General features: G+C 73.5%; 101 protein-coding genes and 2 pseudogenes (2 of these 103 only partly in view). 52 read left to right on the forward strand and 51 right to left on the reverse strand.

Annotated features, from left to right (window positions below; genetic code table 11):
* The 6 genes from ABZ934_RS00595 to ABZ934_RS00620 all read left to right on the forward strand — a co-directional run.
* On the forward strand, positions 1-566 hold the 3' portion of the coding sequence (locus tag ABZ934_RS00595) for a glycosyltransferase family 9 protein (RefSeq protein ID WP_361306996.1). 514 nt of this gene lie to the left of the window's left edge; only the last 566 of its 1,080 coding nucleotides appear in the window; the start codon falls outside the window, past its left edge; its stop codon occupies positions 564-566.
* The gene (locus ABZ934_RS00600; protein WP_361306998.1) at positions 563-1,528 is read left to right on the forward strand and encodes a glycosyltransferase; all 966 of its coding nucleotides are present in this window, start codon (positions 563-565) and stop codon (positions 1,526-1,528) included. Before ABZ934_RS00595 ends, ABZ934_RS00600 begins: the two co-directional genes overlap by 4 nt.
* A complete protein-coding gene (locus ABZ934_RS00605; protein ID WP_361307000.1) occupies positions 1,525-2,769 on the forward strand; it encodes a glycosyltransferase in 1,245 nt (414 codons plus the stop codon). The genes ABZ934_RS00600 and ABZ934_RS00605 overlap by 4 nt, the downstream gene beginning before the upstream one ends.
* A 94-nt stretch (positions 2,770-2,863) precedes the next feature.
* Positions 2,864-3,547, forward strand: coding sequence for an SIS domain-containing protein (locus ABZ934_RS00610; protein ID WP_361307002.1), 684 nt, complete (start codon positions 2,864-2,866; stop codon positions 3,545-3,547).
* Positions 3,544-4,956 (forward strand): D-glycero-beta-D-manno-heptose 1-phosphate adenylyltransferase, encoded by a 1,413-nt coding sequence (gene rfaE2, locus ABZ934_RS00615; RefSeq protein ID WP_361307004.1) that lies wholly within the window; start codon positions 3,544-3,546, stop codon positions 4,954-4,956. Before ABZ934_RS00610 ends, rfaE2 begins: the two co-directional genes overlap by 4 nt.
* 28 nt (positions 4,957-4,984) lie before the next feature.
* On the forward strand, positions 4,985-6,001 hold the full coding sequence (locus ABZ934_RS00620; protein ID WP_361307006.1) for a glycosyltransferase family 9 protein: 1,017 nt from the start codon (positions 4,985-4,987) through the stop codon (positions 5,999-6,001).
* Between the two features lie 33 nt (positions 6,002-6,034).
* Here the strand turns inward: ABZ934_RS00620 and ABZ934_RS00625 are convergent, their stop codons facing one another.
* Positions 6,035-7,462 (reverse strand): MFS transporter, encoded by a 1,428-nt coding sequence (locus ABZ934_RS00625; protein ID WP_361307008.1) that lies wholly within the window; start codon positions 7,460-7,462, stop codon positions 6,035-6,037.
* A gap of 470 nt (positions 7,463-7,932) precedes the next feature.
* Between ABZ934_RS00625 and ABZ934_RS00630 the strand changes: the two genes are divergently transcribed.
* Positions 7,933-8,679: an SDR family oxidoreductase gene (locus tag ABZ934_RS00630; RefSeq protein WP_361307010.1), complete on the forward strand. Its 747-nt coding sequence runs from the start codon at positions 7,933-7,935 to the stop codon at positions 8,677-8,679.
* Between the two features lie 37 nt (positions 8,680-8,716).
* Here ABZ934_RS00630 and ABZ934_RS00635 read toward each other — a convergent pair whose 3' ends face one another.
* A complete protein-coding gene (locus ABZ934_RS00635) occupies positions 8,717-9,391 on the reverse strand; it encodes a DUF6766 family protein (RefSeq protein WP_361307012.1) in 675 nt (224 codons plus the stop codon).
* A gap of 133 nt (positions 9,392-9,524) precedes the next feature.
* Complete coding sequence (locus ABZ934_RS00640) at positions 9,525-9,911, reverse strand: hypothetical protein (protein ID WP_361307014.1); 387 nt, start codon at positions 9,909-9,911, stop codon at positions 9,525-9,527.
* A 263-nt stretch (positions 9,912-10,174) separates the two neighbouring features.
* Here ABZ934_RS00640 and ABZ934_RS00645 point away from each other — a divergent pair, with 263 nt between their 5' ends.
* Positions 10,175-10,504, forward strand: a complete 330-nt coding sequence (locus ABZ934_RS00645; protein WP_361307016.1) for a hypothetical protein — start codon at positions 10,175-10,177, stop codon at positions 10,502-10,504.
* Between the two features lie 85 nt (positions 10,505-10,589).
* The gene (locus ABZ934_RS00650) at positions 10,590-12,908 is read left to right on the forward strand and encodes a catalase (protein ID WP_361307018.1); all 2,319 of its coding nucleotides are present in this window, start codon (positions 10,590-10,592) and stop codon (positions 12,906-12,908) included.
* 35 nt (positions 12,909-12,943) lie between these two features.
* Here ABZ934_RS00650 and ABZ934_RS00655 read toward each other — a convergent pair whose 3' ends face one another.
* The 3 genes from ABZ934_RS00655 to ABZ934_RS00665 form a co-directional block, all read right to left on the reverse strand.
* Positions 12,944-15,463, reverse strand: coding sequence for a SpoIIE family protein phosphatase (locus ABZ934_RS00655; RefSeq protein ID WP_361307020.1), 2,520 nt, complete (start codon positions 15,461-15,463; stop codon positions 12,944-12,946).
* A 113-nt stretch (positions 15,464-15,576) separates the two neighbouring features.
* On the reverse strand, positions 15,577-15,810 hold the full coding sequence (locus tag ABZ934_RS00660; RefSeq protein ID WP_361307022.1) for a DUF6480 family protein: 234 nt from the start codon (positions 15,808-15,810) through the stop codon (positions 15,577-15,579).
* Positions 15,811-15,860: 50 nt separating this feature from the next.
* Positions 15,861-16,697 (reverse strand): SDR family oxidoreductase, encoded by an 837-nt coding sequence (locus ABZ934_RS00665; protein ID WP_361307024.1) that lies wholly within the window; start codon positions 16,695-16,697, stop codon positions 15,861-15,863.
* A 164-nt stretch (positions 16,698-16,861) separates the two neighbouring features.
* On the opposite strand from ABZ934_RS00665, the gene ABZ934_RS00670 reads away from it, so the two are divergent.
* The gene (locus tag ABZ934_RS00670) at positions 16,862-17,278 is read left to right on the forward strand and encodes a CBS domain-containing protein (RefSeq protein ID WP_361307026.1); all 417 of its coding nucleotides are present in this window, start codon (positions 16,862-16,864) and stop codon (positions 17,276-17,278) included.
* Positions 17,279-17,391: 113 nt separating this feature from the next.
* Here the strand turns inward: ABZ934_RS00670 and ABZ934_RS00675 are convergent, their stop codons facing one another.
* From ABZ934_RS00675 to ABZ934_RS00685, 3 genes are read right to left on the reverse strand one after another with little or no spacing between them, the layout of a single operon-like run.
* Positions 17,392-19,563 carry a xanthine dehydrogenase family protein molybdopterin-binding subunit gene (locus ABZ934_RS00675; RefSeq protein WP_361307028.1) on the reverse strand — a complete coding sequence of 724 codons (2,172 nt, stop codon included), beginning with the start codon at positions 19,561-19,563 and terminating at the stop codon, positions 17,392-17,394.
* Between the two features lie 39 nt (positions 19,564-19,602).
* Positions 19,603-20,613 (reverse strand): xanthine dehydrogenase family protein subunit M, encoded by a 1,011-nt coding sequence (locus ABZ934_RS00680; protein WP_361307030.1) that lies wholly within the window; start codon positions 20,611-20,613, stop codon positions 19,603-19,605.
* On the reverse strand, positions 20,610-21,155 hold the full coding sequence (locus ABZ934_RS00685; RefSeq protein WP_361308637.1) for a 2Fe-2S iron-sulfur cluster-binding protein: 546 nt from the start codon (positions 21,153-21,155) through the stop codon (positions 20,610-20,612). Before ABZ934_RS00685 ends, ABZ934_RS00680 begins: the two co-directional genes overlap by 4 nt.
* Before the next feature lie 264 nt (positions 21,156-21,419).
* Between ABZ934_RS00685 and ABZ934_RS00690 the strand changes: the two genes are divergently transcribed.
* The 9 genes from ABZ934_RS00690 to ABZ934_RS00730 all read left to right on the forward strand — a co-directional run bounded on the left by ABZ934_RS00690 (position 21,420) and on the right by ABZ934_RS00730 (position 30,120).
* Positions 21,420-22,406: an LLM class F420-dependent oxidoreductase gene (locus tag ABZ934_RS00690; protein WP_361307032.1), complete on the forward strand. Its 987-nt coding sequence runs from the start codon at positions 21,420-21,422 to the stop codon at positions 22,404-22,406.
* A gap of 226 nt (positions 22,407-22,632) precedes the next feature.
* Positions 22,633-24,357: a SpoIIE family protein phosphatase gene (locus ABZ934_RS00695; protein WP_361307034.1), complete on the forward strand. Its 1,725-nt coding sequence runs from the start codon at positions 22,633-22,635 to the stop codon at positions 24,355-24,357.
* A 104-nt stretch (positions 24,358-24,461) separates the two neighbouring features.
* Positions 24,462-25,928 carry an ornithine decarboxylase gene (locus ABZ934_RS00700; protein ID WP_361307036.1) on the forward strand — a complete coding sequence of 489 codons (1,467 nt, stop codon included), beginning with the start codon at positions 24,462-24,464 and terminating at the stop codon, positions 25,926-25,928.
* A gap of 74 nt (positions 25,929-26,002) precedes the next feature.
* Positions 26,003-26,797 carry an SDR family NAD(P)-dependent oxidoreductase gene (locus ABZ934_RS00705; RefSeq protein ID WP_361307038.1) on the forward strand — a complete coding sequence of 265 codons (795 nt, stop codon included), beginning with the start codon at positions 26,003-26,005 and terminating at the stop codon, positions 26,795-26,797.
* Positions 26,798-27,074: 277 nt separating this feature from the next.
* Positions 27,075-27,746, forward strand: coding sequence for a nucleotidyltransferase family protein (locus ABZ934_RS00710; protein ID WP_361308639.1), 672 nt, complete (start codon positions 27,075-27,077; stop codon positions 27,744-27,746).
* Between the two features lie 24 nt (positions 27,747-27,770).
* On the forward strand, positions 27,771-28,034 hold the full coding sequence (locus ABZ934_RS00715) for a hypothetical protein (protein WP_361307040.1): 264 nt from the start codon (positions 27,771-27,773) through the stop codon (positions 28,032-28,034).
* Positions 28,031-28,771, forward strand: a complete 741-nt coding sequence (locus tag ABZ934_RS00720; RefSeq protein ID WP_361307042.1) for a metallophosphoesterase — start codon at positions 28,031-28,033, stop codon at positions 28,769-28,771. The genes ABZ934_RS00715 and ABZ934_RS00720 overlap by 4 nt, the downstream gene beginning before the upstream one ends.
* Positions 28,772-28,917: 146 nt before the next feature.
* Positions 28,918-29,217 (forward strand): DUF6479 family protein, encoded by a 300-nt coding sequence (locus ABZ934_RS00725; protein WP_361307044.1) that lies wholly within the window; start codon positions 28,918-28,920, stop codon positions 29,215-29,217.
* Between the two features lie 63 nt (positions 29,218-29,280).
* The gene (locus tag ABZ934_RS00730) at positions 29,281-30,120 is read left to right on the forward strand and encodes an alpha/beta fold hydrolase (RefSeq protein WP_361307046.1); all 840 of its coding nucleotides are present in this window, start codon (positions 29,281-29,283) and stop codon (positions 30,118-30,120) included.
* Here ABZ934_RS00730 and ABZ934_RS00735 read toward each other — a convergent pair.
* A complete protein-coding gene (locus ABZ934_RS00735) occupies positions 30,065-30,796 on the reverse strand; it encodes an SOS response-associated peptidase (RefSeq protein ID WP_361307048.1) in 732 nt (243 codons plus the stop codon). The two genes, ABZ934_RS00730 and ABZ934_RS00735, sit on opposite strands and share 56 nt — an antisense overlap.
* A gap of 63 nt (positions 30,797-30,859) precedes the next feature.
* A complete protein-coding gene (locus ABZ934_RS00740; protein WP_361307050.1) occupies positions 30,860-31,381 on the reverse strand; it encodes a histidine phosphatase family protein in 522 nt (173 codons plus the stop codon).
* Positions 31,382-31,825: 444 nt separating this feature from the next.
* Here ABZ934_RS00740 and ABZ934_RS00745 point away from each other — a divergent pair, with 444 nt between their 5' ends.
* Positions 31,826-32,326 (forward strand): STAS domain-containing protein, encoded by a 501-nt coding sequence (locus tag ABZ934_RS00745; protein WP_361307052.1) that lies wholly within the window; start codon positions 31,826-31,828, stop codon positions 32,324-32,326.
* On the opposite strand, the gene ABZ934_RS00750 is transcribed toward ABZ934_RS00745, so the two are convergent.
* The 5 genes and pseudogenes from ABZ934_RS00750 to ABZ934_RS00770 form a co-directional block, all read right to left on the reverse strand.
* Entirely contained in the window at positions 32,305-33,219 is a 915-nt protein-coding gene (locus tag ABZ934_RS00750) for a DUF72 domain-containing protein (RefSeq protein ID WP_361307054.1), read from the reverse strand. The genes ABZ934_RS00745 and ABZ934_RS00750 overlap by 22 nt on opposite strands.
* Positions 33,220-33,377: 158 nt before the next feature.
* Positions 33,378-35,768, reverse strand: a complete 2,391-nt coding sequence (locus ABZ934_RS00755) for an excinuclease ABC subunit UvrA (protein WP_361307056.1) — start codon at positions 35,766-35,768, stop codon at positions 33,378-33,380.
* 271 nt (positions 35,769-36,039) lie between these two features.
* Complete coding sequence (locus ABZ934_RS00760; RefSeq protein WP_361307058.1) at positions 36,040-36,678, reverse strand: hypothetical protein; 639 nt, start codon at positions 36,676-36,678, stop codon at positions 36,040-36,042.
* A gap of 195 nt (positions 36,679-36,873) precedes the next feature.
* A pseudogene (locus ABZ934_RS00765) lies at positions 36,874-37,434 on the reverse strand (DMT family transporter); the annotation flags it as partial.
* Between the two features lie 120 nt (positions 37,435-37,554).
* Entirely contained in the window at positions 37,555-38,409 is an 855-nt protein-coding gene (locus ABZ934_RS00770; RefSeq protein WP_361307060.1) for a helix-turn-helix domain-containing protein, read from the reverse strand.
* Between the two features lie 248 nt (positions 38,410-38,657).
* Between ABZ934_RS00770 and ABZ934_RS00775 the strand changes: the two genes are divergently transcribed.
* Together ABZ934_RS00775 and ABZ934_RS00780 are read left to right on the forward strand one after the other, a co-directional pair.
* Positions 38,658-40,034: an MFS transporter gene (locus tag ABZ934_RS00775; protein WP_361308641.1), complete on the forward strand. Its 1,377-nt coding sequence runs from the start codon at positions 38,658-38,660 to the stop codon at positions 40,032-40,034.
* Between the two features lie 160 nt (positions 40,035-40,194).
* Complete coding sequence (locus ABZ934_RS00780; protein WP_361307062.1) at positions 40,195-41,073, forward strand: hypothetical protein; 879 nt, start codon at positions 40,195-40,197, stop codon at positions 41,071-41,073.
* Between the two features lie 21 nt (positions 41,074-41,094).
* On the opposite strand, the gene ABZ934_RS00785 is transcribed toward ABZ934_RS00780, so the two are convergent.
* On the reverse strand, positions 41,095-41,490 hold the full coding sequence (locus ABZ934_RS00785; protein ID WP_361307064.1) for a DUF2267 domain-containing protein: 396 nt from the start codon (positions 41,488-41,490) through the stop codon (positions 41,095-41,097).
* Between the two features lie 106 nt (positions 41,491-41,596).
* Positions 41,597-42,280, reverse strand: coding sequence for an alpha/beta fold hydrolase (locus ABZ934_RS00790; RefSeq protein WP_361307066.1), 684 nt, complete (start codon positions 42,278-42,280; stop codon positions 41,597-41,599).
* Positions 42,281-42,376: 96 nt separating this feature from the next.
* On the opposite strand from ABZ934_RS00790, the gene ABZ934_RS00795 reads away from it, so the two are divergent.
* Positions 42,377-42,505: a hypothetical protein gene (locus tag ABZ934_RS00795; RefSeq protein WP_361307068.1), complete on the forward strand. Its 129-nt coding sequence runs from the start codon at positions 42,377-42,379 to the stop codon at positions 42,503-42,505.
* 9 nt (positions 42,506-42,514) lie between these two features.
* On the opposite strand, the gene ABZ934_RS00800 is transcribed toward ABZ934_RS00795, so the two are convergent.
* Positions 42,515-43,477, reverse strand: a complete 963-nt coding sequence (locus ABZ934_RS00800) for a MerR family transcriptional regulator (protein WP_361307070.1) — start codon at positions 43,475-43,477, stop codon at positions 42,515-42,517.
* 170 nt (positions 43,478-43,647) lie between these two features.
* Here ABZ934_RS00800 and ABZ934_RS00805 point away from each other — a divergent pair, with 170 nt between their 5' ends.
* Positions 43,648-45,327 (forward strand): carboxylesterase family protein, encoded by a 1,680-nt coding sequence (locus ABZ934_RS00805; RefSeq protein WP_361307072.1) that lies wholly within the window; start codon positions 43,648-43,650, stop codon positions 45,325-45,327.
* 55 nt (positions 45,328-45,382) lie between these two features.
* Here the strand turns inward: ABZ934_RS00805 and ABZ934_RS00810 are convergent, their stop codons facing one another.
* The gene (locus ABZ934_RS00810; RefSeq protein ID WP_361307074.1) at positions 45,383-46,279 is read right to left on the reverse strand and encodes a LysR substrate-binding domain-containing protein; all 897 of its coding nucleotides are present in this window, start codon (positions 46,277-46,279) and stop codon (positions 45,383-45,385) included.
* Between the two features lie 70 nt (positions 46,280-46,349).
* Here ABZ934_RS00810 and ABZ934_RS00815 point away from each other — a divergent pair, with 70 nt between their 5' ends.
* On the forward strand, positions 46,350-46,703 hold the full coding sequence (locus tag ABZ934_RS00815) for a nuclear transport factor 2 family protein (protein WP_361307076.1): 354 nt from the start codon (positions 46,350-46,352) through the stop codon (positions 46,701-46,703).
* Between the two features lie 153 nt (positions 46,704-46,856).
* Here the strand turns inward: ABZ934_RS00815 and ABZ934_RS00820 are convergent, their stop codons facing one another.
* The gene (locus ABZ934_RS00820; protein ID WP_361307078.1) at positions 46,857-47,015 is read right to left on the reverse strand and encodes a hypothetical protein; all 159 of its coding nucleotides are present in this window, start codon (positions 47,013-47,015) and stop codon (positions 46,857-46,859) included.
* Between the two features lie 676 nt (positions 47,016-47,691).
* Between ABZ934_RS00820 and ABZ934_RS00825 the strand changes: the two genes are divergently transcribed.
* The 4 genes from ABZ934_RS00825 to ABZ934_RS00840 all read left to right on the forward strand — a co-directional run bounded on the left by ABZ934_RS00825 (position 47,692) and on the right by ABZ934_RS00840 (position 52,760).
* Positions 47,692-49,056, forward strand: coding sequence for an MFS transporter (locus ABZ934_RS00825; RefSeq protein ID WP_361307080.1), 1,365 nt, complete (start codon positions 47,692-47,694; stop codon positions 49,054-49,056).
* A 109-nt stretch (positions 49,057-49,165) separates the two neighbouring features.
* Positions 49,166-51,094, forward strand: a complete 1,929-nt coding sequence (locus ABZ934_RS00830; RefSeq protein ID WP_361307082.1) for a GAF domain-containing protein — start codon at positions 49,166-49,168, stop codon at positions 51,092-51,094.
* A 49-nt stretch (positions 51,095-51,143) separates the two neighbouring features.
* The gene (locus tag ABZ934_RS00835; RefSeq protein WP_361307084.1) at positions 51,144-52,061 is read left to right on the forward strand and encodes a MurR/RpiR family transcriptional regulator; all 918 of its coding nucleotides are present in this window, start codon (positions 51,144-51,146) and stop codon (positions 52,059-52,061) included.
* A gap of 315 nt (positions 52,062-52,376) precedes the next feature.
* Positions 52,377-52,760: a hypothetical protein gene (locus ABZ934_RS00840; RefSeq protein ID WP_361307086.1), complete on the forward strand. Its 384-nt coding sequence runs from the start codon at positions 52,377-52,379 to the stop codon at positions 52,758-52,760.
* Here the strand turns inward: ABZ934_RS00840 and ABZ934_RS00845 are convergent.
* The gene (locus tag ABZ934_RS00845) at positions 52,757-54,133 is read right to left on the reverse strand and encodes an ATP-binding protein (RefSeq protein WP_361307088.1); all 1,377 of its coding nucleotides are present in this window, start codon (positions 54,131-54,133) and stop codon (positions 52,757-52,759) included. The two genes, ABZ934_RS00840 and ABZ934_RS00845, sit on opposite strands and share 4 nt — an antisense overlap.
* Before the next feature lie 79 nt (positions 54,134-54,212).
* The gene (locus ABZ934_RS00850) at positions 54,213-54,890 is read right to left on the reverse strand and encodes a response regulator transcription factor (RefSeq protein WP_361307090.1); all 678 of its coding nucleotides are present in this window, start codon (positions 54,888-54,890) and stop codon (positions 54,213-54,215) included.
* Between the two features lie 133 nt (positions 54,891-55,023).
* Here ABZ934_RS00850 and ABZ934_RS00855 point away from each other — a divergent pair, with 133 nt between their 5' ends.
* On the forward strand, positions 55,024-55,650 hold the full coding sequence (locus ABZ934_RS00855; protein ID WP_361307092.1) for a hypothetical protein: 627 nt from the start codon (positions 55,024-55,026) through the stop codon (positions 55,648-55,650).
* Between the two features lie 52 nt (positions 55,651-55,702).
* Here the strand turns inward: ABZ934_RS00855 and ABZ934_RS00860 are convergent, their stop codons facing one another.
* Positions 55,703-57,334, reverse strand: coding sequence for an AMP-binding protein (locus ABZ934_RS00860; protein WP_361307094.1), 1,632 nt, complete (start codon positions 57,332-57,334; stop codon positions 55,703-55,705).
* A gap of 112 nt (positions 57,335-57,446) precedes the next feature.
* Positions 57,447-59,741, reverse strand: a complete 2,295-nt coding sequence (locus tag ABZ934_RS00865) for a helicase (RefSeq protein WP_361307096.1) — start codon at positions 59,739-59,741, stop codon at positions 57,447-57,449.
* Positions 59,742-59,893: 152 nt separating this feature from the next.
* On the opposite strand from ABZ934_RS00865, the gene ABZ934_RS00870 reads away from it, so the two are divergent.
* Positions 59,894-60,235 (forward strand): hypothetical protein, encoded by a 342-nt coding sequence (locus ABZ934_RS00870; protein WP_361307098.1) that lies wholly within the window; start codon positions 59,894-59,896, stop codon positions 60,233-60,235.
* A gap of 58 nt (positions 60,236-60,293) precedes the next feature.
* Complete coding sequence (locus ABZ934_RS00875; protein WP_361307100.1) at positions 60,294-61,106, forward strand: methyltransferase domain-containing protein; 813 nt, start codon at positions 60,294-60,296, stop codon at positions 61,104-61,106.
* Positions 61,107-61,119: 13 nt separating this feature from the next.
* Here ABZ934_RS00875 and ABZ934_RS00880 read toward each other — a convergent pair whose 3' ends face one another.
* A complete protein-coding gene (locus ABZ934_RS00880; RefSeq protein ID WP_361307103.1) occupies positions 61,120-62,559 on the reverse strand; it encodes a multicopper oxidase domain-containing protein in 1,440 nt (479 codons plus the stop codon).
* Between the two features lie 432 nt (positions 62,560-62,991).
* Between ABZ934_RS00880 and ABZ934_RS00885 the strand changes: the two genes are divergently transcribed.
* Positions 62,992-63,495, forward strand: coding sequence for a hypothetical protein (locus ABZ934_RS00885; RefSeq protein WP_361307105.1), 504 nt, complete (start codon positions 62,992-62,994; stop codon positions 63,493-63,495).
* A gap of 110 nt (positions 63,496-63,605) precedes the next feature.
* On the opposite strand, the gene ABZ934_RS00890 is transcribed toward ABZ934_RS00885, so the two are convergent.
* The 5 genes from ABZ934_RS00890 to ABZ934_RS00910 form a co-directional block, all read right to left on the reverse strand.
* Positions 63,606-64,199 (reverse strand): HutD family protein, encoded by a 594-nt coding sequence (locus ABZ934_RS00890; RefSeq protein ID WP_361307107.1) that lies wholly within the window; start codon positions 64,197-64,199, stop codon positions 63,606-63,608.
* Between the two features lie 79 nt (positions 64,200-64,278).
* Complete coding sequence (locus ABZ934_RS00895) at positions 64,279-66,036, reverse strand: glycosyl hydrolase family 18 protein (protein ID WP_361307109.1); 1,758 nt, start codon at positions 66,034-66,036, stop codon at positions 64,279-64,281.
* 151 nt (positions 66,037-66,187) lie between these two features.
* On the reverse strand, positions 66,188-67,603 hold the full coding sequence (locus tag ABZ934_RS00900) for a VWA domain-containing protein (RefSeq protein ID WP_361308643.1): 1,416 nt from the start codon (positions 67,601-67,603) through the stop codon (positions 66,188-66,190).
* A gap of 137 nt (positions 67,604-67,740) precedes the next feature.
* A complete protein-coding gene (locus tag ABZ934_RS00905) occupies positions 67,741-67,944 on the reverse strand; it encodes a cold-shock protein (protein WP_030228921.1) in 204 nt (67 codons plus the stop codon).
* 354 nt (positions 67,945-68,298) lie between these two features.
* On the reverse strand, positions 68,299-68,961 hold the full coding sequence (locus tag ABZ934_RS00910) for an NAD(P)-binding domain-containing protein (protein ID WP_361307111.1): 663 nt from the start codon (positions 68,959-68,961) through the stop codon (positions 68,299-68,301).
* A gap of 209 nt (positions 68,962-69,170) precedes the next feature.
* Here ABZ934_RS00910 and ABZ934_RS00915 point away from each other — a divergent pair, with 209 nt between their 5' ends.
* On the forward strand, positions 69,171-69,662 hold the full coding sequence (locus ABZ934_RS00915) for a hypothetical protein (protein WP_361307113.1): 492 nt from the start codon (positions 69,171-69,173) through the stop codon (positions 69,660-69,662).
* Between the two features lie 60 nt (positions 69,663-69,722).
* Here ABZ934_RS00915 and ABZ934_RS00920 read toward each other — a convergent pair whose 3' ends face one another.
* The 4 genes from ABZ934_RS00920 to ABZ934_RS00935 all read right to left on the reverse strand — a co-directional run bounded on the left by ABZ934_RS00920 (position 69,723) and on the right by ABZ934_RS00935 (position 73,531).
* The gene (locus ABZ934_RS00920; RefSeq protein ID WP_361307115.1) at positions 69,723-71,084 is read right to left on the reverse strand and encodes an FAD-dependent oxidoreductase; all 1,362 of its coding nucleotides are present in this window, start codon (positions 71,082-71,084) and stop codon (positions 69,723-69,725) included.
* A gap of 194 nt (positions 71,085-71,278) precedes the next feature.
* Entirely contained in the window at positions 71,279-71,812 is a 534-nt protein-coding gene (locus ABZ934_RS00925) for a GNAT family N-acetyltransferase (protein ID WP_361307117.1), read from the reverse strand.
* 68 nt (positions 71,813-71,880) lie between these two features.
* A complete protein-coding gene (locus tag ABZ934_RS00930) occupies positions 71,881-72,948 on the reverse strand; it encodes a GNAT family N-acetyltransferase (protein WP_361307119.1) in 1,068 nt (355 codons plus the stop codon).
* 94 nt (positions 72,949-73,042) lie between these two features.
* Positions 73,043-73,531, reverse strand: a complete 489-nt coding sequence (locus ABZ934_RS00935) for a hypothetical protein (protein ID WP_361307121.1) — start codon at positions 73,529-73,531, stop codon at positions 73,043-73,045.
* A gap of 234 nt (positions 73,532-73,765) precedes the next feature.
* On the opposite strand from ABZ934_RS00935, the gene ABZ934_RS00940 reads away from it, so the two are divergent.
* The 4 genes from ABZ934_RS00940 to ABZ934_RS00955 all read left to right on the forward strand — a co-directional run bounded on the left by ABZ934_RS00940 (position 73,766) and on the right by ABZ934_RS00955 (position 77,865).
* On the forward strand, positions 73,766-74,350 hold the full coding sequence (locus tag ABZ934_RS00940) for an HPP family protein (protein WP_361307123.1): 585 nt from the start codon (positions 73,766-73,768) through the stop codon (positions 74,348-74,350).
* Positions 74,351-74,500: 150 nt separating this feature from the next.
* A complete protein-coding gene (locus ABZ934_RS00945) occupies positions 74,501-75,250 on the forward strand; it encodes a VOC family protein (RefSeq protein ID WP_361308645.1) in 750 nt (249 codons plus the stop codon).
* Positions 75,251-75,323: 73 nt separating this feature from the next.
* Positions 75,324-76,382: a PHP domain-containing protein gene (locus ABZ934_RS00950; RefSeq protein WP_361307125.1), complete on the forward strand. Its 1,059-nt coding sequence runs from the start codon at positions 75,324-75,326 to the stop codon at positions 76,380-76,382.
* A gap of 121 nt (positions 76,383-76,503) precedes the next feature.
* Positions 76,504-77,865: an NAD(P)/FAD-dependent oxidoreductase gene (locus tag ABZ934_RS00955; protein WP_361307127.1), complete on the forward strand. Its 1,362-nt coding sequence runs from the start codon at positions 76,504-76,506 to the stop codon at positions 77,863-77,865.
* 18 nt (positions 77,866-77,883) lie between these two features.
* Here ABZ934_RS00955 and ABZ934_RS00960 read toward each other — a convergent pair whose 3' ends face one another.
* Positions 77,884-78,753: a UbiA family prenyltransferase gene (locus tag ABZ934_RS00960; protein ID WP_361307129.1), complete on the reverse strand. Its 870-nt coding sequence runs from the start codon at positions 78,751-78,753 to the stop codon at positions 77,884-77,886.
* Positions 78,754-78,911: 158 nt separating this feature from the next.
* Between ABZ934_RS00960 and ABZ934_RS00965 the strand changes: the two genes are divergently transcribed.
* The 3 genes from ABZ934_RS00965 to ABZ934_RS00975 are packed head-to-tail and all read left to right on the forward strand — an operon-like array spanning position 78,912 to position 81,551.
* Positions 78,912-79,973, forward strand: a complete 1,062-nt coding sequence (locus ABZ934_RS00965; RefSeq protein ID WP_361307131.1) for a 3-oxoacyl-[acyl-carrier-protein] synthase III C-terminal domain-containing protein — start codon at positions 78,912-78,914, stop codon at positions 79,971-79,973.
* Between the two features lie 13 nt (positions 79,974-79,986).
* On the forward strand, positions 79,987-80,526 hold the full coding sequence (locus ABZ934_RS00970) for an isoprenylcysteine carboxylmethyltransferase family protein (protein WP_361308647.1): 540 nt from the start codon (positions 79,987-79,989) through the stop codon (positions 80,524-80,526).
* Positions 80,523-81,551, forward strand: coding sequence for an NAD(P)/FAD-dependent oxidoreductase (locus ABZ934_RS00975; RefSeq protein WP_361307133.1), 1,029 nt, complete (start codon positions 80,523-80,525; stop codon positions 81,549-81,551). The genes ABZ934_RS00970 and ABZ934_RS00975 overlap by 4 nt, the downstream gene beginning before the upstream one ends.
* Before the next feature lie 224 nt (positions 81,552-81,775).
* Here ABZ934_RS00975 and ABZ934_RS00980 read toward each other — a convergent pair whose 3' ends face one another.
* On the reverse strand, positions 81,776-82,867 hold the full coding sequence (locus ABZ934_RS00980) for a hypothetical protein (RefSeq protein ID WP_361307135.1): 1,092 nt from the start codon (positions 82,865-82,867) through the stop codon (positions 81,776-81,778).
* A gap of 184 nt (positions 82,868-83,051) precedes the next feature.
* On the opposite strand from ABZ934_RS00980, the gene ABZ934_RS00985 reads away from it, so the two are divergent.
* From ABZ934_RS00985 to ABZ934_RS01000, 4 genes are all read left to right on the forward strand, one after another.
* The gene (locus tag ABZ934_RS00985; RefSeq protein WP_361307137.1) at positions 83,052-83,369 is read left to right on the forward strand and encodes a hypothetical protein; all 318 of its coding nucleotides are present in this window, start codon (positions 83,052-83,054) and stop codon (positions 83,367-83,369) included.
* 105 nt (positions 83,370-83,474) lie between these two features.
* Complete coding sequence (locus ABZ934_RS00990; protein ID WP_361307139.1) at positions 83,475-83,666, forward strand: DUF6381 family protein; 192 nt, start codon at positions 83,475-83,477, stop codon at positions 83,664-83,666.
* A gap of 35 nt (positions 83,667-83,701) precedes the next feature.
* On the forward strand, positions 83,702-84,211 hold the full coding sequence (locus tag ABZ934_RS00995) for a DinB family protein (protein WP_361307141.1): 510 nt from the start codon (positions 83,702-83,704) through the stop codon (positions 84,209-84,211).
* A gap of 190 nt (positions 84,212-84,401) precedes the next feature.
* The gene (locus ABZ934_RS01000) at positions 84,402-85,586 is read left to right on the forward strand and encodes a serine hydrolase domain-containing protein (RefSeq protein WP_361307143.1); all 1,185 of its coding nucleotides are present in this window, start codon (positions 84,402-84,404) and stop codon (positions 85,584-85,586) included.
* Positions 85,587-85,640: 54 nt separating this feature from the next.
* Here the strand turns inward: ABZ934_RS01000 and ABZ934_RS01005 are convergent, their stop codons facing one another.
* Positions 85,641-86,993, reverse strand: coding sequence for a M64 family metallopeptidase (locus ABZ934_RS01005; RefSeq protein WP_361307145.1), 1,353 nt, complete (start codon positions 86,991-86,993; stop codon positions 85,641-85,643).
* Between the two features lie 137 nt (positions 86,994-87,130).
* Here ABZ934_RS01005 and ABZ934_RS01010 point away from each other — a divergent pair, with 137 nt between their 5' ends.
* Positions 87,131-88,507, forward strand: a complete 1,377-nt coding sequence (locus tag ABZ934_RS01010) for a helix-turn-helix transcriptional regulator (RefSeq protein ID WP_361308649.1) — start codon at positions 87,131-87,133, stop codon at positions 88,505-88,507.
* Here ABZ934_RS01010 and ABZ934_RS01015 read toward each other — a convergent pair whose 3' ends face one another.
* The 6 genes from ABZ934_RS01015 to ABZ934_RS01040 form a co-directional block, all read right to left on the reverse strand.
* The gene (locus tag ABZ934_RS01015; RefSeq protein ID WP_361307147.1) at positions 88,508-89,440 is read right to left on the reverse strand and encodes a LysR family transcriptional regulator; all 933 of its coding nucleotides are present in this window, start codon (positions 89,438-89,440) and stop codon (positions 88,508-88,510) included.
* Positions 89,441-89,644: 204 nt separating this feature from the next.
* Positions 89,645-92,872, reverse strand: coding sequence for a TIM-barrel domain-containing protein (locus tag ABZ934_RS01020; RefSeq protein WP_361307149.1), 3,228 nt, complete (start codon positions 92,870-92,872; stop codon positions 89,645-89,647).
* 297 nt (positions 92,873-93,169) lie between these two features.
* The gene (locus ABZ934_RS01025; protein WP_361307151.1) at positions 93,170-93,403 is read right to left on the reverse strand and encodes a hypothetical protein; all 234 of its coding nucleotides are present in this window, start codon (positions 93,401-93,403) and stop codon (positions 93,170-93,172) included.
* Between the two features lie 219 nt (positions 93,404-93,622).
* Positions 93,623-95,416 carry an ABC transporter permease/substrate binding protein gene (locus ABZ934_RS01030; protein ID WP_361307153.1) on the reverse strand — a complete coding sequence of 598 codons (1,794 nt, stop codon included), beginning with the start codon at positions 95,414-95,416 and terminating at the stop codon, positions 93,623-93,625.
* Positions 95,416-96,489 carry a betaine/proline/choline family ABC transporter ATP-binding protein gene (locus ABZ934_RS01035; protein ID WP_361307155.1) on the reverse strand — a complete coding sequence of 358 codons (1,074 nt, stop codon included), beginning with the start codon at positions 96,487-96,489 and terminating at the stop codon, positions 95,416-95,418. The genes ABZ934_RS01030 and ABZ934_RS01035 overlap by 1 nt, the downstream gene beginning before the upstream one ends.
* 303 nt (positions 96,490-96,792) lie before the next feature.
* Positions 96,793-97,749, reverse strand: a complete 957-nt coding sequence (locus ABZ934_RS01040; protein ID WP_361307157.1) for a SigB/SigF/SigG family RNA polymerase sigma factor — start codon at positions 97,747-97,749, stop codon at positions 96,793-96,795.
* 146 nt (positions 97,750-97,895) lie between these two features.
* Between ABZ934_RS01040 and ABZ934_RS01045 the strand changes: the two genes are divergently transcribed.
* On the forward strand, positions 97,896-98,297 hold the full coding sequence (locus ABZ934_RS01045) for a helix-turn-helix domain-containing protein (protein ID WP_361307159.1): 402 nt from the start codon (positions 97,896-97,898) through the stop codon (positions 98,295-98,297).
* 74 nt (positions 98,298-98,371) lie between these two features.
* Here the strand turns inward: ABZ934_RS01045 and ABZ934_RS01050 are convergent, their stop codons facing one another.
* Together ABZ934_RS01050 and ABZ934_RS01055 are read right to left on the reverse strand one after the other, a co-directional pair.
* The gene (locus ABZ934_RS01050; protein ID WP_361307161.1) at positions 98,372-99,121 is read right to left on the reverse strand and encodes a GntR family transcriptional regulator; all 750 of its coding nucleotides are present in this window, start codon (positions 99,119-99,121) and stop codon (positions 98,372-98,374) included.
* Between the two features lie 111 nt (positions 99,122-99,232).
* Positions 99,233-100,786: an IucA/IucC family protein gene (locus ABZ934_RS01055; RefSeq protein ID WP_361307163.1), complete on the reverse strand. Its 1,554-nt coding sequence runs from the start codon at positions 100,784-100,786 to the stop codon at positions 99,233-99,235.
* Positions 100,787-100,861: 75 nt separating this feature from the next.
* Between ABZ934_RS01055 and ABZ934_RS01060 the strand changes: the two genes are divergently transcribed.
* From ABZ934_RS01060 to ABZ934_RS01070, 3 genes are all read left to right on the forward strand, one after another.
* Entirely contained in the window at positions 100,862-102,439 is a 1,578-nt protein-coding gene (locus ABZ934_RS01060; RefSeq protein WP_361307165.1) for an IucA/IucC family protein, read from the forward strand.
* A 431-nt stretch (positions 102,440-102,870) separates the two neighbouring features.
* Positions 102,871-104,403 (forward strand): FAD-binding oxidoreductase, encoded by a 1,533-nt coding sequence (locus ABZ934_RS01065; protein ID WP_361307167.1) that lies wholly within the window; start codon positions 102,871-102,873, stop codon positions 104,401-104,403.
* Positions 104,404-104,414: 11 nt separating this feature from the next.
* Positions 104,415-105,584 (forward strand): hypothetical protein, encoded by a 1,170-nt coding sequence (locus ABZ934_RS01070; protein ID WP_361307169.1) that lies wholly within the window; start codon positions 104,415-104,417, stop codon positions 105,582-105,584.
* Here the strand turns inward: ABZ934_RS01070 and ABZ934_RS01075 are convergent.
* Genes ABZ934_RS01075 through ABZ934_RS01085 form a run of 3 tightly spaced genes read right to left on the reverse strand, consistent with a single transcriptional unit; the run spans position 105,511 to position 107,477 of the window.
* Positions 105,511-105,951: a hypothetical protein gene (locus ABZ934_RS01075; RefSeq protein WP_361307171.1), complete on the reverse strand. Its 441-nt coding sequence runs from the start codon at positions 105,949-105,951 to the stop codon at positions 105,511-105,513. The two genes, ABZ934_RS01070 and ABZ934_RS01075, sit on opposite strands and share 74 nt — an antisense overlap.
* Positions 105,952-105,993: 42 nt before the next feature.
* A complete protein-coding gene (locus tag ABZ934_RS01080; protein WP_361307173.1) occupies positions 105,994-106,533 on the reverse strand; it encodes an HXXEE domain-containing protein in 540 nt (179 codons plus the stop codon).
* A complete protein-coding gene (locus ABZ934_RS01085; protein ID WP_361307175.1) occupies positions 106,530-107,477 on the reverse strand; it encodes an AEC family transporter in 948 nt (315 codons plus the stop codon). Before ABZ934_RS01085 ends, ABZ934_RS01080 begins: the two co-directional genes overlap by 4 nt.
* A 197-nt stretch (positions 107,478-107,674) precedes the next feature.
* Between ABZ934_RS01085 and ABZ934_RS01090 the strand changes: the two are divergent.
* Positions 107,675-108,433, forward strand: a pseudogene (locus ABZ934_RS01090) (acyltransferase); the annotation flags it as partial.
* Between the two features lie 19 nt (positions 108,434-108,452).
* On the opposite strand, the gene ABZ934_RS01095 reads toward ABZ934_RS01090, so the two are convergent.
* Positions 108,453-108,875 (reverse strand): DUF350 domain-containing protein, encoded by a 423-nt coding sequence (locus ABZ934_RS01095; RefSeq protein ID WP_361307177.1) that lies wholly within the window; start codon positions 108,873-108,875, stop codon positions 108,453-108,455.
* Between the two features lie 116 nt (positions 108,876-108,991).
* On the opposite strand from ABZ934_RS01095, the gene ABZ934_RS01100 reads away from it, so the two are divergent.
* Entirely contained in the window at positions 108,992-110,839 is a 1,848-nt protein-coding gene (locus ABZ934_RS01100) for a GNAT family N-acetyltransferase (protein WP_361307179.1), read from the forward strand.
* Here the strand turns inward: ABZ934_RS01100 and ABZ934_RS01105 are convergent.
* On the reverse strand, positions 110,794-112,569 hold the 3' portion of the coding sequence (locus ABZ934_RS01105; protein WP_361307181.1) for an AMP-binding protein. It continues 240 nt past the right edge of the window; the window shows 1,776 of its 2,016 coding nt (coding positions 241-2,016); its start codon lies beyond the right edge, outside the window — the gene reads right to left on this strand; it ends in the stop codon at positions 110,794-110,796. The two genes, ABZ934_RS01100 and ABZ934_RS01105, sit on opposite strands and share 46 nt — an antisense overlap.

Here is a 112,569-nt window from a genome sequence, read left to right on the forward strand (position 1 = left end):
ACCTGACCGGCACCCGGCCGTACGTGGTCGTGCACCCCGGGGCGGCGGCGCCGGCCCGCGCCTGGACCGCCCCGCGGGCTGCGGAGGCGGCCCGCGCGCTCAGCGCGGCGGGCTACCGGCTGGTGGTCACCGGCGGCCGCGACGAGAAGGACCTGACCGCCCGGGTGGCCGGGGACCACGCCCTCGACCTCGGCGGGGTGACCGCCGATCTGGCCGAGTTGGCGGGCGTCCTCGCGGGCGCCCGGGTCGTACTCACCGGCAACACCGGCCCCGCACACCTCGCCGCGGCGACGGGCACCCCCGTCGCCTGCCTGTTCGCGCCGGTGGTCCCCGCCGAGCGCTGGCGTCCTTACGGGGTGCCGCACGTCCTGCTCGGCGATCAGGAGGCGCGCTGCGCGCGGACCAGGGCCCGCCGGTGCCCGGTGGAGGGCCACCCCTGCCTGGACGGGGTGAGCGATGTGGAGGTGCTGGCGGCCGTGGCGACGCTGGGCGGCGGGACGGCACTGGGGCCGGAACCGGCCCGGCCGGGCGGCTCATCCGAAACGGAGCGAGGAGCGAGGGTATGAACATCCTGCTGTGGCACGTGCACGGGTCCTGGACCACCGCCTTCGTCCAGGGGCCGCACACGTATCTGGTGCCCGTCACGCCGGACCGCGACCCGGACGGTCTGGGGCGGGCCCGCACGTTCTCCTGGCCGGATTCGGTCAAGGAGGTGACGCCCGGGGAACTGCGCGAGACGCCCGTCGACCTCGTCGTCCTGCAACGGCCGCACGAGGTGGAGCTCGCCCAACGTTGGCTGGGCGGGCGCCGACCCGGCCGGGACGTACCCGCCGTCTACCTGGAGCACAACGCGCCCGACGGCGACGTGCCCCGCACCCGCCACCCCCTCGCCGACCGCGACGACCTCGTCCTCGTCCACGTCACGCACTTCAACCGGCTGTTCTGGGACAACGGCTCCACCCGGACCGAGGTGATCGAACACGGCATCGTCGACCCGGGGCACCTGTACTCGGGCCACCTCGCCCGGGCGGCCGTGGTCGTCAACGACCCGATCCGCCGGGGCCGGTACACCGGGACGGACCTGCTGGCCGCCCTCGGCGAAGCGGTGCCGCTCGACGTGTTCGGGATGCGGACGGAAGGCCTCGCCGAACACCTGGGCGTACCGGCCGACCAGTGCCGCAGCGCCGACCTCCCGCAGCGGGCGCTGCACGAGGCGATGGCCGCGCGACGGATGTACATCCACCCGGTGCGCTGGACCTCGCTCGGGCTCTCACTCCTGGAGGCCATGCACCTGGGCATGCCCGTCATCGCCCTGGCCACGACCGAGGCGGTGGAGGCCGTACCGCCCGGCACGGGGATGCTGTCGACCCGTCCCGAGGTGCTGGCGCGGGCCGCGCGGCTCTACCGGGAGGACCCGCAGGCCGCGGCCGAGGACGGCGCGCGGGCCCGCCAGGCCGTCTTGGAACGGTACGGACTCAAGCGCTTCCTGGCCGACTGGGAGCGCGTGATGACGGAGGTCTGCTCATGACAGCGCCCACCCGCCCGGCCCCGCGCAGCCTGTCCATCGCCCTGGTGTCCGAGCACGCGAGTCCCCTGGCCGCCCTGGGCGGGGTCGACGCGGGCGGCCAGAACGTCCACGTCGCCCGGCTCGCGGGGGCGCTCGCCGACCGGGGCCACCGGGTGACCGTATACACCCGCTGGGACTCAAAGGAGCTGCCGGTCACCAAGCCGCTGCGTCCGGGCGTCCTGGTCCACCACGTGCCGGCCGGGCCCGCGCAGGAGCTGCCCAAGGACGAACTACTGCCGCACATGCTGGAGTTCGCCCGCTACCTGGCCCTGGAGTGGCAGGAGCGGGTGCCCGATCTGGTGCATTCCCACTTCTGGATGTCGGGGCTGGCCTCGCTCCAGGTCGCGCGCGAGCTGCGGCTGCCGCTGCTGCACACCTATCACGCGCTTGGCACCGTCAAGCGGCGCCACCAGGGGCACGCCGACACCAGCCCGCCGGCCCGGATCCCCTGCGAGGTGCAGGTGGGACTCGGCTGCGACCGGGTGGTGGCCACCTGCCGCGACGAGGTGGCGGAGCTGGCCGGGATGGGGGTGCCCGCCGAGAAGGTCGACGTGGTGCCCTGCGGGGTGGACGCCGAGCAGTTCTCCCCCGAGGGGCCGGTCGCCGAGCGCGGCCCGTACCGCTACCGGCTGCTCCATTTGGGCCGGCTGGTCCCCCGCAAGGGAGCCGCCGTGGCGATCACCGCCCTGACCGGGCTGCCGGACGCGGAACTGGTCGTCGCCGGCGGGCCCCCGCCGGAGCGGGTCGACGCCGACCCGGAGGTCCGCCGGCTGCGGGACCTGGCGCGGGCCGCCGGGGTCGCCGACCGGGTCCGCTTCACCGGCGGGGTGCCCAGCACCGAGGTGCCCGCCCTGCTGCGCAGCGCCGACGTGGTGCTCTGCCCCGCGGACTACGAACCGTTCGGCATCGTCCCGCTGGAGGCGATGGCCTGTGGCAAGCCGGTCGTCGCCAGTGAGGTCGGCGGACAGTTGGACACCGTCGCCGACCGTGTCACCGGCCGGCTCGTGCCGCCCGGCGACGCGCCGGCCCTGACCGCCGCCGTCGCCGAACTGCTGGCCGATCCCGCCCTGCGGGAGGCGTACGGGGCCGCGGGCCGGCGCCGGGCGCTGAGCCGGTACGGCTGGGCGAGCGTCGCCGCCGCCACCGAGACGGCGTACCGCTCGGTGCTCAGCGCGCGCGTGGCGGTGGCGGGAGCCCGCTGACGCCCCATCCTCCGGACCCGACCGCGCACTACCGACTACCGAAGGAGGGACGGGTACGGCCGCGCCCCCAGGGCCCGGCCGGCGCCCGGCCGCCATGACCGATCACTTCGCACTCGACGGCGCGCACCGGCACTGCCAGTCGCTCCAGGACGCCCTGGACCGGCTGCGCAGCCACGGCCTCGGCCGGCTCGGTGACTGGGGAGCGCGGCTCGCGGCCGTCCTGCCCGCGGGCGGCCGGCTGCTGGCCGCGGGCAACGGCGGCAGCGCCGCCCAGGCCCAGCACCTGACCGCCGAACTGGTGGGACGCTACCGCGAGGAACGGCCGGCCTACTCGGCGATCGCGCTGCACGCCGAGACGTCCAGCGTCACCGCCATCGGCAACGACTACGGCTTCGACCAGGTCTTCGCCCGGCAGGTGGCCGCGCACGGCCGCCCGGGGGACGTGCTCGTGCTGCTGTCCACCTCGGGCCGCAGCCCCAATCTGATCTCGGCCGCCATCGCGGGCCGGACCACCGGGATGGAGGTGTGGGCGATGACCGGCCCGGGGCCGAACCCGCTGGCCGAGGCCGCCCACGAGGCGCTGCATGTCGACGCGCCCGCCACCGCCACCGTCCAGGAGACCCACCTGGTGGCGGTGCACCTGCTGTGCGAGGCGTTCGACTCCGCCGCGGCGACCCCCGGCGGCGCCCGCCCGGTCGGCCGCGGCCGCGGGGGGCGCGACCGCGCCTCGGCGCCGAAGCGGTCCGGGGCGGTCCCCGTCTTCCGGAGGATGCCGTGACCGGGCACCAACCGCTGGTGGTGGTGGGCGACGTCCTGCTGGACGAGGACATCGAGGGCGTCTCCACCCGTCTGTCGCCCGACGCCCCGGCGCCGGTCGTCGACGTGACGGGCGAGCGGCGTCGGCCCGGCGGTGCGGGACTGGCCGCCGCGTTGGCGGCGCGGGGCGGCCGGGAGGTGGTCCTGGTCACGGCGCTGGGCGACGACGAGGCCAGTGAGACCGTACGGACGGCGCTGCGCGGGCGGGTACGGGTGGTGGAGATCCCGCTCGACGGCGACCTCCCGGTCAAGACCCGGGTCCTGGCGGGCGGCCGGCCCCTGGTCCGCATCGACCGCGGCGGAGGCACCCCGGGTGCGCCGGCCCGCGCGGTACGGGAGGCCCTGGAGCAGGCCGGGACGGTGTTGGTGGCCGACTACGGGCGGCGGACCGCGCGCGCCGTACGGGACCGGCTGGAGGCGGTGGCCCCGCGGGTGCCGCTGGTCTGGGATCCGCACCCCAAGGGCGACGACCCGGTCTTCGGGGCCCGTCTGGTGACGCCGAACGCGGCGGAGGCCCGGGCGCTGAGCGATGTCGAGGGCGTCTCCCTGCGGGCGTACGCGGAGCGGGGCGCCGAGCTGGCGGACCGGTGGCGGGCCGCCGCGGTGGCCGTGACCCTGGGCGAGCGCGGGGTGCTGCTGACCCGGCCCGGCGCGCAGACTCCGATGCTGGTCCCGGCGCCGTACCGCGCGGAGGGCGACCCGTGCGGGGCGGGCGACTGCTTCGCCGCCGCGACGGCGGCGGCGCTGGCCGACGGCGCGCTGCCGGAGGAGGCGGTGGAGCGGGGCGTGGCCGAGGCGGCCGCCTTCGTCGCGGCCGGCGGCGCGGGCAACCGCGCGCTGTGGCAGAGCGGCGCCGCCGGCGCGCCGCGGCGGCCCTGGGAACGGGACCCCTTCGCGCTGGCCCGGGACGTCAGGGCGCGCGGCGGCACGGTGGTGGCCACCGGCGGCTGTTTCGACCTGTTGCACGCCGGGCACGTGGGGCTCTTGGAGAGCGCCCGACGGATCGGGGACTGTCTGATCGTGTGCGTCAACTCCGACGCGTCGCTGGGGCGCCTCAAGGGGCCCGGGCGGCCGTTGAACCCGCTGGCGGACCGGGTGCGGGTGCTGGAGGCGCTCGGCAGCGTCGACGCCGTCGCGCCGTTCGGTGAGGACACCCCGGCGCACCTGCTGAACCGGCTGCGGCCCGACGTGTGGGTCAAGGGCGGCGACTACTCGGCCGAGGAGCTCCCGGAGGCTGAAGTGCTGCGGCGGTGGGGCGGGCAGGCGGTGGTGCTGCCGTACCTCGACGGCCGCTCCACCACCACCCTCGCCCACCGCGCCGCCCGGGCCGCCGGGCCCGTGGCCGGGCCCGTGGTCCCGACGACGCCCTGACGTGCGCCCGCCACCCCGGGAGGTCCCCATGAGCCAGCACCGACCCGACGCCCGCGCGAACCCGTCCCGGCCCGCGGTCCTGGTGCTGCGGGCGCTGGGGCTGGGGGACCTGCTGACCGCCGTGCCCTCGCTGCGGGCGCTGCGCGGCGCCCTGCCCGGCCGGGACATCGTGCTGGCGGCGCCCGCCCGGCTGGCGCAGGCCGCCGCCGCGACCGGCCTGGTGGACCGGCTGCTGCCCACCTCCGCGCCGGGCCGGGCGGTGCCGGCCGCGCTGGCGTGGGAGGGGCCGCCGCCGGAGCTGGCGGTCGACCTGCACGGCAACGGCCCGCCCAGCCATCTGCTGCTCCAGCGCCTGGGGCCACGGCGGCTCTTCGCCTACCGGCATCCCGAGACGCCTGACATCGAGGGCCCCGAGTGGCTGGCGGACGAACACGAGCGGGAGCGCTGGTGCCGGCTCCTGGGCTGGTACGGGGTCCGGGCCGATCCGGAGGACCTGCGCATCCCCGCGCCGGACGAGCCGTCACCTGCCGCGGGCGCCGTCGTCATCCATCCCGGCGCGGACGCCGGGGCCCGGCGCTGGCCCCTGGAGCGGTTCGCGTCCGTGGCCCGAACGCTGCGGGCCTGCGGCGAGGAGGTCGTGGTGACGGCGGGCGCGGGAGAGGCCCGGCTCGCCGGACGGGTGGCGGCGGAGGCGGGCCTGCCGCCCGGGGCGGTGTGGGGCGGGACGGGTGACGTGCCCTTCGTGGAGCTGTGCGCCCTCGTGTCGCGGGCGCGCTGCGTCGTGGTCGGGGACACCGGTCTCGCGCACCTCGCGACGGCCCTGGGAACCCCGTCCGTGGTGCTGTTCGGGCCCGTGGCGCCCCGGCTGTGGGGGCCTCCCCCGGGCGACCGGCACCGCATCCTGTGGCACCGCGGCCCGGGTGAGGACGCGCTGCGGCCGGGCGACGCGCACGGCTCGCTGCCCGATCCCCGCCTGCTGCGGATCAGCGTGGAGGAGGTCGTCGAGGCGGTACGGGGCCTGCCGGCGCCCGCGCCCGCCCGCTGACGCCCCAGCCGGGCCCCGTCCCGGTCCCCCGCGTCAGGCAGCGGCCTCCAGACCCGACCGGACCGGCGTCCGCACCACTGGGGTCGCCGGGACGACGACCGGGGTGGCACGACGGCCGCGCAGCAACAGGCCCGAGGTCAGGACGGCGAACACGACCAGTCCGCCCGCGACCAGGGCGCCCCGTACCCCGGCCCACTCCATCAGCAGGCCGAGCGTGGGCGGCGCGGCGAGGCCCCAGAGGGTCTTCACGGTGCTCCAGACACCCAGCACGCGCCCGCGCATGTGGGCGGGCGGATCGGTCTGCAGGACGGTCGTGCCGGCCGTCTCCGACACCGACTCGGCCACCGCCATCGGCAGGACCAGCACCAGGAGCACCGTGAGCGACGGCGACAGCCCGGCCAGCACCTGGAGCAGCGCTCCGGCGGCGGCCAGCACGCCGACGAGGCGCACGGTGGGCTTGCGCAGCCGCGCGCCGAGCACCGCGCCGAGGATGCCGCCGACGGCCAGGACGGTGGACACCGTGCCGAAGGCCGCCGCGTCGCCCGCGAGGGGGCCGGTGACGAGTACGACGAGGGTCAGGCCGTAGTTGCGTCCCAGCAGGGCGCTGAGGCCGCTGACGGCCGCGAGGGCGACCAACCGGGGGCGGCGGAGGAAGAACAGGAGGCCCTCGCGGGCGCTCATGCCCTCCGCGGCGTCCTTGCCCTCCTTGCCCCGCATGCGCTCGTTGGGCTCCTCGGGCTCCTCGCGCCGGGACCCGGATCGCGGCGCGGCGGCGGGCCCGTTCGGCCGGGCCGCCTTGAGGAAGGGGATGACGGCGACGACGAAGAGGAAGGAGACGCCATTGGCGGCGTAGGCGGCGCCGGTGCCGAGGAAGCCGACGACGACACCCGCGAGGGCGGCTCCCGCGAGCCGTCCGGCGTTGTGCACGAGGGAGCCGACGCCGATCGCGGAGGGCACGTCCTCGGTGGGGACGAGGTCGTTGCCGAGCAGTGCGCAGGCCGGCCCGTCGACGGTGGCGATGATCCCGGTGGTGGCCGCGAGCACCATGAGGACGGCCAGGTTGAGCTGGTCGAACGCGACGAGGAACGCGGTCAGGAAGGCGACGGCTCCCAGCAGTGCCTGGCTGACGGCGGCGGTCAGCTTGCGGGGCCAGCGGTCGACGGCGGCGCCGCCGGCCAGCCCCATCAGCAGGCCGGGCGCCGCCTGGACGGACATCGACAGTCCGGTGGCGGCCGCGGAACCCGTGATCTGGAGCACCAGCAGGTTCTGGACCGTCAGCTGCATCCACGTTCCGGCGTTGGAGACGAAGTTGGCGACGGACCACCAGCGCATGCTGCGCGAGCGCAGGGAGCGCCACGGCGAGCGGGACGCGGACGGGGCGGGGCCGGGGGCAGAGGCAGGGAGCGGGGCGGCGGCGGGCGCGGGGCGGGGGCCGGGCACGAGGGGCGTCGAGGAGGGCACAGTCGATTTCTTCGGGGAGCAGCCCGGGGCTCGGCAGGCTGGGGTGGAGTGGCCGTGGGAAAACGGCCGGGGTGGCGGTGGCCGGGGGGCGGCGGTTCGGGCGGGGTGCGCGCGAGCCGCGCGGCCGGCGCACCGGCCCGGGCGGTGCTGCGGCGCCGGCGGTGCTGTCCCGGCGAAATATCGTGGCAGACGAAAACCCCCGCCGGGGTGTGAGCCGGCTCCCCCCGCCACCGTGCGCGGCCGAATCCCTTGCCCCGTAAGGCTCCTGGACTTCTGGTGGGTTTCATCACAGGAACCGTTGCCCGCGCGCGGGCGGGTGCGCGCTGTGGCGCGGGTCACCGGCGCGGCGTCCGCAGGCGGCGTAGTCCGGCGTGCCCGGCGGCGGGGTCGCGCTCACAGTGGAGACGAGAGGCGACCGGCCGTTCACTCAGCGCGACCGGTTCCGGGTCGGCTGCGAGGAAGGGCAGGAGATGGAGAGTCGGGTACAGGTCGATCTTCACGGCAAGCGGGCGCTGGTGACCGGCGGGGCGCGCGGGCTGGGCGCCTCGATCGCGCGGCGGCTGTCGTCCGCGGGCGCCTCCGTCGTGGTGGCGGACGTACGCAAGGACCTGGCGCAGGAGCTGTGCGCCGATCTGATGGTGGCGGGCGGCGAGGCCCGGTTCGTCGAGCTGGACGTGTGTGACCCGACGGCCGTGGCGAGGGTCTTCCGCGACCTCGACGAGGACGGGCAGGCGCTGGACATCCTGGTGAACAATGCCGCCGTGGACATCTCCAAGCCGATCGAACACCTCACGGCCCAGGAGGTCACGCGGGTCGTCACGACGAACCTGCTCGGGCCGATGTACCTGTGCCTGGAGGTCTACCGGCGCATGGTCGCCCGGGGCGGCGGCCACATCGTCAACATCCTCTCCACGGCGTCCAACCGCACCTGGACGGAGGCGGGCCCGTACTCGGCGAGCAAGTCGGGGCTGCGGGCGTTCACGCACACCCTCTTCAAGGAGGCCCAGCGGGACTGTACGGGGATCGGCGTCACCGGTGTCATCGCGGGCGGCATGGAGACCCCGTTCATCATGGAGCGCTTCCCCGACGCGGACGTGTCGATGCTCCAGAGCCCCGACGTCGTCGCCGACACCGTGTTGTACGCCTTGTCGGCGCCGATCGGGAGCGTGGTCTCCGAACTGGTGGTGGTGCCGCGCAAGGAACCCTCGTGGCCGTGACCGGCCGCCGGACGCCTACCGGACGCCGGGTACCCGGTCAGCCCTCGACGCCGGTGGCGTCGTGCGGGGCGCCCACCGGCTTGGACTCGGGGGACCCGCGCTGGCGCAGGTAGATGGAGAGGATGGCCATGGACGCCACGGCCAGCAACTCCGACTGCCAGTTCTGCAGGGTCCGGGACCAGAAGTCCGCCGAGGCGAGGTACTGGTGCCAGGCGATGGGGTCCTGTAGGTCGCGCAGCTGCTGTTCGTCGTAGGCGGCGGTGCCCGCGATGGACTGGGCGAGCCAGGAGAGCAGGAAGAGCAGGGCCATGACGATGCCCAGGGACCGCGAGTACACGCCGCCGCGCCATCCCGGCGCGGCGGCCCACGGCGGCGACGCCTCGTCGGCGTGCCGGCCCGTCTTCTGCTCAGCGTCCGATTCGGTGCCCGCTTTGTGCAGTTGCTTGGACTCGGGCGAGCCCCGCTGCACCAGCCACACGGTGGCGAAGACGAAGAGGAAGAACTGAAGGTATTCGGACTGCCAGTTCTCCGTCACGTCGACCGCGAAGTCCGAGGACGCCAGATAGGCGACGAACCCGACCTGCTGGAGGCCCTCGGTGGCGAGCCGGTTGTCGAAGTCGGCCCAGCCCGCAACGGCCTGACCGGCCAGGGCCAGCAGGAAGGCCACCCCGAAGGCGAGAGTGAGTGAATTGTCCCGGACGAAGCGGCGCATGCCCACGGCTCCTCCATCCCTCGGCGCGACACTGCCAAGCGAGGTCATCGGTGCATCAGACCCAGGGCGCTGAAGTAGACGACTCCGCCCACCACGACGACCAGGCACAGCACGAACAGGGTGCGCATCGTCCTCATCCGCCCTTCACCGTGCACTGGTACGGCTGCCCCTGCCGGGGCTCGCAGCCCGCGGCGACGACCTTCCAGCCGTGGTCGAACTGCGACAGGAACAGGGTGTCCCCCGGTCCACTGGCCTGCGCCTGCCGCCCGTACACCCGCACGCGCACCAGGTCACCGGCCGCGGGCAGAGACAGGCCCGGGACCGCGTCCGCGCAGCCTTTGCCCTCGGAGTTCTCCAGCTCGTCGCGGGTCTGGGGTGCGAGCCTGGCGCACACGCCCGCGAAGTCCTTGGCGTCCAGGGCCCTTTCGAAGCCCGTGGCCGCGGTCCGCGCGTCGTCCTCGCGCACGCCGGCCGTGCCGCACCCGACCGCCAGACCCGTGAGCAGGAGGGCGACGGCCACCGTGGCGGCGGCGCGCCCCCCGCGGGGCCGGGGCGCTCTCCCCCCGTCTGATGTGCGCGAAGCTGTCACGTTGCGCCACTACCCGCTTCCCGTGCCCCTAAGCAGACCCCGTATAGCGGCACATACCCGCCCACACGCCGCTGCCGGCACGCCCCCATACCGGTGGAAACGTACCGGCGCATGCCTTTCGCGGCCCGGGGTAGCCGCCGATCGGTGGCGCCCCTCAGGGCGGGCGCCGGAACGCGCGCAGGAAGGGCAGCACCATGGGATGGGCATCGTGGACGACGAACGCGGTCGCGACGGGAAGGGGCGGTGTCGCGACGCGCGAGGCGGGCGTCCTGACGGGAATGGTCGACATCCACACCGGCTGGGCCGACGGGTACGCCCGGGTCACCGTCCGCCGCACCGGCGAGCCGCGGTGGCTCACCGTGGCGGGCAGCCCTACCCCGTGCCCCTCGGGATACCAGAGCCGACTCCTGCACGACCGTGTGGTACGGGCCGTCCGCGCCGGCGAGGGCGCGACCGTCCCCGGGCAGCCCGGGGAGCGTCGGGCCTGGTACGAAGCGACCGACCCGCAGCCCAGCACCGCGTGACCCACCTGGCGGCGCCCTCCACCCGACGCCCACGCACACCCACCCGACCCACCGGAAGACGTACCGGACCGGAAGGCAATCCGTAATGGTTCAGAAGAAGGCGAAGAAGGCGATCACGGCGAAGAAGAGCGCTCCGCGCACCCGTCCGGTCGAACCGGCCGGCACCACCCCCGCGCAGGCGGACGGCGCACCCGGCAGGCCGACGCCCGAACCGCCGGCGTTCGACGAACCGACCACGCCCCGCGACCCGCTGCCGCCCAAGCCGGACCAGAGCGGTCCGGACACCGTCACCCCCACCGGACAGCCGACCGGTGTCCCCCAAGAAGCGGTGGCCCAGAACGGCCGCCACCTGACGACCGCACAGGGCGCGCGTCTCTACGACACGGACCACTCGCTCAAGGCCGGGCCGCGCGGACCGGTCCTGCTCCAGGACCACCACCTGCGCGAGAAGATCACCCATTTCGACCACGAGCGCATCCCCGAGCGCGTGGTCCACGCCCGCGGCGCGGCCGCGCACGGCGTGTTCCAGGCGTACGGCACGGCGGCGCGGATCACCAAGGCGGCCTTCCTGGCGAAGGGCGCCGAGACCGAGGTCTTCGTACGGTTCTCCACCGTGCTCGGCTCACGCGGCTCGGCCGACACCGTCCGCGACACCCGGGGCTTCGCGACTAAGTTCTACACCGACGAGGGCACCTTCGATCTGGTCGGGAACAACATCCCGGTCTTCTTCATCCAGGACGCCGTCAAGTTCCCGGACGTCATCCACGCCGGGAAGCCGCATCCCGACCGGGAGATCCCGCAGGCGCAGAGCGCGCACGACACGTTCTGGGACTTCGTCTCCCTGCACACCGAGGCCACCCACCACACCCTGTGGAACATGTCGGACCGTGGCATCCCGCGCTCCTACCGGATGATGGAGGGGTTCGGCGTCCACACCTTCCGGCTGGTCAACGCCAAGGGCGCCACCACCCTGGTGAAGTTCCACTGGAAGCCCAAACTCGGCGTGCACTCGCTGGTCTGGGAGGAAGCGCAGATCGCGGGCGGCGTCGACCCCGACTTCCACCGGCGCGACCTGGCCGACGCCATCGAGTCGGGCGCCTACCCGCAGTGGGAACTGGGCGTCCAGACCTTCCCCGACACCCCCGACCAGAGGTTCGAGGGAATCGACCTGCTCGACCCGACGAAGATCGTGCCGGAGGAACTCGCGCCGGTCCAGCCGATCGGCATCATGACGCTCAACCGCAACCCCTCGAACTTCTTCGCCGAGACGGAGCAGGTCGCCTTCCACCCCGGCCACCTGGTGCCCGGGATCGACGTCACGGACGACCCGCTGCTGGCGGGACGGCTGTTCTCCTACCTCGACACGCAGATCAGTCGACTCGGCGGCCCCAACTTCGCCCAGATCCCGATCAACCGCCCGCACGCCCCGGTCAACGACATGCTGCGCGACGGCATGCACCAGACGGCCGTGCACTCCGGGACGGCGCCGTACCGGCCCAACTCCCTCGACGGCGGCTGCCCGTTCCTCGCCGGCGCCGATACGGGCGCCTACATCGAGGTTCCGGTGGAGACGCCGGCGGCACGCAAGGTCCGTGAGGCGCCCGAGTCGTTCGCGGAGCACTTCCGCCAACCCCGGCTGTTCTGGCTCAGCATGACGCCGGTCGAGCGCGAACACATCATCGCGGCCTACACCTTCGAGTTGAGCAAGTGCTACGAGCCCACCATCAGGCAGCGCGTGCTGACGGTGCTCGCCAACATCGACACCGAGCTGTGCGCGCAGGTCGCCGCGGGCCTCGGGCTGCCCGCCCCGGCCGCCACGGAGCCGCTCGCGACGCCGGAGCCGAGTCCCGCGCTCTCGCAGCTCGGTCAGACCTGGCCGCTGGACGGGCGGGTCGTCGGCATCGTCTCCGGACCGGACAGCGACGTGAAGGGCCTGCGCGCGCTGCGGCAGACGGTGCTCGACGCCGGCATGGTCCCGCTGATCATCGCGCCGACCGCCGGCGCCCTGGGCACCGGCAAGAACGCGCTGCCCGTACAGCGCACCTTCGCGGGCGCCCGCTCCGTCGAGTTCGACGCCCTGCTGGTGGCGGGCGCCCCGGCACCGGGCGCCGACGCCAAGGGCCCGCGCGACGCGAAGGCCGGCGCCAGGAAGACCGGCCGCAAGGCCGCCACGGCCGCGCCCGCCGGCGTCGACCCCCGAGTGGTGCTGCTCGTCTCGGAGGCGTTCCGGCACGCCAAGGCGATCGGCGGCTGGGACGGTGCCGAAGCGGTCTGGCAGGAGGCCGGTCTGCCGGCCGACGCGCCCGGTCTGGTCACCGCGAAGAACGCTTCGGCGGCCCTTTCCGAGGTCATCGCGCTCATGGGCACGCACCGCGTCTGGGATCGGTTCCCCGCCTCCGCGTGAGGACGAGCCGCCCCCACCGCCCGCCGGCCGCCCCTTTACGGGGCGCGGTCGGCGGGCGGGCGGCTGTCGGCAGGCAGGTGGATGTCCAGCACGCAGACGTCGTCGCGCCGGCCCGGGCGCAGCGTCGCCAGGAGCCGGGACAGTGGTTCGGGCCGCTCGCCACCCACGGTCTCGACCGCGGCCCGCGCGAGCCGTTGGAGCCCGCGGTCGATGCTCTCCCCCGGTACCTCGATGAGCCCGTCCGTGTAGAGCAGCAGGTGGTCGCCCGGCTCCAGGAGGAGCGTGGCCTCCTCGTAGGTGCCGACGAACCCCGCGCCGAGGAGACCGCCTTCGGGCAGCGGCAGGTACTCGGCGCGTCCGCCGCGCACCAGCAGCGGCGGCAGGTGCCCGGCCCGCACCCAGGCCAGCCGGTGCTCCTCGGGCCAGTAGCGTGCCATGATCATGGTCGCGGTGGCCGAGGTGCCGAGTCCGTCCGGAGGGGTGTGGATCAGGAGCGTGTTGAGCCGGGTCAGGGCGTCGGCGAGCGCCGAGCCGGTGACGATCATGCCCTTGGCCGTGAACCTGAGCTGGGCCATGGTTCCGACCGCGTCCAGTCCGTGCCCGGCGACGTCACCGACGACGAACAGGGCACTGCGGTCGGGAAGTTCGATGGCGCTGTACCAGTCCCCGCCGACGTTCACCCCGCTGTCGGAGGGCATGTAGGCCACGTCGACGCGCAGCCCGGCGAGTTCCATGGATCGTTCGGGCGTGGGCAGCAGAGCGTGTTGCAGGCGCGCGGCGAGGGTGCGTTCGGCCTGCAGCATGCCCCGCTGGACGAGTACGGCCCGTTCGCTCTCCCGTAGGGCCAGTTCGGCGTCGCGCTGCGCGGTGAGGTCCTGGAAGAAGCCGTGCACCTCCACCGGCGTGCCGTCCGCGTCGGTCTCGGCTTCGGCGACGATCCGCAGGTGCCGCACGCCGTCCGGGACGACCACGCGGAACTGCCGGTCGATCGACGCGCCGTCGCGCAGCAGCCGTTCGACGTCGGCGGCGAGCGCGGGCAGGTCGTCGGGCAGCAGGTGTTCGGGCAGTTCCTCCAGCGTCATGGGACCCAGCTCCGGGTCCCGGCGGAAGATGGCGTAGACGTGCTCGGACCAGTTGATGGTGTTCGTGGTCAGGTTCCAGTCGGCCCAACCGAGGTTGCCCAGGCGCTGCATGGCGGCGAGCCGCAGCGCCTCACGTCGGGTGACGTCGTGGCGGATCCAGGTGACCACGAGCCGTCCGCCCAACCGGGTCGCCCGGACGGAGTAGGTGGACTGTTCCGGGACGCCCGACACCACTTCCTGGTAGGAGAACGGCTCACCGACGTACGTCGTGCCGGTGGTGAGGGCGTCGAGGTAGCCCTGCCACAGCGCGGTACCGGCCACCGTGGGGTAGGTCTCCAGGACACGTCGGCCGATGAGTTCCTTGCCCCGGCGGCCCGCGACGTCCACGGACTCGGGGGCGGCCGCCTCGATCCGGTAGTCCTCGACCTCGCCGGTCGGCGCGCGCAGCGGCGAAAGCAGGATGGCCGTGCCGGGCAGCGCCTCCAAAACGGCCTGGACGGCGGCCACCTCCTGGTCCACCGGTACGGGGAGGGGGCTGCGGACGGCGCGCAGGGGTCCCGCGCACAACGCCGCGGCCTCGCGCAGTACGGTGCGCGCGTCCTCGTCGAAGGGTCCGGGCCGCCCCCGGAAGAAGCCGACGACGAGGTCGCACGGGCCGCCGGCGTCCGGTACGGGGATCCAGGCGCGCGAGGGCCATCGCTCGGCGGGGCCGCCGATGAGCTGGTAGCGCTGGGCGTCCGCCGCGGCGTCCTCCAGCCAGACGGGCTCCTCATCGGCGAGCGCGTCCAGCGCGGCGATGTTCGCGAGCGGCGGGATGTCGCGCCACTGGCCGACGACGGCACTGTCGACGCCCGCGTGGCCGGCCAGCTCCAACCGGCCGGCGTCGGCCAGCGAGTAGATCATGAGCCCCTCGACGCCCAGGTCGTCGGCCAGGGCCTCGCGCAGGAAGTCGGCGACGTCGTCGGCGGTCCGCGCGTCCGCCAGCCGGCCGGCCAGCCCGGCCAGCAGCCGGCGCGGGACGGGGCGTCCTGCGACGACGACGGGGACGGCGCGGGCACGGCCGCCCCGGGAGAGGTAGCGGCCGGAGCTGAACACCGATCCGTCCGGCTCGGCGGCCCCGGAGGGCAGGAGGACGCGGGTGGCGGCCGGCTCGGGGGTGGTCCGGGAGCGGCCCTGGCCCAGGATGATCCAGCACTGCTCCATGAGCGTGCGGCCCTGCTCCTCGGCCGCGGCGACCAGCGCCTCGTACGCCTCTTCGGCCGAGTGGCCCGTGCGGGCCATCATGATGCCCTTGGCCCGCTCCAGTACGGCCGCGGTCGAGGCCAGTGCCTCCAGGCTCGCCACCTCCGTGCGGAGTCTGGCGACCACCTTGGCCAGCGCCAGCACCTCCGGCGCCGCGCCGTCGTCACCGACGGCCGACGCGTTCGTCTCGGGTCCCGCCCCATTATCGGGAACCGCGGATTCGGCCTGCACTCTTTGAGCATGGCACGGCAACGGTCCCGGAGAGGAACCGCCCCGGTGATCAAGGGGCGGAGCCTCGTAGGAATCGCCAAGGAGATCCGTGGCGAGGCCTGGGAACGCGCCGCTCACCGGGTGGCGACGATCACCGCGTACGCGAGGAAGAAGGCCGCGCAGAGGATGGCGACGACGCAGATGGCCACCAGCGGACCGTTGCCCCAGCCGCGCTTCAGCGGGCGGTAGGGCCCGGCGCCGGAGCTGGTGCTCGCCTCACCGGGAGGGGTCTCGCCGGGCGGGACTCCGCCGCCCGGTTCGAGTCCGGAGGTGTTGTCGGGGTCGGGGTCGGGGTTGTGTGCGTGCATGCCCGGCGTCTGCCCATAGGGCGCGTGTGAAACCCCGCACCGGGCCGCCGTCAGGGAGTGCGCCAGCGGTCGCTCTCCAAGTGGGAGCCGGCCATGGGCCCCATGCGGAGCATGCCGCCGTCCACGGCCCACGAGGCGCCGGTGACGTAGGAGGCGTCCTCGCCCGCGAGAAAGGCGATGACAGCGGCGACCTCCCGGGCGTCCCCCGGTCGTCCCAGCGGTACGCCCGGCCGGTGTACGTCGCGCACGTCCTCGTCCTCCTGGCCGGTCATCGGCGTGGCGATCTCACCCGGCGCGACGGAGTTGACGGTGATCCCGTGCTCGGCGAGCTCCAGCGCCATCACCTGGGTGAGCAGCCCGAGCCCGCCCTTGGCGGCGCAGTAGGGCCCGGCGCCGACGCGCGGCTGGTGCTCGTGCACCGAGGTCACGTTGACGATCCGACCTCCGTCACCCTGGTCGATCATGCGGCGCGCCGCACGCTGGGAGCACAGGAACGGTCCGACGAGGTCCACGTCCAGGACGTGGCGGAGCCGCTCGATTCCGATGTCGAGGAACGGTTCGGCGGTGCCGGTGCCCGCGTTGTTGACCAGCACGTCGACGCGCCCGAGTTCCTCTGCGAGCGCGTCGATCACGTCGGCCGCCTCGGGCAGCGCGGCCAGGTCGAGCCGGGCGACGGCCGCCCTTCGGCCGTGGCCCCGCACCTCGGCCGCCGTGGCCTGAGCGCCCTCCTCGTCGGTGTGCCAGGTGATGCCGACGTCCAGACCGGCGGCGGCGAGGCGGACGGCGGTCGCCCGGCCGATCCCGGAATCCGCTCCGGTGACCACGGCCGCGGTGGGCCGGCGCGCACCGGCTGCGCGGGGAGTGGTCATCGCGTGGGGGCTGGTCATGGGAACACCCTTTCTCGTCGGATGGCCGAGGTCCCGCGACCGCCGCCTACCCGGGGGCGGCTCGCGAATGTGCCCGAACGATCTCGAAATCGGGCGTTATCACGTGCCGGACGCGGGAAGGCGCCGGAACGAGACAAAGGCACTCCAGCGGAGAGGACACGTCCATGACCACCGCACGCGAGATCATGACCGAAGGCGCCGACTGCATCGGAGAGGACGAGAGCGTCCTCGAGGCCGCACGCAAGATGACCGACCTCGGGGTGGGCGCCCTGCCGATCTGCGGCAACGACGACAGGTTGAAGGGTGTGCTCACCGACCGCGACATCGTGGTGAAGGTACTGGGCCAGGGCAAGGACCCCGCCCAATGCAAGGCCGGGGAGCTCGCCCAGGGCGAGGCCGTCACCATCGGCGCCGACGACGACGCGGAGGAGATCCTGCGCACGATGCGGGAGCACAAGGTCCGCCGGCTGCCCGTGATCGACGGACACCGGCTCGTCGGGATGGTCGCCCAGGCCGATGTGGCCCGGGCCCTGCCGGACCCGGCCGTCGGAGACCTGCTCCAGGCACTGTCGTCCGACTGACCGTCCGTCCGGTCCACGGACCGCACCGCGCCGCTCGGCTCCCCGGCCGCGGCGGGCCACACGCCCCGCCGCGGCCGGGGCAGGTCCTGCCGCGGCCGGGGCTGGTCCGGCTGTCATCCGGCACCGCCCGCGCCGGCCCGCTCGTCGTCCCCGGCCGGCTCGTCGCCGAGGGCGGCCAGCACCCGGTCGGGGGTCAGGGGAAGCTCCCGCAGGCGCCGGCCGGTGGCGTGGCTCACCGCGTTGCCGATCGCCGCCGCGGCGCCGACGATGCCGATCTCCCCGATGCCCTTGCTGCCCATCGGGTTGAGGTGCTTGTCGTGCTCGTCGATCCAATGGGCCTCGATCGCCGGGACGTCGGCGTTCGCCGGCACGTGGTAAGCGGCCAGGTCCCGCTCCGCGAAGTCGCCGAACGCCGGGTCGAGGGCGCTGTGTTCGGTCAGCGCCATGCCCAACCCCATCACCATCCCCCCGATGAGCTGGGAGCGGGCCGTGCGCGGGTTGAGGATGCGGCCGGCGGCGAAGACGCCGAGCATCCGGCGCACGCGCACCTCGCCGGTGACGGTGTCCGCCTGGACCTCGGCGAAGTGCGCCCCGAACGCGTGGCGGGCATACGGGGACTTCTGCTTCGCCGACTGCGTGGTGTCGGCGGACGCGGAGAGCCCCGCGGCGGGCAGCGGCCCTTCGTACCGGGCCAGCCGGTCGGTCAGGGCGGTGCACGCGTCGTGCACGGCCCACCCCCAGGACGCCGTGCCGGTGGACCCGCCGGCGACGGGTGCCGGAGGCAGTGCGCTGTTCCCGAGGGACAGCGCGACGGCGTCCAGCGGGACGTGCAGGGCGTCGGCGGCGATCTGGGAGAGGACCGTACGGGCGCCGGTCCCGATGTCGGTGGCGTTGACCTCGACGAGGTAGCTCCCGTCGGGGCGGGCGTGGGCGCGGGCGCCCGCGGGGGCGATGTACACGGGGTAGGTGGCGGCGGCGACTCCGCTTCCGACGAGGAGCGGCCCCTCCCGAAGGGGCGGTCGGCGGCCGGCCCAGCCGAAGCGGCGCGCGCCCTCGCGCAGGCACTCCACCAGGTGCCTGCTGCTGAACGGGTGTCCGCTGTCGGGCTCGGTGGCCGGGTCGTTGCGTACGCGCAGCTCGACGGGGTCCATGCCGAGGGCGTCGGCCAGCTCGTCCATGGCCGACTCCAGGGCGTACATGCCGGGGGTCTCGCCGGGGGCCCGCATCCAGGAGGGCGTGGGCACGTCGAGCGCGGTGACGCGGTGCGTGGTGCGGCTGTCCGCGGCGGCGTACATCACCCGGGTGGGCACGGCCGCCTGCTCGACGAACTCGCGCACCTGTGAGGTGTGCGTGGTGACCTCGTGGGTGATGGCGGTGAGGGTGCCGTCGGGTCGGGCGCCGAGCCGGATGTGGTGCAAGGTGGGCGCGCGGTGTCCGACGGTGGCGGCCATGTGCTGTCGGGGCAGGGCCAGGGTGACGGGGCGTCCGCAGTGCCGGGTGGACATGACGGCGAGGACGACGTGCGGGCGGGGTGTGCCCTTGGAGCCGAACCCGCCGCCCACGTGCTCGGCCAGGACGGTGATCCGGTCCTCGGGCAGCTTGAACAGCCCGGCCAGGACGGCGCGCACCACCGTGGTGCCTTGGCAGGAGTCGTACACGGTGAGGTGGCCGCGCCCGGCGTCCCAGTCGGCGGTGGCGGCGTGCGGTTCCATCGCGTGGTTGTGCAGCGGCGGCACCGAGTAGACGGTGTCGACGCGTACGGACGCGGCGGCGAACGCCGCGTCGGGGTCGCCCTGTTCGCGGTGCGCGGGGTAGCCGCCGTTGACTGCCTCGGGGGTGTGGAGGCCCGGGTGTCCTTCGCGCACGGTGACGTCGTGCGGCTCGGTCTCGTAGCTGACGCGCACCGCGTCGGCGGCGGCCCGGGCCTGCTCCAGGGTGTCGGCGACGGCCAGCGCCACGTACCAGCCGCGGTGCGGTACGCGCAGGTCCTGGAGCAGTTGGAGGGTGGGGTCGTCGGAGGGGCCCAGGCGCGGGGCGTCGTACGGGGTGAGGACGCCCAGTACGCCGGGCATGGCCAGCGCGGCGGCGGTGTCGACGGCGGTGATCCGGCCGCGGGCGACCGTCGCGGGCACTGGCCAGGCGTAGGCGCGCCGGGGCAGGTGGTGTTCGGCGGCGTAGCGGGCGGCGCCGGTGACCTTCTCCCGGCCTTCGCGCCGCGGGACGGGGGCGCCGAGGGCGGTTCGGTTGGAGGCGGTGGTGTCGAGGGTGGCGGAGGTCGGGCTCATCGTGGTCCTGTTCCTGGTCGGTGGCGCGGGAAGGGCGGCCTACGACGTGGCGGGGGAACGGGGGTGCGTACCGGCCAGCGCGGCGATGGCGTCGCAGGCGAGGTTCCGGGCGAGGGGGACCTTGTACGCGTTGTCGCGCAGGGGTTCGGCCTGCGCGAGTTCCGCGTCGACGGCGGCGCGGACGGTGTCGGGGTGCGGCGCGACGCCGGTCAGCCGCTCCTCGGCGGTGGCGGCCCGCCAGGGCCGGTGGGCGAGGCCGCCGAAGGCGAGGGCGATCCGCCGTACCCGGCCGTCGTCGAGTTCGAGGACGACGGCGACCGACGCGAGGGCGAAGGCGTACGAGGCGCGTTCGCGGGCCTTGCGGTAGAGCGAGACGGCGCCGGGCGCCGCGGCGGGCAGCGACACCCCGGTGATGATCTCCCCCGGGCGCACGACGGTGTCCTGCTCGGGGTGGTCGCCGGGCAGCCGGTGGAATTCGCCGGCCGCGACGGTCCGGGTGGCGTCCGGCCCGCCGTACAGCTCGACCTCGGCGTCCAGCGCGGCGAGCGCCACCGCCATGTCGGAGGGGTTGGTGGCGATGCAGTGCTCGGAGTGTCCCAGGACCGCGTGGTCGCGGTGGATGCCGTCGCGGGCCCCGCAGCCGCTCCCGGGTTCGCGCTTGTTGCAGGGCTTGGAGGGGTCCTGGAAGTAGCCGCAGCGGGTGCGCTGGAGCAGGTTGCCGCCGGTGGTGGCGACGTTGCGCAGTTGGCCCGAGGCGCCGGCGAGCAGCGCCTGGCTGAGGAGCGGGTAGCGGGTGCGCACCCGCGGGTCGGCGGCCAGGTCGCTGTTGCGGACCATGGCCCCGACGCGCAGGCCGCCGTCCGGGAGTTCGGTGATCTCCGCCAGGGGGAGGCGGGTGATGTCGATGAGGGCGGTGGGGGCCTCGACGCCCAGTTTCATCAGGTCCACGAGGTTGGTGCCGCCGGCGAGGTAGCGGGAGCCGGGGTGGGCGGCGTAGGCGTCGGCGGCCTCTTGGAGGCCGGTGGCGCGGACGTAGGCGAAGGGCTTCACGCGATCACGTCCGTACCGGTCCGGGTGGCCGCGGCGTCCGCGCCCGCGTCGGCGACGGCCCGGACGATCGCGGGGTAGGCGCCGCAGCGGCACAGGTTCCCGCTGAGCCGTTCCCTGATCTCCTCGGCGCTCAGCGCGGCGGGTCCGCCCGAAGTGGCGGTCGCGACGGGGGTGACGTGCGAGGGGTGTCCGGCGGCGGCCTCGCGGAGCGCGCCGACGGCGGAGCAGAGCTGGCCGGGGGTGCAGTAGCCGCACTGGAAGGCGTCGTGTTCGACGAAGGCGCGCTGGAGGGGGTGGAGGGCGCCGTCGGGGGCGGCGAGGCCTTCCACGGTGGTGACCTCACAGCCGTCGAGGGCGACGGCGAGCAGCAGGCAGCCGTTGGCCCGCCGGCCGTCCACCAGGACGGTGCAGGCGCCGCACTGCCCGTGGTCGCAGCCCTTCTTGGCGCCGGTCAGGTCGAGCTGCTCGCGCAGGGCGTCGAGGAGCGTGACGCGGTGGTCCAGGTCGAGGTCGTGCCGGATCCCGTTGACGCGCAGGGTCACGCGGGAGCGCTCGACCGGTTCCCCGGGCGTGCCCGGCGCCGGTCCGGGGTCGGCGCCGCGCGCCGGCCGGGGTGCGGGCGGGTCGGTTGCGTGGGCCACGACGAACTCCCTTGTCGTCCGTTTGGGGAGGGAATATCCCTCTCCCTGCCCAGCCTGGCCTCTCGCACGCCCGCGCGCTCCGCACGCCCCGGCCGCCTCCCCGGGCCTCCCCCATACGGCCGACGGGCAGGTTTCGCGGATGGGCAGACCGGTAAGACGCGGCCCATGGTGCGAATCGGGTACACGATGATGACCGAGCAGGCCGGACCCCGGGAACTGGTCGAGCACGTGGTCGGCGCGGAGCGGGCGGGTTTCGACTTCTCCGTCACCTCCGACCACTACTTTCCCTGGCTGAAGGAGCAGGGGCACTCCCCGTACGCGTGGAGCGTCCTCGGCGCGGCGGCACAGGCCACCTCGCGGATCCCGCTGATGACGTACGTGACCTGTCCGACCATGCGCTACCACCCGGCGGTCGTCGCCCAGAAGGCCGCCACCATGCAGTTGTTGTCCGGCGGCCGGTTCCGGCTGGGCCTGGGTTCGGGCGAGAACCTGAACGAGCACGTGGTCGGTCCGGGCTGGCCCGCGGCGCACGTCCGGCTGGAGATGCTGGAAGAGGCCGTCGAGATCATCCGGGGGCTCTTCGAGGGCCGTTCGGTCAACCACCACGGCCGTTACTTCGACGTGGAGAACGCCCGGCTGTGGGACCTGCCGGCCGATCCACCGCCCATCGGCATCGCGGTCTCCGGAAGCAAGTCCTGCGACCTCGCGGGGCGACTCGCCGACCTGGTGATCGCCATCGAGCCCGAACGGGACCTGCTGGACGCCTTCGACCGGGCCGGGGGCGCCGGAAAGCCACGCGTCGGCCAGTTGCCCGTGTGCTACGACCCCGACCGTGACGCGGCCGTCAAGCGGGCCCACGAGCAGTTCCGCTGGTCGGCGGGAGGCTGGAAGGTCAACGCTGAGCTGCCCGGACCGGCCGCCTTCGACCAGGCCGCCCAGCACGTGCGCCCCGAGGACATCGCGGACTCCGTCCCCTGCGGGGACGACGTGGACGTCTTCGTGGACGCCGTGCGTCCCTTCGTGGAGGCCGGATTCACGGAGGTGGCCCTCGTCCAGGTCGGCGGCCAACACCAGGAACCGTTCCTGGAGTGGTCGCGGACGACCCTGCTTCCCGCGCTGCGCGAGTTGCGGGCCGACAATCCCTCCGGGTGAGGAACCGCTCCGGGCGGGGGCCCCTCCGGATGGGGGACGTGGGACCGATGTCCCGGAACACCGGGCCGAACGGCCCGGATGTGCCGGGGAAAGGGGTGTACGACGGACCGGGCGGGCAGGGGCCCGCTCGCAATCCCGACCCCGATCGAAGGAGGCGCGTCGTGCGTCGCAACCCCCGCACCGGCCGCGGACGTCCCGCGGCTCCCAGGCCCGGCGGTGTCACCGGATGACCCCGGTCGTCCCGCAGGACCCCGCCTCCCTCAAGCTGCTCATCGCGCGCGAGGTCGCGGCGCTGCGCGCCACCGCCCGCCGTGACGCGGGAGTGCGCCGGGACGAGGCGGCCCCGCAGTCCGAAGGGACCTCGGCCGGCTGCCCGTGCGGCGGGGGCGAGGGGGCCTCGCACTCCTGCTCCCCCGACGACTCCGACGGGCCTGACGGTCACGACCCCTGGGGTTGCGTCTGCGCGGCACTGCCCGCCGTCCCGGTGTCGGCGGCGCTCCTGGCGCCCGTGCGCGACGAGGACGGCCGGGTCGTCGACTTCACGGTCCGCGCCGGCAACCACGTCCGCTCGGCGCAGTGGCTCGACACGCCCGACACCCAGGTGGGCCGACGGCTGCTGGAGGTACAGCCCGGCGCGGCGGCGGGCGGCCTGCTGAGCGCGCTGACCGGGGTGCTGGACACCGGGCGCGCCGTCCACTCGTACGCCGTCGACTACACCGAACAGCACCGTGACGGGCTGCACCGCACGAAGTTGCTGTACGACGCCGCCTCGTGCGGGGACAGGGTGCTGACGACCTGGCGTCCGGCCCTGAACCGGACGGAGACGATGTCGCTCGACGCCCAGTACATCGCCTCGATGGGGTGGGGCACCTGGGACCTGCTGTCGGGAGCGGTCGTCTGGTCCGAGGGCCTGGCGTCGATCTTCCGCACCGATCCGGCGCGCCCGCTGTCCCTGACGGAAATGTGTGACGCGGTGCTGCCGGAGGACATCCCGCGGTTCGCGAAGCTGATGACCGCCCTGCTCGACGGGGAGGAACCGCCGGGCACCGAGGTCCGGTTCACGGTGCTCGGCGAGGTCCGCACGCTCACCCTCGTCGGTCACCCGGTCATCGACACGGACGGGCTCCCCTGGCTGCTGCGGCTCATCGCACGCGACCTGACCGCCCAGGTCCGCAGCCGGCAACGGCTGGCCGCGACCCGCCGCCAGACGGAACGCCTGCGCGAGGAGGCGGCGGCCGAGCACCGGGTGGCGTCCGCGCTCAGGGAGGCCCTGCTGCCCACGCACTCCGCCGAGCTGGAGGCGCTGGGCATCTCGGTCGCCACCGCGTACCTGCCGGCGGAGGAGGACGCCTCGGTCGGCGGCGACTGGTACAAGTGCCGCCTGCTGCCGGACGGTCGCATCCTGCTCGCGATCGGGGACGCGTGCGGCCACGGGCTGGAGGCGGTGGCCCGGATGGCGCAGCAGCGCCACGCGCTCGCGGGCCTGGCGCACTCCCCCGGCACCCATGCGGGGCAGCTGACCACCTGGCTGAACGAGTTGCTCTGCTCCGATCCGGCCGCCGAGACCGCCACCGGGATCATCGGCCACATCGACGCCGAGCGGAACCTGCGGTGGGCGAGCGCCGGGCATCCCGCCCCCCTCCTGTTGCGCGGGCACACGGCCACGACGCTCGACACGGAGCACCGGGGACCGCTGTTCGGCCTGCTGCCGGGGCACGAGTACGCGACGGCGACCGTCCGGCTGCACCCCGGGGACCTGCTGCTGCTGTACACCGACGGCATGGTGGAGCGGCGCGGCGAGGACATCACGTACGGGATCGACTCCCTGCGCAAGGTCTTGGAGTCCTGCGCGGGGTTGGGGGTGCGGGAGACCCTCGATCGGGTGATGTCCGCCGATCCCGCCGAGGACCACGAGGACGACGCCTGCCTGCTCGCGATCCGACTCGACTGAACCACGGCCGTCGGGGGCCCGGGCGGCTTCGGTCGTTTCCGCCGTCCGGGCGGTCCCGGCAGCGCACTTCGTTTCGCGTCGTGCCGGCCGGGCAGGCGCGACGCATGGACCAGTCAGAAGCTCCCGTTCTCGACGCCCTCGCGGCCTATCACTCCAGTGGCCAGACCCCCTTCACGCCGCCCGGACACAAACAGGCGCGCGGTGCGGATCCCCGGGTCCGCGCGGTGCTGGGGGACGCGGTGTTCCACTCCGACGTCCTCGCGACCAGCGGGCTCGACGACCGCACGTCCTCCCACGGGGTGCTGGAGCGGGCCCAGGAGCTCATGGCGGAAGCCGTCGGCGCCGAACACGCCTTCTTCTCCACCTGCGGCAGCTCGCTGTCGGTCAAGTCGGCCATGCTGTCGGTGGCCGGGCCGCACGAGGAGTTGCTCGTGGGCCGCGACGCCCACAAGGCCGTGGTCTCCGGGCTCATCCTCTCCGGCATCCGACCGGTATGGGTGGAACCCAGCTGGGACCCCGAGCGCCACCTCGCGCACCCACCGTCCGCGCAGGCGTTCGCCGACGCCTTCGCCGCGCATCCGGACGTCAAAGGTGCCCTGGTGACCAGTCCGACGCCGTACGGGACGTCCACCGACCTCGCGGCGATCGCCAGGATCTGCCACGAACACGGGAAACCGCTGATCGTGGACGAGGCGTGGGGCGCGCACCTGCCGTTCCATCCCGACCTTCCGACCTGGGCGATGGACGCGGGCGCCGACGTGTGCGTCACCTCCGTGCACAAGATGGGCTCGGGGCTGGAGCAGGGCTCCGTCTTCCACCTCCAGGGTGACCTCGTGAAGCCGGAGGTGCTCAAGAGCCGCGAGGACCTGCTGGGGACCACGAGCCCCTCGGTCCTGATCTACGCCGCCCTCGACGGCTGGCGCCGGCAGATGGTCGAGCACGGCCGGGCCCTCTACGACGACGCACTGGCGCTGGCGGAATCCGTCCGCAAGCGGATCGCGGAGATCGACGGAATGCACGTGCACGGCCGCGAGGACTTCTGCGGTCCGGGCCGGGCCTTCGACCTCGACCCCCTCCAGATCATCATCGACATCACCGAACTCCGGACGACCGGGTACCGGGCCGCCGACTGGCTCCGCGAGCACCATCAGATCAACCTGCACCTGTCGGACCACCGTCGGATCAGCGCCCAGCTGACGCACGCCGACGGACCGGACACAGCCGACCGGCTGCTGGAGGCGTTGCGGGACCTGGCCGAGCACGCGGACGACCTGCGCCCGGCCCGCATGGTGGACGTCCCCGACCCCGAAGGACTGCGGATGGAGTCCGCCGCGCTGCCCCGCGACGCCTTCTTCGGCCCGGCCGAGCAGGTTCCGTTGGACCGGGCCGTGGGCCGGATCTCGGCCGAGATGCTGACCCCGTACCCGCCCGGCATCCCCGTGGTGGTGCCCGGGGACCGGCTGACGGAAGAGGTGCTGCGGTACCTGCGCTCGGGCGTCGAGGCGGGGATGGTCGTACCGGACGCCGCCGACAGCGAGGTCAAGAGCATCCGGGTGACGGCAGAGGACTGACCGCACCGCCCCGGCCGCCGACGTACGGCGCCGGCCGGGGCGTACCCGTACGGACACCGGGTAGCCGCAGCCACATGGAGAACAATCGCCCTCTGGCCGTCATCACCGGCGCCTCCAGCGGCATCGGCCTCGAACTCGCCCGCGTATGCGCCGGACACGGATACGACCTGCTCGTCACCGCCGAGGACGGCGGCCTCGCCCTCGCGGCGGAGGAACTGCGCGAGCAGGGCACGGAGGTCACGGCGGTGCGCGCCGACCTCGCCCTGTACGACGGGGTGGAGACCCTGTGCCGGGAGATCTCCGCCCTGGGCCGCCCGGTCAGCGCGCTCGCCCTCAACGCCGGCGTCGGACACGGCGGTGCCTTCCTGGACACCGACCTCTCGGCCGACGCCCGGATCATCGACCTCAACGTCACCGCCACCGTCCACCTGGCCAAACGGCTACTGCCGGACATGGTGGCCCGGGGTTCCGGCCGGGTCCTGATCACCTCGTCGATCGCCTCCACGATGCCCGGGCCCTACCAGGCCGTCTACAACGCGTCGAAATCCTTCCTGCAGTCGTTCAGCCAGGCCCTGAGCGACGAGCTGAGGGGTACCGGCGTGACCGTCACCGCCCTGATGCCCGGCGCCACCGCCACGGACTTCTTCCGGCGGGCCCACATGCTCGACACCCGCGTGGGGCGTGCGAAGAAGGACAACCCCGCCCTGGTCGCGGAGCAGGGATACCAGGCGATGACCACGGGCCGGCAGAAGATCGTCGCGGGTTCGATGAAGACCAAGCTCCAGGGCGCGGTCGCCAACCGCGTCCTGCCGGACCGGTTCAAGGCCCTCATGCACCACCGCATGGCGGAGCCCGGCGGCGGGCGCTGAACCTACGCCCGCGGCCGGGCGTGTGACACGGCGTCCAGGGGGTACCCGCCTTTCACGACAGCGCTCAAGGCGCCGAGGGAGGTGTGGCCGTCGACGAGCCCGCGCGCGGCGGCCCCCCGTGGAATATCGTGCGCGGTGAGGACTGACTGCCGGCCTCCGCGGCCACGGACACCCCGCGGCCGCTCAGGAACGAGCCAGTGGACGAGTGATTGCAGTGAGCCACTCTGCGAAGAACCGTTCTGCCCGACGCGGCGCCGGTGTCGCCCGGCCCGGGGAGCTGCGCGGCCCCACCCCGAGCGACGGGCCCCTGCCGCACGACCACACGCAGGCCATTTTGGAGACCACCAAACGGGTCGCGGCGCTGCTGAAGGCATCGGGACAGCGGTTCGCGCTCGCCGGCAGTGTCGCCGCCTTCGCCCACGGCCTGCCGCCGCGCTTCCAGCACGACACCGACTTCTGCGTCATGCGCGAGGACGCCGACACGGTGATCAAGGCGCTGGAGGAGGGCGGGATCTCCATGCGCCAGGCTCCCGAGGACTGGCTGGTCAAGGGCCGCTCGGGCGGTGAGGAGATCGACCTGATCTTCGAACTCGCCCGCCGTCCGGTGAGCAGGGAACTGCTCGACCGCGCGGTGGTGCTGCCCGTGGACTCGGTGTGGATGCCGGTCCTCGCCCCCACCGACCTCATGGACAGCCGGCTCGCGGCGCTGTGCGAGCACTACTGCGACTTCGGCGACCTGCTGCCGATGGCCCGGATGCTGCGCGAGCAGATCGACTGGGACCGGATGTACCGGGACCACCGCGACGCGCCCCTGGCCGACGCGTTCTTCTACCTGCTCGAACGGCTGCGGGTGATCGCGCCGAGCGGAGCCCGGGAGACGGCCGCCGAGGCGGACGACCCCGAAGGCACGAACGGCATCAAGGTCATGAGCGGATCGAGGGCACAGTGAGGGCGCAGTGAGGGGACAAGCCGCATGAACGGTATGAACACCGCCGAGCCGATCGAGTACCGCATCCAGCACCTGCGCGACCGGCTGGCGCGCGAGGACATCGCGGAGCTGGGCGTACGGATCGAGATGCACGGCGCCACCGCCCACCTCTCGGGGTGTGTCACCAGCGCCGACTGCCGGGCGGAGGTCCTGCGCATCGTCGAGGAGGAACTCGCGGGCGTGGCCTGGCACCAGGACCTGACGGTCAACTGCGCCGCACCGCCCGACCACTCCGAAGAGCTGTCATGATCCGCGTCGCGGCCGTCGGGGACATCCACCTCGGACCGGGCAGCGAGGGGACACTGAGGCCGGCGTTCGAAACCCTCGGCAGCCATGCCGACCTGCTGCTGCTCGCCGGGGACCTGACCCGGCACGGCACCGCCGAGGAAGCCCGCGTCGTCGCCCACGAAGTGGCCGGGCTGCCCGTCCCGGTCGCCGCGGTCCTGGGCAACCACGACTACCAGAGCGACCAGGAAGCCGCCGTCACCGAGGAACTCGCCCGGGCCGGCGTGCACGTCCTGGAAGGCGACAGCGTGGTGCTCGACATCGACGGGACGAAGGTGGGTGTGGCGGGCACCAAGGGCTTCGGCGGCGGCTTCGCCGGGCGCTGTGCCAGTGAGTTCGGCGAACCCGAGATGAAGTCGTTCGTCCAGTACACCCGACGCAGCGCGGAGAGTCTGCGCACCTCGCTCGACGCCCTGCGCGGCGCCGGATGCGCCCTGAGGATCGCGTTGACGCACTTCTCCCCTGTCGAGGACACCCTGGCGGGGGAACCGAGGGAGATCTACCCGTTCCTCGGCAGCTACCTGCTGGCGGAGGCCGTTGACGAGGCGGGCGCCGACCTCGCCGTCCACGGCCACGCGCACGCGGGCAAGGAGCACGGGATGACCGCCGGCGGCATCCGGGTGCGCAACGTCGCGATGCCCGTCATCGACCGGGCGTTCGCCGTCTACCACCTTTCCCCGAACGGGCACTCCCGGCACTGACCACGCCCCGCCCGAGCCGTTCCACCCCCCGCGGCCCCGGCCGTTTCACCCGTCGAACGGCGGGCAGCCGCGCCGTGGGAGAAGAGGACGCCCGCCCCCGGACCGCAGGCGGCCCGGGGCGGCGCCCGACGAAAGGAAACGGCTCCATGATGAACTCGGCCACCGCGCTCGCGATGAGCGCTTCGGGAACCGCCTTCGCCTCGGCGGTCGGCGTGATCGTCGTCGTCCTGTTGATCGGCGCGGTGTGGTGGGGCATGAAACGACGCGCCGCCGAGCCGAAGCCTCCCACCCCTGGCGAGCAGCCCCGCCGGCCGGCGGGCGCCGGGCGTCCCGAGGAGCGCCGTGAGGCGGAGGCGCAGACGTTCCCCTCGGACGGCAGCCGGCGTACGGCACACGAACTCAAGGGCTACGGCAACTTCGGCTCGCCCGAGGACGGGCGGTCCTGACAGGGGAGCCGACACGAGAGCCAGACGGAGGCCCGACAGGGAACCCGCCCCGAGGAACCGGAGATGAGCGCGACCGGCCGCGAGGGCCGCTTCCGATGTCGCGGGGCCGAACTCGTCTACGACGACCTCGGCGAAGGCCCGCTCGCCGTGTACGCGCACGGCGGTTTCGTCAGCCGGGACGTCGAGGACCGGATGGGCCTGTTCGACTGGGCGCCGCTCCTGCGTGCGGGGCGGCGCCTGGTGCGGTACGACGCCCGGGGGCACGGGCGATCCGACGGCGCGGCCGTGGACACCGACTACACCTACGACAGCCTCGCGCGGGATCTGCTGGCCCTGCTCGACCACCTGGGCGACGCCGGCCGCGCCGACGCCATGGGCTCCTCGATGGGGTGCGCCACCGTGCTGCACGCCGCCGTCCGGGAGCCGGGACGGTTCTCGGCGCTGGTGCTGCTGATCCCGCCCACCGCGTGGACGACGCGGGCGGCGTACGCGCGGGCGAACCGGTCGGCAGCCGAGACCGTCGAACGCCGGGGCGTCGGCGCCTGGCTCGCCGCGAGGGCCGAGCGGCCGCGCCCGCCGGTGATGGCCGATGTCCCCGAGTTCCCGCCCACGCCCTCGGAGCGGGTCCTGCCGGCGGTGCTGCGGGGGCTCGCGCTCTCGGACCTGCCCCCGCCGGCCTCGCTCGCCGCGCTGCGCCTGCCCGCCCTGGTCCTCGCCTGGGAGGGCGATCCCGGGCATCCGCTGTCGACCGCGCGGGCCCTGGCCCGGTCGCTGCCCGACGCGGAACTGCACGTCGCCCGTACCCGGGCCGAGGTCGCCGCGTGGGGGGAGCGTGCCGCCGCCTTCCTCACCGGGCGGGGGCGTCCTCCAGCAAGCGGGGCCCGTTGTTGCGGACGCTGTTGACCTCGGTGGACACCGCCCGGACGGCGAGCCGGCCGTCGGCCGGGGTGTGCAGCAGGGCCCGGAGGGCGTTGACGTCCTGGTGGGCGGGGTCGAGCCAGGCCCCGTAGTCCGCGGGGTCCAGGGCCAGGGGCATCCGGGGGTGGATGCGGCCGGCCGCGTCGGCGGCCTCGGTGGTGATGACGGTGGCCGTGGCGAGCCAGGCCGCCGGGTCGTCGTCGGCGACGCCGCGGTCCCGCCAGAACTCGTACAGGCCGGCCATGGCCATCACGGAGGCGTCCTCGGGCCGGATGAAGTAGGGCTGCTTGTACGTCTTGCCGTCGTTGCCGGTCGGCTCGGTCCGCCACTCGTAGAAGCCGTCCGCGGGCAGCAGGCACCGGCGTTTGGCGAGCGCCCGGCGGAAGGCCGGCTTCTCGTGGACCGTCTCCACGCGCGCGTTGATCATCCGGGCGCCGACGCCCGGGTCCTTGGCCCAGGAGGGCACCAGGCCCCAGCGCACGGCCCGCAGCGTGCGCTCGACGGCGTGGGTGGCGCGGTCCTTGCGTTCGACGACGGCCCAGACCGGGTCGGTGGGGGCGACGTTCCAGCTCGGGGCGAGCGTCTCGCGCGGGTCCCAGCGGGCCTCGAAGAGGTCGGCCAGGTCGGCGGGGGCGCGGGTGGATGCGTAACGGCCACACATGCACCCACTGTGCCACCGGCGGCGCGGTGACGGGCGCCTGCCGCGCAGGCCGGGCGGGTCCGGTCAGTCGTCGCCGGGTGCCCAGAACGCGGCCAGGCGGGCCGCGCCGGGCGCGACGCCGTCCCAACCGCCGTCCACGGTCAGCACGGCCACGGCGGACTTGGGGAAGGCCGTCCGCAGGCGGTGTACGAGTTTCTTCGGGCCGCCGCCGCACAGGCTCTTGGCGACGTCGTGGACGGCCGGATTGTGGCCCACCAGCACCAGGCCGCTCACCTCGGCCGCCGCCTCCGTCACGGCGGAGAGCAGATCGTGCGCCTCGGCTTCGTAGAGGCGGGCCTGGTAGAGCGTGGGAGGTGGTGCGCTCAGCCGCGGCAGCATCAGCTGCCAGGTCTGGCGGGCCCGCCGGGCCGAGGAACACAGAGCCAGGTCCACGGCGAAGCCGGACCGCTCCAGCCAGTCACCCGCCCGGGGTGCCTGGTGGCACCCCCGATCGGAGAGCGCGCGCTCGAAGTCCTCGGTGACGTGTTTGGGCACCGCCTTGGCATGCCGGACCAGCACGATCCGGCGTTCACCCTGTTCCGGCACGGTCCGATCCTCCCGCCTGCGCCGGCCTCGGGGGTCGGCCGCGTCGTCACCGGGGCGCTGAGCCGGCGCGCGGGCGCGGTGGTTCGGAGAGGGGTGCGCGCCCGTGGCCTGGCCCGGCGGCCGGGAGGCCGCTCGCGCTGCCGGCCGCCGTTTTCAGGATAGGTCGCGACGTGCCACCTCGCGGCGCGGGACCTCGCGCGGTCGGGCCTGCCGGCGGGCCCGTCCGCCGGTGCCCGGGAAGTCGTCGCCCGGACCCGGGTGGCGGAGGAACCGGTCGCGGTCAACCGTGTGGGGACGCCGGACCGTCGCGGAGCGGGCGGGTAGCCGACCGGGGAAACCGGCGGCGGAGGCCGCTTGCACACCCCGGCGGAGGTGCTCTATGACAGATACAGGCAACGACCAGGTACGGGCACCGCCACGAGGACCTCCCGGCAGGAGATCGTCATGGACTCCTTCGAGATCACCGTCGAGCGCACGGCCCAGGGCTCCGTGCGGATCAGGCCCGCCGGCGAGATCGACCAGACGTCGCGGGTGGACCTGGAGGCCGTGCTCGCGTCCCTGCCCGCCGGGGCGCCGGTCGTCTTGGACATGAGCGGTGTCCCGTTCATGGACCTGGTGGGGCTGCGGTTCCTCTTGGGGCTGCGCCGCCTGACGCGGGCCTCGGGCGCGTCGGTCCGGATCGAGGGCTGGCAGGACCAGCCGCGGCGCCTGCTCGACGTCGCCGCCCGACTCGGGGCCCTGCGTACCGGATCGCAGCGCTCGCCAGGGGTCTCCGAAGTGCGCGAGGACACACGTGACCGTGCGGAACTGGAGCGCTTCCTCGGATCGGCGCAGGCCCAGGCGGAGGTGGAGGCCGCGTCGCGGGCGGATGCCGACGGAGACACGGCGTCGGGCACGGCGGCCGCCTCGGGCGTGGGCGCCGATCACGGGGGCGAGACGCTCTGACGGCGGTCGCGGGGTACGGCGTGAGCCGTCCCGTCCGCCTGTCCGTACGGGCCCGGCAGGCCGCGCAGGGTCTCGGCGGCGCGCACGGCGGCGTCGCCGCAGCAGTTGTTGAACAGGACGTGCAGCTCGTCGACCCGGTCCGCCAGGGAGCGCAGGCGCGGTAGCCATCCGCTCAGCTCGTCCCGTGTGTACGTGTGCCGGAAGCGGTCCTCCTTGCTGCCGGTCCCCCAGGCGGCGCTGCGGCCGTGGAAGCGGACCACCCCGAGCCGGGCGGACGTGACCGGCGTGACCGCGGGGATCGAGGTGGGCAGCCCTTGGGCCGTGTCCACGGCCACGGCGGTCGCGTCCAGGTCCCTCAACAGGGCCTCCGTACGCCCCCGCCGGTCGTCGCGCCACCAGTCGGGGTGGCGGAACTCCACGGCCATCGGCCAACCCGGTGCCCGCTTCCTGGTGTCGTGGAGGACGGTTTCCGCCCGTGTGCCGGGGCGGAAACCGGGCGGGAACTGGAACAGCACGGCGCCCAGCCGGCCGGCTTCCCCGAGCGGCCGTAGGGCCGCGCCGAAGCGGTGCCACACCTCGTCGAGCAATTCCGGGTCGCCGGTGTCATGGCCGCGGAGGTCGGCGGGCAGCGCGGCCTTGCGTGTCGGGTGGCCCGTGAGGAGGGAGAACGCCTTGACGTCGAAGCGGAAGCCCGGCGGGGTGCGCTCGGCCCAGAGGACGCTGTTGCGCACGCTGGGGAGCGCGTAGTAGCCGGCGTCGACCTCCACGACGGGGAACCGTTCGGCGTAGTGCCGCAATCGCCCTTCCGGGTCGCGTCGCCCGGGTGGGTACCACCCGCTGCCCACGAGCGCCTTGTCCGTCCAGGAACACGTCCCGATCAACATCTCGCCCATCTCGGCCGTCCCTTCGTCGCGGCCCGTCTACCCCGCGACGCCGTCGGGCCCCGACTTTCCCGGACCCGTTCACGCAGCCAACCGTGTCCGGGGTCGGCGTCGTTGCGCCACGGCCGCCACCGCCTGACGCGCCGCCGGCCGGCGTGCCCTGGTGGCACTCAGGCTCCCACGTACGCCGCGAGGTGTTCGCCGGTGAGGGTGGAGCGGGCGGCGACGAGGTCGGCGGGGCTGCCCTCGAAGACGATCCGGCCGCCGTCGTGACCGGCGCCCGGGCCGAGGTCGATGATCCAGTCGGCGTGCGCCATGACCGCCTGGTGGTGCTCGACGACGATCACCGACTTGCCGGAGTCCACCAAACGGTCGAGCAGACCGAGCAGTTGCTCGACGTCGGCGAGGTGCAGTCCGGCGGTCGGCTCGTCGAGGACGTAGACGCCGCCCTTCTCCGCCATGTGGGTGGCCAGCTTGAGCCGCTGCCGCTCTCCGCCGGAGAGCGTGGTGAGCGGCTGGCCGATGTTCAGGTAGCCGAGACGGACGTCGGAGAGCCGTTCGAGGACGCGGTGCGCGGCCGGGGTGCGCGCGTCGCCCTCGCCGAAGAACTTCTGGGCCTCGGTCACCGACATCGCGAGGACCTCGCTGATGTCGCGCCCGCCGAGGCGGTACTCCAGCACCGACGCCTGGAACCGCTTGCCCTCGCACTCCTCGCAGGTGGTGGCGACGCCGGCCATCATCGCCAGGTCGGTGTAGATCACCCCGGCGCCGTTGCAAGTGGGGCAGGCGCCCTCGGAGTTGGAGCTGAACAGGGCCGGCTTCACCCCGTTGGCCTTCGCGAACGCCTTGCGGATCGGGTCGAGCAGGCCGGTGTACGTCGCGGGGTTGCTCCGCCGCGAGCCGCGGATCGGACCCTGGTCGACCGACACCACACCCGTGTCGACGGAGCCCCGGCCCTTGACCAGCGACCCGTGCACGAGGGAGCTCTTGCCGGAGCCGGCGACGCCGGTGACGACGGCCAGCACCCCGAGGGGGATGTCGACGTCGACGCCCTGGAGGTTGTGCGTCGTCGCGCCGCGGATCTCCAAGGTGCCGGTGGGCGTGCGCGGCTTCTCCTTGAGGGTGGCCCGGTCGTCGAAGTGCCGACCGGTGACGGTGCCACCGGTCCGCAGTCCCTCGACGGTGCCCTCGAAGCAGACGGTGCCGCCGGCCGTCCCGGCGCCGGGGCCGAGGTCCACGACGTGGTCGGCGATCGCGATCGTCTCCGGCTTGTGTTCCACCACGAGCACCGTGTTGCCCTTGTCCCGCAGCCGCAGCAGCAGGTCGTTCATCCGTTGGATGTCGTGGGGGTGCAGGCCGGTGGTGGGCTCGTCGAACACGTAGGTCACGTCGGTCAGCGAGGAGCCGAGGTGGCGGATCATCTTGACGCGCTGCGCCTCACCGCCCGACAGCGTTCCGGACGGACGGTCCAACGAAAGGTAGCCGAGGCCGATCTCCCCGAACGAGTCGAGGCTCTGGCGCAGCGCGGCGAGCAGCGGCGCCACCGAGGGCTCGTCGAGGCCGCGGACCCAGTCGGCGAGGTCGCTGATCTGCATCGCGCAGGCGTCGGCGATGCTGATCCCCTTGATCTTCGAGGAGCGGGCGCCCTCGCTGAGGCGGGTGCCGTCGCACTCGGGGCAGGTGGTGAAGGTGACCGCCCGGTCCACGAACTCCCGGATGTGCGGCTGCATCGCCTCCTTGTCCTTGGAGAGCATCGACTTCTGGACCCGTGGGATCAGCCCCTCGTAGGTCATGTTGATGCCCGCGATCTTCATCCGGGTCGGCTCGTGGTGCAGGAAGTCGTGCAGTTCCCGCTTGGTGTACTTGCGGATCGGCTTGTCCGGGTCGAGGAAACCGGACTCCTTGTAGAGCCGCATGTTCCAGCCGTCCGTGCCGTATCCGGGGATGGTGACCGCACCGTCGGCGAGCGACTTGGAGTCGTCGTAGAGCTGGGTGAGGTCGAGGTCGGAGACCGTGCCGCGGCCTTCGCAGCGCGGGCACATGCCGCCGGTGCGGCTGAAGGTCGCCTTCACCGCCTTCTTGGTTCCGCGCTCGACGGTGATCGCGCCGCTCGCCCGGACGGAGGGGACGTTGAAGGCGTACGCTCCGGGCGGGCCGATGTGGGGCGCGCCGAGCCGGCTGAAGAGGATGCGGAGCATGGCGTTGGCATCGGTGGCGGTACCGACGGTGGAGCGCGGGTCGCCGCCCATCCGCTGCTGGTCGACGGTGATCACGGTCGTCAGCCCGTCGAGCACGTCGACCTCGGGTCGGGCCAACGTCGGCATGAAGCCCTGGACGAACGCGCTGTACGTCTCGTTGATCAGCCGCTGCGACTCGGCGGCGATCGTGCTGAACACCAAGGAGCTCTTGCCCGAGCCGGAGACGCCGGTGAACACCGTCAGCCGGCGCTTGGGGATCTCGATGCTGACGTCCTTGAGGTTGTTCTCGCGCGCGCCGTGCACGCGGATCACGTCGTGGCTGTCGGCAACGTGCGGTGCGCGCCGGTCCGTCCTCGTGGCCATGCTTCTCGTTTCTCCATCCTCGCGACCGGTGTCCATGCGGGTCACGCTACGGGCGGGAGACGGGTTCCGCTTCTCCATTCCTGACCGGTCGCGCGGGCGGGGGTGCCCTGTGGCGCATGACAAAAGGCCCCGGTCTCCATGAGGAGGCCGGGGCCTTGATCGAGCGCTGGGCAGGCCTTGCACCTGCATCCCCCCACGGGAAGTGGGGTGTCTTTCCTTGGACCACCAACGCATGTTCCCCGAGCCGCGTTTCGCGGCCCCGAGCTCAAGGTCAACTATAGCGCAGGGAACGTGGTGGTGGTGTGCCCGGTGAGGCGGGTCGGCCTTCCCGGTCCGGGGCCCGTTTCGCCCAGGCGATCGTCACGCTGAGGGCGAGCAGGACGGCGGCCCATGACGCCGCCTTCCAGGGCGCCGTCTCCCCCTCCGACTCCGGGGAGACCCGGCGAGCGGGATCGTAGGCGACCCGGATCTCCTGACCGACGGCCGCGACGGCCCGGTCTTCCTTCAACTCGGCCGGATATCCGCGGGGGCAACCGAGCACGAAGCGGTACACCGTCCGCTCGGGCGGGGCGCCCTCACCGGCGGAGCTCTGCACCTTGGTGTGGACCTCGCGCACCGCGCAGCGGGCGACGGCGGGCCGCTCCGCCGCCTGATCGGCGGCCGCGACCACCAGCAGCGTCCCCAGGGACAGCGTCAGCGCCCCGAAGAACCCGCCGGTGGCGCCGACCAGCACGCAGTACGCGGCGCAGGCGAGGAGGATCAGGACCGCCCCGCCCACCACCGCGAAGGCACCCGACGGCGCCGAAGAGCCCGCGAAGCACCAACTCGCCCACCCGTACACGGCGGCGGCCGCCGCCACCGGCAGGAGGGCCGTACCGACCCTGCGTATCCGTCGCGCTCCGTCCACCACGACCACCACCCCCGCACCTGGGGACGCCCGCCGACCGCCTGCGGTTTCCCCGACCACGTTCCGGTGCGGTCCAGACGCCCGCCTGTGCGCACGCGGCGCGGCAGCCGCAGAACGCCGACCGTTCCCGGCGGAATTCGGTGGCCTCGGACCCGTTCGACGGCGGCCGGGCACACGCGCCATTGAACCGGCGGCCCGTCATTCGACGGCCGCCCCGGCCCTGGCCAGGGCGAACACGCCGGCGCAGATCAGGCCCACGCCCAGCAGTTGGGGCAGCAACCACCAATGGGTGCGCACGTGCTCCTCGTACAGCAACACCCCCAGCGCGACGCTCACACTCGCGTCGCCGAGGGTCAGCGCCGGCTGCGAGGCGACCAACGGGCCGCCCTGCATGGCGTGTTCGAGGAACAAGAGCGCACAGATCCCACTGGCGGCGAACGCGTACGTCTCCCAGGTCGTCAGGAACCCGACGACACCACGCTCGTCGAGCACGTGCATCGCCGACTTCATCAGGGCGGCCGTGAGCGCGTAGCAGACGGCGGTGGCCGCGCCGAGGCAGCCGGCCCGCATCCGGCCGGGCGGTCGCCGCAGTCCGACCACGGCCGACACGGCGACCGCCGCCGCGCACGACGCCAGGGCCAGAGTCCAACGATCGAGCGGGACATGCGTACGGTTCCCGGCCGGCGAGGCGGCCACCAGCACGATCGCGAGACCCGCGACCACCCCCGCCACGGCGCGCCACAGCGCCCCGGGCATCCGCGCGAAGGAGACCGGCAGTACGAAGCCCATACGCCGATCCTCACCGCGCACTCCGTCGCCCCGCCCCTGCGACACGTACCGGTCGCGGGGCGATCGGGCGCCGGTCGGGTCGGGAGCCGGTCAGGCCAGGGCGGGCGTGAGGGACCGAAGGTGTTCGAGGCGTTCGCGGGTCTCCGCGTCCATCGGGACATAGGCCACCAGGCGCGGGCCGGCGGCGGGTCCCAGCCACAGGTTGGTGTGCTCCAGGTGCAGCAGACCCACGTGGCGGTTGCGGATGTACTTCGACTTGCCGCCCTGACCGACCACCTCGTGCCGCGCCCAGATCTCCCGGAACTCGGGCGACGCCGCCTCCAGTCGCGCCAGCAGCGACTTCCAGGCGGGCTCGGCCAGGTGCTCGGCCATCGACCCCCGGAACTTGGCCGCCATCAACCGGTTCGTCTCGGGCAGCTCCACCACGGCGTCACGCCAGTCCGGGTCGGTGAAGGCCAGCCACATGCAGTTGCGGTCCTCGGGCGCCACCCGGTCGAGGTCGCACAGCAGCCTCCCGTAGGTCATGTTGTACGCGAGGATGTCGTACCGGCTGTTCTGTACGGCGGCCGGGATCGGATCCATCTGGTCGAGCATCGCCCGCAGGGCGGGCGTCACGCTCGGGCAGGGGGTGAGAGGCGCCGGATCGGTGCTGCCGGCCAGGGCAAACAGGTGCGAGCGCTCGCTGCGGTCCAGCAGCAGGGCGCGGGCCAGCGCGTCGAGCACCTGCGGGGACACCTGGATCCCGCGCGCCTGCTCCAGCCAGGTGTACCAGGTGACCCCGACCGCGGCGAGCTGCGCGACTTCCTCTCGGCGCAGTCCCGGGGTGCGCCGGCGGCGGCCGCGTACGAGGCCGACCTGTTCGGGAGTGATGCGCTCTCGGCGGCTGCGCAGGAAGTCCGCCAGTTCGTGCCGGCGCATGTCGCTGTCCGGGGCCACAGTGGTCATGGGTCCAGGATGGCGCACCGCGCAGCCGGTTGCCAGGTACTCCCGGTACCAGGATAAAGAGACTCTGGTACCAGGCTGAGCACGGGTGGATCGTCTTCCTCGTGAGCGAAGCAACCAAAGCAATCGAAGCGACCGTACGCACCGACCCCGCGTCCTCGCCGACCCCGACGGGCCGGGCCACCACCCCGGTCACCGCCCGGGCCTCCGCCCCCGCGCCCGCCGCCGTTCCCGTCATCCGCCACGAAGCGGTGCTGGGGACCCTCGGCCTGTTCACCGTACTGCTGGGCGCGGCCCTCCCCCTGATCGACTTCTTCATCGTCAACGTGGCGCTGCCGGCCATCGACAGCGACCTCGCCGCCGGCCCCGCGCTGCTGGAACTGATCGTCGGCGGCTACGGCGTCACGTACGCCGTGCTGCTGGTCCTCGGCGGGCGCCTCGGTGACACGATCGGCCGCCGCCGGTTGTTCCTGGCCGGCATGGCCGCCTTCGGCATCACCTCCCTGGCCTGCGGCCTGGCCCCCACCGCGTGGACGCTGGTGGCGGCGCGGGTGGCCCAAGGGGCCTCGGCGGCGCTCATGCTGCCGCAGGTGCTCGCCACCATCCAGGCCACCACACACGGGCCGCGCCGCGCCCGGGCCATGAGCTTCTACGGGGCGACCGCCGGACTCTCCATGGTCGCCGGACAGATCCTCGGCGGTGTCCTGGTGGCCGCCGACGTGGCCGGCTCCGGTTGGCGTTCGGTGTTCCTCGTGAACGTCCCGGTCGTACTGGTCGGGCTGGTGCTCGCCGTCCGCGCCCTTCCGGAGACCCGTTCCCACCGGCCCGCCTCGGTGGACGTACCCGGAACGCTGCTGTTGGCCCTGTCGCTGGTGTCCCTGCTGCTGCCGCTGACCGAGGGCCGGGCGGCGGGCTGGCCCGTCTGGACGTGGGTCTCGCTCGGTGTCTTCCCCCTCGCGGCCACGGCGTTCTACGTGACCGAGCGCCGCGCCGACCGCCTCGGCCGGACGCCGCTGGTCCCCCCGAGTTTGCTGCGACTGGAATCGCTGCGGCGCGGCCTGTTGATGGTGGTGCCGTTCTCGATCGGCTTCAGCGGATTCATGTTCGTCATCGCGGTGACGCTGCAGCAGGGGCTGCGCATGGGGCCGGTCTCGGCGGGGCTCGCGCTCGTGCCGATGGCGGTCGCCTTCTTCGCGGCCTCGCTGGCCGGACCGCGGCTGATCGGGCGGTACGGCAGCCGGGTCGTCACCGTGGGCGGTGTGCTCCAGGCCCTCGGCATCGGCCTGTTGCTCCTCGCCGTCCTGCGCGACTGGTCGGAGCTCAACCTCCTCGCACTGGCACCGGGCGTCGCGGTGGCCGGTCTGGGTCAGGGGCTCCAACTGCCCGTGCTGATGCGGCTGATGATGTCGGACGTGCCCGCCGACCGGGCCGGGGTGGGCAGCGGGGTCATGATCACCACGCAGCAGTCCGCGCTGGCCCTGGGCGTCGCGACCCTGGGCAGCCTCTTCCTCGCTCTCACCCCCGCGATCGGGATGCGGGACGCCCTCACGACGACCCTGTTGGTGCAGTTGGGCCTCATCGTGTTGACGGTCCTGCTCAGCCTCCGCCTCCCGCGCGTCATGCGGTGATCCCGACCGGGGAGGGGCCCCGGGGGGTTGTCGGGGGTCCGTAGGACCGACCGCGCCGGCGATGGCGAGGAGCAACACTGCGACTTTCGGGTAAAGAAGGGCTTGCGGCTGGGTAGCATCCGACAGCACCACCGTGAGGTATGAGGAAAGTGAGCCGCACATGGCCGACGAGCCTGTCACCACGCCCATCCACAACCTGTACGCGCAGCGGTTCGCCGCCGATCTCGAAACCAACCGCAAGGAACAGGCGGACCTCACCGCGCAGATCGGGGAACTCGAAGAACGTCTGAGCCGGCTCAAGGCGGACGAGAGGTGGCTCTGCGGCGCCCAGGGCGTGCTGCCCGCCGCCGGTGACACCGCGCCCCCGGTCCCGGCGCCGACGCAGACTCCGGCGAAGACCTCGACGCCGGAACAGGGAGCCGTTCCGCGGCCCCGGCAGGCCAAGAAGAGCACCGCCGGTACGGGGCGGGCGAGGAAGGCGACGCCGCCGAAGGCGCCCTCCGTGACCGCCGGTTCCGGTACGGAGTCCAAGGCGGTAGCCCGCAAGTCCACCGCTCGTAAGCCCGCCTCGGACAAGGCCGGCGCGAACAAGCCGGTCGTCCGCAAGGCCGCTTCCGACAAGGCCACCGTCGACAAGCCGAAGCGGATCGTCCAGGCGAAGCCGTCCGTCGAGGCCGAGAAGACGGCCGTCAAGGCCGGGAAGCCTGCGAGGACGGACGAGCCCCCGCTGCGCGAACTCGTCCACGCCCTGCTGGTCCGGGCCGCGGAACCCCGCATGGTGAGCGAGGTCGCCGCCGAACTGACGCAGGCGCACCCCGGTCGGGCGGCTTCCGGCCAGGTCGTCCGCAACACCCTGGAAGGGCTGGTCAAGAAGGGCCAGATCGAGAAGGAGCACCGGCAGGGATCGGTGATGTACACCGCCCTCCAGGCCGCCGCGGCCGGCCCGGCGGCCGAGGGGCCGGTGTCCGACGCGGTCGCCGAGCCCGACACGGACACCGCGACCGCTCCCGCGGCGGTGCCCGCCCCCGCGTCGTCGTAGCCGGACGGGCGGGCCGCCGCGTCAGACCGGATCCGCGCGGCCGAACAGCAACGCGTAACCCGGCGGGAGTTGGGCGAGCGCACGCCGCAGCACGTCCGCGTCGACGACGTCGGCCACGGTGCTGAGGACCGCGCCGCTGTCCCAGTGGGCGGTGTCAGGGGTCGCGCCCTCGATCAGGAGCGCGACCGCTCCCGCGAACTCCGGCGGAGCCAGCGGAGCCGTCGCCGGGACGGCCTCCAGCAGCGGCGGCGAGCAGGGGGCGGGGAGCTGGGCGGCGAGTTCCTTGCGCTCCCGGTCCGCGAGGTGGCCGCCCAGGGTGGCCAGCACGGCGCGGGTGGAACGCGCGGCTTCCCGTGCGGTCGGGTATTGGCCGCGCTCTTGGACGTGCGCCAGGTACTCGTCCCATGCGATGGGCACGGTGGGCCTCCTTCGTCGATGTCCGTTTCGTGCTCGCTACAGCGCGAGCCTGCCCCGGACCGCCCCGCGCAGACGCCGGCCGACCCGGGGATTCCTCCCGGCCCGCTCAGCGCAGGTGGGCCTTGACCTCCTCGTAGATCCTGGCGTCGACCGGGAAGTCCATGTGTTGCAAACACCCGGTCTCCGTGTTCACCGCGCCGCTGAGGGCGACGGTGCTGCTGTCGGGGCTGATGATGCTGTCGCACGGCGACCACCAGGTGGCGTAACGCGGGGAACCGGGCGTCTCGTCGCCGGCGTTGAGCTCGTTGAGGAAGGCTGAGCCGGGACGCATCTCGGCGCAGGACGCGCCCCCGCACAAGTAGGCGCTGCCGGTGCCGTGGTTGGGGCCGGCCAGGGAGACCCACGCGTCGACCTTGCGGTCCCCACCGAGGTTCTTGAGGTAGTAGCGGGAGGAAAGGGCGCCCATGGAATGGGTGACCAGGTCCACCTTGGCGGCGCCGGTGGCGGCGAGGACGCGGTCGATCTCGGCGGCGAGCCCGCGGGCGGTCGTGGCGTTGGACTGGCTGGTGGGGTAGCTCCACTGGTCCAGCAGAGCGGCCGGCCGGCCGTCGGAGCGGAAGCGGGAGGCCATGGTGTCCCACGTGGAACCGTCGCTGTTCCATCCGTGTACGAAGACGATCGGATCGGGCTCGGCCGTGACGGGCGCCGACGGTGCGGCGGCGGCCTGGGGAACGAACGCGGCGAAGGCTAGGAGGGCGGCGGGCACGGCCCGCAGGCGGTTGGGGTTCACGCCGCCAGGTTGTAGCGGAGCCACCCGGCCCGGCAGCGCGGTCCGGGGGATGCGCTCACCCGACTGGGTGCGATCTTTCACCGCAGGAACGTTTCGGTGCCGCGCGGCCGTCGCGCCGGAAAGCCCGTACTCCACCCCGAACTCTTGAGCCCGGACGACTGCACAACGGCCCTGCGCACCCACCTCACCCACCTCACCACGACCCCCGAGGCCGCCGCGCCTTGAGAGAGCGCGTCAACTGGTCGGGCCTTGCCCGCCGACCGCCGGTGGAGAGGACTGCGGTCGGGCGGCGTCGGCAATCGACATGGACAGCCCGTCCGTCAGCCATTTGTGCGCCGCCGTCATGTCCAGTACGCGGCCGCGCGTGGCAGTGCCGACCAGGGCCCAATACCGTTCCAGGCGGGGGTCGAAGGCAGACGACCTCGACACCAGCCCGTGCAGGTAGGCGCGGAAGGCGGGGGTGTCAGACTCCCGCCGGGCTCGTGCGTGGGCGGACACGAAGGCGTTCACCGCGTCCCCGGCGCAGGGCGGCAGACCCCGGGTCACGGCGGCGGCCGTCAGGGCGGCCGCCTCGTCGATCTCCCCGTAGAACGCCGGGCCGTCCCGCATCTCCTCGTCGTGGTCCTCGGTCCAGCGGGTGAAGTCGGGAGTGGAGATGAGCAGATGAAGCTCGGCGTAGGCAAGGGCCGTAGCCGGATCGGGGTCCTGCGGCGGTCCGGGGGACAGCATGGCGATCATGATGTCGAGCCGACGCTTGGGCATGGCCGCGGACAGCTCGCGGTACCAGTGTTCGGTGAGGGTGAGGTGCGCCTGCGGGAGCCGTTGGACGCGAGAGAGGATCTCCAGACGCCGGAGCCGTTCCTCGCTCGGGCAGTCGTCCAGGGCCTTGAGCGTGGCCTGGCGCCACCGCAGTTCGGTCAGTCGTTCCTGCACCAGTTCGAGCTCGGTCGCGACCAGTTCGCCGAGCGAGCATTCGCCGGTGACCACCTGCGTGATGGTCGCGATCGGAGTGTCCAGCGCCCGTAGGCGTCTGATGAGACGGATGCGTTCCCACGCCTCGGGACCGTAGCGCCGGTGACCACCGGTGCTACGGCCGGCCACCGGCAGGAGACCGCTGTCGGAGTAGTAGCGGAGGGTCTTCACCGGGACTTCCGTGCCGGCCGCGAGTTCACCGATGCTCCATGTGTCGTCCGTCACAGTACCTTGAACCTCCAGCGCGCGGGAGCTCTTAGCGTAGGGAGCACCGACGGCGTGGGTCGCACCCGTCCCCAACCGCCCGGCCTTCGTTCCGGCCTGACGGGCGTTGTGCGACCTCCTCCGGCACGTCCGCCCTGTCCGCCTCTGTCCGACCGAGAACGGTGGTACGCATGTCCCCGAACACGACAGCACCGCGCCCCTGCCGAAGAGACAGGCTCCGTGCGGCGTTCTCCCCCGTACTCTTCGCGGTCGCGCTCCTCACGGCCACCGCCGTACCGGCGACCGGCGCTCCCGTGGCCGGTCCCCTCGTACGGACCGACCACGGCCTGGTACGCGGCGTGTCGCACGGCTCGTACGCCACCTTCGACGGCATCCCCTACGCCGCGCCGCCGACCGGACCGTTGCGCTGGCGCGCCCCGGCGCCGGCCGCCGCGTGGCACGGGGTCCGGGATGCGACGACGGCGGCTCCGCGCTGTGTCCAGATGCCGACACCGGGTGCGGGGGCGCTCGTCGGGTCGGAGGACTGCCTCTACCTCAACGTCACGACGCCGACGCCGACGCCGACACCCAAGCCGGCCGGGCGGAAGCGGCCGGTGCTGGTGTGGCTGCACGGCGGGGCGTTCCTGGGTGGTTCCGGCAGTGACTACAGCGCCGAACACCTCGCGGTGCGGGGTGACACGGTCGTCGTCACGGTCAACTACCGGTTGGGGATCTTCGGTTACTTCGGCCACCCCGGGTTGGGCTCGGCTCCGCCGTTCGGCCTGGCGGACCAGCAGGCGGCCCTGCGCTGGGTGCGGGCGAACGCGGGGCGTTTCGGTGGTGATCCGGGCAGTGTCACGCTGTTCGGCGAGTCCGCGGGGGCCCTCGGCGTCTGCGCACACCTCACCTCCCCGACGGCCGTCGGACTCTTCCAGAAGGCCGTGCTCCAAAGCGGTTCCTGCCTCATGTCCTTCCCGCGCGGCGCCCTCGGCCCCGGAACACCGGCGTATGAGCCGTTCGCCTCGGAGCACGATGTCCAGACGGCCGGTTCGGCCGCCGCCCGACAACTGGGGTGCACGGCGGATGGAGCGGACGAGGTACTGGCGTGCCTGCGCGGGCAGAGCACGGATCGCCTCGCCACCGCGCAGTTGATGCAGTCCTTCAACCGGCCCGCCTTCGGCAACGCGCTGCTGCCCCTGGCACCGGACCAGGCGTTGGCGTCGGGACGCTTCCAGCGCGTGCCGGTCCTCCAGGGGACCAACCACGACGAGATGCGGATGTTCGTCGGCCTGTCGCTCGCCGCGTTCCCGATCCACACCGAGACGGACTACCGCGCCCGTCTCGTGGACGCCTTCGGGCCCGCGGCCCCGGCCGTCGAGGCGCAGTACCCGGCGGCGGGCCACCCCACGCCCGCCCTGGCCTGGGCGGCGCTGCTGACCGACCGGTCCCTCGCGTGCACCACACTGGCGGCCGGCCGCGCCATCGCCGCTCAGGCCCCCGGCCTCCCGCTCTACGGCTACGAGTTCGCCGATCCGGACGCCCCCGTCCTCACGGGCCTGCCGGCGAACCCTGGCTTCCCCTACGGCGCGGCGCACGGCTTCGAGATGCCGTTCCTGTTCTCCCCCTTCCCCACGGAGCGACCATTGACCGACGCCCAGCGCACCCTGTCCGACCTGATGGTCGACTACTGGACGCGCTTCGCGCACACCGGCAACCCGAACACCCCCGGTGCTCCGCTCTGGCCCGCCCTCGGCTCGTCATCGCCTCCCACGCGGTCCGTGCAGTCGCTGGCTCCCGGAACTGACGCAATCCACCCCGTCGACGCGGGTTACGCCCACCACTGCTCGTTCTGGGACCGTCTGCCCCGGTGAGGAGGGAGCGCCCGACACCCGACTCGCGCGACGCGGGAACCCGAAGGCCACACCGTCAGGCGGGTTCCCGCTCCAGCGCCTCCCGGAGGGCGGCCAGGACGAGCCGGGCCGCGGGGGCGCGCTGGTCGGGGCGGATCGCGAGCCCCAGGCAGGCCGGTGTCGTCGCGTCGCGGAGGGGGACGGGACGCAGCCCCTCCTCCGCACCGGAGGACGGGGTCAGGACGGCGACGCCCGCCCCGCGCCGGGCCAATCCCGTGAGCGCGAGCGGCGACGCGGCCTCGATCGTGACCCGCGGCCGGAGGCCGACCCGCGCGCACGACCGGTCGTACGCGGCCCGGATGCCCGTGCCCGGCGGCAGGCAGAGCACCTTCTCCGCCCGGAGGTCCGCCAGGCTCACCGACGCCCTGTCCAACCGGTGGCCCATGGGCACCATCGCCGTCAGGGTCTCTTCGAGGAACACGGACACATCCAGGCCGGGACTTTCGGCGCCGCGTTCCTCGCCGCCCGCGAAGGCGATCAGCGCGAGGTCGAGGGAGCGTGCGAGAACGCGCTCGCGCAGTGCCTCCGAGTCGTCCTCGTGCAGGCTCAGCTCGACGCCCGGGTGGGTGGCCGCGAGTCCGGCCACGACGTCGAGCAGCCCCGGGATCGAGCATCCCCTGATCATGCCGAGGCGGACCCGGCCCCGTACCGCCTCGGCGAACTCGGCGGCCGTGTGCGCGATGGCGTCCAGCGTCTCCAGTGCCTGCCTGGCCAGAGGCAGGACGGCCTCCCCGGCCGGGGTCAGCCGGGTCCGGCGCCCCGAGCGGTCCAGGAGTCGCTGGCCCAGCTCCCGTTCCAGCTTCCCCACCTGCGTGCTGATGCCGGACTGGCTGACGCGCAGCCGTAGGGCGGCGGCGGTGAACGAGCCTTCTTCGACCACGGCCGCGAAGTAGCGCAGCTGGTGCATCTCCATAAGCATCAATGATACAAGGCATCACTTTCATCTGTTGGACAGATGGATCATCGGGCGACACCATGGACTCATGACGATGACTCCGGCTGAGATCTCCGAGACCTACTTCACCGCCTGGCAGGCGGGCGACTTCGACACCTTGAGCACCCTGCTCGCCCCCGACGTCGACTTCGTCGGCACGCTCGGCACCGCACGCGGCGTCGAGGAGTGCCTACAGGGCCTGAAGAACATGGGCCGGGTGCTGGAACGGATCGAGGTCCACGCCCGTGTGGCCACCGAAACCGATGTGATCACCTGGTTCGATGTCCACGTGCCCGGAGCGACACCCACCCCCACCGCCAACTGGAGCCATGTGGAAGACGGCAGGATCACCCGGATCCGCGTCACCTTCGACCCCCGGTCCATCCTGGCGACGTTCGCCTGACCCGCGCCGACGTGGCGCGAGGGGGAATGTCATGGGCGTCGGCGGCAAGCGACGAGGGAGGTTCTTCGCCCTCGTCGCGGCCGGGGTGGTCCTCGCTTCGGGTGTGGGGCTGTAGGCCCCGCGTTCGACGGGCAGTTGGCCGTTCCCGGCGAACTACTGCTCGGGGGCGTGGCAGGAGGACAGCGGTCCCTCCTTCCTCGGTGACAAGGCGCTCGCCGTGTCCCGGACGGTGTCCCGGTCCGTGCGCCGGGCCACCGAGTCGGCACCGCCTTCGCCCACCAAACCGACCGCCGCCCGCACGGTCGCCGTCACCTCGTCGATCGTCGACGACGACTCCCCCGACCCGCTCGACTTCGACGAGCGGGTCAGCCTCGCGCACGGCCCCGTCCCGGCGTCCGTCGGGAACGCGCGCCTGGATAACCCACTTCTTCGACGGATCGGCCTCGCCGTTGTCCGATTGGGCTCGACGGGCTGGTCTCCGGTGATCGCGCCATGCTGGTGTTGCCGAAGAACTGTGATGTGGACGACAGACCCTCCACGGTGACGATCCGCAGTGAGAGTCGGGGCAACGGGCACCTGGGGAAGAAGGCCATGCCCTTCACCATCGGCAACCGGACGGATGTCCCCCGGATACTGCCGGACGCCGCCGACGCCGCCTCCTCGAAGGCCGGTTGCAAGCCTGACAGGCCGCTGCGTGCGCGGTCACCGATCGCCTCCAGACCTGCTCGGTGGTGACGTGTGCTCCGGAGCCGCCCCACGGGCGTCCGCTCGGTCCCGCCCGGCCGCCCTGGCAGGCGTAGGCCCCGCCCCGAACCGCGTGATCCACCGGCGATCGTAGGGGTCGGGGAGGCTCCCTCCGGCAGGGTGGCGGTCGGGCACACAGGACGGCACGCGACTGTGAGGGTCGGCCACATATGCCGTCGACCTGTGGACTCCTACGTTGTGGCGACACGGAACGTCCCCGTCAACGCCCCCGGAAGTGGTGCACATGGCCTCCAGCACAGGCATAAGAAGGATCGTCGCGGCCAGCCTGATCGGGACCACCATCGAGTGGTACGACTTCTTCTTGTACGGCAGCGCCGCCGCCCTGGTGTTCAACAAGGTGTTCTTCCCGACCGCCGACCCGCTGACCGGGACGCTGATCGCCTTCGTCACCTACGCCATCGGCTTCCTGGCCCGCCCGCTCGGCGGGGTCGTCTTCGGGCACTTCGGGGACAAGGTCGGGCGCAAGAAGCTGCTCGTGCTGAGCCTGCTGATGATGGGCGGCGCCACCTTCGCGATGGGATTGCTGCCGACCTACGCGGGCATCGGCGTCGGGGCGCCGGTGCTGCTGACGGTGCTCCGGCTGGTGCAGGGGTTCGCGCTGGGCGGCGAGTGGGGCGGCGCCGTGCTGATCGTCTCCGAGCACGGCGGCGACGAGCACCGCGGGTTCTGGGCCTCCTGGCCGCAGTCGGGGGCGCCCGGCGGGAATCTGCTCGCCACCGGGGTGCTGGCGCTGCTGGCGTCCGTCCAGTCGGAGGAGGCGTTCCTCGCGTGGGGCTGGCGCGTCCCCTTCCTCCTGTCGGGCGTGCTGGTGGCGGCGGGGTTGTGGATCCGGATCTCCGTCGCGGAGTCCCCGGTCTTCCTCGCGGCGCAGGCCCGGGCCCGGCAGGAGGAGGGGGCGGTCAAGGCGAAGGCCCCGGTGGTGGAGGTGTTCCGCAGGAGTTGGCGTGAGGTGCTGACCGCGATAGGTACCCGGTTCGGCGAGAACATCTCGTACTACGTCCTGACCTCCTTCCTCCTCGTCTACGTCGCCACCCACCTCGGGCTGCCCAAGAGCAGCGCGCTCAACGCCGTGTTGATCGGCTCGGCCCTCCACTTCGTCACCATCCCGGCCTGGGGCGCGCTGTCGGACCGGATCGGCCGCCGGCCGGTGACGATGATCGGCTCGGTGGGGATGGCGGTTTGGGCGTTCGCCTTCTTCGCCCTGGTCGACTCGCGGTCGTTCGCGGTCATCACGGTGGCGGTCACCGTCGGTCTGCTGCTGCACGGGGCGATGTACGGGCCGCAGGCCGCCTTCATCTCCGAGATGTTCGACACCAAGGTCCGCTACTCGGGTGCCTCGATGGGCTCGCAGCTCGCCTCGATCGTCGCGGGGGCGCTTGCCCCGATCATCGCCGTCGAGTTGCTCAAGGACTACGGCTCCTCCGTTCCGGTGTCCGTCTACCTCTGTGGCGCGGCCCTGGTCACCACGCTCACGGTGGCGTTCGCGAAGGAGACCCGCGGCCGGAACCTGGCGGCGGTCGGCCACCGTCCCGCACTGCCCGGGCAGCGGACCGCCGCCCGGGCGGGGCGACCGTTCGACGCGGCTTGACGGCGCAGCCGCGGCCCGGCGGAAACCGTGCGGACCGCGGCGACTGTCGGGAGCGCGGAATCGGGAGCGCGGCCTCCCCGTCGGAGGCCCGACGGGGAGGGCTGTCAGCATGGGCCGCGTGAACGACGCCTCCAGCCCTCGCCCTTCCGTCGACAACCCGGCGGCGGCCGCGTTGCGCACCCTGCTCGACCTGTTGGCCGGGGGCGCCCCGGCCGAGCGGTTCGCGGCGGCCGCCGGGCAGGCCCGTGCCGACGGCGCCGCACAGACGGAACTCGCCCTCGTCGAGGACGCGACCCGCGTCGCGCTGGACATCAGTCGGACGCTGGGCCAACACCGTCGCCGGGAGGCGGAGTTGACCGCCCTGTTCGACACGGCCGGCGACCTGGCCGCGCTGCGTGACCTGGACGCCGTACTGCGGGCGATCGTCCGGCGGGCGAGGACCCTGCTGGGCACCGACGTCGCCTACCTCACCCTCAACGACCCCGTCGCCGGCGACACGTTCATGCGGGTCACGGACGGCTCGGTCTCCGCCGCGTTCCAGCAACTGCGCCTGGGCATGGGCGAGGGACTCGGCGGCCTGGTCGCGCAGACGGCCCGCCCCTACGCGACCAGCGACTACGGTGCGGACGGCCGGTTCAAGCACACCGCCGCCATCGACCGCGGCGTCGGCGAGGAGGGGCTGCGGGGCATCCTGGGCGTCCCGCTACGGGTGGGGACGCGGGTGATCGGCGTGCTGTACGCGGCCGACCGCGCCGTCCGGGCGTTCGCCCCCGACGCCGTCGCGCTGCTGTCGTCCCTCGCCGACCACGCCGCGGTGGCCATCGACGGCGCCCGGCTGCTGGAGGAGACGCGGGCCGCCCTCGTCGAGCTGGGCGGGGCCAACGAGACGGTCCGCGCCCACAGCGAGGCGATGCGCCTGGCCACCGAGACGCACGACCGGCTCACCGACCTCGTGCTGCGCGGCGGTGACGTGGGTGATCTCGCGCGGGACGTCGCGGCCCTCCTGGGTGGCGGCATCGTGGTCCACGACGCCGACGGCACGGAACTGGCCCGGGTCGGCGCCGATCCCCTCCCCGCGCCGGACCGGGGGGTGGCGGAATCGCGCACCGGCGGGCGGGCGGTGTCCGTGGACGGCACATGGGTCTGGGCGGTGCTGGCGGGCCCCGAGCTCCTCGGCAGCGTCGCCCTGACCGGCCGGCCCGGTCTCAGCGACTCCGACCGGCGCCTCTTCGAACGGGCCGGCCTGGTCACGGCCCTCCTCCTGCTGCTGCGCCGCTCCATAGCGGAGGCGGAGGACCGGGTGCGCGGCGAACTGCTCAGCGACCTGCTCACCGCGCAGGGCGCGGGCCGGGTGGACGACGGGGCGAGCCGGCGGATCCGGGCCCGCCGGCTGGGCCTGGACCTGTCCCGGCCGCACGCGGTGCTGGCGCTCCAGTGCGATGCGGCGGCCCGGGGCCGGCTGGCGTCGGAGGCGGCCCGCCGGGCACGCGACGCCCATGGATTGTCGGGCGTGCACCAGGGGCTCGTCGTGATGGTGGTCCCGGCGGAGCGCCCCGGCGACCTCGCCCGGTCGCTGGCCGCCGACCTGGGGCTGGGCCTCTGCGCCCCGGTGACGGTGGGCGCCGCCGGCCCCGCGGCCCACCCGGGCGACCTGCCCGCCGTGTACGCGGAGGCCCTGCGGTGCGTGGAGGCGCTGCACACCCTCGGGCAGTCGGGCCGGGGCGCGGGCCTCGCCGATCTCGGCTTCCTCGGCGTGCTGCTCGGCGACCGGGCCGATGTGAGCGGCTACGTCGACCGGGTGCTGGGCCCCGTCATCGCGTACGACGCCCGGCGCGGGACCGATCTCGTCCGTACGCTGGATGCCTACTTCGCCCACGGCGCGAGCCTGTCGAAGGCGAAGGAGGCCCTGCACGTCCACGTCAACACGGTGGTGCAGCGACTGGACCGGATCGGTCGGCTCCTCGGGGACGACTGGAACACCCCCGCCGCCGCGTTGGAGCTCCAGCTCGCTCTGCGTCTGTACCGTCTGACCTCGTGACTCACCGGTGAGCTATGTTTGATCACGAGTGATGAGAAGGAGGCCGTCCGTGTCATCGGGGCAGCAGGAACGCGCTCAGGCAGCCGCCATCACGCCGAGCGGGCAGGCCGCGGAGCACGAGCGCGCCCCCGCCGACCGGGTCCGGGCGCTGTTCGACGGGCACCCCCTGTCCCCCGGTCAGCGGCGCATCGCCCAGTACCTCATCGACCACCTCACCGAGGCCGCGTTCCTCTCGATCACCGAACTCGCGGAACGGGTCGGGGTGAGCCAACCGTCCGTGACCCGTTTCGCCTCGTCGTTGGGCTTCAGCGGCTATCCGGCCCTGCGTGAGGTGTTGCAGCCGATCGCGCTGAACGCGGTCGCGCGCCATCCGGAGAGCCGGGAGCAGATCCGCCACAACGAGCTCCAGGCGGCCGTGGACGCCGAGATCGCGAACCTGGAGAACCTGCGGCGGTTGCTGGCCGACACCAACCAGATCCTCGACATCGGTCGCGATCTGGCCCAGTCGGTGCCCCTCACCGTGCTCGGTCTGCGGATCTCGGTGTCCCTCGCCGAGTACTTCGCCTACGCGGCCCGGCGCATCCACCCCGACGTACGGCTGGTGACGGGCGGCGGCAGCGTCGCCTACGACGCGCTGCTCCAGGCCCGGGCGGCGGGCGGCACGTGGGTGTTGGCCTTCGCCATGCCGCGGCACGCCAAGGAGACGCTCGCCGCCGTGCGGACGGCCCGCAGCGCCGGGTTGCGCGTCGCGCTGATCACCGATCCGACGCTGGGCCCGTTGGTGGAGGAGGCCGACGTGGTGCTCACCGCCGGCACCGGCTCGCGGCTGGTTTTCGACTCGTACGCGGCGCCCGGGGTACTGTCGGCGGCGCTCCTACAGGCCATGGCGGACGCGGACCCCGAGCGGACGCAGGCCCGTCTCGAAAGCTATGAACAGGCCGCTGACCTGCACGGTTTCTTCCTCTAGAGCGGAGGCGGCGCCTCCTTTACCGGATGGAACCGTTCATTCAGCGAGCGTATGAATTTTTTCATACACTTGCTTACTCGACGGTATATATGTTTACTGATCGCGCGGCCGGAATCCACCAGATGCCGGGGAGAGCGACCCCACGCCCTCCCGAGCGAGCACCCAGCAGCGAGCGACTCCTCCTCACGCCCGCTTCCGGGTACCCGATCCGGGCTTTCGGATCCCGTTGACCGCCGTGGCGGCCTCGATCAACCCCTGGGTCGAGGCCGCCCACCCCTCTCGATCAGAGTTCGACACCACTCGGAAGCGACGAGAATGCCCCTGACGGCCCCCGCCACCCTCAGCCCGGACTGGCCCTGCCAGGTCAAGGCCCCCGGAAGTCACGACTGGGAGCGCACCGCCATCCGCTGGCTGCGCGACTTGCTGCCGGCCCGCTACGCCGGCTACTCGACGTTCAACCGTCACCCCGTACTCCTCACCCGGCACACGCGTCTCCACCTCCAGCACGAGATACGCGCCGTGCGGGTGGCCCTGGAGACCTGCCGCGCCGAACTGCCGTCGCTCGGCGTCGCCGAGTCCGTCATCGAGAACACCATCCGGATGTACGCCGTCGAACTCGACCAACTCGCCCGCCTGGCCCGGGGCGTACGGCTGATCACCGACGCCCTCCTCGCCGGCGGCGCGCCCCGCCGGCGCTAGACCCGCACCCTGGGCAGGGTCGCCACCAGGCGGGCGCCGCCCGTTGGGGCCGAGCCGACCGCGAGGGAGCCTCCCAGACTGGTGGCGATGTTCCGGGCTATGGCCAGGCCGAGGCCCGACCCTCCCTCGTCGCGGCTACGGGCGTCATCGAGGCGGGTGAACCGTTCGAAGACCCGCTCCCGGTCCGCGACCGCTATGCCCGGCCCGTCGTCGCACACCTCCAGCACCACGAGGTCCCGCTCCTTGTCCACCCGGAGGGTCAGCGAGACCCGCCGCGCGGCGTGCCGTTGGGCGTTGTCCAGCAGGTTCGTGACGAGTCGTGACAGCCACAGGGTGCTGCCGCGCACCGTGACGTCGGGCGCGAGGTCCGCCTCGACCGGGATGCGGTCGCCGCGGCGCGGGCGCGCGGCCTCCCGGGCGACCCCGGTGAGGTCGACGGCGGCGGCCGGAGGCGGCTCGGCGGTGTCCAGGCGGGCCAACAGGAGGAGGTCCGCCGCGAGATCCTGCAGCCGGACGGTGTCCTCCAGCGCGCCGCTGACCAACTCGCCCCACAGGGCCGGGTCGGGATGCGCCTGCGCGACCTCCAACTGCGTCCGGAGCACCGTGATGGGGCTGCGCAGCTCGTGGGAGGCGTCGGCGATGAACTGCCGCTGCCGGATCCCGGCGGCTTCGAGCCGGTCCAGGGTGGCGTTGACCGTCACGGCGAGCCGGGCCACCTCGTCCTCGCTGCGCGGCACGGGCACCCGTCGGTGCAGGTCGCGTTCGCTGATCTCCGCGACCTCGGCGCGGATCGCCTCGACGGGCCGCAGGGCCCAGCCCGTCACCCGCCAGGTGACCAGGGCGACGGTCAGGACGAGCAGCGGCACCATGACCGCCAGCGCGGCGGTGATCATGTCCCCGGCGGCATCGGCCTGCCGCAGCGAGGTACCCGCGTAGACGGTGACCAGCCCCGATGCCGTGGCGGTGGTGACCTGCACGACGCGCTGGCGGTGTTCCTGCCGTACCGGACGGCCGTTCCAGGTGCCCCGGACCGTCCCGGGGCTGCCCGGCCGGGCCCCGGAGACCGGCGGACGACCGACGAGGTTGGGGCTCGCCGCCAGCACCCGTCCCTCGGCGTCCACGACTTGGAGGAAGTCCGTTCCGTGGCCGCCGGGCAGTACGGGATCGAGGCGGCCCCCCGCCGCCAGCCCGGCGGTGGCCACGGCCTGCCGTTCGGCGTCGTCCTGGGCGCTGCGCATCAGATTGCCGTGGAGCAGCCCGAGCAGGGCGAAGGAGACCGTCCCGAGGGCCAGGGCGACCACGGCGGACGCCCCGAGCGTCGCCCGGGCGCGGACGGAACGGGGCCGCAGGCCGCCGGCCAGGAGTCGGCGCACCGCACGCGTCCCCGCGCGCGTCCGTGTGCCCGGCCACCGGGCCGTTCGCTCGGCCACCATCGCCCGTAGGGCGTTTCGCTCAGCCACCGTCGGCCGCCAGCCGGTAACCGGCGCCGCGCACCGTCTCCACGGCGGCCCGCCCGAACGGCGCGTCGATCTTCCGGCGCAGGGCGCTGACGTGGACCTCCACGACGTTCAGGTCACCGTCGTAGGCGGCGTCCCACACGTTCTCCAGGATCTCGCGCTTGGGCACCACCTCCCCGGCCCGCCGGGCGAGGTACTCCAGCACCGCGAACTCCCGTGAGGTGAGGCGGGCTTCGGTTCCGCCGCGGGTGCACCGTTGTGCGGCCGGGTCGACCACCAGGTCGCCGAGGGTCATGACCTGCGGGCGGCGGCGGCCGGTGCGCCGGATCAGCGCCCGGAGCCGGGCCACGAGGACGACGTAGGAGAAGGGCTTGGACAGGAAGTCGTCCGCGCCGGTGTCCAGGGCTTCGGCCTCGTCGTACTCACCGTCCTTCGCGGTGAGCATCAAGATGCCCGACTCGCAGCCCGCCGCGCGGAGCCGGGCGCAGACCCGGTAGCCGTTGAGGCCCGGCAGCATGATGTCCAGCACGATGGCGTCGTAGTCGTGCTCCGCCGCCAGCCACAGCCCCTGCGTGCCGTCGTGGGCGACGTCCACCGAGAAGCCCTCGGCTCCCAGCCCTCGCTGTAGGGCGGCGGCCAGCCGCCGCTCGTCCTCGACCACCAGTACGCGCATGGGGTCAAGGTTCTCAGGTCGCCCGGTGGGGTTGCTGAAGGGGTCTTCAGCTCTCTTCAGCGCAGCTTCAGCAAGCGCGGCGCACGATCTGCCCTGCCGGGCGGAGCGCCCGGAGTACGCGAGGAGCAGCCAGATGACCCAGTCCACTCCCCAGCCTTCCGACCACCCGACGGACGCGGGCGAGACGAAAGCGGTCCCGGTGGGCGACGCCGCCACCGCGGGACGTCGTGGCCGGTTCGTCCGGGTGACCCGCCAGGGGCGCACGCGATGGGTGGCCCTCGGGCTGGTGGTGCTGGTCGGCGGCGGCGGCGCCGCGGCGGCCGTCGCCGTGGCCGAGCACCACCACGAGGCGCGCGAGGAGCACCCGGCCGCCGCCTCCGAGCACGAGCGGGGCGACGGTCCGAAGGGCGGCCGCGCCGACGGGGAGCCCCACGCCTTCGGGCGCCAGGACGGCCGCGACGACGCGCCCGGACGGATGCGGCCGGGCCGCGGCTTCCCCGGCGGCGACGGCGCGAAGGCGGTCGCCCCGGCGCCGCTGCCCGCGCTGGCGGCCACGCAGGCCGCGGACAAGGCGGCAGCGGCCGTGTCGGGCGGCAAGGTGGAGTCCCTGCGCGTGGTGGTGGAGCAGGGCGGGGCGAGCGCGTGGGACGCCGTGGTCCTCGGCCCGGACGGCGTCCGGCACGATGTCACCCTCTCCGGCGGCGACGGCACGGTGACGGGCAACACGGTCCTGGAGAAGGGCCCGAACGCATCGCGCTGACGCGCGACCGCGCCCGGGGGACGGGTGACCGTCTCCCGGGCGACGCACCGCCTCACGCGCGACCGGCGTCGAGGAGTCGCCGGGCCGTCTCGCGCATCTCGACCTTGCGGATCTTCCCGGTGACGGTCATCGGGAACTCGTCCACGACGTGGACGTAGCGCGGGATCTTGAAGTGGGCGAGGCGGCCGGCGCAGTAGGTGCGGACGGTTTCCGCGGTCAACGGCTCGGCGCCCTCGCGCATCCGGACCCACGCCATCAGCTCTTCACCGTACTTGGCGTCGGGGACTCCGATGACCTGGACGTCGAGGACGTCCGGATGCCCGTGGAGGAACTCCTCGATCTCGCGCGGGTAGATGTTCTCGCCGCCGCGGATGACCATGTCCTTGATCCGGCCGGTGATGCTCAGATAGCCGTCGTCGTCCATGACGGCCAGGTCGCCGGTGTGCATCCAGCGAGCCGCGTCGACCGCTTCGGCGGTCCGCTCGGGCTCGCCCCAGTAGCCCAGCATGACGGAGTAGCCCCGGGTGCACAGTTCACCGGGTTCGCCGCGGGGCACGGTCCGCCCGGAGGACGGGTCGACGACCTTGACCTCCAGGTGCGGGCCGACCCGGCCCACGGTCGACACGCGTCGTTCGACCGAGTCGTCCGCGCGGGTCTGCGTCGACACCGGTGAGGTCTCCGTCATCCCGTAGCAGATGGAGACCTCCGTCATGCCCATCCGGTCGATGACCTCCTTCATCACCTCGACGGGGCACGGTGAGCCCGCCATGATTCCGGTCCGGAGGCTGGAGAGGTCGTACGCGGCGAAGTCCGGGTCGGCGAGGGCGGCGATGAACATCGTCGGCACGCCGTACAGCGAGGTGCACGACTCGGCCTGCACCGCGGCGAGGGTGGCCGCCGGCTCGAAGGACGGCGCCGGGATGACGAGCGCCGCCCCGTGGCTCGTACACGCGAGCGCGCCCATCACCATGCCGAAGCAATGATAGAAGGGGACCGGGACGCAGACCCGGTCCTGTTCGGTGTAGTGGCACAACTCCCCGACGAAGAAACCGTTGTTGAGGATGTTGTGGTGGGACAGGGTGGCGCCCTTGGGGAAGCCGGTGGTCCCGGAGGTGTACTGGATGTTGACGGGGTCGTCCGGGCTCAGCGCGGCCTGCGCCCGGGCCAGTACGGCCGGATCGCCCTGCCGGCCGCGCTCCAGCAGGGAGGCCCAGAGGTCGCCCTCCAACAGGACCACGAACTCCAGCTCCGGGCAGCGCGGACGCGCCTCCTCGATCATGGCCGCGTAGTCGGAGCTCTTGAACCGGTCCGCGGCGGCCAGCAGCCGGATCCCCGACTGCCGCAGTACGTACTCCAACTCGTGCGAGCGGTACGCCGGGTTCACGGTGACGAGGACCGCCCCGATCTTGGCGGTGGCGTACTGCACCAGCGTCCATTCGGGGCGGTTGGGCGCCCAGATGCCGACCCGGTCGCCCTTGGTGATGCCGAGGTCCAGCAGGCCGAGCGCGAGCGCGTCGACGTCCGCCGCGAGCTCCGCGTACGTCCAGCGCCGCCCGGAGGCCATGTCGACGAGGGCGTCCCGCTCGGGGACCCTGCGCGCGGTGCGGTCCAGGTTCTCGCCGATCGTGTCGCCGAGCAGCGGCACCCCGTGGACCCCGTACGCGTAGCTGGACTCTGCGGACACACGACCTCCCGAAAACGGTGGTGCGCACGGGGCCCGGTGGGCCGGCGCCCCCCTATGATCACCGCGCGGGGCCGTCGGGCCAAGGGCTGCGCGGCGATCGTGGGGCGCCGGTTCAGGTCGCCGGGAGCGCCTCCTCCAGGGCCCGCGCCAGTTCTTCCGGCAGCCGGCCGGTGTGCAGAACCCCCAGGGTCTGCGTGGCGCGGGTCAGCGCCACGTACAGGTCACTCGGCGCGATGTCCGCCGGTTCCACGACGAGCACCGTGTCGAACTCCAGCCCCTTGGCCTGGCGCGGGTCGAGGAGCACGACCGTGTGGGTGAGGTCCGGTTCCGCGCCGGCCCGTACGTCGGGCAGCGCCGCGGCCAGGGCCTCGTGCAGCGCGCGCGGGGCGATCACCGCGAGCCGGCCCTCCGCCGGAGTGCCGGCGCGTACGGCGTCGGCGACCGCGGCGGGGAGGTCGCCGGCCGCCCGCGCCCATGGTCGTACACCCGTGGAGCGCACGGATCGTGGCGGCTCGAAGCCGGGGTGGCGGGCGAGCAGTACGGCGGACGCGACGTCCATGATCTCGGCGGGCGTACGGTAGTTCACGCCGAGCCGCACCAGTTCCCAGCGGTCGCCGACGTAGGGGGCCAGGATGCGCTTCCAGGAGCCGCAGCCCGCCTCGTCGCCGGTCTGGGCGGGGTCCCCCACCAGGGTCATGGAGCGGGTGGGGCAGCGGCGCATGAGCAGCCGCCACGCCATCGCGGACAGCTCCTGCGCCTCGTCGACGATGACGTGGCCGAAGGCCCAGGTCCGGTCGGCGGCGGCGCGTTCGGCGGCGCTGCGGTGGTCGGCCTCCTCGTGCCGCTCGGCCATCCGCTCGGCGTCGATGATGTCGTGCGCGGCGAGGTACTCGTTCTCGGTGTCCTCGAACTCGTAGGATTCCGAGCCCTGCGAGAGGTCCAGGACGCCCTGCGCGTACGCGATGCGCTCCAGCCGCTCACGCTCCTCGGCGGCGCGCCGCGCGCTGTCGTCCTCGCCGAGCAGTTCGGCCGCCTCGTCGAGCAGCGGGATGTCGGCGGGGGTCCAGCCGGTCTCCGTCGCGGGGCGGCGGATCAGCTCGGCGTCGGCGGCGTCCAGGTGGGTGGGGTCTTCCAGGAAGTCGGTGATCAGCCGCTCGGGGGTCAGCGGCGGCCAGAGGGTGTCGATGGCCGCGTGCACCTCGGCGCTGGTGGCGATCTCCTTGCCGAGCTGCGCGACGTCGTCGGGTCCCAGCAGGTTGGGGCCGCCGTAGGGGTCCGCGCCGAGCCGGTCGGCGAGCTGCTCGGTGAGCGCGTCGATGATCCGGAACGCGAAGTAGGGCCGCGCGAGGTTGTGCGGGAGACCGGTGCCGCGTGCCCGGTCGCGTGCCTCGTGGGCCATCGTCCGGTCCAGCAACAGCGTCCCGTAGTCGTCGTGGTCGATCTCCAGCGCCGGTTCGGGGACCACGGAGCTGTCCTCACCGCTACCGGCCGGGACGGTCTCCGGCAGGGCCTGCCGGTCGCCGACGACCCGGGCGAGTACCTCGGCCATCGCCGCGCCGCCCTTGACGGCCGCCGCGCCGGGGCGGTCGGTGCGGGTGGCGTGGACGCCGGGGAAGAGCTCGCCGACCGTGGCGAGGAGCACTCCCGTCTCGCCGAGCGAGGGGAGCACCTCGCCGATGTAGCCGAGGAAGGCCGGGTTGGGGCCGACGATCAGCACGCCCCGCTTGGCGAGGAGTTCCCGCTGGGCGTACAGGAGGTAGGCGGCGCGGTGCAGGGCGACCGCGGTCTTGCCCGTGCCGGGGCCGCCTTCCACCACCAGGACGCCCGCGTGCGGGGAGCGGATGATGCGGTCCTGCTCGGCCTGGATGGTCCGCACGATGTCGTGCATCCGCCCGGTGCGGGCGGCGTCGAGGGCGGCGAGCAGGACGGCGTCGGCGTCGGCGCCCTCGTAACCGGTGCGTTCGGTGTCGGTGAGGTCCAGGATCTCGTCGTGCAGTGCGGTGACCTCACGGCCCCGGGTGGTGAGGTGCCGGCGTCGGCGCAGGCCCATGGGGTGGTGACCGGTGGCGAGGTAGAAGGGGCGGGCGACTTCGGCCCGCCAGTCGAGGACCAGGGGAGTGCGCTCCGGGTCGTCCTGCCTGATTCCGATACGGCCGATGTGGTGGTCCCGACCGTCGGAGAACTCCAGCCGGCCGAAACACAGACCGTTCTCCCCGGAGTTCAGAGCGGAAAGCAGACCGGACTGCTCGGCGACCAGCACATCCCGCTCCAGGCGAGCCTGAAACCCGCTTCCCGGCTCGGCGAGCGCGCTCCGGACGGCGCGTTCGGCCTGGTCACGCAGGTCGTCGAGGCGTGCGTAGAGACCGGTGATGAATTGCTGCTCATTCCGGAATTCCTCGGTTGACAATTCCACTCCTGACGCGCTACAGTGTCCACGTAAAGCTCCTCCACGTCTTCCTCGTGGGTCGACGTGAAATAACCAATATACGCAGAGAATCGCCCCGGCCGCCATTGAGGTCCGGGGTTTTTTGTTGCCGTGTGGCAGGAGACGGAGCCCCCGTGGACGTACAGCACTTCACCCGGATCACCGCGTTCATCGAGGCGCGCCTCAGCCCGCTGTTCGCCGCCGAGACCGGCAGCGAGAGCGGGTTCGCGATGGACGACACCTCCCGCGCCCTGCGCGCGCTGCGCAACGCGGTGCTGGAGGCTTCCGCGGTCAAGGGCCTCATCGAGCAGCGTGCCGCGGCCGAGCCCGCGGTGCGCCGTGTCATCGACCAGTCGGTGGAACACCACTGGGACGTCCTGCGCGGCATCGCCCGCCAGTGGGAGGACCACCCGGACTTCGTCCGGGAGTTCAAGCGGCACGCCTGGGAACTCGACGGGGCTCCCGCGGCGGGCTGATCAACCCCGACAGCCTGTCATGACGGCCCGGGGGCGCGCCGTGCGTCATCGTGGCCGTATGACGGAGCAGAGGATCGACGTGTGGGCGGTCGGGGAAGCCTACGAAAGGTACATGGGCCGCTGGAGCCGCCTCGTCGCCGACCGGTTCGTGGACTGGTTGGGCGTCGACGACGGCGGGGTGTGGCTCGACGTCGGCTGCGGCACCGGCGCCCTCACCTCCGCCCTCACCGGGCGGGCCCGGCCGCGGCTGGTCCTGGGCGTCGACCGGTCGGCCGGGTTCCTCGACGTGGCGCGCGCCACCGCCGGCCCGCCGGCGCGGTTCCTGCGCGCAACCGCGCCGGCGCTGCCCGTCCGTGCCGGCGCCTGCGACGCGGTGGTCAGCGCCCTCGCCCTCAACTTCCTCCCCGCGCCGGGCACCGCCGTCGCCGAGGCGGCGCGCGTGGCGCGCCCGGGCGGGCTCGTCGCCTGTTACGTGTGGGACTACGCCGAGGGCATGGGGCTGCTGCGCCGGTTCTGGGACGCGGCCGTGCTCCTGGATCCGGGGGCGGCCGCCCTGGACGAGGGGCGCCGCTTCCCGCTCTGCCGACCGGAGGAGCTGCGCGCGCTGTGGACGTCGGCCGGGCTGGAGGGCGTCCATGTCGCCCCGATCGAGGTGCGCGCCGGCTTCGCCTCGTTCGCCGAGCTGTGGGAGCCGTTCCTGGCCGGGCAGGGCCCCGCCCCGGGCTACGTCGCGACCCTCGCCCCGCCTGCCCGGGAGCGGCTGCGCGAAACGCTGCGCGCCTCCTTGCCGACCCGGCCGGACGGGTCCCTGACGCTGGGTGTGCGCGCCTGGGCCGTCCTCGGCCGCAAGCCGTCCCCCGGCCCGGACTGAGCCGGACGCCGGGTCAGGAGATGCGCATGTTCGCCATCATGCCCATCGCACCGTGGTCGAACAGGTGGCAGTGGTAGACGTAGGTGCCCCGGTACCCGGTGAAGGTCGCCTGGATCTTCACCGTCTCGCCCGGCTTCAGCGGCACGGTGTCCTTGAGCCCGGTCTCGGGGCCATCGGTGACGGCCTGGCCGTTGCGTTCCAGGACCCGGAACTGCACCAGGTGCATGTGGAAGTTGTGCGGGGCGAACTGGTTGGAGTTGTGGACGGTCCAGATCTCGGTGGCACCGTAGGCGATCTCGGTGTCGATCCGGTTCATGTCGTACGTCTTGCCGTTGATGTACGCCATGCTGCTCGGGGCGCCGGTCTCGTCCATCCTCATGTCGACGGTGCGGTTGACGGTGGGGACGGCCAGCGGCGGGAGCGTCCTGAGCTGCGCGGGGACCACGCTGTCGTCGCGGGCGGTGCGGGTGACGCGGAACTGGAGGACGGCGCCGATCTCGTTGGCCGGCTCGTCCCGGTCGATGTGCTTGTTGCGGAGCTCGATGGTGGTGCCGACGGGGTAGCGGGAGAAGTCGATGACGACGTCGGCCCGCTCGCCCGGGGAGATGGACACCGTGTTCGTGCGGTACGGGGCGGCCAGCAGTCCGCCGTCGGTGCCGATCTGCACGATCTCCGAGTCGTCCGCGAGGCTCAGGCCGAAGAACCGCTGGTTCGCGGTGTTGGTGAAGCGCAGACGGTACTTGCGCGCCGCGACCTCGAAGTAGGGCCACGCCTTGCCGTTGGCGAGGAGGACGTTGCGGTGCCGGAAGTCGCCCATCTCGTAGACGAGTTCGCCGGTGTCGGTGAAGCGGGCGTCGCGCAGCGAGATGGGGATGTCGTAGCCGCCGGACGGCAGGCCCAGCCGGCGTTCGGTGTCGTCGGTGAGGATGTAGGTGCCCGTCATCCCGCGGAAGACGTTCTCCGACTCCATGTGGTGGGCGTGGTCGTGGAACCACAGGTTCGCGTGCGGCTGGGTGTTGGGGTAGGTGTACGTCTTGGTGCCGCCCTCGGCCGCGATCAGGTCCATCGGGGAACCGTCGCTGTCCTGCGGGACGTGGGCGCCGTGCAGGTGGATCGAGGTGGGGACGTCGAGCGAGTTGGTCTGCTTGACCACGACCCGGCGGCCCGACTCGGCCTTGATGACGGGGCCGGGGAAGGAGCCGTTGAAGGTGCGCAGCGTGGTGCTCAGGCCGGGCACGACCTCCTTGGTGGCTTCCTTCAAGGTCATCCGGTAGTAGCTGGTGGTACCGGTGGTGAGATACGGCTGGAGCACCGGCGCCAAGGGCATCCGCTGCGTGAACTTCGCTATGCCGGCCGGGTCGAGCTCGGCTCCGGCGACCCGGGGCTCGTTCGCCGCGGCGTTGACGACCGGCAGCAGCATGCCGCCCGTTCCGATGACACTGGTGGCGGCCACGCCTGCCCGGACGACGGTCCTACGACTGATCACTGTTCCCCCGAGGGTGCTGCCCCGGCGACTGACGCGCCGGCGGGTTGGCATGTAGGTGGTAGTGGATGGGGTCAAGTGTGCGAGGGGCCGGTCGTGACTCGCTCGTGCGTCGCACAAGCCCCGTACGACCCGGGGGCGGGCTCCGGCCAAGTGGCACCATCCGGCCAAATATGTGGCCCATGCCTGGCATGGGGCCTGACATTTCAAGACCCCTGTGGCACCTTCCGTGGACGTGACCGGACCGCCCCCGTCCCACGGACGTCTCCGGTCCGCAGCACGAAGGCTCTCTCCCCCGGCCGGCCCTCGGGAACCCCACTCCGCGACGGCCGGGCGCACTGCGGCGCGGCCCCCCGGGCCCCGCCCGTACACCCCCACACGTACGTGGCAAGGAGGAGCGACATGAGGAAGTTCTCGACCTGGCCGGGCATCACCGCCCTGGCCGCCGCCGTGGTGCTCGGCGGGTCCACGACGGCCCTGGCCCTAGGACCCACCGTCGACCAGAAGGTGGACGGCGTCATCGTCGTCGCGGGCAACACCTGTAACTGGACGAACGCGCGCACCAGTGCCGTCCCGCCCGCCGCCCTGACCGTCGACAGGAGCACCATCAACGCCCCCGGCGGCAACCTGGCATGCGGGGGCGGCATCACCGCCACCCTCAACAACAACCCGGCGTTCACCTTCGACGACGCGAGCGGCGTCGCGAGGACGGACGCCATCGACATCAGCGGCAAACAGAGCTTCGTTTCCTGCCGGTTCAAGGCCACCAACATCGTGTGGAACCGCGACGGCTCCACCCGCAAGTACGTGAACCAGGCATTCACCGCGACGAAGGTGTCCGGCAGCTTCCTCTGCCCGGGCTCGGTCACCACCGCGGCCGGCGACGCCTCGATGCTGTTCCACTGACCATGCCGGCGCATTGACCGCGCCGGCGCACCGACCCCTTGTCCCCATGACCGGGTGCGCGCCGCGAGCCGCCGGGCCCGCGGCGCGCACCACCCCTCGCGCGGTCGGCGTCAGGGGCGCGGTGTCAGCCGTACCACGGCAGCCCGGCCGGCGGCGCGGAGCGCCCAAGGGCCCGGGTCGGCGACCAGGGCGGCGTCGTACGGGTCGAGTCGGACACCGTCACCGAGCGCCGCCGGCCCGTCCAGGGCCACGACCAGCAGCGTCGCGCGGGGCGGCACGGCGAGCGCCAGATCCCCGCGTACGACGGCGACTTCGGCCTCGACGACCTCTGTCCGGTACATCACATTGAAGTTCACGACGGGGCCCCCGAGGAGCCGGCACTCGGTGGGGTGCCCACCGGGGAAGTGCTGGGGGACGAAGCGTTCGTCCACGAGACGTCGTTCGCCGCCGATCGTCAGATCCATGCCCGCGCCCTCCGCGAGGGTCAGGGTCCGGTCCACCCCGGGGAACGCGGAGAACGGCCCGTCGGCGGTGACGTCCGCGAGGCTCACCCGCCACAGGAAGTCCTCCATCCCGGCGCCCTCGGGCCCGGCGGCGATCTCCCGGGTGACTCCCCCGCCGTTCTTCCAGGAAGCCGCCGGCCGGTCGGCCGCGCGCAGGACGCGCACCCCGCCGCTCGTGCCCCGGGTGCCGCCGTCGCCCATGTTTCCGCCCTTCCGGGCCCGGATAACGCACCCGGGCCCGGACGAGACTATCGGCCGGCGGCCACCGGCCGGCTGCCGGCTAGCCGACCGCGAGGTCGTCCGCGTAGACGGCGCCCTGCCCGTACCAGCCGTGCACGTAGACGGTGACCGTGCCGGAGGCGCCGGTGGTGAACGGCACGCTCAGCTTGGTCCAGCCGGCCGAGTTGGTCCACGTACTGCCGGTGGCGCCGCCACGCACGCCCAGGTACGCGTAATTGCCCTGTACCCAACCGCTCAGCGTGTAGGCGGCATTAGGAGCGAGGGTGAGGGTCTGCGCGCACTCCCCGGTCTGCGCGGAGGTCGGTGCGGACTTCAGGGCGTACGAGCCCACGTGCGCGGGAGTGTTGACGACGCCGCCCCCGCTCTCGCAGGTCCACGGCGCCGGGGAGCCGCTCTCCAGGCCGCCGTTGATCAGTGCACCGCTCCCGCCGCCCGGCCCGGGGACGGTCAGGGTGAAGCCGGCGGAGTGGGTGAGCCGGCTGCCGTTGGCGGTGACGGTGAGCGGATAGACGCCCGGCGCGGTCGATGCGCCGACGGCCAGGGTGAGCCTGGCGGAGCCGCCCGCCGTGACGGTGGTGGGGGTGAGGCCGGCCGTCACTCCGGCGGGCGCGCCGGTGACGGTCAGGGTGAGGGGTTGCGCGGCGCCGGAGACGACCGTGGTGGCGACCGTCGCGGTGGCGGCGCCGCCGGGGGCGACCGAGGCCGATCCGGGGGTGACCGAGACGGAGAAGTCGTCGGTGACGGGCCCGCCGCCGCCCGTGAAGGGCGCGAAGGTGTGGCTGAAGTACCACGGGTCCTGGGCGATGCCCGAGCAGGTGTCGGAGCCGCCGGTCCCGGGGCAGCCGCCGTTGTCTCGCTGGAGAGCCCAGAAGGAGAGGGTGTTGATGCCCTTGGCGGTGGCCCAGTCGTAGACGGCGCTCGCGTCGGCGGTGGTGAAGGTCTCGGCGGGGCCGTAGTCGTCGATGCCGGGCATCTCGGTGACACCGATCATCCCCCAGAGCTGGGTGGGGGTCTTGGCCGGGTAGAGGGTGGCGAGTTGGTTGTAGAGCCCTTCGGCGGCGGTGCGGGTGTCGTCGGCCATGTGGTGCGTGGCGCCGTCGTAGTAGTCGAAGGTCATGAGGTTGACGACGTCGACCTGCGCGCCCGCGGTCTTGGCGCTCTTGAGCACGGCCAGTCCGCTGCTCGCGAGGCCGCCCGTGGTGGTGGGGAGGGTGTAGGAGACCTGGAGGGGACGGCCGTTGGCGGCGGCCCAGTCCTGCACCTTCTTGATCGCCTGGTTGCGGCGGTCGATGCCCGCCTTGTTGCCCAGCGAGTTGTCCTCGATGTCCATGTCCAGGCGGGTGACGTCGTAGGTGGTGATGACCTTCTCGTACGCGGCGGCGACGGAGTCGACGTTGGTGCAACTGTCGGCGATCTCGGTCCCGCCGTTGTCGGCCGCGTAGCCGCCGAACGAGGGGATCACGTCTCCGCCGCGCGAGCGGATGGTGGCGAAGTCGGCGCCGAAGACGGAGGCGGAGACGGGCTGGGAGGTGCTGCCGTTCCAGTAGGGCGTGCAGGAGCCCTTGGCCTCGGTCTGGACGAAGGCCATGGTCAGGTACTTCGCGCCGGACTTCTGGGCCAGGTCGGCGGGGCTGTCGGAGGAGTACGCCTCGAAGTACGGGGCGAACACGTGGGCGGGCAGGGGCGTCGCCGCGTGGGCGGCGCCGCTGCCCGATCCGAGGACCAGGCCGGTGGAGGCGGCGAGGGTGGTGAAGGCGGCGAGTAAGGAGTGAACGGCGTGGGGACGTCGTCGTCTCATCGAAGCTCCCGGTGGGGCGCGAGCGAACGGGCGGACGCCTCATGATTGGTCTGGACCAGCCGGAGGTCAAGGGGGCCGGCCCCTTTCGGGTCCCCGCGCCCACCGCGTCAACCCCGCTCCACACGGGGCTGGTTGGGAGCCTGCCGCCAGGTCAGCGCAGGATGCCCGCCTGGCGGGCGGCGCGGATCCAGGACGGGAACTCGGACAGGAGCCGGTCGTACAGTTCGGGGTCGGAGATCCGGTCGATGTCGTCCACGGCGAAGAAGCCGACGTTGTCGACCCGGCGGCCGGGCATGGTGTCGAAGCGCTCCAGTACGCCGAACCCGGCCCTGCCGAGCCCCACGAACTGCCAGAACAGCGGCTCCTCGACGGCGGCGCGCAGTTCCCGTTCGATCTCGTCGTTGCGGTAGACGCCGCCGTCGGAGAAGAACAGGACGAGGGTGGGGGCGGGGACGGGGTGGTCGCGTACGTAGGCGCGCACCTCGGCGATGACCCGCTGTTCCTCGTTCTGGAAGCCGACGGCGCGCATGTCGACCTGGCCGGGGAGGAGGCCCTTGGCCGGTTTGTTCCGGCCGAAGAGACTCATCTGGCCGACGCGGACGTGCAGGCGCAGCCACTCGGGGAGTTCGGCGATCGTGAGGTCGGGCAGTCGGGCGGGGTGGGTGGCGAACGTCCACGCCTGCATCTCGCCGTCGTCGTCCAGTTGGGTGGCGACGGCGGCCATTCGCTCCACCACACCGGCCACCGTGCCGCGGCTGTAGAGGGTGGACATCGAGCCGGACGCGTCGAGCACGAGGACGATCCGGGCGCGCACTTCGGCGGCGCCGCTCTTGATCAGACTGACGGCTACCTGCCGCTTGCGCAGGGACAGGCGCTCGCGCATCTCGGAGGGCAGCCGCTCCTCGCCCTTGACCAGGCGGACGGGAACAGCGGGCTCTGGCACCGGATCGGGCAGCGAGAGCGGTGCGGGCGTGAGGGCCGGCGCGGGGACCGGGTTCGGGGTCCGCACCCGGGCCGGGGCGGGGGCCGGGGCCGGGACCGAGTCGGGCGGCGGCGACGGCGCCTCGTCCACGGTGATGCCGAAGTCGGTCGCGAGTCCGGCGAGACCGCTCGCGTACCCCTGCCCGACCGCCCGGAACTTCCAGGCGCCCGCGCGACGGTAGAGCTCTCCGCTCACGTACGCCGTCTCGATGTCGGCGGTCATGTCGAAGCGGGCGATTTCGGCCTCGGACACCGAGTCGAGCAACCTCAGGTGCAGCCCGGGCACCTGACCGAAGCTGCCGCCGTCGGCGGAGGCGCACAATACGACCCGCTCGATCTCCGACTCCAAGGCGGCCAGGTCCACGTCGACCACGTCCGCGCCGGGCTGCTTGCCGAGGTGGCGCACGGCGCCGGAGGCGTGCCGCGGCTGGCTGTAGAAGACGAAGTCACCGTCGGAACGCACGCGTCCGCCTGCGGTCAGCAGGAGCGCGGAGGCGTCCGGATCCGGCACGCCCGGGCCGGCCGACCAGCCGAGCACCACTCTGACGGAGGAGGCCCTGACGGGCAGGTTGGCGCCTTTGCTCATTGTCGTCACGGCGCACAGTCTGCCCCGCCGCCTTGCCCGGGTGGAACGGGTCCGGGAACAGGAGGCCGCGCCCGACAACGCGTTGAGGCCCGCACCTCACGGTGCGGGCCTCAACGACGGTCACACGCCTAGGAGCGTCAGGCGGGAACGATGTTCTCGGCCTGGGGGCCCTTCTGGCCCTGCGTGACGTCGAAGTTCACCTTCTGGCCTTCCTGAAGCTCACGGAAGCCCTGGGTGGCGATGTTCGAGTAGTGGGCGAACACGTCAGCGCCGCCACCGTCCTGCTCGATGAAGCCGAAGCCCTTTTCCGCGTTGAACCACTTCACGGTGCCAGATGCCATATGAGTTTCTCCTTTGGGGCTGTTCCCGGACCCACACTGTGCGGGCACCGGAGTCGAAGTAATGATTGCCCCGTCCGAAAATCATCGGAAATAAAAAGTGCACCGCCGGAAGGAATCCGAGGGAGCACTTGAAGTCTTTGGGAACCACAACTGCAACTGCGTTAACCGTAGCACAGTGCAGGCGCCTCGGCACGGAAGGTTTCCCCGCCTTTTTTGCCAACGCCGTGAATCTCGACCGACATTCGATGAATTTCTGCAGCGGCGGCGGCAGATATTCGGTGGCCGCCGGATTACCGGCCGGTGCGGACGGGACCCGGGGAGTGGTCACCTCCCCGGGGCCCCGCCCCGTCGGGGTCAGCCGCGGAAAGCCGCCGGGCGCTCCGGGGACGCTTCCGCGAGGGCCTTGGTGACGGCTTCGACGCCCGCGCGCAGGCCGTACACCGGGGTGCCGGGCTGCTGGCGCCACGACTCGTCGATGCCGCCGGCGTCGACGGTGTCGAAGCCGAGTTCGTGGATGAGGTCCCGCACGGTCTTCTTCGCCGCCTCGTCGTCCGCGGCGACCGGCAGCGCCATCCGGTCGGAGTCCCCGGCCGGGCGGGGCCGTTCGAGGATGTCGGCCGCGAAGGTGCCGTTGAACGCCTTGACGACGGGGTGGCCGAGGTGACGTTCGGTCCAGCGGCTCTCGGTCAGGCCGTCGTCCTCGATGCCGGGGATGCGGCCGTCCCGCTCGCGGGGGTAGTAGTTGCAGGTGTCCACGACCGCGAAGCCCTCGGCGGCGCCGTCGAAGAGCCGGGCGGGCAGGTCGGGCACGTTCTTGAGGGGGACGGTGACGACGACGAGCTCCGCGCCCCGGGCCGCCTCGGCGACCGTGACGGGCGTGGCGCCGGTCTCCTCGGCCAGCGCCGTCAGGGTTTCGGGTCCGCGCGAGTTCGCCACGGAAACCTCGTGTCCGAGGGCGGTGAGCCGTCGGGTGAGGTTGCCGCCGATGTTGCCGGCGCCGATGATGCCGATCTTCATGAGCTCTCCAGTGCAGTGCGCGGTTTCGGGTATGGCCTTTCTCCGAACCGCGCCGGTCGTCACCGCATTCCGGCTCATGCTGCGCCATCGGGTGGATTTTCGGCCATTTCCCGCGACGCGAGAACCGAACAGTCCCCGCATGCGGTCTTTCGGGACAGTGCCGGGGACCGTACCGGCGCGCATCGCACGACGGGGAAAGGTACGACCATATGTCCAAGCGTCCGGCCAAGCGCACCGCCCTTGCCCTCGCCACCGCGGCGACCGCCGCCGCGGCGGCGCTCTCCCTCACCTTCGTCACCCACGCGTCCGCCGCCGCCCCCGCGCCGCACACCGCGCAGGCGGCGACCGCACTGCCGTCCGTGTCGGGCAGCCCCGAGGGCGCGTTCACCCGTATCGCCGACTTCTACGGCTCCTACATCGACGCCGTGTACGACGGCGACGGCAAGACGGCCGACCAACTGCGCGCCTTCTACCTCTCCAAGCCCCTCCAGCTGGAGCTGAAGCAGTGGGAGGAGACCAACCACGCGAACGGCGTGCTGCGCGCGCAGAACGTCCCCCTCCAGTGGAAGGTCGCCTCCACCGGCAGCGGCACGGGCAAGACCGCTGCCACGGTCACCCTGACCTGGGGCGGCGGCGACACCACGGAGATCCACGTCCAGGCCGACCTCAAGACGCGCAAGATCACCTCGATCAAGGACTGACCGGCGCCCACACGCACGAGGGGGCCCGCCGATGGCGGCCCCCTCCGTCACGCCCCGCGCTTACGCGCCGCTCGCGTCGAGCATGTCCGCGCGTTCCACCAGCTTCACGCGCTCACGGCCCTGCGGTTCGCCCAGGGCCTTCTCCGCGGCGTCCAGCTTGTGCCAGCCCTCCCAGGTGGTGTAGCGGACCCGCCGCTCCGCCAGGAACGCCTCGACCGCCTCCGGCGCCGGCGCGGACGGGGTGAGCAGGCGGCCCTCGGCGTGGTCGGCGAGGAGGTTCGCCACGGTCTCGTTCGCGTCGCCCTTGGTGTGGCCGATCAGGCCGATGGGGCCGCGTCGGATCCAGCCGGTGACGTACGTCGAGGGCAGGTGCGCCCCGGCCTCGATCACGCGACCGCCCTCGTCGGGGACCGTGCCGGACTCGACGTCCCAGGGCAGCTTGGGCAGTTCGTCGGAGAGGTAGCCCACGGCCCGGTACACCGATCGGACGTCCCAGTCCGTGAACCGGCCGGTGCCCTTGACGTTGCCCGTGCCGTCGAGTTCCGTGCGCTCGGTGCGCAGGCCCACGACCTTGCCGTCCTCTCCGAGCACCTCGACGGGCGATTCGAAGAAGTGCAGGAACAATTTGTGCGGGCGGTCGCCGATGTCGCGGATCGCCCAGTTCTCCAGCGTCTTGGCGACCATGTCCGCCTGCTTGTTGGCGCGGCGGGTGGCGATCGAACCCTCGTCGTAGTCGATGTCCTCGGGGTTGACGATGACCTCGATGTTCGGCGAGTGGTCCAGTTCGCGCAGCTCCATCGGGCTGAACTTCGCCTGCGCCGGGCCGCGCCGGCCGAAGACGTGCACTTCGAGCGCCCGGTTGGCCTTGAGACCTTCGTAGACGTTCGGCGGGATCTCGGTCGGCAGCAGCTCGTCCGCCGTCTTCGCGAGGATGCGGGCGACGTCGAGCGCGACGTTGCCGACGCCCAGGACCGCGACCTTCTCGGCTTCCAGCGGCCAGGTGCGCGGGACGTCCGGGTGGCCGTCGTACCAGGAGACGAAATCGGCCGCGCCGTACGAGCCGTCCAGTTCGACACCCGGGATGCGGAGCTCACGGTCGGCGGTCGCGCCGGTGGAGAAGATCACCGCGTCGTAGAAGGCGCGCAGCTCGTCGAGCGAGACGTCGTTCGGGTAGTCGACGTTGCCGAAGAGGCGGACCTGCGGCTTGTCGAGCACCTGGTGCAGGGCGGTGATGATGCCCTTGATCCGCGGGTGGTCGGGGGCCACGCCGTACCGGATCAGGCCGAAGGGGGCCGGCATGCGTTCGAAGAGGTCGATGGAGACGCCCGGTTCGACGGCCGCCTCGGACTTCAGCAGCGCGTCGGCCGCGTAGATGCCGGCGGGGCCGGCGCCGACTATCGCTACCCGCAGAGGGCGAGGCATGGTGTGGGTTCCCTTCGACCGACAAACCGGGTGATCAAGGGAACCCTAAGCTAAGGCGAGCCTAACCCGGCACCCGGCCCCTGCTTATGACCTCATAAACAGAACTTATGACATCCCAAAGGGGTGCTTTGGCCCGCCTCCGGGACGCGGCACGGGGCGCCCGTCGACCGTCGCGGGTCTCCGGCGCGGCGCTCCTACGCCTCGTACTCCGTGAGGTCGATGAAGTGGACATCGAGCAGGGCTCCGGACTCGGGGGCCTCCACCCGCCGCTCCGACTCCATGCCCAGCTTGCGGATGACGTTCTCCGACTCCTCGTTGCCGGCTCGGTTGACCGCGATCACCCGCTCCAGTCCGCGGTCCTGGAGGGCGAACTCCAAGGTGGCCTGGGCGGCCTCCGAGGCGTAGCCCTGGCCCCAGAACGGCCGGCCGAGGCGCCAGGTGATCTCCACGGCGGGCATGACCGCCGGCAACCACTCCGGCACCGTCAGACCCACGACGCCGATCAGCTCACCGGAGGCCAGCAGCTCGACGGCGAACAGGCCGAAACCCTCCTCGTCCCACTCGTCCTCCCACCGTTCGATGGCGTCGGCCGTCTCCTCCAGGTCGAGCGTGGACCCGTCGCCGATCCAGCGCATCACCTCGGGATCGGCGTTGATCTCCGACAGCGGGACGAGGTCGTCGTCGGTCCAGCGGCGGAGCAGGAGGCGGGGGGTACGGATCTCGGTCATGCCCTCATCCTGCCGAACGCCGCCCCACCAGGGTTAATCGGGCCCCCGGCACGAACTCTCGGTGCGGCTCAGCGACGGCGCAGGAGGTAGTGGACGGTGCCGTCCCGCGAGCCGTCCCGCTCGAAGCCGGCGCGCCGCACCACCGCGTGCGAGGGCGCGTTGCCGTCCGCGACCACGGCGCGCAGCGCGGTCGGGCCCGGTTGCGCGAAGGCCCAGCCCGCCAGGGCGCGCACCGCTTCGGTGGCGTGTCCGTGGCCCCGGGCCGAGGGGAGGAGGTCGTAGCCGATCTCCGCGTGCCCCTCGGGGTCGGGGGCGCCGTGGAAGCCGATGCCGCCAATGGCCCGCCGGTCGGCCGTGCGGACGATGGCGTACGGGCCCCAGCCCGGGTGGTACTCACCGACCTCGCGCGCCAGGCCCAGCATCCCGGCGGCGATCCTGGTGCCCTCGGGCGGCCCGTCGTCGGCCCAGACGAAGCCGCCGGGCCCGCCGGTGTGCAGGTCGGCGGCGGCCGAGGGGTCGATCTCGCACAGGACGACGCCCGCTCCCCTGACCGGGTCGCCGTACCAGCGCCACTCGCGCTCGCGCGGCAGGTCCGGGAGGTCGGCCCGGCCGGTCGCGGCCAGCAGCGAGCCCCAGGCGTCCGCGTAGGCGGAGCGCGGGGCGTGCGGGAAGAGCCGGTCGAGGATCAGGGCGCTGGTCCGCGCGGAACCGGCCCAGTCGCCGGCGCCCAGGTCGCGGCGGATGTCGTGGGTGTGCAGCAGCAGCTCGGTGGCGCCCATCGCGGCGAACCCGTCGGCGCCGGCCGCGCCCGCGGGGTGCCGGGCACGGTCTTCCGCGCCGGCCGCGAGGACGGTGGCCGCCAGCAGCCGCCCGCTCGCTTCGACGAGGTCGATCAGGGCGCCGGGCGGGGTGCCGGGAGCGGTGTCGACCGTGAGCGGCAGCCAGGAGGCGGGGACGCGGCCGGCCGGCCGGGCTGCGAACGCCGTCAGGTCCGCGGCCAGGCGCACCGCCGTGTCACGGCAGCTCCACTCCCGCTCCGCCGCCGGTCGGGACCAGTCGCGGTCCGCCACCTCGCGCAGCGCGGCCACCGCTTCCGCGACGGTGCGGGAGAGGTCGTCGGCGGTGAAGAGGGTCATGACGTCGACCTTAAGGGGGTGCCTGACGGGTCAGGGGTGGGATAGTGATAGGCCCTCCGAGGCCGTACGGGGACCGGCCCGGCTCCCGGACGGCTCAGTCGGGGAGGGCGGAGCCGCAGCGGGAGCAGTAGCGGGCGTCGCGTTCGGAGGCGAGCCGGCCGCAGTCCTCACACACCCGGTGTAGGAGGCAGGCCGTCTCGCCGCCCTCGGCGGCGGCCGGCGCGCCGATGCCGAGGCCGGGGCGGCGGGGGTGGACCGTGAGGTAGGCGATACCGTCCGGGCCCGCGGTGAGTGAGCGCCGGCTGTTCCTGGTCAGCAGGGCCGCGGTGTGGGGCCGCAGCTGGTGCGGGCCGTCGTCGGTGTCGAGCCGGCCGCCGCCCTCGACCACGACGAGCAGCACGTCGAGCACCGGTTCGCGGTGTTCGGCGATGACCCCGCCGGGCGGCAGGCGGATGAGGTTCGCGTCCAGTACGCGCCCCGTCTCGGTCAGCCGCCAGAGCGCGCCGGTGGCGTCGGCGGGGGCGTCCGCGATGACCGCGTCCAGGTCGGTGGGGGCACCGGCGAGGTGCGAGCGCGTCGTCATGTTCGTCCTTCCTGGTCCCTCAGCGGGACTGCCCGGTGACCTCCGCAGTCATACACGATCGGTTCCGGTCATTCGTGGCCGATCGGCTCTTTGCCGACCCCCGGCAACGGTCCTCGTACTCCTGACCGATAAAATCAGGACACCGCGATCTCCCATCAGGTCACCGCCTGCCGCCCCGCCCTGCCGCCGTGTGCCCCGGCCCGGCCGCCCGCACCGGAAAACGCCCTGCCGCACATGAGTTCCAACACCGCCCTGTATCCGCCCCCGCCCGCCGCCGACGGCTTCGCACCGGCCGCGCCCGTCCTCCCCGAGCCGCCTCGGCAGGCCCGGGTGCTGACCGGCAGGGCCCCGGCCCGACCGACGCCGGCCGCCGCCTTCCACAGCGTCAGCGCCGTCACGACCGTACTCCTGGGTCTCGTGGCGATCGGCGCGATGATCCACGAGCCGGTGCTGATCCCGCCCCTGGCCGCCAGCGCCGCCCTGGTGCACAGCGCGCCCACGCTGCCGCTGGCACAGCCGCGCGGGGTCGTACTGGGCCACCTGCTGGGTGCGGGCGTCGGTTACGCCGTGCTCGCCCTGGCCGGAAGCAGCGCCTGGGCGGCCGCTGTCGCCGCCGGCGTGACCCTGGCCCTGCTGATCCTCGCGCGCACCCCGCACTCGGCGGCCTGCGCGACCTCCGTCATCGTCGTGCTCCAGACCCCGGCGCCGGGCAGGTTCCTGCCCCTGCTGTTCGGTTCGACCGTGCTGCTCGTGCTCACCGGCTGCGCCGCATCCCGCATCCGCCGGAAGGCCCCGAAGTACCCTGCCTATTGGTGGTGACTCCGCAGTGGCGCGCCTCCGCGCCACTGAGGGTGCTCGGGCGCTACTTCTTGTGACCGGACGGGGCGGTCACGGTGGCGGTGAAGGGCGGAACAAGCGGTGGAGATTTCGACGAAGGACGTGTTCGGGGCACCCTGCTGGGTGAGTCTGATGGCCCGCGACATGGAAGCCTCCCAGCGTTTCTACGCGGCGGTGGTGGGCTGGAGCTTCCGGCGGACGCGCCTCGGTGACAACTTTTCCGTGGCCCGGGTCGACGGCGTGCCGGTGGCCGGCATCGGTGCGCTCGCCGTGGACCTGGCGGTGGCCGTGGCCTGGACCCCGTACTTCGCCGTGGACGACGCGGACGTGGCGGTGAGCCGGATCAGGGAGCGCAGCGGCACCGTCGCGGTGGGGCCTGTCTCCTTCCCCATCGGTGGCCGGGGCGCGCTGGCGGCCGATGTGGACGGCGCGGTGTTCGGGATCTGGGAGGGCCCGGTGTCCTCCGACTGGCGGGTGGGCCGCGGCCCCTCCCCCGCCTGGCTGGAGCTGCGGACCCGCAACGCGTTCGACGCGGCGATGTTCTACGGGGAAGTGCTGGAGTGGGCCACCGGCCGGCCGGGCTGCTGCGAGGTGTCCTACGAGGAGGACCAGGTCGTACTGCGGCACGACGGGGAGCCCGTGGCCCGGCTGAACAGCGGGCCCGTGGAGGCGGGCGCGTACAGTCCGCACAGCCGGCCGCGCTGGCACGTGCACTTCCGGGTGCCGCGCCTGGAGCCGGCCATCGAGGCGGCCCTCTCGCTCGGCGGCCGCACCGTCTCGGACATCACCTCCAACGCCCGGGAGCGGTGGGTGGCGCTGCGCGACCCGGACGGGGCCCTGTTCACCCTCACCACCTTCCTGTCGACGCCGCTGTCGCCCTGACCCCCGAGGGCCCGCCGATCTCCGATGTGCCCGGTCCGTCGTCCCTTGCCACACTGGGCGCAGGAGGTGCGCGATGGACCCGGTGGCGGCGCTGAACCGCATCGCCTTCCTGCTGGAGCGCGGGCAGGCCCCGACGTACCGGGTGCAGGCGTTCCGCACGGCGGCGGGCATCGTCGAACGGCTCGGCCCGGACGAGGTGGGCCGGCGGGCGGCGGCCGGTTCGCTGGAGGCCGTGAAGGGGCTGGGGCCCAAGACCGCCCAGGTCGTACGGGAGGCGCTCGCCGGGGAGATCCCGGGATATCTGCGCAAGCTTGAGGACGAGGTCGCCGCGCACCCCGAGGGGCCGCCCGCGACCGAGGCCGCCCGCACGCTGAGGGAGGCGCTGCGCGGGGACTGCCACCTGCACTCCGAGTGGTCCGACGGCGGCAGCCCCATCGAGGCGATGGGCCGTACGGCCGTGGAGCTGGGTCACGAGTGGGCCGTGCTGACGGACCATTCGCCGAGCCTGAAGGTGGCCCGGGGGCTCTCGCCCGAGCGGCTGCGGGAGCAACTGGACGTGGTGGCGGAGCTCAACGCGCGCTGGGCGCCGTTCCGGCTGCTCACGGGCATCGAGTGCGACATCCTGCTCGACGGGTCGCTCGACCAGGAGCCGGAGCTGCTGGACCGGCTCGACTTGGTGGTGGGCTCCGTCCACTCCAAGCTGCGGATGGATGCCCCGGCCATGACCCGGCGGATGCTCGCGGCGGTGCGCAATCCGCTGATGGACGTCCTGGGGCACTGCACCGGGCGCCTGCTCACGGGCAGGACCCGGCCGGAGTCGGAGTTCGACGCGGCCGCCGTGTTCGCGGCGTGCGCGGAATCCGGCACGGCTGTGGAGGTCAACAGCAGGCCGGAGCGGCTGGACCCGCCGCGGCGGCTGCTGCGGATGGCGGTGGAGGCCGGGACCCTCTTCGCGATCGACACGGACGCGCACGCGCCGGGCCAGCTCGACTGGCAGCTACTGGGATGCGAACGGGCGGTGGAGTGCGGGGTGACGGCCGACCGGGTGGTCAACACCTGGCCGGCGGACGACCTGCTCGCCTGGACCCGCACCCGGCGGCCCCCCAGACGGCGCTCCGCCGCCCTCTCGTAGCGTCGCCCGCTCCCAGCGGCGTCCGCTCGTATACGGGGACGGTCGTCGGGGTTCAGGTCCGCCGGTGACGGGGCAGACGTACCGGACACAGCAACCGACCTCTTGCGAAGGGACCTACACCGTGTCGCGATCGAGGATTCTCGTAGTGGGCGCCGGCTTCGCCGGGGTGGAGTGCGTACGCCGGCTGGAGCGCCGGCTGTCCCCCGCCGAGGCCGAGATCTCATTGGTCACACCGTTCGCTTACCAGCTCTACCTGCCGTTGTTGCCGCAGGTGGCGGCCGGGGTGCTGACCCCGCAGTCCGTGGCCGTCTCGCTGCGCCGCAGCAGCAAGCACCGGACGCGGATCATCCCGGGCGGTGCGATCGGCGTGGACCCGAAGGCCAAGGTCTGCGTGATCCGCAAGATCACCGGCGAGATCGTCGACCAGTCCTACGATCTGCTGGTCCTCGCCCCGGGCAGCGTCACCCGTTCGTTCGACATTCCCGGCCTGGGCGAGCACGCCCGGGGCATGAAGACCCTCGCCGAGGCCGCGTACCTGCGCGACCACGTGATCGCCCAGCTCGACCTCGCCGACGCCAGCCAGGACGAGGCGGAGCGCACGGCGCGGCTGCAGTTCGTGGTGGTCGGCGGCGGCTACGCGGGCACCGAGACGGCCGCCTGCCTCCAGCGGCTGACCTGCCACGCGGCGAGCCGCTACCCCCGGCTCGACCCCAGCCGGATCAAGTGGCACCTGGTGGACCTGGCCCCCAAGCTGATGCCCGAGCTGGGTGACAAGCTCGGCAAGACCGCCCTGGACATCCTGCGGGGGCGCGGCATCGAGGTGTCGCTGGGCGTGTCGGTGGCCGAGGTGGACGCCGAGAAGGTGACGCTCACCGACGGCCGGGTGCTGCCGAGCCGCACCTTGATCTGGACGGCGGGGGTGGCCGCGAGCCCGCTGGTGGGGACCCTGGACACGGAGACCCTGAAGGGTCGGCTGGTGGTGCGCCCCGACCTGACGGTGCCGGGCGCCGACGGAGTGTTCGCCCTGGGGGACGCGGCCGCCGTTCCGGACCTGGCGAAGGGCGGGGACGCCCTGTGCCCGCCGACGGCGCAGCACGCCATGCGGCAGGGGCGGGCCGTCGCCGAGAGCGTCATCGCGACGCTGCGGGGCGAGACGCCGCGACCGTACGTCCACAAGGACCTCGGCCTGGTGGTGGACCTCGGCGGGCGGGACGCCGTCTCCAAGCCGCTGGGCATCGAACTGCGGGGCCTGCCGGCGCAGGCGGTGGCGCGCGGCTACCACTGGTCGGCGCTGCGGACCAATGTGGCCAAGACCCGGGTGATGACGAACTGGCTGCTCAACGCCGTCGCCGGGGACGACTTCGTCCGTACCGGCTTCCTCGCCCAGCGGCCCGCCACGCTGCGGGACTTCGAGCACACCGACTCCTACCTGACGCCGGAGCAGGTCCGGGAGCACACGGCGGCGCTGCACGCGCGGAGCTGAACCGGGCCGGCCGCCGGTCTACAGCGGCCCCGCCCCGCGGGCCAGGAGCAGGACGACGTCGGCTGCCGCGACCAGGATCGTGCCCAGGAACGGGACCCGGCCGCGCCCCCGACCGGTGGCGAGGAGCACGCCCGCAGTGAGGGCGAGCAGCACCCAGCGGTACGGGGTCACCGGCCCGGGCGGTCCGAGGACCAGCGCGGCGGCCGAGCCGAGGACGAGGAGGGCGGCCAGCACGGCCGAGCGGCGGGCGCCGAGCCGCTGCGGGAGCCCGTTGACGCCCGTGGCCAGGTCGTCCGCGATGTCGGGCAGCACATTGGCGAAGTGGGCGCCCGCGCCCAGCAGCGCGGCCGCGACCGCGAGCCAGAGCGGTGGCCACGGCTGCCCCGGCAGACCGAGCGTGACGAAGGCCGGGAGCAGGCCGAAGGCGAGGGCGTACGGGAGCCAGGACACGACGGTGCGCTTGAGCCACAGGTTGTACGCCCAGGCGGCCGCCACCGCGCAGAGGTGGACGGTGCCCGCCGGCCGGCCCGAGGCGAGAGAGAGCGGCACGCACAGCGCCAGCGCCACGATCGCGGCGGCGCTCACCGTGGCGGGTCGCACGGCCCCCACCGCCAGGGGTTTGTCCGGTCGTCCCGTGAGCCGGTCGCGCCGCAGGTCGGCGCGGTCGTTGCACCAGCCCACCGAGAGTTGGCCGAGGGCGACGGCGCCCGCCGCGACCGCGCAGCCGGCGGCTCCCCGGCCGGTGGCGGCGGCCAGCACCGCGGTGAGGAGGGTGACGGCGGTGGCGGGAAGCGGGTGGCCGGCCGCGAGCAGCGCGACGGCGACGGCCCTGTGGCCTGGGCGTGCGGAGGTTCGCGTGGGCGGTGCGGTCTCGCGGGTTGCGGGCACGGCTCCACGGTAGGCGTAGCCGGCCCGGCTCACGGCCGCGACTCACGGCCCGACTCACGGCCCGGTTCACGGCCCCGCTCACCGGGGCGGACGGGCGGCGGCACGCCCGGTTCATTCGGTTCGGCGGAAAATGCCCGCTCTTGCCTAGAGTTGGGGCGATGACACGTGTCCTGGCAGTGAGCAGCGTGTTCCCGCCCCACGCGTACCCGCAGTCGCAGATCACGGAGGCGCTCGCCCGCTGCCTGCCGCCGGGCCGCGACGCTGGCCCGCTGCGCCGGGTGCACGCCTCGGTGCGGGTCGACAGCCGTCATCTGGCGCTCCCGCTGGAGCGGTACGGGCCGCACAACGACTTCGGAACCACCAACGCGCTGTTCGTCGAGGCGGCCCTGGACCTCGGCGCCCGCGCCATCGGCCTCGCCCTCGCCGAGGGCGGCCTCCCGGCCCGGGACGTGGACCTGGTCATGTCGACGACGGTGACCGGGCTCGCCACCCCTTCGCTGGAGGCCCGGCTCGCCGCCCGCACCGGCCTGCGGCCCGATGTGCGGCGGCTGCCGCTGTTCGGGCTGGGGTGCGCGGCGGGCGCGGCCGGCCTCGGCCATCTGCACGAGCACCTCACGGGCCGGCCGGGACAGGCCGCCCTGCTGCTGTCCACGGAACTGTGCTCGCTCACCTTGCAGCCCACCGACACCTCGATGGCCAACCTGGTGGCCGGCGCGCTCTTCGGGGACGGGGCGGGGGCGTTGTTGGCGGTGGGCGCCGACCATCCGCTGTACGGGAGCAGCGCCGGACCGACGGTCGTGGACGCGCGCAGCCGCCTCTACCCGGGGACCGAGGACCTGCTCGGCTGGGACATCGGCCATTGGGGTTTCCGCATGGTGATGGGCCGCGAACTGCCCGGGCTGGTCCGGCTGCACGTCGCGGAGGAGGTCGAGGCGTTCCTCGCCGGCCACGACCTGAAGCCCGCCGACGTCACCTCGTGGATCTGCCATCCGGGTGGTCCCAAGATCCTCGACGTCCTCGGGGGGTCCCTGGGCCTCGCGGATTCGGCCCTCGCCGCGAGCCGGCGTTCGCTCGCGACGGCGGGCAACCTCTCCTCCGCGTCCGTGCTGCACATCCTCGACGACGTCCGGCGCGCCGGGCCGCCGCCGCCGGGCTCGGTCGGGCTGATGCTCGCCTTCGGCCCGGGCTTCGCCTCCGAACTCGTCCTCCTGCGCTGGTGACGCCCTCATGCCGATGACCCCTTACCTGCTGCTCCTCGCCCTCGTGGCGGCCGAGCGCCTGGTCGAACTCGCCGTGGCCCGCCGCAACACCGCCTGGAGCCTCGCGCGCGGCGCCCGGGAGTACGGTCGCGGCCACTACCCGGCCATGGTCGTCCTGCACACGGCGCTGCTCGCCGGATGCGCCGTCGAACCGTGGGCGGCGGGCCGTCCGTTCCTTCCGCTGCTCGGCTGGCCGGCGCTCGTCGTGGCCGTGGCCGCGCAGGCACTGCGCTGGTGGTGCGTCGCCACCCTCGGCCCCCGCTGGAACACCCGGGTCCTGGTCGTGCCCGGGCTGACGCCCGTCGCCGCCGGGCCGTACCGCCGGCTGCGCCACCCCAACTACCTGGCGGTGGTGGTGGAAGGGCTCGCGCTGCCGTTGGTCCACTGCGCGTGGGTGACGGCGGCCGGCTTCTGCGTGTTGAACGCGCTGCTGCTGCGGGTGCGCGTCCGCTGCGAGGATTCCGCGCTCAAGTACGCCCGTACCGGTGGCAGCCTCGTGGGCGCCGCGCCGTGATCGACCTGCTCGTGGCGGGCGGGGGGCCGGCCGGGCTGGCGACGGCCATCCACGGGGCCCTGGCGGGACTGGAGGTCGTGGTGGTCGAGCCGCGCCCGACGCCGATCGACAAGGCGTGCGGCGAGGGCCTGATGCCGGGCGCCGTACGCCGGCTGGCGGACCTGGGTGTGCCGGTGACGGGCCGCGCCTTCCACGGTATCCGCTACGTCGACGGGGTGACCGGGCTGCGCGCGGAGGGCCTGTTCAGGGACGGCCCCGGGTGCGGTGTTCGACGTACGGACCTCCAGGCGGCGCTCGCGGCCCGGGCCGCGCGCTTGGGCGTACGGGTGCTCGCGCGGCGCGTGGAGGAGGTCCGCCAGGACGAACACCGGGTCGCGGCGGCCGGCCTGAGCGCCCGCTACCTGGTGGCGGCGGACGGCCTCCACTCCCCGGTCCGGCGGGCCCTGGGCCTGTCTGTACCACCCGTGCCGGGGCGGCCGGCCCGCTACGGGCTGCGCCGCCACTACGCGGTGGCGCCGTGGAGCGACCTCGTGGAGGTGCACTGGGCACCGCGGTGCGAGGCGTACGTGACACCGGTCGGTCCCGACCGGATCGGGGTGGCGGTGCTGACCTGCGAGCAGGCCCCGTTCGCGGAGCAACTGGCCCGTTTCCCGCTTCTGTCGGCCCGGTTGCCGCCGCCGGCGCCGGGTGACGCCGTGCGCGGGGCGGGTCCGTTGCGCCAGCGTTCCCGTGCCAGGGTGGCGGGCCGGGTGTTGTTCGTCGGGGACGCGGCGGGGTACGTGGACGCGCTGACCGGGGAGGGCCTCTCACTGGCGCTGGCCGCCGCGGGCGAGCTCGTACGGTGCGTGCGGGCGGGGCGACCGCAGGAGTACGAGCGGGCCTGGCGGGAGGTGTCGCGCGGCTACCGGGCGCTGACCGGGTCCCTGCTGTGGGCTCGTGGACGGCCCTGCTTGGCGGGGCGGATCGTGCCGCTCGCCGCCCGGCTGCCCGGGATGTTCACGCGGGCGGTGAACCTGCTCGCCTAGGCCGTCTCTTCCGGGTCCTGCCGGTTGAGCGCGCGCCGTCGGGCGCCGTGCGTCGCAAGGAGGCGGGGCGTCCGTGTAGCGGACGTACCCGGTCGCCGCGACAACGCGGCGGGGTGCGGTGTTCAGGCGGCGCGGGCGAGGCAAGATCCGAAAGAGGCGGTCCCGGGCCCGTGGGGGCCGGTGCGACGTCTGCCGCCCGGACCCCCACGGTGGCCGGTCCGAGGTCAGGCGCCGTCGCCCTCCTCGGCCGCGGCGGTCCTCCGGGGGCCGTGCATGAGGGCCAGTCCGGCGAGGACGGAACCCGCTCCGGCACACAGGACGGTCGCGACGCCCGCCCAGGCGTGGGGGCCGCCGAGGGCTCCCGCCAGCGGGTCGAACACGGCGATCCCGCCCGCCAGGTGCAGCGCGACGACCGCGAGCGTGGCGACGGCCGTCGCCCGCCACACCGCCGCGGTGTCCCGTACCGCCAGCAGCACCCCGAGCCCCAGGCAGAGCACCGAGACGGCCGTGGGCAGGTAGCCCACCGCGTTGACGGCCGGCAGGGCGGCGAGGTTCCCGGGCAGGTGCATGACCCCGCAGAGCAGCAGTGCGGCGGCCGCGGGCCAGCGCAGCACGTGGTGCAGGACCTCGCCCCGGGCCGGGTCCGGCGGTCGCGCGGGGGGTGGGGCCGGGGCCTGGTCCGGGTCCGCTCGGCGGCTGGGTGCCGCGGCCGGGTCCTCGGGGAGGTCGATGCCCGGGCCGCCCCGGCCCCCGCCGTGCTCGGTGTCGGCGGCGGGGGGCGCGGGGGTGAGGGCTGCGTGGTCGGGTCGCTCGCCCACGGGGGGCCGGCCCGTGGACGGTTCGGGCGGCGCGGCGGGTTCCGCGGGCTGGTCGGGGCCCGCGCCGAGGAACCTGGCCAGGAGGGCCACGTCCTCGATGGGCCGGCCGAGGGCCGCCGCGCGCAGCGTGATGCCGGCCTCGACCTCGCCGTCCGGGGGCTCGCCCAGCAGGGTGACCATGTGCCGGACGTCGTCGACGGAACGCGACACGGCGGCCGCGGCCAACGCCTCCTGTCCGGACCGGGACAGCAGACCGGTCTCCTTCAGGAGGCCGACCAGGGCCGTGACCTCCTCGACCGGCCGGCAGGTGGCCGCCGTGTCCAGCAGGGTCCGTACGGTCTCCGGTGGCTCGTCGGCCGGCCCGGCGGCCGGGGGATGTCCGGGGCTGTCGGATTCCTCGGCACGCTCCCGGAGGGCGGGGGCCCGGTCCTGGGTCGTCTCGGGGGTGCCGTCGCGGTCGTCGTACTGCGCCGCCGCGCGGGTGTTGCGGTCATTCATGGAAAGCTCCGTTCGCCGACCCACGGGGTCTACACATCGCGCGCCGGTCATCGTGCGTCATGGGAATCGCACGCTTGGTTGCATTGAGCGGCATATGCGTCCACTGCGCCATTCGGGGCGGGCAAACGGGGGGCGGCACGGGCATCGGCGATTTCCCGGGCCGCCCGGGGGCAAGCGGTCTTCCATGACTGTCTATCTCGTCACCATCCCCGGCACCCTGTTGACCGAGCTCACCGCCGACGCCCGGACGCGGCTGGTGGGCGCGTTGCGGCCGGCGGATCCGCGGGGCACGGAACTGGGGGTCGCGGAGGACCTGGACATCCTGTCGTTCTACTCCGGCTCCTCCGCGTTCAGCCTCCACCTGGAGGTCGAGGCGTCCGACACCGCGTCCGCGACGGACAAGGCCCGGGACCTGGCGTCGTCGGCGCTGCGCGACGCCGGGCTGGACGCCGAGGCCGCCCCGCTCGGCGATCCGGTGATCACGGGGATCGCGGGCGAGTAGCCCACCCGGGGCGACGGGACCGGGGCGGGCTTCGAGATGCGTGCGCGCCTCGCTGCTGATTCCCTGGTTCCGCCCGCTCTCCACCACTGAGCCAAGGAGCAGACGATGAGCGTTGCAGGCGGATCCGGTGGCCGGTCGCGGCAGTTGCGCGAAAAGGCCCAGGAGATGAGGACGGCGGCGGCGCGGTCCGGTGACCCCCAGGAGCGCAAGCGGCTGGAGGACAAGGCCCGCCGGCTCCAGGAGCAGAGCGAGATGGAGAGCCGCATGATCGACGATCCCGGCATGGACCCGCGTTAGCGGACCGGCCGCGTCGTGAAACCCACGGAGGTGCCGTGAAGGCTACGGAGGTACTGGCCGACGCCTACGGACGTATCCGTGAGGTGGTGCACGAGGTGCTGGACGGGCTCTCGGCCGAGGAACTCAACGCGCGGGTCGACCCGGCGGCGAACTCCGTCGCGTGGCTGGTCTGGCACCTGACCCGGGTGCAGGACGACCACATCGCGGACGCGGCCGGGTCGGAGCAGGTGTGGCACGCGCAGGGCTGGGCGGAGCGGTTCGGTCTGCCGCTGCCGGCCGACGCCACCGGCTACGGGCACACGGCGCGGGAGGTCGGCAAGGTCCGCGTCGATTCGGCTGAGCCGTTGCTCGGTTACTTCGACGCGGTGCACGAGCAGACCCTGCGGTTCCTGCGGGGGCTGGGCGCCGCCGACCTGGAGCGGGTGGTCGACGAACGCTGGGATCCCCCGGTCACCCTGGGCGCGCGCCTGGTGAGCGTGCTGGCCGACGACCTCCAGCACGCCGGCCAGGCGGCCTTCGCCCGGGGCGTGCTGGAGCGCCGGTAGAAGGCAGCCGGACCGCCCGGGTAACGGGGAGCCGAACCGCCCGCGCCGCCCGGTCCTCGTGGGCGGGCGGCGCGGCGCGGAAAACGTACCCGGCACGCCGATGAGTCCGCGGGACGGCGGGAGTCTTGACTTCCGAGGGCCGGCCACCGCCGGCCGCACACCCGGCACGGCCATCGGGAGAGGTGGGGTCATGACCAGCCTGCGCGAGATCCTGGCATCGCACGTGAGCAGCGGATACCTGCCGGGGGCGGTGGGTCTGGTGGCCGGCGGTGACCGGGTCGAGGTGGCGGCGGTCGGCTCGGCCGGGCTCGGCGACTTCGCCCCCATGGCGCGGGACACCGTCTTCCGGGTGGCCTCGCTGACCAAGCCGATCGCCGCCGCCGCGGCGATGCTCCTGATCGAGGAGGGGCGGCTCGGGCTCGACGAACCGGTCGGCGGATGGCTCCCGGAACTCGCCTCGCCTGTGGTGGTCCGTACTCCGTCGAGCCCCGTGGACGACGTCGTGCCGGCGGTGCGTCCGATCACCGTGGAACACCTGTTGACCTTCCGGGCGGGGTACGGATTCCCCTCGGACTTCTCGCTGCCCGCGGTGCGGCCGCTGTTCACCGAGCTCAGGCAGGGTCCCCCGCAGCCGCAGTTCGTCGCGGAGCCGGACGCCTGGATGAAGACGCTGGCCCGGATCCCGCTGCTGTACCAGCCGGGCGAGGCGTGGCTCTACAACGCGTGCTCCGACATCCTGGGCGTGCTGATCGCCCGCGTCTCGGGGCGACCGCTGCCGGAGTTCCTCGCGGAGCGGATCTTCGAGCCGCTGGGGATGCGGGACACGGGATTCGCCGTCCCGGCGGCCGATCTTGGCCGCTTCACCGGGTACTACCGGGGCGGCGGCCCGGGAGGCGAGGGCGGACAGGGCGGACAGGGCGGACAGGGCGGCCTGGAACTGGTCGACGCCCCCGATGGACAGTGGAGCCGGATGCCGGCCTTCCCCTCCGCGGCGGGTGGCCTGGTCTCGACGGTGGACGACCTGTACGCCTTCGGCCGGATGCTGCTCGCCGGCGGGGCCGTCGACGGACGCCGGGTGCTGTCCGCCGAGTCGGTCCGGCGGATGACCGTCGACCGGCTGACCGCAGGGCAGCGGGCCGCGGGCGCGCCCTTCCTGGAGGGCCAGGGCTGGGGGTTCGGCGGCAGCGTGGACGTGGAGCGGCTGAATCCCTGGAACGAGCCCGGGCGCTATGGCTGGATCGGTGGTACCGGGACGGCGTCGCACATCGTCCCGGCCACCGGCCGCGTCACGGTCCTGCTCACCCAGCGCGAACTGGCCGGCCCGACCTCTCCCGCACTGATGCGGGAGTTCTGGCGGTACGCTGCCGCGGCCTGACCGGGCGTGCGGTCAGCGACCGGCGGTCAGCGGTCAGCGGTCAGCGACCGGCGGTCAGCGTCGGACGCTCCAGCCGAGGGTGGTGCGCAGGCTCGCGGCTATCTTCGGGTCGCGCACCGAAGGGGTCCGGTCCTCGGTCGTGACCGTCAGGCGGTGCGTCCGCGCGTCGGAGAGGGAGAGCTCTCCGACGCGTACGTCGGTCCGTCCGGCGAATCGTTTCAGCTCATGGCCGTCCAGGTACCAACGGACCAAGAGCTGTCGGCCGTCCGGACCGGTGAGGCGGGGGACGGAGACCTTCGCCCGGTCGCGCGGGCGCAGGGTGCGGCCGGTCGGGGTGAGCGCGGTGAGGGTGTGGGCGTGCCGGTGGAAGCCCGCGATCATCGCCTCGACGCCGGGCAGGCTGAACGGCTTGCCGAGCACCCGCATGATCGAGTTGTCGGTCGGTCGGTAGAGGCCGGTGACGTAGTATCCGCCGCCATCGTACGCGCCTACCGTGCCGCCGTCCGGGGACTGTTCGCCGACCCACCGGTACCACTTGGACCGGGCGTCGCGCATGCCGCCGGCGGTGAGGGTGGAGATGTTGGACTCGGCGGGCTCGGGGCCGGTGTACTGCTCGTAGCCGGGGGTGCCGGGGTAGAAGTACTCGTCGGCGAGCTTGCCGAGCGAGTGGCCGGTCTCGTGGACGGCGACCTGGCCGGACTTCGGGTTGCCCGCGGAGGCGGTGGAGATGCCCTCGTAGCCGAGGGAGGGGCTGGGTTCGTTGTAGCCGGCCCCGCCGTACTTGGCGCTGTTGGACAGGACGATGACGAGATCGGCGGCGGGCGCCTTCGCCACGTACGCGTCCACCTTCGGCTGGTCCACGCACAGCAGCCGTTCGATGCCGTCGCACCAGAAGTACGAGCCGAGGGCGGTGTCGCGGGTGGTGGCGGCGTCCGGGTCGCCGGAGACGCCGGATTCGCGGGAGACGGCGTCGACCGTCCAGACGTTGAACAGGTTGCGGTAGGTCGCGTACGGCTCGACGGATGTGACCTCGGCCCACTTCTGTCGCGCGTCGTCGTGGAACTTGCCCAGTTCGGCGGCGGTGTAGCCGTCGCCGATGACGACGACATCGAGGCGATCGGCGCTGGGGCCGTTGTCTACGGCCTTGGTGACCTCCCCGTCGGCGTCGCGCTCGGCGGCGGAGAGTCCGGTGGGGGCCTTGTCGTGGCCGGCGGCCGGGACCCGGACGTGCCCGGACCCGGCGTCGCCGCCCTGTTCGGGCCCCGGCACCTCGACCTCCACCGCGTGGGGCGCCGGCGCTCCGGGTGGCGGGGCGGCCGCTCCGGCGGGCACGGCGGCCAGCAACAGGGCGCTCGCGCCGAGGACCGCTACGGCCAGGCGGACGGTCGAGCGGATGGGTGACCCCATGAAGCCCCTCCCCGAGGAACATAAACAATAAGATAAGCAGGCTTAACCGAGTGCTTAAGTTAGGGGGGTGCGGAGGACGTGCGCAATGGGCATCTCCCGCTGAATACTGGGGAGTTCACATGACCAGAGGGGACTTCATGGACGAACCGGCCGCAATCGGCCGCCGCGTGCAGCGGCTTCGGGCGGAACGCGCGCTCACCCAGCGGCAGTTGGCTGAGCCCGTGTATACGCCGGCCTACATCTCCACCCTGGAGTCGGGGCGGGTCCGCCCGTCGGAAACCGCCCTGCGCTTCCTCGCCGAGCGCCTCGGCACCTCCTACGAGGAACTCGCCACCGGCCGCCCCGCCCATCTGGCCACCGAGCTGCGCCTCGCGCTGACCGACGCCCAGCGGGCCCTCGCGACGGGCGCCGCCGACGAGGCCGCCGTCCTCTTCCGGCGGCTGCTCACCGACGCCGAGCAGCTCGGCCTGGACCCCGAGCGGACGGAGGTGCTGCTGGGGCTGGGCGACTGCGCCCTGGAGGGCGGCGAACTGACGGACGCCATACGGCATTTCGAGTCGGCCGAGCGGCTGCTGGCGCACGAGCCGCTCCCCCGCCGCGCCCGCGCCGTCCGCGGTCGGGCCGTGGCCCACCTGCTCGCGGGGGAACTGCGCTACGCCTGCTACCTCCTCGAATCGGCCATCGACGAGCTCAACGCCGGCGGGCTGGGCGACCCGGAGGCGCTGGTGCTTCTCTACGCCGCCGTGATCGGCCCGTACATGGACATGGGGGCACACGCCCGCGCGGCGCACGCAGCCGAACTCGCCCTGGCGCTGGCTCCACAGGTCCAGGACCCGGCGCTGGTCGCGGGCATGCACCGGCAGGTCGCGCGGACCTTCCTCGCGGAGGGCCGCACGGCCGACGCGGACGCCTCCCTCGCCAAGGCACAGGCGGTGTACGGGCAACTGCGACTGCGCACCGATCTGGCGCACTGCCACTGGATGCGCGGCTATGTGCAGGCACAGCGGGGTGAACTGCGGTCCGCCGAAGGGGAGTTGCGCACGGCCCGGGACATGCTCGCCGCCAAGCGGGCGGCGCTCTACACCGCCCAGGTCGAGGTCGAGCTGGCCGACGTACTGCGCCGGCTCGGTCGGTACGACGAGGCCGTCGGGCTGCTGTCGGCGCTGCTGGAGCTGGGCGAGCAACACGGCGCCGTGCACGCGGGCGGAGCGCACCGGCTGCTCGGTCTCATCGCCGAGGAGCGGGGGGACGCCGAGGGCGCCGAGGAGCACTACGTACGGGCGTTGTCGCTGCTGGAGCGCAGCGGGGCGACGGGTGACCTCGCGGACCTGTGCCGGCTGCTCGGGGACCTGCTGCGGCGCGCCGGCCGCACGGAGGCCGCCCTCGACGTGTACCGCACGGGCCTGGCGCACAGGGCGGTCCCGGGCACCACGACGCTGGGCCCCGCCCCGGCGGCGCCGACGGGCGCCCCGGCCGCGCCGCGCGACCCGGACCGGGGGGAATCGGCCGGCTGATCAAGAGCCGTGTGCCCCGGTCCGCGCGTGGCCGGCGGCGCGGGCGGTGCAGGAGCGGGCGACCTCGTCGGCGAAGAGGCGGGCCGGTGGGGTCAGTGCGCTCCAACGACGCACGGCCCAGCCCACCGCGAGGGGCGGCAGCGCGGGGACGGGCAGCAGCCGCAGCGGCCCCTCGGCCCCGGGCACCCGCCAGCCCGGCAGGGCCGGCACCAGGGCATGGCCGAGACCGAGTTCGGCGAGCAGCAGGGCGGTGTCCCAGTCGGCCACGCTGGTGTCGGAGCGGCTGATCCGGACCCCGCGCGCGGCGAGTGCGGTGTCGAGCTGGGCGCGGGAGGCGGAGTTCTCCGGGAGCCGGATGTGACGGATGCCGCCGAGTTCGGCCGGCTCGACGCGGGGCCGGTCGGCGAGGGGGTCGTCGGCGCCGACCGCGAGGACCCAGGGCAGGTGCATGATGGGGCGTTGCTCGATGCCTCGGACAGGGTCGCCGATGGTGATCCAGGCGAGGTCGAGGTCGTCGGCCGCGAGGGCGGCGAAGCAGCTGCGGCTGGAGTTCTCGGTCTGGAACTCCAGGCTCACCTCGGGGTGGCGGCGGCGGAAGGTGACGACGGCCTCGGACATGAAGTGCCGGACGGTGGTCGCGCCCGTGGTGACACGGACCGATCCGGCGTCGCCGTGGACGAGGTCGTCGAGGCGGCGCAGGGCGCCGTCGAGGCCGGCGATGCCGTCGGCCGCGGCGGCCAGCAGGATACGGCCGGCTTCGGTGGGGACCACCCCGCGGGCGTGGCGTTCGAGCAGCGCGGTGCCGGTCTCCTTCTCCAGGCGTCGGACGTGCTGGCTGACGGCGGGCTGGGTCCGGCCGAGGTCGCGGGCGACGGCGCTGAGGCTGCCGGTGCGGCACACGGCGACGAAGACGCGGAGGTCGTCGAGGGTCATGAGGGCCAAGCTACAGCTTGGGTATGTGGGTGAAACCCGGGGATTGACTTGGGTTTTGGCCTCGATGAGGATCGACACAGGGCCCGGGCGGCAACCCGGAACCGGGCCCGCCCGGAGTCCGGACTCCGGGCGGGCGTGGTTCCGGGTGTCGACCCACCGAGGGGTCTTTCCGATGGTCTTCCCGAGGGTCCTTCCATCCAGGGCCTACGGCGTGAACGTCCACCGCTGCGCGGAAGTGTTCGCGCAGGCCGCGAGGGTGAGGCGGGTGCCGTCGGCGGACGCCGAGCCCTCCGGGGTCAGGCATCGGCCGGCGTTGCGCAGGCTTCCGTCGGGGCCCGGTTGCCAGGTCTGGCCGGTGGCGGCGCCGCAGGGTTGAACGGTGACGGCCGCCGCGTTCGTGGCGTCGAGGCAGACGCCGCCGAGCCCGGTGAGGTGGCTGTCGCCGCGCAGGGTCCAGCGCTGGTTGGGGCCCCCGTGGCAGGGGTAGAGGGTGGGTTCGGTGCCGGGCGTGGTGTTGCTGTGCGGTAGGTCGACGCAGGATGCCGACGCGGAGTTGACGAGGGTGGCGTCGGCGGGGAGGGGCGTCGGCCGGCCGGTGAGGGTGAGTTCGGCCGCGCTGGTCCAGGGCCCTCGTCCGCCGGCCTCGGTGAGGGAGCGCAGGCGCAGGTAGCGGCCCGGTTTGGCGGGCAGGGTGATCCGTTGGAGCGAGGCGGTGTCGGCGAAGGTTCCGGTGGCGGCCGGGGGGCCCCAGTCGGTGGTGGTGTCGGACACGTAGATCTCGTAGGAGCCGATGCGGCCGTTGGCCCCGCCGTCCTGCCGGGGCAGGTAGCCCAGGCCGTCCACGGTGTAGCGGGCGCCGAGGTCGATCTGCAGGTCGTGGGGCAGGGGCGCTGCGGTGCCGGATGACCAGGCGGTGTGCCACATCGTGGCCGGGTCGCCGTCGAAGGCGTTCGCGGCGGCCCCGTTCTCGGCGGCGGTTTCCTGGCTGTCGGCGGAGACCAGGCTCCAGGCCGACTGCGGCAGCGGGGTCGAGCCGCTCGGGAGGGCGCCGGCCGCGGGGAGGCGCACCCCGGAGGCCGTGACGGCGAACGCGCCCTGCTTCGTACCGGTCTTCACCCACAGGACGCCGGCGCGATCGGTCGGGTCGAAGAACCAGCCGGTGGCCGCGGCGTCGTACGCGCTCTTGGAGGCGAGCCGGGCGAGGGGGACGCCCCCGACGCTCAGGGCGGTGGGCGCGGAGGCCAGGTGCAGGCTGAACTCGTAGCCCCGCGAGGTCGGTTGACCGGCATAGCTGCCGGTGGGGGCGCCCACGGAGACGGTGACGTCGCCCGTACCGGCGGTGGGGGCGCTGACGTTCACCTGCTGGCGGGCGAACGCGCCCGACTGGTAGGCGCGGGTGCGGCCGTCGTCCTCGTAGAGGCTGAAGGCGGAGTTACCGCGCGGGTGGATGTCGTAGGTGAGGGTGGAGACGGGCTTCTCCCCGGTGTAGTTCATCTGCGGCCACATCGGCACGATCGCGCCGCCCTTGACGAAGAGCGGCAGGGTGTCGAGGGGCGCCTTGTAGCCGTTCAGCCAGCCGGGGCCCGCGTAGGTCGTGCCGGTCCAGTAGTCGGTCCAGGTGCCGGCGGGCAGGTAGATGCCGTCGCGTACGGAGGTGTCGGAAACGACCGGCGCGACGAGGAAGGAGTCGCCCGCCATGAACTGGCCGCTGGTGAGGTTGCCGCGGGCCACGGGGTCGTCGGGGTACTCCAGGACCATCGCCCGGGTGCTGGGCACGCCGGTGTCGTGCGCGACGCGGCTCATCGTGTACAGGTACGGCATGAGCCGCATCTTGAGCTGGAGGTACTTGCGGTTGATGGACAGGTAGGGCTCGGCGAACCGCCAGGGCTGCTTGTCCTGGTAGCCGGCGGCGGGGTTGGTCGCGCCCCAGCCGGACATGGTCATGAACGCGGGGGTGAAGGATTTCCACTGGAGGTCGCGGACGTAGGTCTCGGGGCTGCCGCCGAAGATGCCGTCGACGTCACCGGAGGCGTAGTTGAGGCCGGACAGGCCGGCGCCCGTGATGGCGGGGACGTGCCAGCGCATGTCGTCCCAGGTGCCGTTGGTGTCACCCGTCCAGACGACGGCGTTGCGCTGGGTGCCGGCCCAGCCGTCGACGGTCCACACGTAGCGGCGGGCATCGGAGTTCTTCTCGATGCCGTCGACGGCCTGCCGGACGCCGGTGAAGGCGCTCTTGTACCCGCCGCCGATCCAGGCGACGTCCGTCTTCACGCCCCGGGTGCCGGCGGCGCCGACCTCGGTCGCGATGTCGGTCAGGCCGGTGGAGGTCCACAGGCCGGTCTGGAACCCCTTGGCCTTGAGGGCGTCGACGGTGGATTTGAGGGGCGAGGTGTAGCCGCAGCCGTAGCCGTCGTTGGGCAGGAACCAGCCCGAGGGCATGTCGGCGGCGCGGGCGTCTGAGGCGTAGCCGACCACGTCGGGGGTGGTCTGGTGGCGCGCGCGGTCGTGGTCGCCCTGGTAGGCGGGGTTGGAGGCGTTGAAGCAGTCGGCGTTGCCGAGTTCGAAGCCCCACATCGGCGCCATGAAGGGTTTGCCACTGACGTCGGTGTAGGCGTCGAGGACCGATTTGAGGGAGTCGCCGGTGAAGTACCAGGCGTCGAAGCGCTTCTCGTCGTGGGCGAGGGTGGTGGGGGCGTTGAACCCGTACGAGCCCGGGGCCCAGGTGTTGCGCATGACGCCGTAACCGTTGGTGGACATGTAGAAGGGCGCCGGGCTGGCGTTGTCGTTCTCGCGCCAGTTGTTGTCCACGGCGACGGGGACCGTCTTGCCGCGCAGGGCCCATTCGCCCAGGCGCAGGCCGGTTCCGTAGAACTGCTCGTCGGCGCCCCGGGCGAGGTACTGGGTGGTACGGGTGGCGGTCCAGGAGGTGGGCTGGGTCTCCTGCCAGACGAGGGTGGCGTTGTCGGCGCGGTAGACGGAGAACCGCAGGGGCGTCTTGTTGACGCGGACGGAGAGGGCGCCGGTGGTGATCCGGTAGTAGGTGCCCGCGTCGGTGTACGTGGTGTCCACGGGACCGAAGTCGGTGGTGGGGGCGAGGTCGGTGCCCGCGGGGTCCTGGGTGAAGGCGCCGTCGGGCGAGAGCCACAGTCGGAAGATGTCGGCGCGGGCGATGACCACACGGGCCTTGGCGCCGGAGGAGGTGGACACGGTGAAGGTGTTGCCGGACCGGGTGAGACCGGTGGCGTTGCCCGCCGTGGCGGGCGCCGGAGCCGCGTCGGCCGGTGGGGCCATGGGGCCGGCGGCGGCCAGTCCCGCCACGGCGAGGAGGCCGGCGAGCAGGGCGGCGCCGGGTGCGCGGCGGCGCGCTCCGACCCGGTGTCTCGCGCGGGCGGGGCGGGGGAAGGAACGGACGCGCCTCAGGGTCAGTGTCATGGGGCAGCTCCTCGTGCGGTCCGGGTCACGGACTCACCGCTTTGGCATGCGCCTGGCAAACAACACGGCCAAGATAGCGGCTCGCGGAGCCGGGATGAAGGAAGTTGCTCGAAATCGCGCTTCAACAAGCAACTTCACGCACGACGAACGGCCGGGGCTTCGACTCATCCGAGCCGTTCCATCGCCACCGGCGCCGCGTCGTCCCACATCCCCGTGTCGCAGGCGGTAGGGGTGTCTGACGGGTCATGACTCCTGCTCAAGCGCGACGGCGCGCACGCGGGCGGGGCAGCGCGGGGGTCAGATCTCCAGCGTCATTTCCGGGGTGACGGTCAGGAGCGGCGGCGCCGATACGGGGTGGCGGTGGCCGCAGGGGTCGAAGACCAGGACCAGAGGCTCCCCGGGGCGGCGGCGCCAGGAAACCCGCTCCGCACGGCCGGCGCACACCGGGCAGGGCGGCAACGGGCCCGCCCGACCTCCGGGCACGTCGGGCGCGGCCCGGAGCGTCGGCGGCGCGGTGTGCGGGTCACGCATGGCGGCTCCCTGGTCCGTCGGGTGTACTGCCGGCACTGTGCCATGCCCGCCACCCCGCACGCACGGGTGGTCCACCCCGTGTACCGCTGCCCGGCGACCGCAGGCGCCCGAGCCCGAACGGGCCGTGGCGGTCCGAGGTCGGGGGCGCTGTCGCGAAAGCGCCGGTGCGCGGAGGACCGTACGGTCCTTCGCGCACCGGCGCCGGCGTGCAGTAGCCGCTCAGCCGAGCTTGGCGACCTCCGGGTGGGCGTCCAGCCAGGCACGGACGGCCTGCTGTTCCTTGCCCTTGCCGGTTTCCTGGATCTTGGCCTCCAGGCCGGTCAGCTGCTGTTCGGTCAGCTTGAACGAGCGCATCCGGGCGGCGACTTCCGGCTCGTCGGCCGCGAAGCCCTTGCGGGTGACGGTGTGGATGCCGGCGCCGTTGCCCCAGGCGCCCTGCGGGTCCTGAAGCTTCTTCAGGTCGTACGAGGCGTAGGCCCAGTGCGGCGACCAGAGCACGACCGCGATCGGCTCCTTCTTGGCGTAGGCCCGCTTGAGTTCGGCGAGCATGCCGGGGGTGGAGCCGTCGACGACCTGGTACTCGCCGTCGAGGCCGTACCGCGGCAGGACCTTGTCCTTGAGCATCGTCATCTCGCCCGCGCTGGGCTCGATGCCGATGATCCGGCCCTTGAACCGGCTGCCCTTGCCCTTGAGGTCGGCGAGGGAGGAGACGTCCTTCACGTACGAGGGGACGCTCACCTCAAGGGACGTCGGGCCGTACCACGCGCCCAGGTCGTCCAGCTTGTTCCCGTACTTCTTCCAGTACTCGGCCTGGGTGACCGGCAGCCACGCGTCGGTCTGGACATCGATCTGTCCGCCCGCGAGGCCGGTGAACAGGGCGCCCAGCTCCAACTGGCGGGCGTCGACCTTGTAGCCGCGCCGCTCCAGGAGCTCCTTCCAGAGGAACGTGGAGGCGGTGCCCTCGTCCCAGGGGATGTAGCCGATGCTGATGGTGCGGCCCTTGCCCGTGTTGGGCAGGCCGGAGGCGGTCGCGGCGGGAGAGCCGCCGCCGAACATGCCCAGGCCGCCCGCGACGAGGGCCAGGACCACGACGCCGCTCAGGGCGTGGGCCGGCTGCGGCCGGTGCTGCCACAGCCGGGCGGCGCCGTGCGTGGCGGCGCGCGCCTTGGCGAGGGCGCGCCGGCCGAGCGGGGAGACCTGCCGTCCGAGGGCGCCGGTCATCCGGTCCAGGTACATGGCGAGGATGACGATGGAGATGCCCGCCTCGAAGCCGAGGCCGATGTCGACGCTGCCGATGGCACGGTAGACGGCGCCGCCGAGCCCGCCGCCGCCGACCATGCCGGCGATGACGACCATGGAGAGGCCGAGCATGATGACCTGGTTGATGCCGGCCATGATCGTGGGCAGCGCCAGCGGCAACTGCACCCGTACGAGGGTGTTGCGCGGGGTGGTGCCGAAGGCGTTGGCTGCCTCGACCAGCTCACCGTCGACCTGGCGGATGCCGAGCTCGGTCATCCGCACGCCCGGGGGGAGCGAGAAGATGATCGTCGCGATGATGCCGGGCACCACGCCGACCCCGAAGAAGATGATGCCGGGAATGAGGTAGACCATGGCGGGCATGGTCTGCATGAAGTCGAGGGCGGGCCGCAGGACGGCGCTCACCCGGTCCGAGCGGGACGCCCAGATGCCCAGCGGCACCGCGATCACGAGGGTGACCAGGGTGGCGACCAGCACCAGGGAGAGCGTGGACATCGCGTCGTCCCACAAGCCGACGGAGTCGACGAGCGCGAACCCGGCGAAGGCAAGCAGGCCGGCGAGCAGCCCGCGCAGCCACCACGCGGCGACGGCGAGGATGCCGGCGAACAGCAGCGGGGCGGGCGCGGACAGGACGGCGTCGATGCCGTCGTAGAGGCCGTTGACCAGCGAGCTGATCGCCTCGAAGAGCCAGGACAGGTGGCGCTGAAGGAAGTCGACACCGCTGTCGACCCAGGCGCCGAGATGGATACGGGGCATCAGGCGGCCACCTCCGTCGCGCAGTGCATCGGCGGCCGTTGTTCGTCGCCGATGAAGGCGATGAGGCGGTCCTGACCCACCGATCCGACGACGGAGCCGTCCGCGCCGGTGACGGCGACGGGGTGCGGCACCCGGGCGCTGACCGCGCACAGGTCGGCGAGCGGCGTGGCCGCGCTGACGGTGGGACAGTCGCAGGCGTCGGCGCCCGGTTCGGGCTCCTCCATGACGGCGTCGGCCGTCAGGACCCGGGAGCGGTCGACGTCCTGGATGAAGGAGGCGACGTACTCGTCAGCGGGCCGGATCAGGATGTCCTCGGCGGTGCCCTGCTGGACGATCCTGCCGTCGCGCATGACGGCGATCGAGTCGCCGAGCCGCATGGCCTCGTTGAGGTCGTGGGTGATGAACACGATCGTCTTCTTCAGCGTGCGCTGGAGTTCGAGGAGCTGGTCCTGCATGTCGCGCCGGATCAGCGGGTCGAGGGCGCTGAACGACTCGTCCATCAGGAGCAGGTCGGCGTCCGTGGCGAGGGCGCGGGCGAGACCGACGCGCTGCTGCATACCGCCGGACAGCTCGTCGGGCCAGGACTTCTCCCAGCCGCCGAGCCCGCACAGCGCCAGCGCCTCGGCGGCGCGCCGTTCGCGCTCGGCCCGGGGGACGCCCTGGACCTCCAGACCGTAGCCGGCGTTCTCCAGCACGTTTCGGTGTGGGAACAGAGCGAAGTGCTGGAACACCATGCTGATCTTCGTGGAACGGACCCGGCGCAGGTCGGCCGGGGCGAGCGCGGTGAGGTCCTCGCCGTCGAAGAGGATGCGTCCCGCAGTGGGCTCCAGCAGTCCGTTGAGCATGCGCAGGAGGGTGGACTTGCCCGATCCGGACAGGCCCATGACGACGAAGATCTCGCCGGGCTCGACGCGGAAGGACGCGTCGATCACGGCGGCCGTGACCCCGTCGGCCCGAAGTTCCTCGCGGTCGGCGCCGTTTTCGAGGGTACGGATCACCTCCGCGCCGCCTTCGCCGTCGCCGGGCCGTCTGCCGAACACCTTGTACACGTGCTCGGCCTGGAGCGTGGACACATACACCTCGCGGGTCGTGGGGATACGGCTCGCGCGCCGGTGGGGCGGCGCGCGCCGTGGAGCGGTGCGGGATCCGCCCGCCCTTGCGCCGGCCGTGTGACAGGCCGGTGGAAGGTTCCGTTCCAGATCCGCTCGTTCCCGCCGTTATTCAGTGCAAACGCAAAGGTGATCTACCTCACGGTGAGGTCGAAGGGTTCGGCGGGCATACGCCGACGCACGCCGCCGGGGGTGGCGACGTGCGTCGGGGTGAGCCTGCCGGCTTCGCTGCCGGGGTCGGTGTCGGCCTTCGAGGGTGCGAGCCGGTCAGCTGCGGCGAGCGGGCACGGCGGGACACCCGGCAGCGGCCTCGGACGGCTCCGGGTCGGCCAGCATGGACGCGCGAAGATGGGCGAGCAGCCGGGTCAGCAGACGTGAGACCTGCATCTGCGAGATGCCGAGGGCGGCGCCGATCTGGGCCTGGGTGAGCTCCTCGCCGAAGCGCAGCTGGAGCATCCGGCGCTCGCGATCGGTGAGCTGTTCGAGCAGCGGGGCGAGGGTCTGGATGTCCTCGACCAGCTCCATGGCCGGCTCTTCCTCGCCCATCACCTCGGCGAGGCTCTGGCCCTCGGTGGCGTCGCCGTGCTCGGACTGCGGGGCGTCGAGGGAGCCGCTGGTGTGGCCGTTGGCCGCGACCAGCCCCTCGACGACCTCTTCCTGACTGAGGCGCAGGTGCGCGGCGAGATCGGCGACCGTCGGCGAGCGGTCCAGCCGTACGGTCAGCTCTTCCTTGGCCTTGGCGATGTCGATGCGCAGCTCCTGGAGCCGGCGCGGGACGTGGACGGCCCAGCTGGTGTCACGGAAGTGCCGCTTGATCTCGCCCGTGATATACGGCATGGCGAGGGTGGAGAACTCGTTCTCCAGGGTCGGGTCGAACCGGTCGATCGCCTTGATCAGGCCGATGGTCCCGACCTGGACGATGTCCTCCATGTCACCGCCCTCGCCGCGGCCCCGGAAGCGGCGGACGGCGTACTGGACAAGCGAGGCGTTCATCTCGATCAGGGTGTTACGGACGTACTGGTACTCCGGGGTGCCCTCGGACAGCTCCCGCAGGCGCGCGAAGAAGACCTTCGAGAGTTCCCGGGCGTCCGCCGGGGCCACCTCCCGAGGGTCCTCGATCAGCGGCAGGCCCGCGGTGTACGGGCGGGGGCGGGGGACAGGGACTCCCAGGTCGGCCGGACGAGCGGTGTCGGCGGTGCGGGGAGAAGGGGTCGGGACCGGCATGGGGGTTCGCTCCTTGGGCTGGTCGGCTTGCGGCGCGGGACCTTGACTTCGGTAGATGTTGGACTGCTTCCGCTCTTACGTCAAGAAATACCGGAAACGCGTTTCACGTATTGCGCCACCTGAATCGGGTGTCGCATCATGACCCTATGGGCAGTCCGTCTCAGCGACATAATTGGACATTTTTGACGAATCATGCCCGCGTACTCGTGGCCATTGCCCGGGATCCCGGTGTACGCCTGCGGGACGTGGCCATGACGTGCGCCCTGACCGAGCGCACCGTCCAGGCGATCGTCACCGACCTGGAGACCGACGGCTACCTGCGCCGCGTGCGCGACGGCCGCCGCAACCGGTACGAGATCTCCGACAACGCGCTGTTCCGCCACCCCGCCGAGGCGGGCGTCCAGGTGGCGGGCCTCCTCGCCCTGCTCGCCGGTGCCCCGACCCCGCGCCAGACGGAGGCCGGCACGGTGTCCCAAGCCGGGTCCCAGGCGGGGGCGGAAGCGGGGTCCCAGGCGGGGGCGGAAGCGGGCGTCGGCGTCGGGGGCTGACCCTCGACCGATCCCCTCGGGGGAAGGCGCCCCGCACGCGGAACCGCGCGTCGGTCCCGGGTACCGCCGCGCGTTCAGATCACCCGGAACGCGGGGGTCGGGCGGTCGCGGTGGAAGGTCAGGCGGTCCCACGCGGGGAAGGCCAGGTCGGTGAGGGCGAGGAGGCGTCCGGAGGGGTCGTGCAGCGCGCGGCGCACCGTGAGTCCACAGGCGGGGGTCGCGGTGGCCGGCGGGTGGGTGGTGCGGGTCATGGTGAGGGTCTCGACCGTCCGGCCCTGGGTCGCGGCGCGCTCCAGCCAGCGTTCGAGGGGCGTGAGGTCGAGGTCCCGGGCGGCCACCCGCTCGCGCAGCTCCGCCAGCTCCGGCGTCCGCGCCACGACGCGCGGGCAGAGGTAGGTCACCGCGTGCCGCCGCGTCTCCCCGGCGGGGCCCAGCTCGCGGTGGTGGTGGACCAGCGTCCGCTCCCCGCCGCGCATGCCGAGCAGCGCGGCGAAGGACGGCGGCACGCTGACGAGCGTGAGCCGGCCCTGGGTGGTGGCGACGGGAGCCCCCGCCGGCCGGGTGGACCGCGCCGGCGCCGGCGCGAGGGGGGTGGGGGCGGCGGTCGGTGCCGGGCGGGTGCCGCGCCGTCCGGTCACGACCAGCCCCTCCGCCCGCAGTTCCTGGAGCGCCGCCCGTACGGTCTGCCGGTTGACCCCGTAACGTTCCGCCAGGCTGCGTTCGGACGGCAGCTTCCCGCCCGGACTCCGCGACGCTCGGTCGAGTTCCCGCCGCAGGGCGGCGGCGATCCGCTGGTACTTGGGCATGGCGGCCGGGCCGGGCATGACGTCTCCTCTGACGGGGGCCAAGGACTGCGGTCTGCCCGACCAACCTAGCAGTGGTCTATACCTTTGACACGGGGTCGGCGGACAACCGGAACCACCTTGGCCGAATCCCTACCCCCCATGGATCCGCAGCGGGTTCGGCAGCGGCAGGTAGCGCGCGTCCGCGCCGTCCGCGCCGGTCCACCGCAGCAGCAGATTCGTTTTCGCCGGCAGCGTGGGCGCGGCCAGCAGCCCGGCGATCTCCGGCAGGTCGTGGGCGGCGTCGAAGCGCAGCAGCTCCTCGCGGACCGCGGGCCACAGCTGCCCGGCGACGTCCGGGTGCCGCTCCGCCAGCGCCCCGGCGATCTCCGTCAGGTGATTGACCACCAGGCAGTAGACGAGCCGCTGCCAGGCCGCCTCGCGCGACAGGTCCGCCGGCAGCTTGACGCCCTCCGCGTCACGGAAGAGCGCCTGGACCGGCATGCCCCGGCCGTCGACCGCGACGAGGCAGTTCTGCAGGTGGGCTTCCAGGACGATCCCGCGCCGGGCGAACAGTCCCAGCACCGGCGGCACCACCTGGCGCAGGTACGCCCGCCACCACGCGGCCGGGTCCGGGGCGGACGCGAGCGGACTGCCCTCGAAGCCCTCGGCGAGCGCGGCCGCCAGCAGCGGGCCCGCCCCGGGCGCGAGCCGCCCGTGCAGACCGTCCCGGACCAGGACGGCGAGTTCCTCGAAGGCGAAGCCGGCCGTACGGTAGCCCCGGTCGGAGAGCCACAGCGCGTTCGACCCGGCCCGGCGCAGGTCTGCGAACCCGGCCAGGACCGCCGCGTCCGTGCGCCGGACCCGCAGCAGGTCGTGCCGCCACAGCCGGCGCACGTCGTTGGTGATCCGGACGTCGAGGCTGAACTTGAGGAACAGGTCCCGGGCCGGGTCCGGTACGTAGAGGGTGCGGACGGAGGCGGTCGGCCAGACGGGCCGTCGGCCCGGGCCGAGCCGCACCAGCCGCCCGTCGGCGAACGCCTCGCGCACCGCTGGGCGGCCGGCGACCAGGGCCAGCTGCCACGGGTGCGCGGGCAGCAGCCGGTACCCGGCGGGCGCCCGGGGGCCGTCGAGGGTCCCGGCGAGCGCCTCGATCGCGTCGGCGGCGGCCGGGCCCCCCTCCTCCATGGCCTGGTCCTCGCGCACCCCGAGGAAGAGCAGCGGGAAGCGGGCGTGGGCCTCGGGGGCGTACGGCAGCCAGCTCGCGGCGGGGGCGCCGCCGCGCGCCTTGGGGGCTGGGTGGTGCGGATGCCCCATGACCAGGGCCTGCTCGGAGAGGACGTACGGGTCGGCCGGGGCCTCGGCCGCCGCGCGGGCCCCCAGCAGCGCCGCGATCGCGTCCCTGCTGTCGTTGATCTCGGCCGGCAGTTCGTCGTTGGGAACCCCGGTGTAAAGGCGCAACTCGTCGGAGCTCAGCTTGACCAGCTCCGCATGACTGAGCGGGCGCCAGCCCTGCCGCGTACCCAGTTCCGGCCGTACGGGCCTACGGCCACCGCGCACCCGTAGCAGCCGACCGCTGCCGCGCAGCCGGTGCACGCCCTCCTCCCCGGTGGCATCGGCCGTCTCCCGCAGCAGACAGTTCAGCAACGGGGTGGAGGCGTACGCGTCGGCGGCGGCGTTGAGGTCCACTGGTTCCATTCGATCCATTCGGTGATCATCACCGATCATCGGGTAAGACAATTATGAGAGAGGAACGGAACCCTGGACCGCAGCACGCACGCCATGCACGCCACGCATGCCCCCCGCCCTTCGGCCGAGGAGACGATCGCCGCCGAACTCGCGGAGGCGCGCCCCGCGCTCGGCGCGCCCTACGCCGCCGCGCTGGACGGCGCGCGGGCGGCCGTGCTGACCCGGCTGTGGCGGGCGCTGGCCTTCGAACCGTTGCCGTGGGTGGAGCGCCGGGAGAGCGGGCCGGATCACCTGGTCGTGTTCACGACCGGGGGCGGTCGGCTGGAAGGCCCGCTGCCCGACCCCTATGCCACCGGGGACCTGGTGACGGAGTTGCGCCTCGACGGTCACGTCCACCGGCGGGCCGCCGGTCTCGTCGCGGCGCTGGGCGTCCCGCACGGCGCCGACTTCGCCGCCGAGCTGGACCACAGCACGGCCTCGCTGGCGCTGTCCCGGGCGGGTCAGTCCCGGGAGGGCCCCGACGACGGCCCCGAGGCCGGCTGGCAGTGGGAGCAGCGGGTGGTCGACGGGCACCCGTACCACCCCAACTGCCGCTCCCGACCGGGGTTCTCGGTCGCCGAGCAACTGGCCTACGCACCGGAGCACCGGCCGCTGGTCGAGCTCCGGACGGTCGCCGTCGGCGCCGGCGAGTGCCTGGTGACGGGGACGTGGCCGGACCGGCTGCGGGACGGGGACCGCGTCCTGATCCCGGTACACCCTTGGCAGGCGGAGCATGTCCTGAAGAGCCCGGCCGGCGGGGGCCCGACCGGCCCCGGCATCACGGCGCATCCGCTGATGGCGCTGCGGACCCTCGCCCCGGCGGGGGGCGGCGCCCATGTGAAGACGGCGCTCAGCACCCGGCTGACCTCCTCCGTCCGGGACATCTCCTACGGCTCGATCGAGACGGCGGCGGCCCTCTCCGACTTCGCGCAGGTGCTGTGCGCGCGGCTCGACGGGCGCCTCCACGTGACCCGCACCCTGGGCGCGGTCACCGCGCACAGCCCCGATCTGGCGGCGGTGCTCCGCGAGCCGCCGGAGGCGTACGCAAGCCGGGGCGAGCGGGTGGTGCCGGTCGCGGCGCTGGCGGGCACCGCGCCGGTACGGTCGGTGTTCTGGCGGGCGGAGTTCGCGCGGCTCGTCCTCTCGGTGTGCCTGGAGGCGTTGGACCTCGGGGTGGCGCTGGAGGCGCACGGGCAGAACCTGCTGGTGGTCCTCTCCCCCGCCGGCGCGCCCGTCCGGCTCGTGTACCGCGATCTGGGCGACATCCGGATCAGCCCGGCCCGGCTGGCCCGGCACGGCCTGCCCGCGCCGGCGGTGTCGGGCCGCCAGCTCACGGACGACGTGACGGCGCTGCGCCGCAAGGTGTTCGGCTCGGCGGTGGCCGGGGCGCTCGCCGCCACGGCGGGCTCCCGGCGGGCGCTCGGCGAAGCGCTGGCAGAGTTGGACCGGCTCCCGCCCACCGCCGACAGCGAGGCGTTGGCGCGGGAGCCGCTCCCGGTGAAGGCGCTGACCCTGATGCGGCTGAGCCCGGGCGTGCCCGGCGACCAGTGGGCGGAGCTGCCCCACCCGATCGCCGGTCGGCGGACGGGGAGGCAGGGGGTGCCCGGCCAGGATTCACCGGACGCTCCCTGAGCCGGCCGGCCGGCGCGGAGCCCGCCTCACCGCGCACCCAGCAGCCCGAACCCGGCGCGTCCTACGAGCAGTTCACCGCAGACGGCACCCGTCAGGGATGTCCTGGTGGTGTGCCCGGCCGGGGGCGAGCGGCTGTGGGCGGAGCACGCGGACGGCATCGAGCGCGAGGCGTACCGGACCGCGCCGGGCGTCGTGGCGGGCCGGTCGGCGCCCGATTCGTGCAGGGCGCGCGGCCGGGGCGGCGCCCGAGGGCCACGAGAAGCTTCCGCCGGGCTTCCCGCCGGCGCGCGAGCCCATCGTGTGGCGTACCGTCCGGCTCCCGCCGCCCACGACGGCGATAAGTAACACCGGTTTGGGCCGTTCGGGGGGCAACCGGGGCTTTGCCGGCCCGCCTTCGTCCCGAACGCTCCGCCCGATGGCAGGAAGGAGGGATGAGTCTCCACCGCCGTCTGGTCCTGATAAGCACGGCCGCCGCCGTTCTCTCCACCGTGGGGGCGGGCGCCCGGGCCGCCTCCCGGAGACCTTCGGGCGCCGCCGACTTCGGGGCGCTCGCCCGGGCGATCGACGGCCGGGTGATCGTCCCCGGCGACCGGGACTACCCCGAGGCCCGACAGCTGTTCCAGCCCCGCTACGACTCCGTCGCTCCGGGCGCCGTGGCCTATCCGGCGCACGCCGGTGACGTGGCCGTCTGTCTGGAGTTCGCCCGGCGCCGCACCCTACCGGTGGTACCGCGCGGCGGCGGCCACAGTTACGCGGGCTGGTCCACCACCGCCGCCGGGCTCGTGATCGACGTCGGGGCCATGTCCGCACTGGCCGTCGAGGGGGACCGGGTACGGATCGGCGCCGGAGCCCGGCTCGGGGACCTGAACGGCGCCCTCGCGGCGCATGGCCTGGGCGTCCCGACGGGCCTGTGCCCTTCCGTCGGGATCGCCGGCCTGACGCTCGGCGGTGGAATGGGCCTGGCCTCACGGGCGTACGGGACCACCTCCGACGCCCTGACCGGGGCGCGGGTGGTGACGCCGGACGGGGTGGTCCGGGAGGCCGACGCCGAGCGGGACCCCGACCTGTTCTGGGCGTTGCGCGGCGGCGGGGGCGGGAACTTCGGCGTCGTGACCGAGTTCCGCTTCCGGGCCCACCCGGTCGGTGACGTGGCCTCGGCGGAACTGCGCTGGGCCGCCGCCGATTCCGCGGCGGTGCTCGACGGCTGGCAGCGCTGGCTGGGCGGGCTCCCGGACCCGTTCTGGAGCCATCTGGAGTTCCTCCTCGAAGCGGGCGGCGACGAGGCCCCTGCGGTCCGGGTGCTGTGCTTCGACGGACGCCATGAGTTGGAGCGGGAACTGACCCGGTTGTCCGACCTCGTGGGCCGCGAGCCGCAGGACGGCTCCGTCACCGTGCGGGGGTACGGCGACACCGTACGGACCATGTCGGGGTGCGCCGAGCGCAGCGCCGCCCAGTGCCGGCTGCCGGGGCGGCTGCCCGGCCGGGACCCGCGGGGGCTGGTCGACCGGCACTCCTACGCGGGCCGCTCGGACTTCTGGGCGGAGCCGGGGCTTCCGGAGCCGGCCGTCCGGGCGGTGCTGGGCGCCGTACGCCGCCACCGGGACGCGGTACCCGCGGGCGGCCGCGGGGTGGTGCAGTTCCTCGGGGAGTGCGGCGGGGCCATGAACCGGCCGGCCGCCACGGACACCGCCTTCGCCCACCGCGACCACGCCTTCCTCGCGCAGTACCTCGCCTACTGGCCGGACTCCGCGTCGGCCGCCGAGGTGGCCCGGCACCAGGAGTGGCTGGACGGACTGTGGCGTGACCTGCGGCCCTGGGCGAGCGGCAGCGCCTACCAGAACTACGTCGATCCGAAGCTCGTCGGCTGGCGCGAGGCCTACTACGGCCCGAACCTCGCCCGCCTGGAAGAGGTCCGGCGCACCTACGACCCCGCCAGGCTGTTCCGCTTCCCCCACGCCCTTTAGGGAGCCCTTGCATGCGACGTACGTTGACGATGGCGGCGGCCACGGCCGCGTTGGCCCTGGTGGGCGGGCCGCTGGCGGTCACCGAGGCGCGCGGCGCCCCGGCCCCCGCCCTCGGACGCTGGTCGGCGGTGGAGGCGCAGGCGTTCTGGACGCCCGAGCGGATGGCCTCGGCCGTTCCCGCGCCGCCGGAGCCGGACGCCGCCCCGGTGGAGGACCCGTCCCCGGACCCCGGCGCGGACCCGGGCGCGGACCCCGCCGTCCCGGCGCAGTCACCCTCCCCGAACGCGACGCCGACACCCACCCCGGCACCACCGACCCCGGACCCGGCGCCCGCGCCGAGCGCGACGCCGACGCCGACGCCTTCGCATTCCGTCGTGGCCGTCCAGCCGGGTCGGGCCCCCGATCCGGCCTACGCCGCCGCGGCCGCCCACCCCGGCGTGGGACGCGACTTCGACGGCATGCCGGTCGTCGGGCGGATGTTCGTCATGACGGGCGGCGGGGCGTACTTCTGCACCGCGAGCGTGGTCTCCTCCCCCGGCCGCGACCTGGTGATCAGTGCCGCGCACTGCCTGCTCGGCGCGGATGCCCGGCAGGTGGCCTTCGTCCCGCGCTACAGGGCCGACAAGCCGCAGCCGTACGGGATGTTCCCGGTGCTGCGGGACTCCGCCGGACGGGCGAAGGTATGGATCGACCCCCGCTACCGGCGTGAGGGCGCCGACCGCGCGGCCACGCTCGACGTGGCCTTCGCCCAGGTAGGGCCCAACGCCTCGGGCGCGCTGGTCGAGGACGTCGTCGGCGGGAACCGGCTGGTGACCGGCGCCGCCTACGCGCAGCCCTCGGTGACGCTCGTCGGCTACCCGGCGTCCGCGGCCCGTCCGCGCCTGTGCGTGAACCGGACGACGAAGTTCACCAGCTCCGATCCGAACATCCCCGGCTCGTTCCAGCGGATCGACTGCACCGGCTACCCGGGAGGAACCAGCGGCGGGCCCTTCCTGACCCATTTCGACCAGCGGACCCTCACCGGTGACGTGGTCGGGGTCATCGGCGGCTGGAAGACCGGCGGCGACACCGACGACACCTCGTACAGCTCGTACTTCGGCACGGAGATCAGGGCGTTGTACGAGACGGCAGTCGCCTCGGCGCGGGTGGCGCGGGTGGCGCGGGCGGCCCGGACCGGGTGAGCGGCCCCGGCTGCGCGTGGACGCGTACCCAACGGGTCCGGCGCGGGTTGCCGACGGTGCGCGGCGTCGCCGGGACCTCCTCGGCGCCCAGCGGGTCCGCCGGGGCGAGGGCGAGCTGACGGCGCAGCTCCGCGAGGGCCGTGTGCACGGGGGCGAGAATGACCTCGGCGCGCGGGTGGATACGGGCCAGCGCGTGCGCGGTGGTCTCGATGGTCTCGGCTGCGTCCTCGGCGGCGGTCCGGCTCCACCCGCCGGGCTCGCCGGCGCCCCAGGGCGCGACGGCGTCGTAGAGGTGACAGGCGGCATCGGCCGCGGCGTCGGCCCGTTCACCGACACCCGGCGCCGCGTTCATCGGCAGCAGCTCCATGCCCGCTCAACGACCGCGGCGCGCCGGGGGAACGTACGGGGGCTACCGGATCCGTCGCGCCACGGCGTGCGCGGCGGCGGTCGCCGCCCCGGCGAGGCCGAGGCCGAACGCCACGTCCCGGGCCCGGCCCGGCCGCAGCACCCCGGCCCGGCGGAGGCGTCCGCGCGCCCACAGGGTGAAGGGGATGACGATCAGCGGCGAGGTGACCACGCCGGGCGTGTAGCCGCGGGTGGCGGCGGACTGGGCGAGATGGACCAGTCCGTGCAGGCCGAAGCCGTTCAGGGAAGCCTGGTAGAAGGCCGAGCGCCCGCCCGTGCGCTGTCCGTCCGCGGCTGCCGCCGCGACGACGAGCCCCACGAGGCCGACGGCGGTGGCGAACTCGCGGCCGTCGACGTCCGTGAAGGGGGCCCAGACCCGGGCCGGGACGCGGGGAAGGCGTGCGCGCAGGGCGGGCACGCGGGTGCGGCTCCACCGGGCCATCGTGACGACCTCTTCGAGGTCGTGCGCGGCCCAGGCCACCGCGAGCCCCAGGGTGACGGCGGTGGCGGGTCGCGGCTGTCGCCGCGGGGGCGAGGGGGTCATGAGACGACGGCCTGCAGCCAGAGGGGCAGCAGCAGGAGGGAGACGACCGAACTCTTGATCACCACGGAGGCGGAGAGGTCGATGCCCACGTCGTAGCGCTGCGCGAAGACGAACAGGTTCTGCGGTGTCGGCATGGCGGCGATCAGTACGAGGTAGGCCAGCCAGTCACCGTGGACACCGAACACGGCCCCGCAGACCGCCCACGCCAGCAGCGGGAAGCCCACGCACTTGACCGCGATCAGCGTCATCTCCTCGCGGGTGGTGTCCCGGACGCCGAATCCCGTGCCGCCGAGGTGCAGGCCGAGTGCGAACAGGGCCACCGGGGAGGCGCTGTCGCCGACGAACGCCGCTCCGTCGAGCACCACCTTCGGCAGGTGCACCGACAGCAGGTTGAAGACGATGCCCGCGTTGCAGGCCAGTACGAGCGGGGTGACGAGGGAGGCGCGGACCGCCCGGGCGAGACGGACGCCCGGGCCGCCGGCCGCCGCGCCGGCGCGGCCGAGCTCCATGATGGCGATGACGACGAGGGACAGTACGCAGACCTGGAACAGCAGGACCGGGAAGATGGGCGCGGCCGTCCCGAAGACGGTGATGAAGACGGGAACGGCGAAGTAGGCCGTGTTCACCTGGACGCCCGCCATGACGCGCAGCGCGACCGCGCGCGGCTCGCGTATGCCGTAGGCGACCGCGCCGAGGACCACGGCGAGCACCGCGACGGCCGCGGTCGCCGCGTAACCGCCGATGGCGCGCCAGTCGAAGAGGGCGGCGAGGTCGCCGGCGTAGATGTTCCCGAACAAGTAGCAGGGGACCGCGAACAGGAAGGCGTAGTCGGCGAACGCCTTGGACGCCTCGGGCGGCACGACCTTGCGGCGCGCGAGGAGCACCCCGCCACCGAAGGCCAGCAGTACCGGCACCAGCTTTTCGAGTGCGGCTGCCCCGCCCATGGGTACGGTCCTCCTTGATCGACCGGGTGCAGCCTACCCATACCGTCCGTCGCGGTCCCGGCCGCCTACGCCGTTCCGTCATGAGCGACGCACCCGGGCCGACGGCCCCTCCCCCCGCCCCCGTCCGGGAGCCGCGTGCGGTCACCCGGTTCGCCGTGGCGCTGTGGACGCCCGCCCGGCCCGGAGCGCCGCTCCGGCGGGCGGCGCATCGGCTCGGCGGTAGGGCGGCGGCCCCGCTGCTCGCCTCCGTCGCGGGACCAGCGGCAGCCACCGCTGCCACGCCCGCGGTGCCCGGGCGAGTGGTGGACGTCCTGCGCTACGGGCCGCTCGCCGATTCCGTGCCGGGCCGGCTGTCACCGCTGAACATCCTGCCGGGCTGGCTGTTCGCCTACCAGTTGGGCGTGGCGTGGGGCGACGGCCGGATCGCACGGCGCGGGGCGTGGACGCTGCTGGTGGGCGGGGTCGTGCTGTTCGCGACGCTGTTGACGGTCTTCCACCACCCGGCGTCGATGGTCGGGGTGCCGGGTGAGGCGCGGACCAACTCGCACCCGCCGTCGCTGCTCGCGCTCGCGCTGGCCGCGGCCCAGTCGGGGGCGGCGATCCTGCTGCGCGACCGGCTGGCGCGGCTGCTGGCCCGGCCCGCGCTGTGGGCACCGGTCGTGGTGATCAACCTGTGTGCGACGACGATCCTGTGCCGGCAACGGAGCGCCATGCCGGCCACTGCCGTACCCGGCTCGTTCGTCGGGGAACTGGCGGGTCTGACGACAGCCCCCGACAGCCTGGGGTGGATCGCGGCCCGGCCGGCGCGGATGCCGGTGTTCGCGGCGCTGCTGGTGGGCACCGCCCGCTACGCGCGCCGCTTCGAGGAGCCGTGGACGCGGGCGACGGCGGTCCGCCGGACCCTGGCCGGCGTACTGGCTGCGGGGTTCGCGGTGTTCGCACTGGGCCTGGCGTGAGGGGCGCCGGTACGGGCCGTCAGGCGATGGAGGCGGCGACGATCGCGGCGACGGCGAGGTTGCAGGAGGCGGTGACCCAGACCGCCGGGTGGGGCTCCGGGTCGACCACGATGGCGCCGAGCTTGCCGGGCGTCACCAGGTCCAGCACCAGGAAGGCCACCGCCATCAGCACCAGGCCGAGCACGCCGAACGCCGCCGTGGACAGCAGGCCCTTGCCGAAGTCCTCGTACGTCGTCCAGATCGAGGTGAAGACGACGCCGCCGATACCGAGCAGCGCGGAGCTGAGCAGCAGCGCGGCGTTGCGGTTGCGCTCCTCCCAGATCTGTTGCGGGAGCTTCCCGGGCGTCAGTACGTCCACCAGGACGATGCCGAGGATCAGCAGCACCAGACCGAGGGCGCCGAAGGCGCTGGTGCGGCCGAGTCCGTCGAGGATGTCGCTCATGGGGAAGCCTGTCTGCGCGTGGGACGGAAGGCGTGGGTAGGAAGGGGGTTGCACCCCGCCGCGGACCGGGCGAATCTATCGCAGGTCCGGGCGGCGGACCATGGGGAGGTCGGCAGGTGGCACGGCTCAGGGCCGCACGGGCCGAGGAGGCGCGGGAGCTCACCGCACTCGTCCTGCGCTCCAAGGCCCACTGGGGGTACGACGCGCGGTTCCTGGCCGCCTGCGCACCGGAGTTGACGCTCCGGCCGGACGACGTGCCGGCCCGGCGGGTGGTGGTCGCCGAGGACGGGAGTGGGGCCGTGCTGGGACTGGCCTCCCTGGAGGGCGAGGGGGTACGGGCCCGGCTCGGGCTGCTGTTCGTGGAGCCGGCGGTCATCGGCCGGGGCGTGGGGCGGCTGTTGTACCGGGACGTGCTGCGCCGGGCGGTGGAGTCGGGCATGGGCAGGTTGTCGATCGACGCCGATCCCCACGCGGCCGGGTTCTACCGGGCGATGGGCGCGGTGGCCTCCTCGGGCGCTCCCGAGGGGCTGGTGCGGTTCGAGGTGGCTCCGGTCGCCCTGGCCGGGTGGGCGCGGGCGTGGACGGGCGGGGCCCGCGCGGTACACGTGGGCAACGTCGCCGAGTTCAACACCCAGTTCGCCGACGCCTCGCTGGACCGGGAGCAGTCGGCCGCGCACCACTACGCCGCGCTGGCCGCGTTCTACGGTCCCGAGCCGGCGGCCCTGGTGCTGCCGAGGCGGGTGCCGGCGGGGTGGCCCGCTTTGGTGGGGAGGCAGTTGGGCTGGGGCGAGGTGGAGGTGTACGACGGCCTGGCGGACTCGGGGTCGGGCCTGTCGCGGGCCGTGGCGGCCCGGCCCGCGTTGGCCGAGCGGTTGACGGGGGCCGGGCTGCCCCTCGTACCCTGGGGCACGACGGAGGCCTTCGGGCGACTGGCGGGACGGCCCTGGCGGCAGGGCGAGCTGTACTACGAGTCGAAGTCGGCCTCGCACGCCCTGTTCGGTCGTGTCCTGGCGGCCGGCGGCCATCCCCGGATCAGGCTGCCCGCGCAGTGGCGGGCCCCGACCCGCCGGACAGCGGCGCGGATGCTGGCGCGGCGGGCCGCCGCCGGAGTCGGCTCGGTGCTCAAATCCGAGCACGGCGTCGGCGGTTCGGGCGTCACCGTTGTCACCCCCGAGTTGCTGCGGGCGGCGGGCGGGGCGCGGGCTCTGCTCCGGCGGCTGCCGCGCGGCCCGCTGCTCGTCGAGGAGTACGTGCCCGGTCCGGCGGCGGGGGAACCCGGCGGCGACCTGCGGGACCTCACCTACGACGGGTTCGTGGACGGCGCGGGCCGGGTCCACGAGGTGGGGGCGGCGGTGATGGACGTGGCCGACGGCGGCTATCGCGGTGCGACGGTCGGTCCGGGGCTGGTGCCCGAGGGAACAGAGGGCCCGCTGCTGGCCTTCGGGGCGGCGGTGGGCCGGGAGTTGGCGACGGCCGGCTACCGCGGCTGGTTCGACGTGGACTTCGTCACCGACGGGGCGGGCGGCCTGGCGCCGACCGAGACGAACCTGCGGCTGACCGGGCCCGCGATCGCCTTCATGGTGGCGGCCCGATTGGACGCGCTGCGCGGCGCGGGACACCTGGTACGGATCGCGGACCGGGTGGAACTGGGGGCTCGGCTGCCGGACGGGCAGCTCGACGAGCTGTGCGGCGAGCTGACAGGGGCCTGCGCGCGGCTCGGGGCGGTGTTCGTCCCGGCGATCCCGACCGCGGCGTTCGAGCCGGCGCCCTGGCTGGGCGTTCTGGTGGCCGCGCACAGCAGGGAGGTGCTGGACGCGGCCGAGGCACTGGTACGGGCCGGGGCGCTCGCGGTGGGGCGGCCGTTCGCGGACGGGCGCGCGTTCACGGACGGGCGCGCGTTCACGGACGGGCGCGCGCCTCAGTCGTCGGCCCCGACCGCCGAGGCCGGTTTCCGGGTCAGGTAGAAGGCCACGACGGCGCCGGCGATCATCAGGGGGATGTTGAAGGCGTAGACGAGGGCGGCCTGGCGCGGCCAGTCGTGCTTGGCGGCGAGCCGGTAGAGGTTGTCCTGGGGCCACCAGGCGACGAGCAGGTAGCAGACAGCCAGGTGGGTGGCCCTGGTCAGGGCGCGGCCCCGGCCCTGGCGCCGCATCGGGGAGCCGCCGCCGAACAGGAAGACGACACCGACTGCGAAGGCGAGCGCCTCGAAGACGTAGAGGACGAAGAACAGCGCCGCCCAGGGGGCCGGCACCCCCGTGAGGTCGGTCGAACCGGGCCAGAACACGTCGGTGAGCGCGAGGCCGAGGAGGGTCAGTGGGAACACCACGCAGCCGGTGGCGCAGCCGGGCGAGAGTGCCTCGCCGCCGGCCCCCGCGTACTTGCCCGAGCCGCGGGCGGTCCGCGAGGTGCCGTTCGGCAGGACCGGCAGCGGCAGGGCGGTGCGGTCTTCGCGGCCCGCCCGGTCACGGGGCAGGGCGCGCAGCGGGACAACGGTGTGCGGGAGGTGCTCGGGAGGGACCTGGTCCGCCAGGTGCGCGCGCAGCGCGGCGATGTCGGGCAGATCGGTGCCCGACCGGGGTCCGGGGGGTGGGGCGAGGTAGGCGACGAGTCCGCGGGACCCGGCCCGGGGGCGCTTGCCTGGCTCCTCGCCGTCCCGGATGTCGGCGACGAGCGCGGACCCGACGCCGTCGTGGCCCCGGATCAGGGACTCCAGGTGGTGGGGGTCGAGGTGGCCGCCCTCGACGGTGATCCGTTCGCGGAGGCGGCCGCGGAACTCCAGGAGGCCGTCGGGGCGGAGCAGGCCGAGGTCGCCGGTGGGTATGGCGTCCCCGCCGTCGGCCGGGGTGAGCAGGATCTGCCCGTCGCGCAGCTCGGTGCGGCAGCCGGGGAACGGGGTGCCGATCAGCGCGAGCCGTTCGGGGGCGGCGGGTGGTGCGGGCAGTCGGGACGGTTCGAACCAGGTGCCGATCCCGGCGCTCTCGGTGGTCCCGTAGAGGGCCAGCACGCGCGCTCCGGGCCGCAGGCGGGCGTGCAGGGCGGCGTGTTCGTCCACGTAGAGGCGGTCTCCACCGACGGTGACCAGGCGCAGGGAGCGGGTGGGCGCGCCGGCGCGGGTCGGGGTCCAGGCAGCCCCCGGGCGCTCGTCGAAGAGCAGCCGGACCGCCCCGGCCGGGCCGGTGTGCAGGACGGTGACCTCGTCGGTCTCGACCACGGAGCGGATGTTCTCCGTCGACCGGGGGCCGCTCTCGACCAGGACCAGGGCGCCGCCCGTGCACAGGGCGCGGGGCCAGCCCGCGGCGAAGGCGGTCACATCGGGCCCGGCGGTGATCAGGTGCCGGTCGGCGGGGCCCGGCGCGGCGACCTCGGCCCAGCTGTCACAGGCGGCGAGCAGCAGGGCGTGGCCGACGGGGACGGGGCGCGGCGCCGCGGCCCCGGTGAACAACAGCGCGGCGGTGGCCCGCTCGCGCGTCGCGGGGGTGGGCCGGTCGGTGGGGCGTTCGGAGATGGCGTCGGCCTCGGCGCCGAGGCGGATGAACCGCAGGCCCCGGCCGTCGTCGAGGTGAAATTGGTGGGCGGCGTGCGTGAGCACGGCGTCGGGTCGGATCGCGGCGAGCTGGCGCCGTCCGGTGTGCGCGTCGGCGACGTCGATCAGCGCGTACGCCGCACCGGCCTTGAGGGCGGCGAGGACGGCGAC

Source organism: Streptomyces sp. NPDC046557 (assembly GCF_040645975.1).
Taxonomy (GTDB): domain Bacteria; phylum Actinomycetota; class Actinomycetes; order Streptomycetales; family Streptomycetaceae; genus Streptomyces.

Coding starts and splice junctions, on each gene's coding strand:
- ABZ934_RS00650 (WP_361307018.1), top strand. CDS start 10,590: ATGGTTCAGAAGAAGGCGAAGAAGGCGATCACGGCGAAGAAGAGCGCT.
- ABZ934_RS00965 (WP_361307131.1), top strand. CDS start 78,912: ATGACACGTGTCCTGGCAGTGAGCAGCGTGTTCCCGCCCCACGCGTAC.
- ABZ934_RS00920 (WP_361307115.1), bottom strand. CDS start 71,084: ATGCCTCGCCCTCTGCGGGTAGCGATAGTCGGCGCCGGCCCCGCCGGC.
- ABZ934_RS00815 (WP_361307076.1), top strand. CDS start 46,350: ATGACGATGACTCCGGCTGAGATCTCCGAGACCTACTTCACCGCCTGG.
- ABZ934_RS00830 (WP_361307082.1), top strand. CDS start 49,166: ATGGGCCGCGTGAACGACGCCTCCAGCCCTCGCCCTTCCGTCGACAAC.
- ABZ934_RS01045 (WP_361307159.1), top strand. CDS start 97,896: ATGGGCAGTCCGTCTCAGCGACATAATTGGACATTTTTGACGAATCAT.
- ABZ934_RS00610 (WP_361307002.1), top strand. CDS start 2,864: ATGACCGATCACTTCGCACTCGACGGCGCGCACCGGCACTGCCAGTCG.
- ABZ934_RS00630 (WP_361307010.1), top strand. CDS start 7,933: ATGGAGAGTCGGGTACAGGTCGATCTTCACGGCAAGCGGGCGCTGGTG.
- ABZ934_RS00600 (WP_361306998.1), top strand. CDS start 563: ATGAACATCCTGCTGTGGCACGTGCACGGGTCCTGGACCACCGCCTTC.
- ABZ934_RS00605 (WP_361307000.1), top strand. CDS start 1,525: ATGACAGCGCCCACCCGCCCGGCCCCGCGCAGCCTGTCCATCGCCCTG.
- ABZ934_RS00850 (WP_361307090.1), bottom strand. CDS start 54,890: ATGCGCGTACTGGTGGTCGAGGACGAGCGGCGGCTGGCCGCCGCCCTA.
- ABZ934_RS00805 (WP_361307072.1), top strand. CDS start 43,648: ATGTCCCCGAACACGACAGCACCGCGCCCCTGCCGAAGAGACAGGCTC.
- ABZ934_RS01050 (WP_361307161.1), bottom strand. CDS start 99,121: ATGCCCGGCCCGGCCGCCATGCCCAAGTACCAGCGGATCGCCGCCGCC.
- ABZ934_RS00970 (WP_361308647.1), top strand. CDS start 79,987: ATGACCCCTTACCTGCTGCTCCTCGCCCTCGTGGCGGCCGAGCGCCTG.
- ABZ934_RS00890 (WP_361307107.1), bottom strand. CDS start 64,199: ATGGGCGACGGCGGCACCCGGGGCACGAGCGGCGGGGTGCGCGTCCTG.
- ABZ934_RS00940 (WP_361307123.1), top strand. CDS start 73,766: ATGAGTTCCAACACCGCCCTGTATCCGCCCCCGCCCGCCGCCGACGGC.
- ABZ934_RS01065 (WP_361307167.1), top strand. CDS start 102,871: ATGAGTCTCCACCGCCGTCTGGTCCTGATAAGCACGGCCGCCGCCGTT.
- ABZ934_RS00980 (WP_361307135.1), bottom strand. CDS start 82,867: ATGAATGACCGCAACACCCGCGCGGCGGCGCAGTACGACGACCGCGAC.
- ABZ934_RS00915 (WP_361307113.1), top strand. CDS start 69,171: ATGTCCAAGCGTCCGGCCAAGCGCACCGCCCTTGCCCTCGCCACCGCG.
- ABZ934_RS00855 (WP_361307092.1), top strand. CDS start 55,024: ATGACCCAGTCCACTCCCCAGCCTTCCGACCACCCGACGGACGCGGGC.
- ABZ934_RS01060 (WP_361307165.1), top strand. CDS start 100,862: ATGCACGCCACGCATGCCCCCCGCCCTTCGGCCGAGGAGACGATCGCC.
- ABZ934_RS00700 (WP_361307036.1), top strand. CDS start 24,462: ATGGACCAGTCAGAAGCTCCCGTTCTCGACGCCCTCGCGGCCTATCAC.
- ABZ934_RS01040 (WP_361307157.1), bottom strand. CDS start 97,749: ATGCCGGTCCCGACCCCTTCTCCCCGCACCGCCGACACCGCTCGTCCG.
- ABZ934_RS00720 (WP_361307042.1), top strand. CDS start 28,031: ATGATCCGCGTCGCGGCCGTCGGGGACATCCACCTCGGACCGGGCAGC.
- ABZ934_RS00675 (WP_361307028.1), bottom strand. CDS start 19,563: ATGAGCCCGACCTCCGCCACCCTCGACACCACCGCCTCCAACCGAACC.
- ABZ934_RS01075 (WP_361307171.1), bottom strand. CDS start 105,951: ATGGAGCTGCTGCCGATGAACGCGGCGCCGGGTGTCGGTGAACGGGCC.
- ABZ934_RS00660 (WP_361307022.1), bottom strand. CDS start 15,810: ATGCACGCACACAACCCCGACCCCGACCCCGACAACACCTCCGGACTC.
- ABZ934_RS01000 (WP_361307143.1), top strand. CDS start 84,402: ATGACCAGCCTGCGCGAGATCCTGGCATCGCACGTGAGCAGCGGATAC.
- ABZ934_RS00900 (WP_361308643.1), bottom strand. CDS start 67,603: ATGAGCAAAGGCGCCAACCTGCCCGTCAGGGCCTCCTCCGTCAGAGTG.
- ABZ934_RS00895 (WP_361307109.1), bottom strand. CDS start 66,036: ATGAGACGACGACGTCCCCACGCCGTTCACTCCTTACTCGCCGCCTTC.
- ABZ934_RS01005 (WP_361307145.1), bottom strand. CDS start 86,993: ATGGGGTCACCCATCCGCTCGACCGTCCGCCTGGCCGTAGCGGTCCTC.
- ABZ934_RS00735 (WP_361307048.1), bottom strand. CDS start 30,796: ATGTGTGGCCGTTACGCATCCACCCGCGCCCCCGCCGACCTGGCCGAC.
- ABZ934_RS00905 (WP_030228921.1), bottom strand. CDS start 67,944: ATGGCATCTGGCACCGTGAAGTGGTTCAACGCGGAAAAGGGCTTCGGC.
- ABZ934_RS00990 (WP_361307139.1), top strand. CDS start 83,475: ATGAGCGTTGCAGGCGGATCCGGTGGCCGGTCGCGGCAGTTGCGCGAA.
- ABZ934_RS00925 (WP_361307117.1), bottom strand. CDS start 71,812: ATGACCGAGATCCGTACCCCCCGCCTCCTGCTCCGCCGCTGGACCGAC.
- ABZ934_RS01010 (WP_361308649.1), top strand. CDS start 87,131: ATGGACGAACCGGCCGCAATCGGCCGCCGCGTGCAGCGGCTTCGGGCG.
- ABZ934_RS01085 (WP_361307175.1), bottom strand. CDS start 107,477: ATGGGCGGGGCAGCCGCACTCGAAAAGCTGGTGCCGGTACTGCTGGCC.
- ABZ934_RS00725 (WP_361307044.1), top strand. CDS start 28,918: ATGATGAACTCGGCCACCGCGCTCGCGATGAGCGCTTCGGGAACCGCC.
- ABZ934_RS00755 (WP_361307056.1), bottom strand. CDS start 35,768: ATGGCCACGAGGACGGACCGGCGCGCACCGCACGTTGCCGACAGCCAC.
- ABZ934_RS00715 (WP_361307040.1), top strand. CDS start 27,771: ATGAACGGTATGAACACCGCCGAGCCGATCGAGTACCGCATCCAGCAC.
- ABZ934_RS00945 (WP_361308645.1), top strand. CDS start 74,501: ATGGCCCGCGACATGGAAGCCTCCCAGCGTTTCTACGCGGCGGTGGTG.
- ABZ934_RS00620 (WP_361307006.1), top strand. CDS start 4,985: ATGAGCCAGCACCGACCCGACGCCCGCGCGAACCCGTCCCGGCCCGCG.
- ABZ934_RS01015 (WP_361307147.1), bottom strand. CDS start 89,440: ATGACCCTCGACGACCTCCGCGTCTTCGTCGCCGTGTGCCGCACCGGC.
- ABZ934_RS00825 (WP_361307080.1), top strand. CDS start 47,692: ATGGCCTCCAGCACAGGCATAAGAAGGATCGTCGCGGCCAGCCTGATC.
- ABZ934_RS00910 (WP_361307111.1), bottom strand. CDS start 68,961: ATGAAGATCGGCATCATCGGCGCCGGCAACATCGGCGGCAACCTCACC.
- ABZ934_RS00670 (WP_361307026.1), top strand. CDS start 16,862: ATGACCACCGCACGCGAGATCATGACCGAAGGCGCCGACTGCATCGGA.
- ABZ934_RS00745 (WP_361307052.1), top strand. CDS start 31,826: ATGGACTCCTTCGAGATCACCGTCGAGCGCACGGCCCAGGGCTCCGTG.
- ABZ934_RS00840 (WP_361307086.1), top strand. CDS start 52,377: ATGCCCCTGACGGCCCCCGCCACCCTCAGCCCGGACTGGCCCTGCCAG.
- ABZ934_RS00750 (WP_361307054.1), bottom strand. CDS start 33,219: ATGGGCGAGATGTTGATCGGGACGTGTTCCTGGACGGACAAGGCGCTC.
- ABZ934_RS01080 (WP_361307173.1), bottom strand. CDS start 106,533: ATGACCCCCTCGCCCCCGCGGCGACAGCCGCGACCCGCCACCGCCGTC.
- ABZ934_RS00705 (WP_361307038.1), top strand. CDS start 26,003: ATGGAGAACAATCGCCCTCTGGCCGTCATCACCGGCGCCTCCAGCGGC.
- ABZ934_RS00950 (WP_361307125.1), top strand. CDS start 75,324: ATGGACCCGGTGGCGGCGCTGAACCGCATCGCCTTCCTGCTGGAGCGC.
- ABZ934_RS01020 (WP_361307149.1), bottom strand. CDS start 92,872: ATGACACTGACCCTGAGGCGCGTCCGTTCCTTCCCCCGCCCCGCCCGC.
- ABZ934_RS00780 (WP_361307062.1), top strand. CDS start 40,195: ATGGCCGACGAGCCTGTCACCACGCCCATCCACAACCTGTACGCGCAG.
- ABZ934_RS00930 (WP_361307119.1), bottom strand. CDS start 72,948: ATGACCCTCTTCACCGCCGACGACCTCTCCCGCACCGTCGCGGAAGCG.
- ABZ934_RS00810 (WP_361307074.1), bottom strand. CDS start 46,279: ATGGAGATGCACCAGCTGCGCTACTTCGCGGCCGTGGTCGAAGAAGGC.
- ABZ934_RS00875 (WP_361307100.1), top strand. CDS start 60,294: ATGACGGAGCAGAGGATCGACGTGTGGGCGGTCGGGGAAGCCTACGAA.
- ABZ934_RS00770 (WP_361307060.1), bottom strand. CDS start 38,409: ATGACCACTGTGGCCCCGGACAGCGACATGCGCCGGCACGAACTGGCG.
- ABZ934_RS01025 (WP_361307151.1), bottom strand. CDS start 93,403: ATGCGTGACCCGCACACCGCGCCGCCGACGCTCCGGGCCGCGCCCGAC.
- ABZ934_RS00885 (WP_361307105.1), top strand. CDS start 62,992: ATGAGGAAGTTCTCGACCTGGCCGGGCATCACCGCCCTGGCCGCCGCC.
- ABZ934_RS00665 (WP_361307024.1), bottom strand. CDS start 16,697: ATGACCAGCCCCCACGCGATGACCACTCCCCGCGCAGCCGGTGCGCGC.
- ABZ934_RS01030 (WP_361307153.1), bottom strand. CDS start 95,416: ATGCCCCGTATCCATCTCGGCGCCTGGGTCGACAGCGGTGTCGACTTC.
- ABZ934_RS01055 (WP_361307163.1), bottom strand. CDS start 100,786: ATGGATCGAATGGAACCAGTGGACCTCAACGCCGCCGCCGACGCGTAC.
- ABZ934_RS00695 (WP_361307034.1), top strand. CDS start 22,633: ATGACCCCGGTCGTCCCGCAGGACCCCGCCTCCCTCAAGCTGCTCATC.
- ABZ934_RS00645 (WP_361307016.1), top strand. CDS start 10,175: ATGGGATGGGCATCGTGGACGACGAACGCGGTCGCGACGGGAAGGGGC.
- ABZ934_RS00635 (WP_361307012.1), bottom strand. CDS start 9,391: ATGCGCCGCTTCGTCCGGGACAATTCACTCACTCTCGCCTTCGGGGTG.
- ABZ934_RS00935 (WP_361307121.1), bottom strand. CDS start 73,531: ATGACGACGCGCTCGCACCTCGCCGGTGCCCCCACCGACCTGGACGCG.
- ABZ934_RS00985 (WP_361307137.1), top strand. CDS start 83,052: ATGACTGTCTATCTCGTCACCATCCCCGGCACCCTGTTGACCGAGCTC.
- ABZ934_RS01095 (WP_361307177.1), bottom strand. CDS start 108,875: ATGAGCGACATCCTCGACGGACTCGGCCGCACCAGCGCCTTCGGCGCC.
- ABZ934_RS00730 (WP_361307046.1), top strand. CDS start 29,281: ATGAGCGCGACCGGCCGCGAGGGCCGCTTCCGATGTCGCGGGGCCGAA.
- ABZ934_RS01070 (WP_361307169.1), top strand. CDS start 104,415: ATGCGACGTACGTTGACGATGGCGGCGGCCACGGCCGCGTTGGCCCTG.
- ABZ934_RS00690 (WP_361307032.1), top strand. CDS start 21,420: ATGGTGCGAATCGGGTACACGATGATGACCGAGCAGGCCGGACCCCGG.